This is a genomic window from Flavobacterium sp. LB2P53, assembly GCF_003970305.1.
GTDB lineage: Bacteria > Bacteroidota > Bacteroidia > Flavobacteriales > Flavobacteriaceae > Flavobacterium.
In genome coordinates this window covers 230,687-346,029 of record NZ_RYDG01000001.1, presented here as the reverse complement: position 1 = coordinate 346,029, position 115,343 = coordinate 230,687, and the positions used below count along the sequence as shown (strand labels likewise).

Sequence of the window (115,343 nt, the reverse complement as noted above, 5' to 3'; positions counted from 1 at the left end):
AAATCATTAGGTGGAATTAAATTGCAAAAAGCTCAAGTGACCGATCGTGGATTGGAACACGACCGCCGTTGGTTGTTGATTGATGAAAACGGAATGTTTCTGTCGCAAAGGGAACATCCGGAATTAGCTCTTTTTCTGCCTGAAATTATAGGGGATTTCCTGAAGATTACACATCGCGTGCAATTAGAAACAATACAACTTCCGCTGCAGCAATCTTTTTCGGAAGCCGAAACTAAAATTGATGTGATGGTCTGGGAGGACTCCATTCAGGCGTATGAAGTAGATTCAGTTGTTTCAGATTGGTTTTCTCGAATATTGGGATTTTCGGCTCGTTTGGTATACATGCCTGAGGAAAGTCACCGAAAAGTAGAGGCTAAATATGCCGTTACGCAAGCTGATATTAATTCTTTTTCGGATGGCTATCCTTTTTTGTTGATTGGTCAATCGTCATTGGATGATTTGAATTCCCGTTTAAAAAAAGCACTGCCGATGAATCGGTTTCGACCTAATTTTGTTGTTACAGGAGGTGACGCTTATGAAGAGGATTCTTGGAAAGAATTCACAATAGGTGAGCTGACTTTTTTTGGAGTGAAACCTTGCGGGAGATGCGTAATGACAACTGTAGACCAAGAAAAAGGAGTGACATCAGGAAAAGATCCTTTGCGGACTTTGGCAAAATACAGGACATCGGGAAATAATGTGTTGTTTGGACAAAACTTGATCGGTTCTGGAACTGGTCTTGTTACTGTTGGTGATGCTATTACCATTTTGATTTCTATTTAAAGGGCCTTTTCTTTTCGCGAATATGAGGTAATCCGTTGACTAAGTTTCCAGATTTTTTACTCAAATTTATTGCTTACTGAAATAGTATTAATAGTCGGGAGACGCTGCAGAGCAACCCGACTTTTAATACTATTCTTGTTCATCTCTTGTGTGTTACAACGTATGTACAAGCAATCAAATCAATCTTTTTTATGTTTTTGTTCCGTGTGATTTTGGTATCCGTTAATCGTATGGTCTCCCACATTCATTCCGTTTGACCTTTCAATCATCAATGCAGTAATAATAGCATGATTTTTCTTTTAGCCAAAGAATTGGGCGTTTAGATTGCACCAAACGTGTTTTAAATACTTTGACAATCTATTTAATTTGCATTATTGATATGTTGTTGAACGTTCTCAGGTTTTATTAGGATTTTGGAGCTCGAAGACCGTTTACTTCCGGATTATTAGTACCCAATTCTTTACTGTACTCTTGAACCTCCTTTATTTGAAAAACGTAAGTCGTTTGTCTTTAACGGCATCCAAGCGAAGCATTTTATAATCCAGCACATAATTTTGGTAAATACGCCAAGGTGCTTTGTTTCCCTGACTAGGAAGCGTATTCGCTGCTCTGTTAATGTAGCCGCTATTCAGGTTGAGTAGTGGAACCGGTTTTAAATTTGTCTCGACTACTTTTGACTGCACCGCTTTATAATGGTGTTTGTCCAAATAATTTAAAACCCGAGATATATATTCGCTGGTAAGGTCACTTTTCAACGTCCACGAAGCATTGGTATAGCCAACAAAAATAAAGAAGTTGGGGAGTTCGCTTAACATGAGGCCTTTATAGACAAAAGATTTAGAAACATCAAAAGGTTGCGAATCCAGTTGAATTTTTACGCCTCCAAACGCCACTAAATCAAGTCCAGTTGCGGTAATTATAATGTCGGCGGCCAGTGTCTTCCCCGATTTTAGTAAAATCCCATTTGCTGTAAAACAATCGATATGATCCGTAACTACCGCTGCGTTCCCTTTTCTGATGGCTCTAAAAAAATCTCCGTTTGGCGCAATGCAAAAACGTTGTTCCCATGGATTGTAATTGGGTATAAAATGAGGGTCCACGGGAAAGTTACCCAAAGCCTTTTCGGCCCCTTTTATAATGAATTTTTTCATTGCCTCTGGAAAGAACTTGCACAGATTAAAAAAGACAATAGCGTAAAAAATATTTTTATAACGAATCAGTCTATAAGCTACTTTTTTTGGGAACAGGCTTTTGAGGCGAGCAGCAATTTTGTCTTTATTGGGTAAAGCAGCAATATAGGTTGGCGATCGTTGCAGCATGACAACTTGTGCACCTTCGGCGGCAAGCTCCGGAAGGATGGTCACAGCAGTGGCGCCGCTGCCAATTATAACCACTTTTTTATTGGCAACATCTAATTTTTCAGGCCATTTTTGAGGATGGACAATTTTACCTTCAAAACGGGATTGATCTTTAAATTCAGGAGTGTACCCTTTGATATAATTATAATAGCCGCTACAGCTAAAGATAAACTGGCACCTATAAACTGTTTCTTCTTCCGTGACGGTATTTACGGTAGTGACCGTCCATGATTTTTTTTCTGTATCGAAGTTATAAGAAAGAGCGCGTTGATTGTAGATGATATGCTCTCGCACTTTATATTCGTCTGCGGCTTCATTGAGGTATTTTAATATAGAAGGTCCGTCGGCGAAAGACTTTTGATCCTCCCATGTTTTGAAGGAATACCCAAAAGTATACATATCCGAATCGGAACGGATTCCAGGGTATTGAAACAAACTCCAGGTACCTCCAAGTTCCGCTCTTGCCTCTAAAATAATATAGTTTTTGTCTGGATTTTTACGTGACAAATGACACGCGGCGCCAATACCGGATAAACCCGCTCCTATTATAATAATATCGATATGATTAGTATTCATGTTTTTATTTTAGAATTAAATGCTGTTGCAAAATACAAAATTGTAGCAATAAAAAAACACCATTACTTTTTCTTAAATAACGGTGTTTGTAATTGCTATGAAAACCTTTTGAAGTGAAAAAGAAGGTTTTTTTATTAGGATTAAACGACAGATTTATTTTTCAATAAACACGATGTAGCGTTGAGGTCATTCTTTTGTCCAACTAGTAATTTGGCTTTTAAAATTTCCAGGTCTATCAGATATGTCGTCACTAAGGTTAGCGCGGTTTTGTAAACCGTGGTCACCGGCGCATGCAGATAAAACAAGTCAGAAAAGCTATATCCTTAAAACGGCATAGCTTTTACATTTTAATGTCAGTTTTTTTATGGTTTTGTTAGCTTTATTTCTTCGGCTACCTACCGACTAAGTGTTATAATTACCAATTGGAATGGGCACGGTTTGCAAAACCGCGCTATTTGTTAAAGAGAAAACTGAGTGTATTTCCGAGCCATCTGGTGCTGGTATAAAATCTTAACTTAATGACATTGCGCTTGCGCTAGCGGGGATTTTTATTTTTAATCAGTACATAAAATGGCATATCCATAATTATCAGACCAACCTGATTTTAGAGGTAACAATTTTCTTGTATGCGCTTCCCTTGACATTCCAACTTTTTCTAAAACACTTATTGAGCCAATATTTCCGATCGCGCAACCTGCCTCAATTCTGTGAAGTTTTAATGTTTCAAAACCAAAAGCTATTATTTTTTTTAAACTTTCTGTAGCATAACCTTTATTCCAATAATTGGAATCAAATTTAAACCAAACTTCAGCATTTCTATACTTTTCTTTTCCTAAATTTATTCCAATTAATCCGATAAATTCTTTTTCTCCATTTAATTCGACCGCAAAAGAGAAATGCTTGTTATTCTCCAAATTATTGTTAAAAATCCAATTTTCGACAATAATTTTGGTTTCGTTAATATTATTTGGAATTCCTAATGTATTAAATTCATCAGTTTCAGCCAAACTATGTAATTTGTGAATGTTATCAATGTCACTTTCTGCGATTGTTCGCAAATTCAATCTTTCCGTATTAAAATTTAAGTTATTCATTTCAGGTTTTTATTCTAATTTTAAAATTTTGGGTGAAATCTTCAGTTTTTCTTAACTCCTCTGTTATATTATATTTCCTTGATAGCTTCATTTTCAGCTTTTTTTTGTTTTAAGAGTTTTTGTTGTTCGTCGTTTTTGTCATTATCCAACTTTCTTTTATGTTTGTATTCCGTTGAAATATACCTTATGTAGATAATGTTCTCAGTGTTTCTTATTACTTTCCTAAATCTAGAATTTGTGTTAATAAAACTTGATTGTTTTGTAGCAAATAAACCACCTAGCATCTTATCACCCTCATCACTTTTTCTATATTTAGCCATTTCAGGACTCTTATCTAAAGAATACTCTATACTTGGTTTGTGTATTTGACTTTGTTCAAGATGTTGTGAAATTATTATGTCGGCGGTAGAGGTTTTAACTGAAATTGAATCCTGCTGTAGAACGTACATTTCACTACTAATACCTTTATTTTCTTCGTCCTTTAAACCTGCTAGATTAGAACTATCTATAAAAGCATTTGGTAATCGTATTAACTTGTTATTTTCATCAAGATATGACATTGCGGGACTATATTTAGGATTGTCCTCCCAAACAGATTTTTCTTGGTAAGTTATTTTCTTTAGAGCAGGTAATTTGTATTTTTCTTGGAATAATTTGTATAGACATTCTGATGCCGATAATGTGATTTCGTATAATCTCCCGTCCGCAAAATAAGGATAGAACTCTGTTCCGCAATTTTCCACCTGATAATAGTACTTGTCTTGTTCGTTGATATGTGACAACTTCCCTTCAGACACCAAAAATTTATTTACTTCACGAAATTCACTAGTAGTCATTCCTCCCCAATATTGAAGGAAAAATTTTTTCTTCTGAGCAATGATTTCACGAAGTTTTAAACTATCTTGATTTACTTGTTTTACCTCTGTATGAACTTTTTTGTTATTCTGGCAGGATAAAATAAAGACTGCTAAAAATAGTAGTAACAGTGTATTAGTTGTTTTATTCATAGAATATTTTTCAAAGTTTTTCTCGCTTCTACTATAGCTTCTCTTTTAGGAGATTAAGCTATCATATAAAGTTCCGCCGCTTCTCGTCAGTTGCGAAGTTCGGAACTTTATATTTTCCATTAAAGATAAAATTTCTTGCGAAACGTATAAGTGAATTTACCACAAAATTCGCAATCTTGCCAAATGGCTGTTGTGCGATCGTGCTTATTCTAGGTCCATGATAATCGCAATATTTTCTTTTATTTTTTCAATTAAATCGGTTGGCAATTTTCCAACTTTTTTAAATAATCTTTTGTTGTCGATTGCTCGAATTTGATCAATCATTATGTCGCAATCTTCATGTAAATTTGCCATTCCCTTTTTAATATGAACTCTTAAAATATCAGAATCATCTTCAACGTTTGTAGTTATTGGACAAACGATTGTTGAGGGATGCGATACTTTATTCAGCAAATTTGTTTGAACAATTAGAACAGGCCTAGATTTACCTGCCTCAGTTCCTATTTGTGGATTCAAGTCAGCAATCCAAATTTCGTATTGATTAATCTGCATAGTCAATTTTTTCAAATTCTTTTAAAATGTTCATTGAATCTTTTTTGACTAATTCGGATTCGGCTTTAAGTCTTTTTTCTAAAATTTGTCTTTTCTGTACTTTATTATAATATTCAATTGCTTCGTTGATATATCTATTTCTAGGAATACTGATTCTTGAAAGAATTTTTTCGGTTTCTCCGAAAATTGAATCATCTATTTTAAGTGATACTGTTTTCATATGTTTTAATTTGATATCACAAAGGTATATCTTTTTTAGACATGAAGTTGTTTAGTACGATTTTTTTTTTCGCATGTCGCACAACGTCAGTTCGTCTAAAACCCTCTAAACGAACTGTATTTGGTTAAACAGTGAGTAAATATATGTTATTTAAACTACAATTAAAACTCGTTCTGGCAAAACTCGCTTTATGATTATTAAAATAAAACAGTCCGTAAAAAGGGTTAAATATTGCTCTTAGTATCCCAAAATATAAATCCATTTGCACAGAATACGAACAAATCCGGAAAGAATTGTGGCGCAAGCCTTGGGTTGTATTTGCTAAGAAGCCTTTTGGAAGTCCAAAGTCTGTGGTGGAATATTTGGGCAGATACACCCATAAAATTGCCATTAGCAACCATCGAATCAAGAACATTGACAATGAAAACGTGACTTTTACTTATAAGGATTACCGAGTAGCGGGTGTGAAAAAACAAATGACACTCACGCATCATGAATTTATCAGGCGTTTTGCGTTGCATATTTTGCCCAAACGTTTTACTTCGTCAGTTCGCCCTTTGGGCTCGGGTGTTAAGATCCGACATTAGGGTTTTTTGAGCAGCACTTGGAAGCGACAAAAGCTCAAGCTTTTACAAGAAAAGCTCAAAGTGAAAGTCTTGGAAAAAGTAGAAAAGAAGCCCTTTATGCCTAAATGTCCGTGTTGTAAAACAGGAAATTTACACCGAATAGCAGTCTTTGACCAGCGTGGTCCACCTGCTTGGTATCTTGGCGGTAGCCAAAACACCATTCCTTGTAAAAGCTAAATTATGGGTAAGGGAACTTGTGTTCAAAAGTGAAGGAAAACACGAAAAAAACCAAACTAAAACCACGCTACAAAAAAAGAGGCTCGCTTGCCTCTTGTAATTCTCTCTAAAAACTTTACGACAACTCCATAGTATTAACGGACGTACAATCGGTTCCGTTCAACCCGGGTTTCATTGTTCGTGCTGCGCACGCAACGAATCCCTAGCTGTTATGCGTTCGGCAGTATATTTATTCCAATTGTTCATTTAAGTTTTCGATTTATTTTTATCTCAAACGAATATTCTATGTTCGATTTCGAAATAGATTTTGCAAGTATTTTTCATTTAAGAAAATAATCTAATAACTCCCATTATGATTAAAATCCAACTTAATAATCCAAGTATAAGTCTTGTCATCGGGTTTATCATAAACCTAGATGCGTTTTCAAAATAGTCATCAGAATCAGGACTAGATTTTGCTAAAGCCATTTGTATAATTATTCCAATTATTATTAAAATTAATCCCATAGTTGTTTTTTTAGTTATTTATTTTTTTCTGATTAAACCTCCTACAACAAAACCAATAGCACCAAAAATAATCCAACCATTTGATGCGCCACCACTTCCTGCTAGTCCTATGCTTGAACCAACTATAACTCCTATTATTCCCCCAATTAGAGCACCAATATTAAATCCAATTTTCATCGAATACCAAATTAATCCTCCAATAACTATGATAATTAAAAACGTCATATTTTTCTTGTTTTAAATAAGTTTCCTTTTTCTGTGCGTTCCAACCTGCTGACGCATAACTAGTATATACCCGCTACAAACTAGCGCTTATACACCCAAATATGGGTAGATTGGCGAAGGTTTGTTTCGTTTTACCTGTTTTCAAATATATAAATAAATTATTATAAATTATCAAAGTAACTTATATTGTTGAAGACCACGACCCGACCTATCAGATATAGTGTCACTAAGGATAGCGCGGTTTTGCAAACCGTGCCCGCCAACGAATGCAGATAAAACAAGTCAGAAAAGCTATATCCTTAAAGCGGGATAGCTTTTTTACGTTTTAATGTCAGTTTTTTTTATGGTTTTGTTAGCTTTATTTCTTCGGCTACCTACCGACTAAGTGTTATAATTACCAATTGGAATGGGCACGGTTTGCAAAACCACGCTATCTGTTAAGGGGAAAACTGAGTTTATTTCCGAGCCATCTGGTTTTATCTGATGGAACACGTATAATTTTGAACGCTTACAGTTTAATTCTCGTCTTAGAATTACGTTCGAGAATTGATAATAATCTGCTGAATTTGATTGAGAATCTAAAGCACCATCATTTACCATCATTTACCATCAGACCAAAAGCCAGAAAAAGGAAAATAAGATATTTTAAATTCTTTGTCAATCTATTTAATTTTAATTATTGGTAAGTTGTACAACTGGTTTTGTTAGGATTTTATGGCTTGTACGACAAATTTATTGTTTTAATGAATGCTTTGCCGAGCTTTGCCTGCTGTTAACGGTAATTTATTCTTTTACACTTTTTAATCGCTGATCAAACATCATTTTTGAAGTGCTAACGACCTTAATTTTTGATGAATCTGGATGAACAGGGTTTATTAAATAATTAAATTCTTTTGGTACAATACTACTAGGGACTTTTAAAATGGCAGCTTCATTGTAATTTACGAAATCATCACCGATGGTTTGGGTTGTTAAAGATGGTGGTTTTGAATTCCAATCATTTGGTAAATCTTCCAGCTTTACTTCCTGTATAGTAATTCCATCAGGTACTTCAATTTCGACATAAAAACGATCATCGGGTAAATCCTCGCTTAAATCTAAATGAACAGAAACTTCCAATGTTGCTAAAGCTCTAGTTTCAGCAGTATAAACGATTCTAGTATTCAGACTATTCCAGCGATAACCCTCAGAAATCGACGCGCCTATTCCATTTAACGTAGTACTCAAATATTTTTCACGTTCAATTCTAAATACTATCATTACGCTAAATTTCCGAATTCTAAGCGATTCAAACTAAACTTAACCTCGTTAATGCCTGTTATTGTGTCAAGCATATTTTCAGGTGAACTTCCCCCAATAGACAAGTTAGGTTTTTTTAACCAGCGTTGAAATTTTTCTTCCTCGTTATTGAAAACTTCCAAGCCATAGTCAATTAACTCGTTAATTAGAATCACTAATTCACTATTTCTACTGTCCAAAAGTAAATGTTCGCTTTTTTTCTTATTATATGTAGTCTGTGGAATCCCAACTATTGCCAGAACTGACTTAATGGGATTATTAAGTCTTTTGCTAATTAATTCAATTGAATCATATGGAATGCCAGCTCTGATGACATTAACACGCTCAAGCTTATTGCTCCATTTATATTCCTTGCCATCAGAACTCAATAAAGATTTTCTAATATTTACAGCATTACCAGATGCTTTTAGGACACTTCTTTTAGTGTCGAAAGGCTTTGTTTTACGTGTGGCTTTCCCCATGGCGCAACTAATTTACTGTAAACATACAATATTTTTGTTGTTAAAACGAAAAAATTCCAACATAATTATCACTAATTCGTCAAAATTTCTAAGCAATTTTATATGTCGCATACCACGATCCGCGTGAAGGATGGCAGTGGAGCTCTTTTATGGGCTGCCTTTTTTTGGCAGGCGATAAAAAGCGGGAACGAACAGCCTGACCCAAAGTTGCGAGGAGGAACGAGGAAGCAATCTGCAGGGACACGCCCAAATTAGTTTCCTTTTCCAACCTGTGATTTTGTCAAATAACTGCCTAAAATTCAAAATGGTAAAATATTTGTTTGGGTTGCAAAAATTTTATAATTTTGCAGTCCAATTTTATTATGTAAATTAAAGAAGAAGATGGATATCAAAAGAGTAGCAATAGACGCTGTGACGGAAACAATTGTAATGACTGTTGTTCACATGGATTACAAAGGACAAGTTGCAAAAAGAATAAACGAAAAAATGCCTTTGGCAACGGTTAAAGGATTTAGAAAAGGAGCTGTGCCTAAAGATCTTGTTGAAAAACAATACGGTAAAGCAATCAAACAGGAAGAGGTTCAGAAAGTGGTAGATTTAGCTTTGGAGCGTTTCGTACAATCAGAAAGATTAAACCTTCTTGGAACGCCACTTGCTAAAGTAAACGAAGACTTTGACTGGAGTGCTGAAGAATTGGTTTTTGAATATGAAATAGGATTGGTTCCTAATTTCGAATTGGATCTTGAAGCTAAAAATGACATCGTTAAATATGTGGTTTCAGCGGATGATAAAATGATCGAAGGCCAGTTGGAAAGAATCCAAAAACAATTTGGAACTGCAATTCCCCAAGAAGTTGTTGCTGCAGATTCAGATGTAACGGGAACTTTTACAAACGAAGAAAAAGGAATTAATAACGCAACCACTATTGCTGCTGATCTTTTTAAAGACAAAGCGACTTTTGATTTATTCATCGGTAAAAAAGCAGGAGATGTTGTGACTGTAAATACTAAAGGTTTATTTGAAGACGACCACCAATTGATGGACGTGATGAAAGTAAGTCATGATGACGTTCACGGATTAGAGGTTGAAGTGAACTTCACAATCGAAGCGATCAACACGGCTGAATTAGCAGAATTGAACCAAGAATTGTTCGACAAATTGTTTGGTGCTGGAACTGTTTCTTCACTTGAAGAATTGAAAGCGAAAATCAAAGAAGATGCCGAAACTCAATTTGCACAACAAGCGGATCAAAAATTATTAGGGGATGTTACGGAGTTTTTAATCGAAAGCACCAAATTTGATTTACCTTCTGAATTCCTTAAAAAATGGTTGCAAACTGTAGGGGAGAAAAAATTATCTCCTGAGGAAGCTGAAGTTGAATATGCACGTTCTGAAAAAGGATTGCGTTTTCAATTGATCGAAGGTAGAGCTATGGCTCAATCTGACATCAAAATCACTTTTGAAGACTTGAAAACATTCACTACAAAAAACATCCGTCAGCAAATGGCACAATTCGGACAAACAAATCCTACTGACGAAGAAGTTCAAGGAATTGTAGCAAGAGTTTTGTCAAACCAAGACGAAGTGAAAAGACTTTCGGACCAAGTTGTTGCTGATAAATTATTGGAATTATTCAAAGAAAAAGCAAATCCTACCACTAAAGAAGTAACGTATGACGAATTTATTGCAGCGTCTTACGGAGAATAAATTTTAGTCGTAAAGTCAAATGTCATAAAGTCAAAAGTTGAAAAGACGGAAACAATTTCGTTAGTTGTTTCAAATTTTAAGATTCTATTACAAATGCAAAACAATAAAAAATAAGTATATTTGAGCGTCAGAAAAAAATATTTTTTGACGCTCTTTTGTTTCAATTAGTTGCGGGAGCCAATCCAGCTGTACGTTACAAGTTTTTTCTTCCGTTTTAGTTTTTTAAATTCCTGCAAGAGCTTCTTTCAGTCGCTTTGCAAGAATAAAAAAACTTAAAAACGGAATTCAAAAAGCTTTTTACTCCCATCTGGGCTACAAATAAGACATATTGACATCATTTGTAAATAGGTATGACCTTTGCATTAAAAGAAATAGACAAGATATAACGTAAAACTTAGAACAAAAAAATATGAACTACGGTAAAGAATTTAAAAAATTTGCTACAAAGGACCACGGCGTAAACTCTATGTATTACGATAAAATTGTAGGCGCAATGACTCCTAAAAACATGACTCCCTATATCATTGAAGAACGTCAGTTGAATATTTCACAATTAGACGTTTTCTCCAGATTGATGATGGACAGAATTATATTCCTTGGAACAGGAATAGACGACCAAATTGCAAACATCGTTCAAGCACAATTGTTATTCCTTGAAAGTGCCGATGCTTCTAAAGATATTCAAATTTATTTGAACTCTCCAGGAGGAAGCGTTTACGCAGGATTAGGAATTTATGACACGATGCAATACATTAAACCAGATGTAGCAACCATATGTACCGGAATGGCAGCTTCCATGGGAGCAGTGCTTTTATGCGCCGGTGCAGCAGGAAAACGTTCGGCATTGCCACATTCAAGAGTAATGATTCACCAACCATCAGGTGGAGCGCAAGGAGTAGCAACGGATATGGAAATCAACTTACGTGAAATGTTGAAACTTAAAGATGAGTTGTATAAAATTATCTCTCACCACTCCGGACAAACTTTCGATAAGGTTCATACGGATAGCGAACGTGATTATTGGATGATCGCCGAAGAAGCAAAAGCATACGGAATGATTGATGAAGTTTTAGTAAGAGGATAAATTATTAGTCGAAAGTCAAAAGTTGGAAAGTCAAAAGCATTGCTCAGACTTTACGACTTTTGACTTTATGACATTAGACTATAAAAATGGCAAAAGTAGTATTAGAGTGTTCGTTTTGTGGAAGAAAGAAGCCAGAAACCCAATTATTGATTGCTGGGATCAATGCACATATCTGTGATAAATGTATTGAACAAGCGCACGGGATTGTTCTTGAAGAAATAAAATCTAGTGGAAGTTCAAAGCTGGTTGGAGATTTGATTTTAAAGAAACCAAAAGAAATCAGAGCGTTTTTGGATCAATATGTGATTGGACAAGATCAAACTAAAAAGGTGATGTCGGTTGCGGTTTACAATCACTACAAACGTTTGATGCAACAGCAACTGGACGATGAGGTTGAGATTGAAAAAAGTAACATCATCATGGTGGGACAAACTGGAACAGGAAAAACATTGGTGGCTAAAACCATTGCAAAAATGTTGGATGTGCCTTTAGCGATTGTTGATGCGACAGTTCTTACTGAAGCAGGTTATGTTGGGGAAGATGTCGAAAGTATCTTGACACGTCTTTTGCAAGCTGCTGATTATGATGTTGCCAAAGCAGAACGCGGCATTGTATTCATTGACGAAATAGATAAAATTGCACGTAAAAGTGACAATCCTTCTATTACGCGTGACGTTTCCGGTGAAGGGGTGCAACAAGCATTATTGAAATTATTGGAAGGAACGGTTGTAAATGTACCACCAAAAGGAGGACGTAAGCACCCGGACCAAAAATTTGTGGAGGTAAATACACAAAACATTTTGTTTATTGCCGGTGGTGCTTTTGATGGAATCGAAAGAATAATTTCGAAACGATTGAACCGTCAAGCGGTGGGTTATTCTACTTCAAAAAATGTGGACAATATTGACAAAGACAATTTGTTGCAATACATTATTCCAAAGGATATCAAAGATTTTGGTTTGATTCCAGAGATTATTGGTCGTTTGCCAGTTTTGACACACATGGATCCTTTAGATAGAGAAACCTTGCGTGCAATTTTGACACAACCTAAAAATGCGTTAATCAAACAATACGAGAAGTTGTTTTTGATGGATGATGTTGAATTCACGATTACCAATGAAGCACTGGATTTTATTGTTGATAAAGCATTAGAATATAAATTAGGCGCTCGTGGATTGCGTTCGTTATGTGAAGCTATCTTGACCGATGCGATGTATGAATTGCCTAGTTCTGATGATAAAGTATTAGAAATTGACGTAACTTATGCTAAAGAAACGTTGAATAAAAATTTATTGAAGCGTTTGGAGATTGCATCGTAAAAAATGCATTTTTCTTAAAAATATAAACCTGTTCATTCATTTGAACAGGTTTTTTTATGGGGAAATTACACTATTTGTTATTGTTCAAAAAAAGGAACATTATTATTTTTTATCAACGTCAGATTGTCGATTTTTGTACATTCTAAATCAATTATATATAAGATGCAAAAAGACGAGATAGAGGTAATTTTATTAAAAGTTTCTGGACAAGATAAACCGGGAGTCACTGCTGGTTTAACATCCATCTTGGCTACTTATGATGCTATTATTTTAGATATTGGACAAGCGGATATTCATGATACGCTTTCTTTAGGTATTTTATTTGAAATAAAAGCGGGTTCTTCGTCTGGTCCAGTTTTAAAAGACTTGTTATTTAAAGCATACGAATTGGGTGTCAAAGTCAAGTTTATTCCTATATCTATTGCAGATTACGAAATTTGGGTCAAAGCGCAGCGCAAACAACGCTACACCATCAATGTTTTAGGAGAAACCTTAACGGCTGTACAATTGGCGGCAGTAACCAAAATACTATCCAACCAAAATTTGAATATTGATGCAATTAAAAGATTAACCGGCAGGGTATCTATTATTGATAAAGAAGAATTCCCTCGTTCGTGCATACAATTGTCGGTTACAGGAACGATTGTCGACAAAACGTTTATGACCGCCAGTTTTATGGAAATTTCCAGAACGTTAGATGTGGATATTTCTTTTCAAGAAGATAATATGTACCGAAGAAACCGCCGTTTGGTGTGTTTTGATATGGATTCGACGCTGATTCAAACCGAAGTAATTGATGAACTGGCAGAGTTAGCGGGTGTGGGAGAGCAAGTTAGAGCAATCACAGAAGCAGCCATGAATGGTGAAATCGATTTTAGCGAAAGCTTCAAGCAACGCATGGCCTTGCTTGAAGGCTTGAGTGAAGAGGTACTGCAAACAGTTGCTGAGAATCTGCCTATTACTAAAGGAGCACATCGCTTGATGAAGGCCTTGAAATATTACGGTTATAAAACCGCTATATTGTCCGGAGGTTTTACGTTTTTTGGGAAGTACCTGCAAAAAGAATTAGGGATTGATTATGTTCATGCGAATGAATTGGAAATTAAAGACGGAAAATTGACAGGTAACTATTTAGGTGAAATTGTGGATGGTAAAAAGAAAGCGGAATACCTTCAGGCGATTGCTGATAAGGAAGGCATTCATATCAACCAAACTATTGCAGTTGGTGATGGTGCCAATGACTTGCCGATGTTGAATTTGGCAGGTTTAGGAATTGCTTTTCATGCCAAACCAACGGTAAAAGAAAAAGCAGAAAGTTCTATTTCCAGCTTAGGACTCGACGGTGTTTTATACCTATTAGGTTACCACGACAGACATATTGATATGATGGATTAGGAGTAAAATACTTTAATAATTATAAAAATAGGCTGTCCAAAAAATGATTTTTGGATAGCTTTTTTTATACTTTAATGCTAAATATTTTTTCAGGTTTTTCCAGTGTTTGTTTTTCGGAAGATTTACAAATTCCTCTGGCGCCACAACGCATTCTATGTGGTCCGCAGGAACTCAAGAAAATTCCTGTCAACAGGATATAAAGAATTTTTTTCATCTCATCATTTTTATACGCTTTGAAACTGCATACTTTTCAACTGCTCTAAATAATCCCTTTGGTTTGATAATCTCGGAATTTTATGTTGCCCGCCTAGTTTGTCACGATCTTTTAGCCAGTCGTAAAACAAATTTTTTCGCGCTACATTGATTACTAACGGATTTAATGTCATGTTGTTGTAACGCTTCGCTTCATAATCGGAGTTTAAAGATTGTATGGATTCGTCTAATGCTTTCTGGAATTGTGATACATCAGCTGGAGGGTTTTTAAATTCAATCATCCATTCGTGAGCACCTTTTTCTTTGCCTTCCATAAATATAGGCGCAACGGTGTAATCAACCACTTCCGTTTGGGTTAGTTTGCACGCTTTGGCAATAGCCTGATCGGTATTTTCAACCATCAATTCTTCACCAAAAACATTAATGTGATGCTTGGTTCTTCCCGTTACCCGAATTCGGTATGGATTCAATGAGGTGAAACGAACAGTATCACCAATCAAATAGCGCCACAAACCAGAATTGGTGGTAATGACCAAAGCATAATTTTTGAACAATTCCACATCTGCCAATCGAATCGTTTTTTGATCCGGAGTCCCAAAAGTATCCATTGGGATGAATTCATAGAAAATTCCGTAATCCAACATCAATAATAAATCACTGGAATTATTTAAATCCTGAATGGCAAAAAAACCTTCGGAAGCATTGTATATTTCGTAATATTTAAACTCTTTTTTTGGGAATATTTTTTGGTACTGTTCCCGGTATGGTTCAAAATTTACACCACCGTGAAAGTAAACTTCCAAATTTGGCCAAATTTCAAATAGATTTCCCTTTCCGGTTTCTTCGAGCATTTTATTCATTAAAACCAGCATCCAGGAAGGAACTCCGGCAAAACTGGTTACATTTTCGTTTTTTGTTTCGTTTATAATCGCAGCAATTTTGGTTTCCCATTCGCTCATCAAGGAAATTTTGTTGCTCGGGGTACTGCTATATTCAGCCCAAATAGGCATGTTTTCGATTAATATCGCAGATAAATCTCCAAAGAACGTATTGTTGTCTTCATAGATTTGAGAGCTTCCGCCAAGACGCAGGCTTTTTCCAAGAAACAGTTCTGAATCTTCATTATTATTCAAATACAAGCACAACAAATCCTTAGTGCCTTTATAATGACATCCTTCCAGGGCTTCGTTGCTTACGGGTATGAATTTGCTTTTGGCATTTGTGGTTCCACTGGATTTGGCAAACCATTTTATCGGTGTTTCCCAAAAAACATTCTGCTCACATTTACGGGTTCTTTCAATCAATGGTTGTAATTCTTCGTAAGTAGAGATCGGAATTCTATCGGCAAAAGTGGCATAGGAATGAATCGAAGCATAATCATATTGTTTGCCTAAAACAGTATTTTTAGATGACTGAATTAAATTCATGAGCAATTCTTCCTGAACCTCGTTTGGATATTTCAAGAAAAGTTCGATCTGATGGATTCTTTGTTTGAGAACCCAAGAGGCAAACGAATTGATTATGGTTAGTGGCATTTTTAAATTATGAATTATGAATTATGAGTTATAACTTTACCAAAAATAACAAAATTTGTTTAACTAGATGTGTTAAACGGGAAACTTTAATCACAATGACATACGAAGGTGTACTTACAAAAATGCAAACTGAATTTGGAAATCCAATTCAATATTACTTGGTTTTTGAGAATAGTTTTTTAAACGTGAATCAGTTGTTGAATAAAGAACTGGAAATCAATTTTGTGGGATATCAATGTTTGAATTGTGGCAAGAAGAAAAAAATATTCCGTCAGGGATTTTGTTATGATTGTTTCTATTCCAGTGCAGCTGTTGGCGATTGGATTATGAAACCGGAGTTGAGCACCGCCCATCTTGGAATTCAGGATCGGGATTTAGCGTATGAAGAAAAAGTACAATTGCAACCGCATATTGTGTATCTGGCTTTGTCCAGCGAAGTCAAAGTAGGTGTTACCCGCAAGTCGCAAGTGCCAACCCGATGGATTGATCAGGGCGCAACCCAAGCCATTTCTATTGTAGAAGTCCCTAATAGATACTTAGCAGGAATTACCGAGGTAGCATTGAAAAATTATTATGCCGATAAAACCAATTGGAGAAAAATGCTGACTAACAATGTGGAGCAAATTGACTTAATCGCAGAACGATTGAAGGTTGAGAATCTTATTCCAACCGAAGTTCAGGAATATTTTTATTCGCAAAAAAACGATTTGTATGAGATGCACTTCCCCGTTTTGCAGTATCCAAATAAGGTAAACAGTTTGAGCTTAGATAAAACACCACAGTTTCAGGGGAAGCTTACCGGAATAAAAGGGCAATATTTACTTTTTGAAGACGGAACCGTTTTTAATGTCCGTGGTTCCGAAGGGTATATGGTTACAATTGCGGTTTAAGTAATATAATTTTGGGCGTATCCTTTTTTAAAATAAAAATTTTAAAAAAAGGTCAGGCTGTCCGCTGTATCTTTTACTCCGCTGCGCTTCATAAAAGGATGCCGCTACCATCCTTTACGCACGTACAGCTACACGAAAACACCATGCAGACAAATCACAAACCCAATATTGCTAGCCAAGAAAAAAGGAATTTCATCACCTAAAATCCTCTTTATTATATTTTGTAAAGTTACTTTAGTTTACTTTTGTCGTATCTACTGCTTTACTTTTCTTATTAAAAAATCCGTTTAATAATGCTGCAGCCTTAGATTTTACTTCTTCCTTAGTTACCGGAATTTTAGGAGTGGCCGTTTTTGTCGTGTCTCCTGGCTTTTTGTTTTTATTGATGTAATCCGTCAAAGCGGACGTTCCTTGTTTTACCAGTCTGTCTTTTTGTTGGTTTATGAGTTGAGTGGTCAATTTAGCTACCGCACTGTTGATGTCCGTTGTGATTTTTGGATTTGTAAAATTACCCGCCAAAACAGCATTTATCGGAAAGCTTTCTAATTTTGCCGCATCTGCAGCAGATAATTTTGCTATTAAAGCATTGGCCTCTGAACCTAAATATTTAGCGGGAACATCAAATTTTAAATTATAATTCATGCTTTGGTCAAAACCGTGCGTTCCTCCAATGGTTGCCTTGATGTCTTTGTACTTGATATCAAAAGGTTTTACATTTACTTTTCCATCTTTGAACGTAACTGCCGCTTTCAAATCATTTAAATTGATTTTACTGACGTCAATGAATTTCAAGTTAGCACCTAAAGCGGTCAGCAAAGTCGAATTAGTTGAGTTTACAGTCGTGGAAAGCAGTTGTCCTAGTAAATCTCCAGTAAGGGTTTTCAAGTCAGGAGTCAGTGCTGTTGCATCAAGATTCCCGTTCAATTTGATGCTTGAATTTAATTTCCCGTTGATGATTCCGGAAATTGGAGCAATTTTTTTCAACAGATCCAGTTGGTTGAAGGATTGCGCAATATCGACTTGATTTAATTTTAAATCCATATTAAAAACCGGTGTTTTTCCTTTTGTGGAAACAGCTCCATTCACCGCAATAGTTCCCCCAAAAATAGATGTTTTTATATTTTCTAAAGTCACTTTTTCATCTTTCACAATCAGTTTTCCCGAAACATCTTTCAGAGTCAGATTATCATATAGCACCGTAGTCGCTTTTGCGGTAAGCGTACAATTTAAGAAAGCAGGAATCTTCATGGCATCTGCTTTTTTAGTTGCCGTTTTAGTCGTTTCACCAGTTGTCATAAAATCGTCAATGGCCAATTGTTTAGAATTCATATAAAAGTTTCCTTTCAATTCTTGATTTCTAAATATAAATCCGTAAAAATTTTCTAATACCCCCGTTACACTAATGTCGCTTTTTCCGGTAGTCGCATTCAGTTCTTTCAAATTGACTTGACTAGGATTAAATTGGATCAAGGCATTGCTGATGTTCATGGTTTTGCCGTTTTCATCCGCATAATTAAAACCCGATACACTCATGGTTCCCGCATTTTTAATGTTTTCATATTGACTTTTCTCTACTGATTGCATATCAAATTTTGTAGTCACATCAGCCTTTAAAATCCCGGATAATGGCTTATCGAGTTTTATAGGATACGCTTTAGAAAGATTGGACAAATTGATAGTTCCTTTTAACATGGCATCAACTAGTGCGTTTTGAGTAATGTTTTTGATGTTGGCTTTGGCATTAAAAACATCTTGATCTATCTTGAAAGAAAGTTGGTCAATATTGACATACGTGTCATTTAAAATTCCGGTTTCATTGGTGATTTTTGTGTCAATAATGATGTTTTGAACCGTTTTTGGTAAGTCAGGGTATTTAAAGGAAGCATTATGGGAAGCGATTTCTATATTAAATTTTGGCACTGTTGTGTCAGAATACAAACCTTTTGCAAAACCTGCCACCGTAAAATCACCGGTTGTTTTTACGTTGTCTAAGCGTGAGGCATAGGCTGCAGGAATTATTCCCAAGAAATTTTTGAAGGAGGAAGTAGGCGTTTTAAATTTCAAATCATACTGTTGACCGGTTTCCACCATTTGAATAAATCCATCAAATTCCAGCGGCAATTGGTTGATTAACGCTTTATTTTCTTTGAAGGTGTATTTACTTTTTTCTAAATCGATTCCCAAAACGGCGTCCAGAGTCAAGGCAACATTTTTCATGTAATTGACTTTGTCCATATCCAGCGATATTTTTGCAGTAGATTTGGTTACCAAATCTAATTTTTGGGCTGCAAAATCTCCAGTTCCTTCGTGGTTCAAACTGTCGACAACCATTTTTATTTTTGAACTTTCGTCAAAATAACGAAACTTGAAATTTTCGATTTTATACTCTTGGATTTTTAAGGATAACGGACTGCTTGTTCCATCGGCTGCCGTTTTTTTCTCTTTCAATGCAATGTCATAATTCCCAAGTCCGTCTTTATTGAAAATGATATTTATTAACCCGTTTTTCGAAGTGATTCCGTCAATAACTATCGCTTCATTTTTGCCTTTAAAAAGTTCCTTAATAGACATTTTTAAATTCAATTCGCCCAGTGATAGCAATGTGTCGCCTTCAAAAGGAGCTTTGTTTATGATGACTAGTTTTTCCAGTGTTACATTTGCATTAGGAAAATTTTTGAATAAGCTTAAGTCCGCTTCCGCAAATGTGACTTTGGCATCTACTTTTTCATTGATGACTTGAGAAATTTTGGCTTTTATTTGGTCTTTAAACAGAAAAGGAGCTGCAAATAAAGTCAAGACGAGCAGGATAACGAGTATTCCGATGATTTTTAAAACTTTCTTTAGCATGATTTGAATGTCTTTAGATTTATATCTTTGGCAAAAATGGTGCCTTGTATTCCTTTACAAAAATAGTATTTTTAGGACAGTGTAACTTTTATGGTGTTTTTATAAACAATACTTTAACTATATTGTATGAAAAAATCCGTTTAAGCAAATGCAAAAACGGATTTAATAGCAGCTTTATCTTTTTCTTTAATGCATGTTAATTTCAAACGGCATTAAGGCTTGAACGCCTTTTTGCATTTGTATTTTTTTAATTTCCTGCATAATACGATAATTTTCTTCCCCTATTTCTTCTTTTATAAAATCTGCTTTCGATTTTGCAAAAGGAAGATTTGCTAAAAGATCATCAAAGTTTTTCTCGTATTCTGGATAATTTTGAGTGCTGTAATTTTTTGTTTTCCCCAAGGAAGCCGCTTTCGCAATAGCATCGTCTAATCCTCCAATTTTATCTACGAGTCCAATTTTCAAGGCTTCTGAACCTGTCCAAACTCTACCTTGCGCAATAGCATCTACTTGTGCAAATGTCATCTTGCGTCCTTCAGCCACATGGGTTACAAAAGTTTTGTAAATGTGTTCCACACCTTCCAGCGTAACTGCTTTGAAGTTTTCATCAATGGGAACAAAAGGACTGTAATTGGCGGAATTTTCATGTGTTTTAACCTGTTCCGTATATATTCCTATTTTAGTGGCTAATGGCGTAAAGTTTGGCAATATTCCAAAAACACCAATGGAACCAGTGATTGTGTTTGCTTCAGCAAATATAGTGTTGGCATTACACGCAATATAATACCCGCCTGAAGCCGCATAATTACCCATAGAAACGACTACGGGTTTTACTTTTTTAGTCAGTTCAATCTCTCTCCAGATCAAATCTGAGGTCAAAGCACTTCCGCCCGGACTGTCAATGCGAAGTACAATTGCCTTTACATTTTTGTTTTTTCGAGCTTCTTGTAACGAGCGACGCATTGAACCTTCACCAATCACATTGACATCTCCTTCTCCGCCCATAATTTCTCCTTGGGCATAAATAATGGCAATTTCATCCGTGCTGTCAGAACTTTGGGAAGTGGTAGCGATTTTCTGTGCATAATCAATTACAGATACTTTGTTGTATTCCTTATCTGTAGTTACATTAAGCACTTTTCGTATGGCATTATGGTACACATCTTCATAAGCAATGATATCTACTAATTTTTGGTTTTTTGCCATTTCCGGAGTTCTTGCAAGAAGTCCGTTGGCAATTTCATTTAATTTAGCCACAGAGATGTTTCTGCTTTTAGCAATGTCAGTGGTGATGGAGTTCCAAACAGAATTCAGTAAAGCTGTCGTTTGTTCTCTATTGGCATCACTCATTTTATTTTCTAAAAACGGCTCCACAGCACTTTTGTATTTTCCATGGCGGATTACTTCCATTTTTAGACCTGATTTTTCCTGAAAGTCTTTAAAAAACATAAGTTCAGCAGAAAGTCCTTTGAAATCCAGATCTCCCACAGGATTTATATAAATGGGACTGGCCACAGAATTTAAGTAATATTCTTTTTGCGAATAGGAGTTGGCGTAAGCCATGACGAATTTTCCTGATTTTTTAAAGTGTTCCAAAGCATCTCTCAAGGCCTTACTCTGAGCCATTCCTAGCGATGAAACATTGTTCAATATAGAAATTCCTTTGATATCATCATCCGTTTCAGCTGCTTCAACGGCATTGATAATATCAGATAAACCTACTTTTTTGTTTTCTGAAAAAATAGTCATCCACGGATCTTTGTATTTTCCGGCATAATCATTCTGTATGTCTTCTAAATTCAGTTCAATAACAGTATTATCTTTTATCGTAACGCCTTCAGATTCACCGCCAAAAATGGCTCCAACAAGGATTATTCCAAAAAAGAATAACATGAAGAAAACAAAAATACCTATAATAGTCGCTAATACATTTCCTAAAAATTTCATAATTATATTTTTTTTATAAGTCGTACAAAACATTGAAATGTTACAAGCCGTGGGGGAAAATCCCAAGTTTGATTAGCAACACCGCATACAAATATATTGCTAATTCTAAAATTCTTTAGTTAATTTGCATCTAATTATGAAATCACAGCATCAGGTCATTTTATCGATAGGAAGTAATCAGGGGAATCGATTGGAAAATATCGAACATTGTTTACAAGTAATACATCAGGAAATAGGGACGGTAATCAAAGTTTCTAAATTATATGAAACTCCTGCTTGGGGTTTTGAAAGTGATGCTTTTTATAATTGTGCATTGGTTTTGCATACTTTTAATTCGGCTCATAAAGTGCTAACACAGATTTTAAAAGTGGAAAAACGATTGGGACGTTTGCGAACAAAGTCGCAGGGGTATCAATCACGAACAATTGATGTAGATATGATTGCTTTCGACTCGGAAGTTATTACTACTGAAAAACTCCAAATTCCACATCCCTTAATGCAGAACAGGAATTTTGTTTTGTTACCCGTGCAGGACTTAAATTTAGATTGGAAGCATCCCATTCTTCAAAAAAATATTTCGGAATTATTGGCTTTGTCTCCAGATGAAAGTGTTTGTACAGTCGTTCAGAATTTAGTGAATCCTTTGCAGAATGTTCCGTTGGAGCAATTTAATTATGTTGCTTTTGAAGGGAATATCGGAGCAGGAAAAACAACTTTGGCTACTAAAATTTCTGAGGATTTTAATGCAAAAACAGTATTGGAACGTTTTGCAGATAATCCTTTCTTACCTAAATTTTACAAAGATCAAAACCGGTATGCGTTTCCACTTGAAATGTCATTTCTTGCAGATAGATACCAGCAATTATCAGATGATTTAGCACAATTTGATTTGTTTAAAGACTTTCTGGTTGCCGATTATCATATCTTTAAATCGTTGATTTTTGCCAAAATAACATTGGCCGAGGACGAATACCGCCTGTATCGCAATCTTTTTGATATCATTTACAGAGAAATGCCAAAACCGGACTTGTATATTTATTTGTATCAAAATTCAGAAAGGCTTTTGCAAAATATAAAAAAGCGTGGCAGAAGCTATGAACAAAAAATTCCAGCTGAATATTTGGATAAAATCAATAGCGGTTATCTGGATTATATTAAATCTCAAACTGATTTGAATGTGTTGATCATAGATGTTTCGGACCGGGATTTTGTAAAAAATCAAGCAGATTATTTGTATATTTTAGAAGAAATCCAAAAGAAAATTAAAGTTTAAAATTTGAAAATTATCTTTTTAGCGAAAAGTGACCTTTTTTTTCTCTGCCATCTTCCAGTTTTAAGGTGAACCAATAATCATCTGCAGGTAAAGGGATTCCGTTAAAGGTGCCATCCCAACCCAGATTTACTGAAGGAATCCATTGTTTTATAAGTTTTCCGTATCTGTCATAAATGTAGATAATGGATTTTGAATTAAAAGTTTCATTCACTCCTTTTATATTCCAATAATCATTATAGCTATCACCGTTTGGTGTAAAAAAATTCGGCACACCTACAATTACAATTTCTTGAAAAACAGGACCGCATCCATTCTTGTCATTAATATAAACAATATGAACTCCAGCTGGAACATTGGTAAAGAAGTTGGAGTCTTGCCAAAATCCATTGGGTTCATCAATGCTGTATTCATAACTTCCTTTGCCTGTTACTTCTATGGTTACTGTATTTATATCGGTTAAATCTACAATATCAATACTTTTGATATGTGCCAAATCAGAAGCGGTAACTTTTATGGCTCGAATTCTACTGCAACCTGAACTATTTGTTACTTGGACAGCATAATTTCCTTCGGCGTTTACTGAAAGAATTGGGGCTATTTCACCAATCAAGATAGTTTCGTCTTTTGACCAAATGTAGGTGTAATTGCTTGTGGGAGACCCATCCTGAATCCCAGCATCCAGAGTTACAAAAAAACTGGGAAGATTAGAACAAACCAATTCATTTTCACTACCATTGGCATTCAAGTTAATTTTCGGTATTGGATTAACAACAAATTTTAATATCGTCGATGCAGTGCAAGTTGTATTTAATGGATTTTCAACAATTGTAGTAATATTTTGAGTAGCGGTTATAAAAGGATTAGGCAATGGACTTGGTAAAAGGACATTATTTTGGTCATAATATTTGATAATCATTCCTGTTTGTCCGCCTAAAATGGTGGATTCGAATGTTGAGGAGTCAAAGGCAAACTTCCCATCTTGATTTATTGGGTTCGCTTCGTCATCGCAAGCTGTTATCAAAGATGGAGAAATAGAAAATGCTTTTGGAGAAACATCTACGACAAAATTTATTATAGTTTTCTCAAAACATTGTTGCGGCGTGTTATTAGTTATCACAGCTTTAATGGATTGCGAAGTGGAAAGAAAATTTACCGGAAATGGACTCATGATCAAATCACCGTTGGCATCTTTCAAAGGATTATTGGTTTGATCGAAATAAGTAACCGTTACGTTGTTTTGGCCTTTTAATAAATCAGATTCAAGTGAGGAAGTGTTGAATAAAAATATTCCATCGTTGTTATCATCACATTGTCTTGGAATTGCAACAGAATTAGCAATAGGTAAAGCCTCGACTTTTAGAGTAATATAAGGCCCTAAACCAACGCAAGCGTTATCTAGACTACTTTCAACCCGGACCCAAATATCTTGAGAATCGCGATAACCAATATTTCTGTAATTTGAAATATCCGCAATCACATTGAGTTCGGCTAAGGCATCAGCTTGGTTTCTAAAATAGTTTATAGTGTAAACTTGATTTATGGGGAGTTGAGTTTGTATAGTGGCTTTTGTCCAAGAGAAATCAAAAGTTGCAATTCCGTCTCTATTATTGTTAATAACGTCTAAAAAATCATCACAAACAGGAGGAACTGTGATTTTATAGGAAGAAAGAAGATTGGTAGCTGGGACTTTTAATGTTAATTTGGCAACTCTATAACAACCGCTAATTTTATTGGCAACTCTCGCCCAAACATTCATTGTCGATGCTGTTGTGTTTTCGAAAGCCAAATCATTTGAAATTAAATCGGTTGAAAAACCACTACTAGCTCCTGATTGTGAAGTATAATAAGTGAAAAGTTCATTGGTATAATTTGCGGAAATTAGTTTGTTATTTACTGTCAAATTAAAAAGAGTCTTTCCGTCAGAAATCAAGTCAGTATCGCATTGAATAATTGTAACATCGTTGACAATTGGCAAAGGATTAACAACAAAATTCAAAGTTGTAGTTGCGGTGCAGTTTGTGTTTGCTGTATTTGTTACTGTTACTAAAATATTTTGAGTTGCAGTTACAAATGGATTTGGGAGTGGACTTGATAATGGATATCCATTTTTATCAAAATAGTTAACCATCATTCCGGTTTGTCCTTTTAGAATGAAAGCTTCAAATGTAGCAGTGTCAAAAGCAAATTTACCATCTTGATTTAATGGATTTGGTTCGTCATCACAAGTTGTGGTTAAGGATGCAGGAACGGCAAAAGCTTCGGGTAAATCGTCTGCGATAAATTTAATAGTTGTTTCGTTAGAACAGTGTAAAGAATAATTGTTTGTCAAAACAGCTTTTATGGTTTGTGATGTTGTTGTGAAACTAGCAGGAAAGGGACTAGTTACCAAATTTCCGTTTGAATCTTTTAGCGGATTATTATTTTGGTCAAAATAAGTGACGGTTATGTTTGTTTGATTTCCTAATAAAGTTGTCTCAAGAACAGCAGTATTAAAAGTGATTATTCCATCTTGATTGTCATCACATTGTCTAGGAATTATTACCGGATTTGCAATCGGCAATGGATTTACAGTTACTATAATTGGAGTTCTCGGAGTACAGCCGTTATCAATATAATAGGTTGTGGTGGTATAAAGTGGAGGAGTTGTAAAACTATTACCAGTCTCAAGAGAATCTCCATTTGTTGCAGCATCATACCAGTTTATTGTTCCAGTTGTAGAACTTGCTTGAAGTGTACATGTCGCTGAAGCACAAATAGGGCTTGGTGTTGTCGTTGTAATTTTTGCGATTGTAATTGTAGTACTTGTTGAGATATGAAGTACAGGATCTTCGGGCATACCGCCGTATTCAACTATGTAACCATTAGGGTAGTAGTTCCCTGGTGGATCTCCTTGTTCCGGAAGATCGTTCCAAGTCCCTGGGTTTCCTACTGCCGAAGAAGTTATGTGAGCGTAATCTTCATTATTTCTGGAGTCATTTGGTTCGTTAGGTGAGTTCCAATTGGCATAATAAAAAGGAGCTGTTGTTGTTCCGTTATTTTTTCCCATCCAGAAAGTAGTTCCTGCTTCTGGTCCAGTAACCCATTTCCATGTTCCTTCAGTTTCGGCATCACTTCCGCCAATCCATCCTGTTCCTGGTGCTTGAGCTCCGGCTAATTGTGCTTCATCAGCGACTGTTAAAGTGGCTAAATAACCTTGTAGGCCATAATATCTTTTGACTGCGGCTTCATTTCGGGCTCTTGTCCAATTAATGCCAGAAGAAGCAACATATTCATAATAATGACCATTGCTGGGCAAGTAACTAAGTTGTCCTGTTCCTAAGCTGATTGAAAAAGTCCTATTTCCTGATGGAGAAGTATTGTTATTGTAGAATTTAATATCTTTGATTGCAGCTTCAAAATCAGCATAAGGAATTTTGCCTCCAGTTGTGCTTGACAATTTCAGCATTCCTTCTGATACAATCCAATTGTATGAAACAGATGGGTGAGAACCTGTTAGCGTTAATAAATCTCCAGCAGTATACCCAGAAGAAATTTGAATTGTAACAGCATCAGTAGTTGGTTCATCGGGGTCAAAACTAATATTTATTGTTTTTACAATATTTAATGAGGTTCCTGGACAATAAATTTGATTTCCTGTTGCTTTAATTACAGGGGGATCAATTGCATAAGCTGTCTTTGTTATGAAAAGTGAAAGTGCTAGAATTATTTTAAAAAAAACAGTTGTTTTCATTCTATAAAAGTACTAATTTTCTATTTTGGCCAATTCATTTTTTGAAATAAATCCCAAACCACAATGCCGGCACTTACGGAAATATTCAAAGAATGTTTGGTGCCTAGTTGTGGGATTTCGATGGAGCCATCGCATAATGCAACCGCTTCCTGTGAAACTCCGTAGACTTCGTTCCCAAAAACCAAAGCATATTTCACTCCTTTTTTAACTTTAAAATTTTGAAGAAAAACGGCACTTTGTACTTGTTCTATAGCTAGCGTGATAACGCCTTCTGTTTTTAATTTTTCGATAACTTCAAGAACATTATCCTGATGTTGCCAAGTTACTGTTTCAGTAGCACCAAGGGCTGTTTTATGGATTTCCTTGTGTGGCGGTGTGGCGGTGATGCCACATAAAAATATTTTCTCGACTAAAAAGGCATCGGCAGTTCTAAAAACAGAGCCAATATTATGCAGGCTTCGAATGTCATCTAATACCAAAATAAGGGGTGTTTTTTCAGATTGTTTAAAACCCTCAACGGATTTTCGATCCAGTTCACTATTTTCGAGTTTTCTCATGTGTGTAAAGTATTCAAAAAAAAAGCTTCCGAAATGAATGGAAGCTTTTTTATGTATTCGTTAAAATTTTAGCTTTTTGCAGGTTGTGCTGCTAAAACGTTTCCTTTTATCGTCAATGTTTTATTAGGAACAGTAGCATTTGTTGTCAACGTAACGGTTTTTGTAAATGCCTGACCTGCTCTTGAAGTATCATATTTTACTCCAATAACTCCTTTTGCACCCGGGGCGATTGGCTCTTTTGGATACGTTGGCACGGTGCAACCACAAGAACCTTGAGCATTAGTTATGATTAAGGGTTTGTTACCGTTGTTAGTGAATACAAATTCACGGCGGCCCTCAGCGTTGTGTGCTATAGTACCATAATCAATGGTTTCAGTTACAAAAACCATTCCTGCTCCATTTACTTTGGCAAGTGTGGCGCTAGTCGCTTTTATCTTTTTTGATGTTTCTTGTGCATTAGAAGTCGTTACTCCTAAAACCACTAGTAAAGCGAAGGTAATTATTTTTTTCATGTGTGTTTCAATTTAATAGAGTCACAAATCTAAAAAAAATAAATAAATTAGGCCTTAAATATTTCTTAAAAAAAAGGTTAATTTTTTAAGGAGGTTATTTATTTGCTTTAAAATCTATAAATTCGCTGATATTTTTTCATTTTTAAACACAAATACAATTGGCATCTAAAGATAAAGAAGTTAAAGAAACTCCGTTAATGAAACAGTACAACGAGATCAAAAGGAAGTATCCGGATGCGTGCTTGTTGTTTCGTGTTGGGGATTTTTATGAGACATTTGGGGAGGATGCTGTTCGTGCCTCTAAAATATTAGGAATTGTATTGACCAAGCGTGGAGCGGGCTCTGAAACCGAGACGGCTCTTGCCGGTTTTCCGCACCATTCCTTGAATACCTATTTGCCAAAATTAGTAAAAGCAGGACTTCGTGTAGCAATTTGTGATCAGCTCGAAGATCCAAAACTGACTAAAACCATCGTGAAACGCGGCGTGACTGAACTTGTAACTCCCGGTGTTTCCATGAATGATGAGGTTTTACAGTCTAAAACGAATAATTTTTTAGCAGCTGTTTTTTTTGCCAATAAATCCATAGGGATTTCATTTCTGGATGTGTCTACCGGTGAATTTTTGACGGCACAAGGCAATGCGGAATATATTGACAAACTCTTACAGAATTTTAATCCCAGTGAGGTTCTGATTCCAAAAAATAATAAAAATGATTTTCGGGAGATTTTCGGAGACGACTATCATAGTTTTTATCTGGAGGATTGGATTTACAAAGAAGACTATGCATTCGAGACCTTAACCAAGCATTTTCAAACGGTTTCTTTGAAGGGATTTGGAATCGAAGACCTGAAAGAAGGAATTATTGCTTCAGGAGCGATTTTATATTATTTATCCGAGACGCAGCACAATCGGGTGCAGCATATCACCTCGATTCAACGCATTGCCGAAGATGCTTATGTCTGGATGGATCGTTTTACGATTCGCAATCTGGAATTATACCATAGTTATAACCCAAACGCTGTGACGCTTCTCGATGTTATTGATAAAACGCTTTCACCAATGGGGGGACGTTTGTTGAAACGTTGGTTGGCATTGCCACTGAAAGACAGTGCTAAAATAAAAAGCAGGCATGAAGTAGTTTCGTATTTAAAAGACAATCAGGACGTCCTGAAAAACATCCAAAATCAAATCAAGCAAATTTCTGATTTGGAACGTTTGATTTCGAAAATTGCCGCCGGAAAAGTCTCGCCTCGCGAGGTTGTGTATCTAAAAGAATCATTAGATGCGATTATTCCAATAAAAACCTTGGCGCTGGAAAGCCCGCAGGAAGCTGTAAAAGTAATTGGTGATAGTTTGCACAACTGTGAATTGTTGCGTGAAAAGATAAAAACGATTCTCAATCAAGATGCTCCTGTGGCTATTGCCAAAGGGAATGCGATTGCCAAAGGGGTCAATGCAGAGTTGGATGAGTTGCGTGCAATATCAACTTCCGGAAAGGAATTTTTGGACGGAATTGAAAAACGCGAATCACAGTTGACAGGAATTTCCTCGTTGAAAATATCTTTTAACAACGTTTTTGGTTATTATATTGAAGTACGAAACCTGCATAAGGATAAAGTTCCTGCGGAATGGATTAGAAAACAGACCTTAGTTAATGCGGAACGCTACATTACCGAGGAATTAAAAGAATACGAAACTAAAATACTCGGCGCCGAAGAGAAAATCCATAAGATAGAAGTAGAATTATTTGAACAATTGGTGAGTTGGATTGCCACGTATATAAAACCCGTTCAAATGAATGCTAATTTAGTAGCGCAACTGGATTGTTTATGTTCTTTTACGCAATTGGCTATCGAAAATAAATATGTTTGTCCGGAACTGGACGAAACATTCGAACTGGAAATCAAAAACGGAAGGCATCCTGTTATCGAAAAACAATTACCACTTGGCATGCCTTATATTGCTAATGATGTTTTCTTGGATAGAGAAACGCAGCAACTGATTATGATTACGGGTCCAAATATGTCTGGAAAGTCAGCCATTTTACGTCAAACCGCTTTGGTTGTACTCTTATGTCAAATGGGGAGTTTTGTCCCTGCAGACAGCGTGAGAATGGGAATTGTCGATAAGATATTCACTAGAGTAGGAGCAAGTGATAATATTTCGATGGGAGAATCTACTTTTATGGTCGAAATGAATGAAACAGCTTCCATTTTGAATAACATTTCGGATAGGAGTTTAGTCCTTTTGGACGAAATTGGGAGAGGAACGAGTACGTATGACGGTATTTCAATCGCATGGGCAATTGCGGAGTTCTTACACGAACATCCTTCAAAACCCAAAACATTATTTGCAACGCATTATCACGAGTTGAATGAAATGAGTGAATCACTGCCAAGAATTCAGAATTATAATGTTGCTGTCAAAGAATTGAAAGATACCGTGCTTTTTATTCGAAAATTGGTAAAAGGAGGAAGTGCCCATAGTTTTGGAATACATGTGGCAAAAATGGCCGGAATGCCTCAAATCGTTATTTTGAAAGCACAGAAGCTTTTAAAAAAATTAGAAAAGAATCATTCCAGCGATGCACTGAACGGAATTAAAGCTGCAAAAGATGGCTCGAGCCTGAAAGGCGAACAGGCGGAGCAAATGCAAATGAGTTTCTTTAATCTGGATGATCCTTTATTGGAAGAAATTAAAGAAGAGATCCTAAATCTCGATATCAATACCATTACGCCTATGGAAGCGCTGATGAAACTCAATGAAATTAAAAGAATGCTGACTAGAAAATGATTTTATTTGTTTTAAAGTTTAGGTTATCAGAACGTTAACTTTAATCTGTGAATTTTTCATAAAAAAGGCTTGTGTAATTCAATAAATGTCTTAAATTTGCATCCGCAATACAGAACAAGTATCGCGGTTCTTTCTAAGAATTGAAAATGCGAAAATAGCTCAGTTGGTAGAGCGCGACCTTGCCAAGGTCGAGGTCGCGGGTTCGAGCCCCGTTTTTCGCTCGACACCACATAATGCTCGGATGGTGAAATTGGTAGACACGCTGGACTTAAAATCCAGTGAACAGCAATGTTCGTGCGGGTTCAAGTCCCGCTCTGAGTACTAAACCGCTTCAACTGAAGCGGTTTTTTTTTGTTTTATGGTTTTTAATAAAACTAAATCTGTTGGAGCCAATATCAACTCCTTGCTTTTTCGTGATTCATAATTTGAATTTTTGTTATTTTAATAAACTATGGGGGCTTTCGTAATAAGTAAACGATATAATGACGAATATAAATTTGTTTTTACTTCCAGAAAGGGGAAAATAGTTTTTACAAGTTTGAGTTATGAACTGAAATTTGAGTGTGAAGAAGATATTGAAAAATTTAAAGCAGCAATTGAAACTGCTGACTTTTTAAAATTTAAGTCTTCCGGTGGGAAGTTTTACTTTAAATTGATAGTAAGTGGTAATCATTTTGCCACGAGCAGAAAATATACCACTTCGCTGCGTTTGCAAAAAGGGATTGACGAAATTGTACGCTATGGATCACTATCCGAAACATTAGACTTTTCAGCAAATGATTTTGTTTTTATCGATTGAATCTTTAAATAAAGACATAAAAAAAGAGAATCTCGGCTAGTTGCTGAGACTCTCTTTTTTGCTTTTGAAAATCTGTTTCTCGAAAGAGGAGGTTTTGCAAATTAAAAAAGCCATCTCGCATAGCGGATGGCTTTAAAATTTTTAGAATTTGAGTTCTAATTATTTTTTTGCAGCTTCAGTAGCAGCAGCTTCAGTAGCAGTTGCAGCAGAATCAACAACAACAGCAGCAGAGTCAACAACAACAGCAGCAGAATCAACTACCATAGCAGCAGAATCAACAACAGCAGCAGCGTCTTCAGCAGGAGCGTCAGCTTTTTTACATGATACAACAGTCAAAACAGCAACAGCAGCTAAACTTAAAAATACTTTTTTCATCTTAATTTAATATAAAAGGTTAATTATTAATTCGTGGCAAAGATATAAATTTTTTAATATGTAAAATATTTTTTTATTTTTTTTTTAAAAAATATTATTTTTTATGCACGCTAGGATAAAAAGCAAATAGTGTGCCAGTCAAAGTAAATATTTAAGAAACGTTTAATATTGGTGCTATACTCTCGTTTTTTTTGCTGTTTTTATTTTAAGTTTTTCTTTTTCAAGGAGTTGGTTTTCTTGGGGTGAACTAATTTTAATTCGGTGATTAAATTTTTTGCACCTGCGTATTTATCGATAATGAACAAAACATAGCGGATGTCCACCATGATATTTCTGCAGATACTGGGGTCGTAATAGAGGTCGCTCATTGTTCCTTCCCAGACCCGGTCAAAATTAAGTCCTACTAAGTTTCCGGAAGCATCAATCGCAGGGCTTCCTGAATTGCCCCCGGTAGTATGATTGGTGCCAATAAAGCAAACTGGCATTTTACCATTTTCGCTGTACGGGCCATAATCTTTTGTGTTGTAGAGGTTCACTAGTTTTTCAGGAACATCAAATTCATAATCTCCCGGGATGTATTTTTCCATAACACCATCTAAATAGGTTATTGGAGTGTATACAGTAGCATCTTTAGGCTCATATCCTTTTACTTTTCCATAGGTTATTCTCAAAGTACTGTTGGCATCTGGAAAAATCCTGCTATCCGTGTTTAATTCTAACAGCGCTTTCATGTAAGTACGTTGCAGTGCTGTAATCTTCACGTTGATTTCGTCATATTTTGGAGCTACTTCTTTAGCGTATTTATCGGCTATTTCTTTAACTAACAGGAATCCGGGGTCGTTATTTAAATTTGTTAAAACAGTTCCGGCGTCACCTGACAGCAATTCTATTAGGCCGGCATAATTTTGAAGTTTGGATTTAGTATATATTTCCGAGGCCAAATTCCCTGCATTAACGTTGACCAAACTTTGCGGTAAAAATTGTTTTGGAGATTTTGTCGCATACAATTCGATCAATTGTTCAAAAACTTTTTGATCTACAGTTGAATTGAAGTTTTTATAAAAATTAGCCAATCCGGGTATTAAATTATTTTTTCGGTCTGTAAAAGATTGTTCTCCTTTGGCTTTATACACTTGTTCTAATAGGTATAACTTGTATCCAGTACTGAGCAATTCCGTATTGCGCAGAACTACTTCCGTAAAATAGTCTCTTGCTAGCGCATAAGGAGCTATTTCTGTGTAGTTTTTGTCAAAATCAGCCAATACTGTTCCATATTCTTTTTCTTTGCCTGCTTTTGTTATTTTTTGTTGAAACGTTTTCTCAGATTCTCTTTTTACAGTAACTGCATTTGATTTTTTTAATCCTTGTGTCTCGCCAATCCATTTTTTCCAATAATTAGCAGTACTTGCATATTTTGAGGCGTACTGAATTTTGATGGCGTTGTCTTTTCGCATAAAACTATCAGCTATTTTCAGGGCTTTGTCTCTGACTTCGATTTTTGCAGGATTCAGTTCGGTTATAATTTGCTCAATTGCAACAGCGGGTAAATATTCGTTTGTTTTGCCCGGGTATCCAAAAACCAATGTAAAATCATCCTCAGCTACGCCATCCAGTGAAATAGGCAAGAAGTGTTTGGGGGTGTAAGGCACGTTGTCTTTTGAATATGCAGCCGGACGATTGTTTTTATCGGCATAAATTCTAAACAAAGAAAAATCACCAGTGTGACGTGGCCAAACCCAGTTGTCAGTATCAGAACCAAATTTTCCGATGGCAGTAGGTGGAGCGCCAACCAAGCGCACATCCGTAAAGGTTTCCGTGACAAAAAGCATGTATTGATTGCCTTCGTAAAACGTACGAATTTTATTTTCCTGCCAATTTTCCTTTGGCAACAAATTAGACAATGCCGTAATGTTCTCTTGAATTTTCTTTTGTTTTTCGGCTTCACTACTAAGGGAAGCAGTACCTTCCAGAATCGATGTGGTTACATCCTCAATTTTTACCATAAAAGTAACTGTCAAACCTTCATTTGGTAATTCATCTTCCATTTTGTATGCCCAAAAACCATCTGTCAGATAATCATGGTCAACGGTAGAATGCGATTGAATTTGAGAAAATCCACAATGATGATTGGTCAGGATTAGTCCTTTTGGAGAAATAACTTCAGCGGTACAGCCACCGTTAAAATGAGGTACAGCATCCTTGATGCTGGATTGATTCACATCATAAATGTCTTTGACGGACATTTTCATGCCAAGATTTTTCATTTCAGTTTCATTCATTCCTTTTAGCAACGAAGGAATCCACATGCCGCCTTGCTGGGCTTGCATCTGAATGACAAATAGGACTAAGAATAATTTTAAAAATTTCATAGTATTAAATTTAGAGTGTAATTTTATATGATTTTGTACTTCATTAATTGTCTGTTGTGCGATTCAAAACCGCTGGCGAGATACATTTTTTGTGCTTTTTCATTGTGCGGTTCCACTTCCAGATAAAGCAACTGTAACGATAGTTTACGACTTTCAGTTGTAATAAATGCAATGGCTTCGTTACCAATCCCTTTTCCACGTGCTTTTTCGGTGACATACAATTCGTCTAAAAAAGCAATTCTTCCTTGGTGTTCAAAACTAAAAACAAAGGTTAGAATAAGATAGCCCACAATTTCGTTGACGGATATAATGAGCCATGCTTTTCCTAAATTTTCATTGGAAATAAATTCTTGAAATAAAGTTTTGGACACATCAACAGAAATGGGATAATTATCTATGGCATAAAATTCCTGCATCAGCGAGACAATGGTTTCAATATCAGTAGCAACCAGAGGTTTAAATTCAATCATTCAAAATATGGTTTAAAATAATGGTGGTGGCGCCTTTATTCATTTGTACAAAAGTGCTGGATATATGACCTTTCTCCTGTCGGATATCATCATTATGAATCAGGTTTTCAAGGGCTTCGTCCAATTCTTTTTGGTTGTTGACGGCAACACAGGCTTCCATATTGACCAAAGCAATTGCTTCTGCAAAATGCGAATAGTTGGGGCCAATAAGGATTGGAACACCAAAAGTTGCCGGTTCTAAGACATTATGAACGCCGGGATTCCCAAAACCGCCACCCACATAGGCAATATCCGCATAACTGTATATTTTTGTCAAAAGACCAATGGTGTCAATGATAAAAACATCGAAATCCTGTAGGGACAAGTCGCGACTTGTCCCTACAGTCTCCATTTCAGAGAATAAAACAGTTTTTTTGGTAATGCTGTTTTTTAAATTCTGAATTTGTTCCTCCTTTATATTATGTGGCGCAATAATAAATTTGACATTGAAAGTATTCGAATTTATAAAATTCACTATTAAATCTTCATCTTTTGGCCACGAACTTCCCACGACAATAGTGAGTGTGTTGTTTTTAAAATCAGAGATAAAATCCAACGAATTGTCTTTTTCTAAAATTGTAGCCACTCGATCAAATCGGGTGTCGCCAGAAACAGCAACGTCTGTTTTGCCTAACTGCTGCAGTAATTTTTTGGAAGTTTCATTTTGAACAAAAAAGTAGGTAAAGGCATCCAGCGCTTCTCTGTAAAAGCCTCCGTACCACTTGAAAAACAGTTGATTTTTTCTAAGAATTCCAGAAATCAGGTAGGTTTTAGTATTTGATTTTTTGAGTTCAAATAAATAATTGGGCCAATATTCGTATTTGATGAAAAACACTAAATCCGGATGAACGAGATTCAAAAATTGTTGTGCATTTTTCTTGGTATCCAAAGGCAAATAAACTGTAACATCAGCAACTGTATTGTTTTTACGGACTTCATAACCCGAAGGAGAGAAAAAAGTAAGCACGATTTTGTGCGAAGGAAACTGCTTTTTTATCTTTTCGAGCACGGGTAAACCTTGCTCGTATTCACCCAAAGAAGCGGCATGAAACCAAATTGTTTTGTCAGTAGGTTTTATTTTTTGTTCCAAAATAGGGAAAACTACTTTCCTGCCATCCATAAAAAGTTTCATTTTTGGACTGAAAAGTGCTGTGATTTTTAATAAAAAACCAGCAAATTGAACCACTAAAGTATAGAGAAAAAGCATGATTAAAATTTTGGGGCTAAAATACGGTTTCTTTATTTTAATTTCTTCCACAGCAATATTTAAATTTTGGTTGTTAGGAATGTCATTTTTAGTTCATTTGAATAATATCTTTTTTTAATGTAGGTTGTATTGGTTTCAACTCATAAATAGCTATTTTTGTTCTTCGTTTTAAGAAAGTATTTACTGTATTAAGAAATGGTATTCTTTCGAACATTAAACAAAAATTGTAATGAAAAAAATCCAAATGGTTGACTTAAAAAGTCAATATGAAAAAATAAAAGATACCGTTAACATTTCTATTCAGGAAGTTTTAGATACTAATACTTATATTAATGGACCTCAAGTTCATCAATTTCAAAAATCATTAGAAGAATATCTGGATGTAAAACACGTAATTCCGTGTGCAAATGGAACTGATGCGTTGCAAATTGCCATGATGGGACTGGATTTAAAACCAGGCGATGAGGTAATCACTGCCGATTTTACCTTTGCAGCCACAGTGGAAGTAATTGCTTTGTTGCAATTGATACCGGTTTTAGTCGATGTGGATCTATATAATATGAATATTTCTATCGAAGGAATCAAAAAAGCGATTACGCCAAAAACAAAAGCGATTGTACCGGTACATTTGTTTGGTCGTGCCGCCAATATGGAAGCGATTATGGCGATTGCAAAAGAATATAACTTATACGTTATCGAAGATAATGCGCAAGCGATTGGTGCCAATTGTAAATTTTCGGATGGCACTAAAAAGAAAGCGGGAACGATTGGACACGTAGGAGCAACTTCGTTTTTTCCTTCAAAAAATCTTGGGTGTTACGGAGACGGCGGAGCTGTTTTTACCAATGATGATGCTTTGGCGCACAAACTTCGCGGAATTGTAAATCACGGAATGTATGAGCGATACCACCATGATGTAGTAGGCGTAAATTCTCGATTAGACAGTATTCAGGCGGCCGTTTTGAACGCAAAGTTGCCTTTGTTAGATGAGTATGGAAGAGCCAGACAAGATGCAGCCAGGAAATATTCTGCGGCTTTTGAAGGGCATAAAAATATCGTTGCACCAACTATTTGTTCAATTTGTGACTGTCACGTTTTTCATCAGTACACGTTACGAATCATTGATGCTGACAGAAATGGCTTGATGCAGCATTTATTGGAAAAAGGAATTCCTTGTGCTATTTATTACCCAATTCCGTTGCATTTACAAAAAGCCTACGCTGATTCCCGTTACAATGAAGAAGATTTTCCGGTAACCAATCAGCTAGTCAGGGAAGTGCTTTCGTTGCCAATGCATACCGAATTAGATGACGAGCAAATTAAATTCATCACGGATTCGGTTTTACAATATTTAAAATAATATTGTTGTAGAGACGCGATTCATCGCGTCTTTTTTATAAACGATTAGATGCAGTTTATTGCGTCTGTACAAAATTAGAAATCATGAAAATAGTAGTCACAGGTGGGTTAGGGTTCATAGGATCTCATACTGTAGTAGAATTGCAAAACGAAGGATATGAAGTTGTCGTTGTTGATAATTTATCGAATACTTCCTTGAGTGTTTTGGACGGAATTCAGAATATTACGGGGAAAGTTCCGGCTTTTGAAAAATTAGATTTGCGCGAAAAAGAAAAAGTGCAGAATTTTTTCAAAAGGCATCCTGATATTTCAGGGGTCATTCATTTTGCAGCTTCAAAAGCAGTGGGCGAAAGTGTTGAGAATCCGTTGTTGTATTATGAAAATAACATCAATACACTGGTATATGTTTTGCAGGAATTACAGCTAAAACCGGAAGCAAATTTCATTTTTAGTTCTTCTTGTACGGTTTATGGTCAGGCCGAAACCATGCCAATTACGGAAAATGCATCTATTCAAACCGCCATGTCTCCTTATGGGAACACGAAACAAATAGGAGAAGAAATCATTACTGATACTGCCAAAGTTACTAATATCAATGCTATATTATTACGCTATTTTAATCCAATTGGGGCGCATCCTTCTACTGAAATTGGAGAATTGCCTATTGGAGTTCCTCAGAATTTAGTGCCGTTTATTACGCAAACCGGTTTTGGATTGCGAAAAGAACTTTCGGTTTATGGTGATGATTACCCTACTCCAGATGGAACGGCAGTACGCGATTACATTCACGTAGTTGATTTGGCGAAAGCCCACGTAATTGCTCTACAGCGCTTATTGAACAAAAAAAATACGGCTAAAGTAGAAACCTTTAATCTGGGAACCGGAACCGGCAGCTCAGTATTAGAGGTTATTCATACTTTTGAAAAAGTAAGTGGTAAAAAATTGCCTTATAAAATTGTAGGTCGCAGAGAAGGAGACATTACCTCAGCTTACGCCAATACAGATAAAGCCAATACTATTTTGGGATGGAAAGCACAATCCACGCTGGAACAAGCTATGGCAAGTGCCTGGAAATGGGAACAGAAGATTAGGAGGTGAAAAAATCACACCCGCTTCATGCCAAAAATCAAAAACCTTCAAAATCATTTGATCTTGAAGGTTTTGATTTTTGGGGTTCCTGCAGATTTGTTTGTGAATCATTTCAGGTAGGATTTGAATAAAATGACTCAGAGAAATCCTTTTTGGTTTAATTTGGAAAAAGTACTTTTGTATTGCTATCTTTTTGTATTAAAGTTGCAAAACTACCACAAGCGGTAAGAACTAAAAATATAAATTTCTCATGTTAAATTATATGAAAGTCAGGATCTAGACTGTATTTAAAAGCCCAGCAGCAATAGTATTAGCTTCGTGTTCGTGTAGCGAAGAGTCAACATCAAGTGAAATAAAAAAGAAGTGAAAAAAGAGGAAGGTGAAGTAGCATGCTGGGCTATTTGTCCGGAATGTCAGGGACGTGGCAAAAAAAGTCGTGGGATCAGCAAGAAAGCGCGACTCCGCTATCAACTAGCATTTGATCTATTTGAAAAAACAAAAGGCGAAGGAGCGGCTCCAGTGTATCCCAAGGGTCACTTATACTCCTGTTTGAACTGTTACGGATCCGGTTTGGTTCATTCGGATAGTCACCCGGTTGCGGATAAAAAAAACTTCCCACACGTTGCTATTATCGGTGGTGGTATAGGAGGAGTAGCTCTAGCGGTGGCTTGTTTGCACCGCGGGATTCCTTTTACGCTATTTGAACGCGACAGCAACTTCGATGCTCGCTCTCAGGGCTACGGACTTACTTTGCAACAAGGGAGTAAAGCGATCGAGGGATTAGGTATTTTTTCTTTAAAAGAAGGAGTGATTTCAACAAGACATCTGGTTCATACTGCAGAAGGAAAAGTGATTGGGGAATGGGGAGTCAGAAAATGGATACAGTCAGATACGAAAACATCTCCCAAGCGTTCCAATGTACATATTGCACGACAATCGATGCGTTTAGCCTTACTAGAGCAACTCGGCGGACAGGATGCAGTACAATGGGGGCATCAGTTGGTAGCGTTTGTAGCATGTAAGGATGGTGTTGATTTAAGCTTTCAAATAGACGGGAAAATAAAGAACTACAAAGCAGATCTTGTGGTTGGAGCCGATGGCATTCGTAGTTCGGTACGGACGCTACTGATTGGGGAGGATATTACTCCATTACGTTATCTGGATTGCATTGTTATTTTGGGAATTTGTCCTTTAAGTGCTCTCGAAGATCGTACAAGCCATTTACTAGACTCTGCAACTGTATTTCAAACCGCCAATGGCAATGAGCGGATCTACATCATGCCTTATACGTCAGACTCAGTGATGTGGCAACTTAGCTTCCCAATGCCAGAACAAGAGGCTAAGACATTAAGCGCTCAAGGACCTCAAGCACTCAAGGAAGAAGCGTGTCGTAGAACGCAGTGGCACGATCCCATTCCTCAGATTTTAGCGGCGACCCTGGATGCACAGATTTCTGGCTATCCTGTGTATGACCGCGAATTACTCCAGTCAGAAATGATGGAGAAATGGGGGGCAGTGACTTTGATTGGTGATGCGGCTCACCCGATGAGTCCCTTCAAAGGACAGGGGGCAAATCAAGCCTTGCTAGATGCACTTTCGCTGGCTCGCGGAATCTCAAAGGGATGTGGTCCTTTATCTCAATGGAGAAAAGTTGGAATAAGGGAAAGTGTGTTAACGAAGTTTGAAGCGGAAATGTTAGAACGCAGTGGGATCAAAGTGCACGATTCAGCTACAGCTGCAGAGTTCTTACATTCTGATATCGTGCTTCAAGAGGGTAATGCGCCCAGAGGACGGAGTCTAAAGAAAGAAGATATTTGATCCGCAACAATTTTAATATTGATCATAAACGAAGTGTTCCGTTAAGTATTAAACATAAAAAAACTCCATTAGAAATAATGGAGTTTTTGTGGGCGATGAGGGGTTCGAACCCCCGACCCCCTCGGTGTAAACGAGGTGCTCTGAACCAGCTGAGCTAATCGCCCTAAACAATTTGGTTACTTTCGTTTCCGTTATTGCGTGTGCAAATATACGCCACTTTTCTAGATTTGCAAGTAAAAACCAAAAAAATTATAAAATTTCTGCTACTACAAAGGTGCTTCCACCAATGTATATAAAATCAGTTGCTCCGGAATTTTTCAGTGCGGCATGATAAGCTTCTGAAACAGAATTGTATATTTCCCCTTTTAGGTCAAAGCTAGCCGATTTTTGTTTTAGAATTAGAACATCCAGCCCACGAGGAATATTGGGTTTGCAGAAATAATAAATTGCTTTTTTAGGAAATAAAGGCAGGATTTCGTTCAAATCTTTGTCATTTACAACTCCCAAAACAATATGTAATGCTTCAAAAGTTTGTTTTTGGATTTGATTCAACACAATTTCCAGTCCATTTTTGTTATGTGCAGTATCGCAAATAACTTTGGGGAATTCTCTTAATTGTTGCCATCTTCCCTGCAGTCCGGTATTTTTCACCACATTCAATAAGCCGGATTTTACATTTTCAGAAGTGATTTTAAATTCGTTCTGATTGTTTAAAACGGTGATGGTTTCTAATACTGTTTTTTTATTGTGCCTTTGATAATCGCCAATTAAATCAGAGGGATAGGTTTCTGAAATTAAATCAGCAACAAAATAGATTTCCGAATTGCATTCTTTGGCTTTAGCCAAAAAAACAGATCGGGTTTCAGGAGTGTATTCTCCTATTATCACGGGAAGGTTGGGTTTGATAATTCCCGCTTTTTCAAATGCAATAGCTCCAAGTGTGTTGCCCAAAAATTGCGTGTGGTCCAATCCTATATTGGTAATCACCGAAACTAATGGAGTGATAATATTGGTAGCGTCTAATCGTCCGCCCATTCCCACTTCTATAACAGCGATGTCTACTTTTTCTTTGGCAAAATAATCGAAGGCTAAACCAACGGTCATTTCAAAAAAACTCATGTCATTGGATTCAAAAAAATGTTTGTGTTCATGGATGAAATTAGTAACAAATTCCTCGGAAATATCCTTTCCACTAATTTTTATACGTTCCCTAAAATCCTTTAAATGTGGGGAAGTGTACAAGCCAACTTTATACCCAGCTTCTTGAAGTATGGATGCCAACATGTGCGAAGTAGAGCCTTTTCCATTAGTTCCCGCAACATGAATGCATTTTATTTTTTCTTGAGGATTGTCAAGATGTGCTGTGAGTAAATGCGCATTGGTTAAATCTTTCTTGTACGCCGAAGCGCCCTGAAGTTGGTACATCGGGAGCTGGTTAAACATCCAATTGGTGGTTTCCTGGTAGTTCATTTTTGTAATAAAATAGTAATTGTTTGAAATATTTTTCGTTTTTTTTAGTTTAATAGTACATCGAAAAGTATCTTTAGTGCAAAATTGAAATAATTTTTAGAATTAATGATTAAAATACAATAATATTATATGTTTAGTTTTATACAATTACAGGCCGACACGATTACCAACGCTGCTTCAAACGTAGTTATCGAAAAAATTGCTCCAAATGCCGAAATATCCACTTTAGGATTCCTTTTAAAAGGGGGCGTGTGGCTTATCCCAATCGGGATTCTATTATTTTACACTTTTTATCTTATTATAGAACGCTATTTGTATATCAATAAAGCATCAAAAATTGATACTCTTTTGATGCGCGATGTACGTGATAATCTTAATTCAGGGAATCTTGATTTAGCTCGATCTATTGCAGAACGAAATAATTCGGCTTCAGGAAATATCATAAAAGAAGGAATTCTGGTTATTGGGCGACCAATTATTGAAATTGAATCTAATATGGATCGTGCTGCAGATATCGAAATAGGAGAAATGGAAAAGCAGTTAGGTCACTTAGGCCTTATAGCCGGAATCGCACCTACGTTAGGGTTTGTTGGAACTATTTCTGGAGTAATTAAAATATTTTATAGTATTTCAGTTACTGAAAATATTAGTATCGGTAATATTTCCGGGGGATTGTATGAAAAAATGATCAGTAGTGGTGCGGGCTTAATCGTTGGTATCATTGCCTACAGCGGATATCATATATTAAACGGCAAGATTGATAATTTTGCTTTAAAAATTCAAAAACAAATCCTGGAGTTTGTAAATATTATTCAAAGATCGTAACATGTCTATAAAACGAAAAAGAAGATTTCATGCTGAGGTAGCCACATCGTCATTAAGTGATATTATGTTTTTCCTGTTGTTGTTTTTCTTGATTATATCAACCTTGGCAAATCCTAATGTGATCAAGATGACCTTGCCAAAAGCTCAGGCGAACGAGAAAACAAATAAGCAATACATTAGTTTATCTGTCACTGAGGATAAAAAATTCTACATAGACAAGCAAGCGGTTTCCTTTGAAGAACTCGAAACAACCTTGATGTCTAAGATGAATTTAGAGAAGGATCAAACGGTTATTGTTCGTATTCCATTCAATTTGCAAGTGCAAGACTTAGTTGATGTACTGCAAATAGGAGTCAAAAACAATTTGAAGTTTGTGATTGCTACCAGTCCAAAGTAATACTGTCATTTTATTTACAGGATTATTTGGGCGTGACCGTAATAGAAAAAGGGGCTAATCAGCATAGTGTTGATTAGCCCCTTTTTCTATTGCGGTCGGGCTATCCGCAGTACTTCGGTACTTGCTACTATCCCTTACGCAAAGTTGTATCTGATGTTAAGCAGTTGTCATTACTTTATTCCTCGCAATGATAAAAAGATACGCTTCCTAATTGCTCTAATTCAAATTGAAATTGTAAACAATTTTACCGACTTGTTTTTCCGGGGCATCGCTGCTGGCATCCCATCTCGTGCTCATTGCTGCAATTCGTGCTTGGTCTAATAAACATTTTGCGGTATTCGTGGTTCCTCTAACACCAGCAACGGCATTTACTGTCCGTCCGGATCTGTCTACAGATACTTCAACTACAACTTTGCCTTGTTCATTACACGTGTATTTTGGTGCGGGTTTAGAAACAGCTTTTCTGTTTCCTAACGAATATCCCACTCCGCCGCCAGAGCCACTTCCGGTTCCACCCCCGCTTCCGGAACCATAGCCACTGCCAGTTCCTATTCCGCTTCCAGTACCGTTTCCGCCGCCTGTTCCTCCTCCAGAACCACCCGTTCCATAATAACCGTTTGAACTCAGGCTTCCGTTTGCTTTTCCTTTGTTTCCGGCTACTTTGTCATCGCCATCTCCGCCTTTATTGGAGCCTTTCATGAAACTGGATAAAGCATTATTGGTATTGTTAGAAACTTTAGGTTTTACAACTACTGGTTTTGCTGCTTCTTTTATAACTACTGTTGGTTTTTTAGTTTTTTCTTTTGTCGGAATCACAACACTTTCTTCAGTGCTGTTTTCCTGAGATAAAATAGCTTCCTCTGGAGTTGATTTAGCAGGCGTTTGTCTGGTTTGGTTTTTTACCTCCAAAACTTCGCTTTTATAATTCGCACCCGAACCTAAATCGCTGTCGCCAAAATTTACTGTAACGCCACCGCCACCACCGCCACCAGCAAGTTCATCCATGTTTGCAGGAGGCCAGAAACGGATAAAAAATAAAATTAACAACATTGTCGCATACAAAAGAATGGATAGTGCTAACGATTTCTTTTGATCTGATAAAATGGTGAAACTCATTTGTGTTTTAAATTTAAAAAAGTGTATTACTAAAAAACGTTGAAAAGTACTAAAAATTGTTAAGAGTAAAAAGCTACTGCCGGAATATAAATTAGGATTGCTTCGCTTAAAACTAAAAATAAGAAAAGGGATTAAATATATTATAAAATCTTCTTAATATCAGTTCCGAGATTAAAGAATAATGAGTTGGGTAATATTAATAAAAATTCAAATTAATTTTAAAAAAATCGAACCACATAGAAACATAGAAAAAAAGAGTCATATAGCCCAATTCTTGAGTTCACCTAGCCATGGTTTTTACTAAAAAGTGAAACGCCTTCCATAAAGTAAAAATCTATGTTTCTATGTGGTTAAAAAATTAAACAAATTGAATTACACCCAACGGGTTAAAGAATACGATTGTATTTTAAGTAAGCTGCTTCAATGCTATTTCAAAAGCAGTGGCGCTAATATTTGTTCTACTTGGATTCAAATTATGCGCTTTTTCAATCGCTTTTTTAATAATTTCTGAAGTGTCTTGAAAAATAGCTTCATCCGTCATTTGTACTTTCTTTTCCATGAAATAAGCAAAAACACGAGCCATACCACAATTAGAAATAAAATCAGGAATCAAACTCACTTTATGATCTACATCTTCCATAATTGGACCGAAAAATATTGCTGTGTCAGCAAAGGGAACATTTGCACCACATGAAATTACTTCAAGCCCATTTGCAATTAAGCTGTCAATTTGAGATTGAGTGACTAATCGCGAGGCGGCACATGGAGTGAATATTTCAGCACCGATTGTCCATATTTTTTGATTGATTTCTTCAAAAGGAATCATGTTTTCGGCCACCAGTTTGTTTCCGTCTTTGGCCAAAAATAAAGCTCTAATTTCTTCAAAAGTGAATCCTTCTTCCTTTATTAATCCACCATCTCTGTCGATAATACCAATTACTTTAGCACCCATTTCGGCTAAGTAAAATGCGGCAGCTGAACCGACATTTCCAAAACCTTGTACGATAGCTTTCTTTCCTTTTACATCGCCACCATAAATCGTGTAATAATTACGAACGGCTTCGGCAACGCCATAACCTGTAATCATATCAGCAATAGTATATTTTCTGGAAACATCTGGTGAGAATTTTGGATTTTCAATCACTTTCACCACACCCTGACGCAATTGTCCAATTCTGTTGATTTTATCTGCTTCTGTCGGTTTGAAGTGACCGTTGAAAACGCCTTCTTGAGGATGCCAAACGCCACATTCTTCCGTCATGGGAATTACTTCATGAATTTCATCCACATTCAAATCGCCACCGGTTCCGTAATAGCTTTTCAATAATGGAGAAACGGCTTTATACCAGCGTTGTAAAACGCCTTTTTTTCTTGGATCATTCGGGTCAAAATTAATTCCAGATTTAGCGCCGCCAATAGCTGGCCCGGAAACCGAAAATTTCACTTCCATGGTTTTTGCCAGAGACAACACTTCATTCATATCTAACCCTTTTCTCATACGAGTACCGCCACCGGCAGCGCCACCACGTAGCGAATTGATGACTGTCCATCCTTCAGCTTCAGTTTCAGCATCTTTCCAATGGAAAACTATTTCAGGTTCTTTATTTTCGAATTTCTTTAATAAATCTTTCATTTGTTGCGATATATTTAATTTTGGCAAATATAAAAAATAGAATAATGTGAAATCTGTATTTTTAGTTTTATTTTGGAGAATAAATAATTCCCGAACTGTGATCTGATTTTGCACCTGTAACGCTGCTCAATACATTTATTTCGCCTCGTAATTTTAAAACGCCGAGTAATGCAAAAATCAACGCTTCTTTAAATTCCAGAATTTTAGTTGATGGAATAATAATTTTCATTTCCGGTAAATGACATTGAATGCGTTCCATCAGAAAATCATTGTAAGCGCCACCGCCAGTTATGAAAAGGCTTCCTTTTTTATTGGGTAAAGCCACCGCAATTTGCAGCGCCACGTGTTCCGTGAACGTGTGTAATTTGTCTTTTATGGGAATGGAATAGCTTTCTATAATAGGTAAAACGGTTTCTTTTACAAATTCAAAACCCAACGATTTAGGATGTTTCTTTTGGTAAAAATCCAACGCATTTAATTCCTGTACTAAATCTTTGTTGCAAATTCCTGTTTTCGAAATACTGCCTTTGTCATCATAATCTAATCCCAGTTGATTGGCATAAAAATTCAAAACAGTGTTTACCGGTGAAATATCAAAGGCAATTCTTTTGTTGTTTTGTTCAAACGACACATTCGAAAAACCGCCTAAATTCATGCAATACTCGTATTCAGAAAATAAAATGCGGTCGCCAATAGGAACCAAAGGGGCACCTTGACCTCCCAATTGCACATCCTGAATTCTGAAATCACAAACAACCGTTTGGCTAATTAAAGGGGCAATTTCCGGCAAATTTCCAATTTGAAGTGTGAATCCGTTTTGGGGTTGGTGCAAAATAGTATGGCCGTGGGAACAAACGGCATCGAGATTTTTTATTTCATGTTTTTCGATGAAATCAGAAATGATAGCAGCCAGAAGTTGCGTGTAATCTTGGTTTAATTTTTCGAGAGCAGTTTCAGAAAAACCGACAGCTATTTTCAATTTGTTTAACCAATCAATGCTATACGGAACCGTCTCGGATTCCAGGATTTGAAAGTCCCATTCATTATTTTTGACAGTAAAGACAATATATGCCAAATCTACACCATCCAGTGAAGTTCCGGACATGACTCCTATAATTGTATACTTTTCTTTAAACATTGGCTAAATTTACGAAATCGTTTGAAATCTAATATTTAATAATTACTTTTGACGACAAATTTAAGAACATTTAATTTACAATAAAAATATGGATTTTAATCTAACCGAAGAGCATTTAATGATTCAGCAAGCGGCACGCGATTTTGCAAATGCAGAACTGTTAGCCGGAGTTATAGAAAGAGACGAACATTCAAAGTTTCCTACTGAACAGGTGAAAATGATGGCTGATTTGGGTTTCATGGGAATGATGGTGGATCCTAAATATGGTGGATCCGGTTTAGATAGTATTTCGTATGTTTTGGCTATGACCGAAATTTCAAAAGTTGACGCTTCTGCGGCAGTAATTATGTCTGTGAATAATTCATTAGTTTGTGCTGGTCTTGAAAAATATTGCAATGAAGAACAAAAAATGAAATATTTGGTTCCGCTTGCAAAAGGGGAAGTAATTGGAGCATTTTGTTTGTCAGAACCAGAAGCGGGTTCAGATGCCACATCTCAAAAAACAACAGCTCTTGATAAAGGGGATCATTATTTGTTGAATGGGACTAAAAACTGGATAACCAATGGTTCTTCAGCGTCAACCTATATTGTAATTGCTCAAACAGATATTGAAAAAGGACATAAAGGAATCAATGCTTTTATCGTAGAGAAAGGTTGGGCGGGTTTTGATATTGGACCTAAAGAAAAGAAAATGGGAATTCGTGGTTCAGATACGCATTCTTTGATGTTCTCTGATGTGAAAGTTCCGAAAGAAAACCGAATTGGAGAAGATGGTTTTGGGTTTAATTTTGCTATGGCAGTTTTAAACGGAGGACGAATAGGGATTGCTTCCCAAGCATTAGGGATTGCAACCGGAGCGTACGAATTAGCATTGAAATATTCTCAAGTGAGAAAATCTTTTGGAAAGGAAATTTTCAAACATCAAGCGATCGCTTTCAAATTAGCGGATATGGCTACTCAAATTATGGCGGCAAAAATGCTAGTTCTAAAAGCAGCTTCTGAAAAAGACGAAGGGAAAGATATTACGCAATCGGGTGCTATGGCTAAGTTATTTGCTTCTCAAACGGCAATGGATACTACAATTGAAGCTATTCAAATTCACGGCGGAAATGGATATGTAGCTGAATATCATGTGGAGCGAATGATGCGGGATGCTAAAATTACTCAAATTTACGAAGGAACTTCTGAAATACAACGAATTGTAATTTCAAGAACATTAGTTTCATAATTATATTGCATACTATTTTACAAACCCTTTCAAGTTATGATTTGAAAGGGTTTTATTTTTCAAATCATTTTTTCAATACATTTACGGAAATTTTTTTTTATGTACGAAGATTTAAAATATTGGTATTTGCGCGATCATAAATTATTCCGGACGTTGAGTTTTGGACAAATCAGGGAATTGTGTATCATCACCGGTTTTAAAAAAGCACAGAAAGGCGAAATTATTTATTTTTCTTCTTCGGATTTGCCAAGAATTTTTCTGCTAAAAAAAGGGAATATAAAAATTGTGGCAGTTGATGAAGACGGCAATGAAACAATTAAGGATATTATTCAAAAAGGAGATTTATTTGGAGAACTGGCTTTGGAAGCCGACAGCCACTCTAATGAATATGCAAAAGTACTTTCGGATGATGTGGCTATCTGTAGTTTTCTAATGTCGGATTTTGAAAATTTATTATTGCAAAATCCAAGTCTGGCGTTGTCTTACACCAAGTTTGTAGGATTAAAGATGAAACGCATTAAGAACAGTTATTCTAATTTGATTTCTAAAGACGCCAGAACCAGATTGTTTCAGTTCCTGAAAGATTGGGCAGAGAAAGAAGGAAAAAAAATAGGTGATAAAGTAGTTATTGAAAATTACCTGACCCAAAATGATATTGCCCAAATTATATGCACTTCGAGGCAAACAACTACACAATTACTGAATGAAATGGAAACGAATGGTACTATTGTTTACAGCAGGAGAGAAATTATTATAACGGACATCAGTGCGTTATAATTAATTTAGTGGAACTGTAACATAGCCGACAAATCAGTTCGAAATAGTACAGTAGTTTTACAACTTAAAAATGTAACACTATGAAAAAAATAATTTGTCTGGCCTTATTTGCAATTGGATTATCCGCTTACGCTCAAAATAATTTACCAAAATTAGCCACAGAAATCGCTCCATTGCTTATTGGAGAAAAAATTCCTACTTTTACTTTGAAATCTGTAGAAAATAAGGATGTTAATGTAACGGAATTAATCAGTAAGAAAAGAACGGTTTTAGTTTTTTACCGTGGTGGTTGGTGCCCGTATTGTAATGCTCATTTAGCCGCTTTGGCCGAAGCCGAAAAAGAATTGTTGGATTTAGGATATCAAATTATCGCAATAAGTCCCGATGCTCCAAAAAGCTTGAAAGGTACAGATGATAAAGAAAAGTTAAATTATTTGTTATTGTCAGACAGTGCAGGTGAATTGTCGAAGGCGGTTGGGATTGCTTTTCAAGCACCAGAAAATTATAAAGCCATTCTCAATAAAGATTCTGAAGGAGTAAATAGCTCTTTTTTGCCTGTTCCGGCGGTGTTTATTTTAAATGTAAATGCGGAAATTGAATTTGAGTACATCACTCCAAATTTCAAAAACAGAATTTCAAATGATTTGTTGATAGCCGTTGCAAAATCGTTAAGTAAATAATCATGAAAAAGGTACTGTTTGTTCTAACCGTTTTGTTTGCTTTTTCTGGCTTTGCACAAAACGACAGCAAACGAATGGATCATTTTAATCTTGAAAAAAATGTGGCTATTCAAGGATATGATCCTGTGGCTTATTTCAAACAAGGAAAAGCAGTGAAAGGCAAAAAAAAAATAACAGCATTGCATGAAGGCGTGGTTTATTATTTTTCGATGCCAGTAAATAAAGACTATTTCTTAAAGAATTCTTCAAAATTTGAACCGCAGTACGGAGGTTGGTGTGCTTTTGCGATGGGAGATTCTAATGAAAAAGTGTCTATAAATCCGGAGACTTTCAAAATAAAGAATGGGAAGTTGTATTTGTTTTACAATGCTTTTTTTAATAATACATTGAAAAGCTGGAACAAGAATGAATCTGGATTGATGATGAAGGCCGATGTAAATTGGAATAAAATAGTGAATTAAAAAAATAGAAATCATGAAACTAAGTAAGTCGAAAGTTTAAAAGTCGTAAAGTCAAAAGAATTAACTTTAAGTAAAACAACTTTAAATCAGATTGTTACATAATTTTATCCTGATTTTAAAATACGACATTATACCATGGTTATTACTTATCTCTGTTTTTCTGATTGCTGAGATTTACGACAGCAGTAATTTTAGTCCAAACGCTGTACTTCAAATTTACGGGGAGTGAAGAATCGGTTTCTGTTTTTTCTACTATGGGGTAGAACCTTATGGACGAATTGGCACTGGAATTGCCGAGTTGATTGTGGTAATTTTGATCTTAATACCAAGAACTTTCTTGTTTGACGCTGTATTGGGTTGCGGAATTATGGTTGGTGCGGTTTTTGCCCATCTGTTTGTGCTTAGGCTTGAAGTTAAAAATGATGGTGGGACACTTTTTATTTTGGCTCTAATTGCCTTTCTTTGTTGCGCTACTTTAATTATTAATGACAGAACTAAAGTGATGAATTTGTTGAATTAAAACGTAAATATGCTACTACCTTCTATTAATAATAGTTTAAACGAGCTGATTGATTTGCTGAATCAATTGTCGCAAAAAGAATATTCAAATTCTTGTGCGGAATTAAGTAATGCAACTATTGGGGAGCATACCAGACATATTCTTGAAATGTTTCAGTGCTTAGAAAATCAATATGATTCAGGCATTGTGAATTATGACAAAAGAGAACGAAATTCCCGTATTCAAACGGATACGACTTTTGCTATTGAAAACATCGTCTTGATTCAACAAAATTTAAACAAGAAAAACAAAAATATCGAGTTGTTGCAAGTTATTGATGGAGAGGAAATCCGAATTGAGAGTAATTATTTCAGAGAATTACTGTATAATCTAGAACATTGCATTCACCATCAGGCACTTATAAAAGTAGCTATTTTACAATGTGAAACAGTAATCATTGACCCTAATTTTGGAGTTGCCCGATCTACCATCGAATATAGAAATCAATGTGCACAGTAAGTTTTGTAGCAACGAATGATACAATTATCATTACCTCCAATCGGGATGAAAAAACAGTAAGACCCAGTGCAATACCTCCAAAAAGTTATACCGTAAACGGGAAAAATATTATTTTCCCAAAGGATCCAAAAGCAGGAGGAACGTGGTTTGTGGCTAATGCTGACGGAGTAATTTTGGTACTTTTAAACGGTGCGGATGAAAAGCATGAAGTACAGCTCCCATATCGAAAAAGCCGTGGCTTGATTGTTTTAGAGATGATCAGTAGCTTATCGCCAAAGGATTTCTGGAGCGAAATTGATTTGGAAAACATTGAACCTTTTACATTAGTTTTATTTCAAAACAACGCTCTTTTTCAATTGCGCTGGAACGGAAAAAAGAAAGAAACAATATCTTTAGACATACGTAAAAATCATATTTGGTCTTCATCAACGTTATATTCATTAGCCATGCGTGAACAGCGTTTGCAGTGGTTTTACACTTTTATGAAGGAGAATCCTGAAATTTCCGAATCAAAAATGCACGATTTTCATCGCTACACCGAAGAAGGAAATGATGAAAATGGTTTGGTTATCAATAGAAATGACGAAATGAAAACGTTGAGCATTACACAAGCAGTTATTGAAAAAAATAAAGTTGCTATATTGCATTACGATTTGATTGCGCAACAGGATTTTTCGACCTCATTTATCACCGTTTAATACGTACACATTGACCCGAGTTATGACGAACAGGCGAATCAAACTATTTTTTTATAAAGTTACGCATTGGGAATACTGGCCTTTCCAGATTGTGTATATTCCAATTTATTTTCTTTGGTCCTATTATTCCATCAAGGCAAAATCTATTTTTTTCTTTAATGCGTCTAATCCAACCATAAAAAATGGCGGTTTTATGATGGAGTCCAAAAAACAAATCTACAATTTGATTCCACAACACTATTACCCAAAAACGGAATTAATAAAAGAAGGAACTACTCTTGAAGAAATTTTAAAGACGATTCAAGTATCAAAAATAAAATATCCTTTGATTGCAAAACCAGATATTGGACTGCGAGGCTCCGGAGTCAAAAAAATTAACAATGTTCAAGATTTAAAAGAATATGCTGAAAAAGCAAATTTTGATTATGTAGTGCAGGATTTAATTCCGTTTGACAATGAAGTCGGGATTTTTTATGTGCGTTATCCTCATGAAAAAACCGGTAGAATTACTGGAATTGTTTCTAAAGAATTTCTGATTATTACCGGAACCGGATTCTCTACCGTAGAAGAATTAATCAAAGAAAATCCGCGATACGAACTGCAATTAAAGGTTTTGAAACAAGAATACGGAAAAAAACTACTCGAGATTCTTCCAAAAGGAGAAAAATTGAATCTGGTGCCGTATGGGAATCATGCACGAGGCGCAAAATTCATTGATGGAAGCCATTGGGTCACACCAAAATTGACACAGACTATTAACGAAATGTGTTTGCAAATTCCTGGTTTCTACTTTGGGAGAATGGATGTGATGTACAATACTATTGAAGAATTAGAACAAGGATTGAACTTTTCAGTTGTGGAGCTGAATGGAGCTGCAAGTGAGCCCACCCACATTTATGATCCAAAAAATTCTTTGTTTTTTGCCTGGAAAGAACTTGCGCGTCACATTACCTACATGTACGAAATAAGTGTGGCAAACCATAAAAATGGCACTCCATATTTAGGGCATAAAGAGGGGATGAAAGAATACAGAATGCATCTGAAACAAAGCTATAAAATTGTAAATTTCTAAAATAATGAAGGCATTAAAGAACATTTTTGTTGGTTTTTTAGTGAGTTTTATCGGCTCGATACCCTTGGGTTATTTGAATGTTATTGGTTTCGAAATCTATTCAAAGCTAGGAATGAATAGCTTGGTTTTCTTTTTATTAGGAGTGATTTTCGTAGAGATGGTTGTAATTTATCTCACTTTAATTTTCGCAAAGCAATTAGTAAACAATAAAAAATTAATGAAAATTATTGATTTTTTTGCCGTTCTCTTTCTGTTGATTTTAGGGTATTCTTTTTATGCTAATTCCAGTCAAATAATGGAAGAACAAGGGATTTTAGAGAGTTATGCTATGTGTTCTCCTTTCCTTATTGGTGTATTGTTGAATTGTATCAATTTTCTTCAAGTGCCGTTTTGGACCGGCTGGAATCTCTATTTGATAAATGGGGATTATATTTCCATTGTAAATAAGCTCAAACTGTATTATATTGCAGGAACTTTGGTAGGCACATTTTTTGGGATGTTAAGTTTAGTTTTGATATTAAATACCTTATCTAAAAACACAACCAGTTTTTATCAATATGTAATGCCAGTAGTAATTCCGTCATTTTTTGTGGTTTTGGCTCTTGTTCAAATGGGTAAAGTCTACAAGAAATATTATCTAAATAAAACCCTTTTATAAAATAGAAATCTCAATATCATGAAAAAAGCATTCCTATCTCTTTTTTTAATTTTCTTAGGTTGTCTGTCAACTCAAGTTATTATTGCCCAAACAGCTAGTAAGACGCAAAAAAAACCAGTTGATATTGACTATAAAATATCAGAAAATGACGTTGCTAAAACATTAAAATATTTAGCTTCGGATGAACTGGAAGGAAGGGAAACCGGAAAAGAAGGAATGGTAAAAGCGGCGGATTATTTAGAGCAGTTTTTTAAAGACAACAATGTAAAACCTTATTTCAAATCGTATCGCGATACATTATCCACTTTTAAGGGAACCGCTTTTAATATCGTCGGTTTTGTTGAAGGGAACGATCCGGTTCTTAAAAATGAATTTATAATGCTAAGCGCACATTACGATCATATTGGCTTGGATAAAAAAGGAGTGAAGGGAGATTTTATAAACAATGGTGCCAATGATGACGCTTCAGGAACAACTGCAGTTGCTGAAATGGCAAAATATTTTAGCATAACCAAAAACAATAAGCGAAGTATTCTTTTTGTATTTTTTGCAGGAGAAGAAAAAGGGTTATTAGGTTCTAAGCATTTAGCCAAAAAACTGAAAGCGCAAGATTTTAAATTGTATTCTCAATTCAATATTGAAATGATTGGTGTGCCAATGAAAAGAGCGTATCTAGCTTATATTACTGGTTTTGATAAATCCAATATGGCAGGAAAAATCAATGAATATACTGGAAAAAATACGATAGGTTTTCTTCCAAAAGAAGCCGAATATAAATTATTTTACAGATCCGATAACTTCTCTTTTTATGATGTTTTTAAGGTGCCTTGCCAATCAGTGAGTACATTCGATTTTGAAAATTTTGACTTTTATCATCATGTTTCGGATGATTTCAAAGCGATGGATATTCCTCACATGACTTCTTTTATTCAAGAATTATTACCCGCTGTAACGCAAATGGCAAATACGCCAACACAAGAAATCGTATTGCTTAAATAGTTTTAGAAACCGGCTGATTCATATTATACGCTAATATAGAATAGTCATTATTATTGAACTGAAAATCCCCAATAATGGTCCATTTCAGTTTTTCGGTATGCGCTTTCATAGACGGGATATTTATTTTATTGATAAATGTCAAACCCAACGCATATTTTTGTGCCATGTGTATTCTCATGAATTCAAACAATGGTTTGATCAATCCCCTGCCACGGTATTCCTTGTGAATGCAAATGGGTCCGTATTGAAAACTATTTGTTGTGGTGATTTTAAAATCTAAAAAGTGTAATTCAGGAAACAAGGAGCTCATGTAATTGAAAATGGGCCATTGTTGGAAAAACTCCCAACTTCCTGCAAAAATGTAAGCAATGATTTTGTTGTTTTTCTTGGCAATAAATAATTCTGATTTTTGAATAACTTCGGTTAGTTGTAGTATTGAAAATGGCGTAGTAACAAATCCAGAAATTTTTTCTTCTTCGGATAAATTTACTACAAGATACAATTCTTGTAATACCAATACTCCATCAATGTCACTCATTTTTGCAGTTTCGAATTGTATGCTTTCGGTCATTTTTCTTGAAATCTGATGTTAATTTGGTTTGTCAAAAATAAGTAAAATTCCTGAAATTTTTAATTTTTATTGTAACAACAATCCTTTGCCTAAAGCCTTACTTTTTTGTCGTTTTTGTTTATTTTTGCTACATGAAAAATATTATCATCACAGGAACGAGTAGAGGAATAGGATTTGAATTGGCATTGCAATTTGCCAATGCGGGACACCAAGTACTAGCCATATCCAGAAAGATTCCTCAAGCTTTATTGGGCAACGAGAATATTATCTGTCTTTCAGTTGATTTGTCCAATGAATCTGAATTAGTGAAAGTAAGTGATTTCCTTTCTAAGTCTTGGAAACAAATAGATGCAGTCATTCATAACGCCGGAAGTTTATTGTTGAAACCTTTCTCAGAAACGACTCAGGAAGATTTCGAAAACATCTATAAGGTCAATGTTTTTGGAGTGGCTAATTTGACTCGAATTTGCCTGCCTTATCTGCAAAAAGGAAGCCATGTAGTAACCATAAGTTCTATGGGTGGGATTCAGGGAAGTTTAAAGTTTGCTGGATTAGCAGCGTATAGTTCAAGTAAAGGAGCCGTGATTACGTTATCAGAGTTATTAGCTGAAGAATATAAAGAACGCGGGATTTCTTTCAATGTTTTGGCTTTGGGTTCCGTGCAAACAGAAATGTTGGCAGAAGCTTTTCCGGGATATCAAGCGCCAATATCAGCGGGTGAAATGGCTAATTATATTTATGATTTTACTTTAACTGGAAATAAATATTTCAATGGTAAAGTGTTGCAAGTTTCTTCTACGAATCCTTAATTTATAACTCACGTCTATTTTGAGCGAAACCTTAGCCAGATTTATTCCAGAGCATGCGGTAAAACCCGTTTTTGAACTTATTGTTGCTAATCAAGTGCATCTTAAGATTGTCAACGAGCGTCAGACACGTCATGGTGATTATCGAAAAGGCTTAAACGGGAAGCATGAAATCACGGTAAATTCAAATCTCAATAAATACAATTTTTTGATTACGTTGATTCATGAAATATCGCATTTGGTTGCGTTTGAAAAGTTCGGCAGAAATATTAAGCCGCATGGGGACGAATGGAAATATTCTTTTCAACGGTTGATGATTCCTTATATTCGACCAGAAATTTTTCCGAATCATTTGTTGCCTTTGTTAGCTCGACATTTCAAAAATCCTACAGCCAGCAGCGATACTGATGCTACTTTGGCATTAGCCCTGAAACAATTTGACCAGCAAAATGACAAAAACTATGTATTCGAAATCCCATACGGTAGTGTTTTTCGAATCCAAAACGGAAAGATATTCAAGAAAATTGCCGTAAGAACTAAGCGCTTTGAGTGTCTGGAAATGAGTTCTGGAAAAACCTATTTATTCAATCCTAATGCTGAGGTGGAGTTGTTGAGGTCAAGCTAGCTTTTTACGCTTTCAAATACGCTTCACGTACTTTTTTGAATAAATTTGAAGAATAAACAAAGGCGACAACAGCCTCATTATCGGTTCTGAAAATTTCTTCTTTGTTTCCTTCCCAGGCTTTTAAACCATCTTTCAGGAATAGAATTTTCTCCCCAATTTCCATTACGGAGTTCATATCATGTGTATTGATAACCGTTGTCATGTTGTATTCTTCAGTGATTTCTTTGATAAGATTATCAATCAAAATAGCTGTATTTGGGTCTAAACCAGAGTTAGGTTCATCACAAAATAAGTATTTGGGGTTGTTTACAATGGCGCGGGCAATAGCAACGCGTTTTTGCATTCCTCCTGAAATTTGCGAAGGGAGTTTTTTATGGGCGTCAGTAAGATCGACTCTTTTTAATACAAAATCTACGCGCTGCTGAATTTTTGCTTTATTGTCTCTAGTGAACATTTTTAATGGGAAGCCAACATTTTCAGCTACAGTCATGGAATCAAATAAAGCACTTCCTTGAAAAACCATTCCAATTTCAGTGCGAAGTTCTCGTTTTTCGTCAGACGTTAATTCCGAGTAAATTCGACCATCAAATGAAATTGTTCCAGATTCTGGAGTATGAATGCCTAAAAGACTTTTGAGCAAAACTGTTTTTCCGGATCCACTTTGTCCAATAATTAAATTGGTTTTTCCGGTTTCAAAAACCGTAGAAATACCTTTAAGAATTTTATTTCCACCAAATGATTTTTCTATGTTTTGTACTTCTATCATGATCCTAGTAACAACTGTGTTAGTATATAATTGAATAGTATTATGGAAACTGATGTCCAAACAAAAGAAACGGTACTGGCTTTACCTACTTCAAGCGCACCGCCCTTCATATAATAGCCATGAAAAGAGGGGATTGTGGCCAGTAACATGGCAAATATCAGTGTCTTTATGAATGCATAAACAATGTGGTACGGGATGAAATCCATCTGTGTGCCATTTATAAACTCAGTACTAGAGATAAAACCACCATAAACGCCTGCCATCCAGCCTCCCAAAACTCCCAGAAACATAGCAATTCCTATTAAGAATGGGTATAATAATAAGGCGATTATTTTAGGAAAAACCAAGTAATTTAAGGAGTTTACACCCATCACCTCTAAGGCATCAATTTGTTCGGTAACCCTCATGGTTCCTATACTGGAGGTAATAAACGAACCCATTTTTCCGGCCATAATCACGGAGATAAAAGTGGGTGCGAATTCTAATATTACGGATTGTCGTGTCGCAAAACCGATAAGATATTTTGGAATTAATGGGTTAGTTAGATTTAAAGCAGTTTGTATAGCAACTACACCTCCAACAAAAAAAGAGATAAAGGCAACAATACCAAGAGAGTCAATGATTAGATCATCAATTTCCTTGAAAATTAAATTTCTCATCACAGACCATTTGGTCTGTTTATTAAAAATTTCTCTCAGCATTAGGAAGTATCTTCCTATCTGTGTTATATATCGAATGAGCATCATAAGTTTTGCGAATATGGGCTAAATTACAAAAATTGTAAGGAGTTATATCTTTCAATTTAGCAGTTTTTGATTTTGGAAGCTAAAAAAGCTTTTCCTTCATTTTTTTTAAACGATATTTTCTAATGAATTTTGCTTGTTCTTCTGTAACTAATAATGGAGTTTTAGCTGCTTTAGCTTTCCAATAACCGCTGATGTAATCTACAAATAGTAGCGGTTTTTTCTTCATTATTGCCAGCTTTGCCGAAGCGATGGAAGTGATTAAAAAGCCGTAGCCTAAAGTATAAAATGCTTCGCCTTGTTTGTAACGTGCAGTTTTATTGTAATTAGCGCCAGTTGGTTTTAGGTGTTTTACCAGTAATGAAGTGTCCGTAATGACTTTCCATCCGTAAAATTTACATAGTAATTCATCTACGGTGTCCCAACCCATTGCCGGTTTTAAATTACCTATTTGCTCGAAGCATGCTTTTCTATAGGCTTTGAATGCGCCACGAATATGGTCTTTGTCAGTAAGATTTTCCAGAATCCATGTGCCATTTTTTTCGATATAAGCAAATCCGCCTGCCATTCCTATTGTTGTATCTTTTTCGAAAATGTTTAAAATAGTTTCAAAATAGTTGTTGGGCAGAATTAAATCGGCATCCAGTTTCACGATTACGTCATAATTTTCATCTAATGTTTCATAACCTTTGTGAAAGGCCTGAATAACTTTACTTCCCGGCAAATGAATTGCTTGGGAGGTTTTAGTGACCAATGTGATAAACGGATTTTCTTTGGCGAAAGCCATAACTATTTCGGCCGTTTTATCAGTAGAATTGTCATTGACTACGACTACTTTTTTGGGCAAAATGGTTTGCGAAATCAAAGAATTTAGCGTTAAAGCAATAAATGCTTCCTCGTTATGGGCCGGAATAACAATGTAATAATTCATTTAAAAATTTTTAGATTTTAGATTTTAAATTTCAGATTAACGATTTGTTGCAAGTCGTTAATCAGAAATCAGAAATCAGAAATCGTTAATCTATTTGATTTTTTCAGCGTAAACAATATAATATCGGTTGGTAAACTTTCTTAATAAGGGACGAATTCCAAATTTTTTAACGGGATTGGTCCATTTTTGCCGGTCTATTATTTTCCAGCCTGTTTTTTCTAATAGCCAATCGAGTTGCCAGTCTTCAAATTCATGGTAATGCCTATCCCAGGGGTCTGTTTTACTGCGGTAAGCTGGAGAAAACCACAGTCGCAATGGTATAGAAATAAAAAGTTTATCCGATTTTATTTCGTTTAAAATAGTGAAAGGATTTAGTAAATGTTCAAAAATTTCGAAAGCGGTTACAACCTCTTTTTGTTCTCTTAAAAATACGGATTGGTCCTTGTCTAAGTCTTCTCCGGTTGTGTTTGTAATTGTAAATCCTTCGGATTTCATGATTTTAGAGAAAGGGTTTTCAACGCCTAAGTCTAAGATGGTCTCTGAGGAGGAGACATGTTTTTTTAGAAATTCTAAAGTATGTTTGAATCTTTTATTGGGAAACGTTTTTTCGTACATGTTTTTTTGATTTGTCCGCTGGGGAACGAAGGCACAAATATAGTAATAAATGTGTTTTTGAAGATTGTTTTTTAGCCCGGATGGCAATGAAAATCCCGGAGCTTCAAAATGTAGTTTTTCAAGGTGCAAAAAGCGACTAAAAGAAGCTTTATTGCACCTTAGAAAAACAAGTTTTGTAGTGAGGAATTGTAATGGACAGCCGGATTAGCTCCTGATTACAATTTCCTAAAAAGAATTAATATCGGTAAATAAAGGCGTTGATGTTCATTCCTGCTCCAACCGAGGCAAAAATCATAACATCTCCTTTGTGTATTTCCTGATTTTCTATTTTGCCTCGGATGAGCAGGTCAAAAAGAGTTGGAACGGTAGCAACACTGCTGTTTCCCAGTTCATGGATACTCATGGGCATGATGTCTTTAGGAACTGTTCTGTCGTATAATTTGTAAAAACGCTGTATGATTGCTTCGTCCATTTTTTCGTTAGCCTGATGGATAAGAATTTTTTTGACATCATCAATACCTAGTCCGCTTTTGTCTAAACAACTTTTCATGGCTGCAGGGACATGATTTAATGCAAATTCATAGATTTTACGTCCGTACATTTTTATGTAGCGAATGTCCGGATCTAAATCAGGATTGTAGGATTTTCCAAAGAATAAATAGTTGGCTTCATCATTTGCATAGGTGGCACTTTCATACGCTAACAAACCGGTGTCATCATCTGAAGCTTCAATGATAGAAGCGCCAGCACCATCTGAGTAGATCATGGAATCCCTGTCATGCGCATCGACTACTCTGGAAAGCGTTTCTGAACCTATAACCAAGCAACGTTTTGCCATGCCGGATTTGATGTAAGCATTGGCTTGAAGTACGCCTTCGATCCATCCGGGACAGCCAAAAAGGATGTCGTATGCAACACATTTTGGGTTTTTTATTTGTAGCTTGTGTTTGACACGTGTGGCTAAACTTGGAAGCATATCGGACTGGCTTGTGCCGTATTTTACATCGCCAAAGTTATGAGCAAAGATGATGTAATCTATTGTTTCAGGATCAATTCCAGCATTTTTTATTGCTTTTTGAGCGGCAAAAAAAGCGAGATCGGAGGAGTTTAAATGATCCTCTGCATAGCGCCGGTGTTCAATTCCGGTAATGCCCTTAAATTTATTAATGACTACTTCGTTTGGATAACCAAAAGCAGTTCCATCCTCGTTTAAAAAAACATGTTCGCCAAAATCTGTATTGCTTATTTTTTTCTCAGGAATATAACTTCCTATTCCAGCTATTTTTATTTTCATTGCGTTAATTTTCCAAAATTTATGCTAAATTAATCATTAAAAAATTAGTACAGTCACAATATTTACTATGCATGCATATAATTGTGAAATAATAATTTATTGGCTAAAATATTGAATTTTTTATTGTAAAAGGAATGTTTTGATGCGATTTTTATTTCTTACTTCTTTTAAGTTAAAAAAACTCTTTTTCATTTTTTTTGATCAAGGGGCTTCTCTGGTCAGGTAATTTTATTGCGCAAAAAAAATGTCTCGATTTCTCGAGACATTTTGTGGTGGTTTAACTTTCCATATAGGCTTCAATTGGTGCGCAGGAACAAACTAAGTTTCGGTCTCCATAGGCATCATCTGCTCTTCGTACGGTTGGCCAGAATTTATTCTCGGCAATATAATCTAATGGGAAAGCGGCTTGTTCCCGAGTGTAAGGAAAATTCCAGATATCAGTAGTTAGCATGGCTAATGTGTGGGGCGAATTTTTCAAAACATTGTTTTTGTCTTCTAATGTTGCGTTTTCAATTTCTTTACGGATTGCAATCATGGCATCACAAAAACGATCTAACTCTTCCAGGTTTTCACTTTCTGTAGGTTCAATCATTAATGTTCCTGCCACTGGGAAAGAAACCGTAGGTGCATGGAAACCGTAATCCATCAAGCGTTTTGCAATATCAGTAACTTCAATTCCTTTTTGTTTGAAAGGACGGCATTCTAAAATCATCTCGTGTGCGGCACGACCCATTTCTCCAGAATACAACGTATCATAATGACCGTTTAGTTTCTCTTTAATATAGTTGGCGTTTAAAATGGCATATTGAGTAGATTGTTTCAACCCTTCGGCTCCTAGCATACAGATATAGCCGTAAGAGATCAAGCACACTAATGCGGAACCCCAAGGTGCGGCAGAAATTGCTGTTATCGCGTTTTCTCCACCAGTTGGAATTACAGGATTAGTAGGTAAAAACGGCACTAATTGTGGTGCAACGCATATAGGTCCTACTCCTGGTCCGCCGCCGCCGTGAGGAATCGCGAATGTTTTATGTAGGTTCAAGTGACATACATCAGCGCCAATAGTTGCAGGATTTGTCAATCCAACTTGCGCATTCATATTCGCACCATCCATGTATACTTGGCCTCCGTTATTGTGTATTAACTGTGTGATTTCTCTAATGGCACTTTCAAAAACTCCATGAGTCGATGGATAGGTTACCATCAGACAGGCAAGATTGTCTTTGTGTAAAACTGCCTTTTCGCGTAAATCTTCTACGTCAATATTTCCGTTTTCCAATGTTTTAGTTACCACTACTTTCATTCCTGCCATCGCTGCTGATGCAGGATTTGTTCCGTGCGCGGATGATGGAATTAAAGCAATGTTTCTGTGGTGATCTCCTCTTGACTGGTGGTACGCACGAATCACCATTAATCCGGCATATTCGCCTTGAGCACCTGAATTAGGTTGTAATGTTGTTCCTGCAAAACCAGTAATGACGTTTAATTGGTTTTCTAATTTAGCCAACATCTCCTGATATCCTTGCGCTTGATCAAGTGGTGCAAACGGGTGAATATTGTTCCATTGTGGCATGCTTAACGGCAACATCTCTGAAGCGGCATTCAGTTTCATGGTACAAGACCCTAATGAAATCATCGAGTGATTCAACGCTAAATCTTTTCGTTCTAACATTTTGATGTAACGCATCAAAGCTGTTTCTGAGTGATGTTTATTGAAAACATCGTGTTGTAAAAACGTTGATGTTCTGTTTACGTTTTCAGGAAAATGATTGGTTTTTGATAACGTTTCAATCAGTGTAAGCGGAGTCCCATTTGCAGAAGCGAAAACAGCAATAATTTTATTCAAATCAGCAATGCTTGTCGTCTCGTTTAAGGAAATTGAAATCGTATTATCATCAATGTAATAGAAATTAATTTCGTTTTCTTCTGCAATTGTTTTTACTTTTTTAGCGTCAGCCTTGATGACAATGGTGTCAAAGAAAGCAGTGTTCATTTGCTGGAAACCAGATTTTTCTAATGCATTAGCCAATGTCGCTGCTGAAGCATGTACTTTATTTGCAATATATTGCAATCCTTTTGGTCCGTGATACACGGTATACATTCCGGCCATAACGGATAATAATACTTGAGCGGTACAAATGTTAGAAGTCGCTTTATCCCGTTTGATGTGTTGCTCACGGGTTTGCAACGCCATACGCAAGGCGCGGTTTCCATCCGTATCAACTGTCACGCCGATGATTCTTCCTGGCATACTTCTTTTATATTCGTCTTTTGTTGCAAAATAAGCTGCGTGCGGACCACCGTATCCTAGCGGGATTCCAAAACGTTGTGTTGTTCCAAGAACAACAGCAGCGCCTATTTCTCCGGGAGGTGTCAGTTTAGCCAAACTCAAAATATCAGCGGCAACAGCTACTTTTATTTCGTTTGCAGCTGCTTTAGCGATAAAGGCAGTATAATCATGTACTTGCCCAAATTTTCCCGGATATTGAAGGATTGCTCCAAAATAGTCCGATGAAAAATCGAATGTTTCATGGTTTCCTAGTACTAATTCGACACCAATTGGCGTGGAACGTGTTTGTAAAACGGATAAAGTTTGGGGTAATATTTCTTCAGAAACGAAGAATTTATTGGTGTTGTTTTTCTTTTGATCCCGAGAGCGAACGTCAAAAAGCAGTGCCATTGCTTCTGCGGCTGCAGTTCCTTCATCTAATAAAGAGGCATTCGCAATTTCCATTCCGGTTAATTCGATAACCATCGTTTGGAAATTCAAAATGGCTTCTAAACGGCCTTGCGCAATTTCGGCTTGATACGGCGTATAGGCAGTATACCATCCTGGATTTTCAAATACATTTCTTTGTATCACTGCAGGAATAATTGCGGCATTGTATCCTAAACCAATGTAGGATTGAAAAACTTTATTTTTATTCCCTAATTTCTGAATGTGATTTGCAAACTCATATTCGGTCATTGCAGGTTCTAAATCTAAATCAGATTTTAAACGAATGTCACTTGGAATCGTTTCCTGAATCAATTGTTCCAGCGTTGCTGCCCCAATTGTCTTTAACATGTGTTCTAAATCATTTTCTCTAGGGCCAATGTGTCTTAATGCAAAAGCGTCTGTTTTCATTGTATATAAAATAGGTTGTGTGTTTCTTGTTTTAAAAGGCTGTAAAATTAAATATTAATATGCTATTAATTGCCTTTTTTAATCGGATTTTCTGTGAATTTTTCAACTAAAAGCCGTTCTTATTAACACTTTGATTAATTTTGTCTAATGAGGTTTTTTAAACAAATATTCGATTTTTATATTAATAGTAGTATTCACGTGGGTTTATCGTGTTATGCTTTGGTCCGAATGACGCACTATATGTTCCACATTCCAGTAGGTGAACCAGTTGCTAATTTTGTTTTTTTTGGAACTATTGTGGGGTATAATTTTGTGAAATACGATGCTTTGGCTCGATCCAAAAAGATAAAAATGCGCAAGGAACTAAAAGGGATTGCTTTGTTTAGTTTTTGCTCCCTTCTATTTGTAGGCTATTATTTCTTTATGCTGGAACGAGTGACGCAAATTACCGCTATTGTTTTTTTGAGTATTACCTTGTTGTATACGCTTCCTTTTTTTCCAAATAAAAAAAACGCAAGAAATTGGGCTGGTGTCAAAATTTATATCGTAGCATTGTGCTGGGTGGGTGTCACGCTAGGACTCCCAATTTTAGATGCGGGCATCCCAATAACCATAGATTTCTATCTAAAATGCATGCAACGCTTTATCTTGATTTTTGTATTGGTGCTTGTTTTTGAAATCATTGATATGGCACATGACGATCCGCATCTTAAAACCGTACCCCAACAAATAGGAGCAAACCGTACCAAAATATTGGGACTGTTACTTTTGATTCCATTTTATTTATTGGAGTTTTTTAAAAGTAATTTAGATAAAGATCAATTGATTGTAAACTTCATTTTAGTACTGATGATTTCATTATTTTTGATTTTTGCCAATGAAAAACGATCAAAATATTATACTTCTTTTTGTGTTGAAAGCATTCCGATAGTTTGGTGGTTGTTACTTTTATTATTTTAAAAAGCACTTAATTGGTGAGTACGTTCACTAATAATAGTATTAATTTGGTGAATAGGATATTTTTCTAGTGTTGATTAAAGATAATTTTCGAGAATTTTTGAAGTAGTTTGGTCTTTGTGTACGTAGTGTGTTGGTTTTTACTGTTTATTTTCAGACAAAGCTTTTAATACTTTGTTTCTTTCGAGGATAAAAGGAATAAGGGGTTTTTAGAAACCAAAATATTTACCGCGCCAGGTAACCGTTTCGTTGTAGTTAATTAATCCGTAAGTAATTCTTTTTCGTAAACGCCTTCGAAATCAATTACTGACTCGTTTTTCGTTACTTCAAATTGTTGCCATCGGGGATGCGTGACTTCGTATTCAAAAGTTGCATTTTCGTTGATTTTGGTATACCCAAAATAATGCTCCGTAATGAACTCAGCTTCGGAATCCGGTGCAATTGCAATGGGTTTTTTTTGGGTTGTTACCTGAATCGTATTCCATTTGTTTTTTACTTTCCATTGGTATATAAATTCTCGGGAGTTTCCATTGACTTTCAAAACGTGTTTCATCGGTAGCGTTCTATAATGCTCATTGTAAAACGTATTTGCAACAAGTGTAATAGTATGTTTTGGGACAATTTTGCTGATAAAAACGGCACCTCTTTTCCATACACCATTTTCAAAACGCTTAACGTAAAAACGAAGATTGACCTCTTCAAAATCAGAAAGAAACGGGATCTTCATTCCTAAAACGCGCACGTTTTCGAACAAGAAACCAATAAAACTAACATAACATTTGCCGTTCCATCAATCGATTTCTGTTCCTTTTGGGACATATTTCTCTAGAATTTCCGGATTGACCATATAATTAATTCAGGGCTAAATTATTCCACTCGGCTTATAAGAAACTCATTTTTTTGTTGGTTTTAATTTTTTGTAGGTATGTGAAATACTATTGAAAAAACCCGAAGCCTGTTACTTCGGATTTCCAATAAGTTTGTTTCTAAACCAATCCTGCTCTTCGTAACAAAGCTTCCGGTTTTGGTTCCTGTCCTCTGAAGCGTTTATACAAAATCATAGGGTGTTCTGTTCCGCCTTTTGAAAGTATGTTTTCTTTGAAATTGGTGGCCACTTCTTTATTAAAAATACCTTTTTCTTGGAAATATTCAAAAGCATCAGCATCCAGCACTTCGGCCCATTTATAACTGTAATAACCCGAGGAATACCCGCCTTGAAATATGTGTGAAAAAGAAGTGCTCATCGCATTTTCTTTTACTTCAGGATACAATTGTGTGGCTGCAAATTGTTCGGTTTCAAAAGATTTGATGTCTTTGATGTTAGATGGATCTTGTGCATGCCAGCCCATATCTAATAACCCAAAACTCAATTGACGCATCGTTGCCATTCCTTCCTGGAAACTGGCACTTTCCTTAATTTTATGGACTAATTCCATCGGAATCATTTCGCCGGTTTCATAATGATAGGCAAACAACGCCAAGGCCTCCGGTTCGTAACACCAGTTTTCCAGAATCTGACTTGGTAATTCCACAAAATCCCAATATACTGAAGTACCGGACAAACTTGGATATGTCGTGTTGGCTAACATTCCGTGCAACGCGTGACCAAATTCATGAAATAAAGTTGTTACCTCGTTAAAAGTTAATAAGGATGGTTTTGTTTCGGTAGGTTTCGTGAAATTACAAACAATAGAAATATGAGGTCTTTCGTTAATTTCTTTTTTAACATATTGCGATTTAAAAGAAGTCATCCAAGCTCCGTTTCGTTTGCCTTTTCTTGGAAAGAAATCAGCATAAAACACCGCAACTAATTGATCGTCTTCATCTTTTACTGCGTATGTTGTTACTTCTTCATGGTATTTATCTACTTCGTAAACTTCTTCAAAAGTAATTCCGTATAATTTTTGCGCTACTGCAAAAGCACCGTTCAAAACTTTTTCTAATTGAAAATACGGTTTTAAAATTTCATCATCCAAATTGAATAATTGCTGCTTCAATTTCTCCGAATAATACGCACCATCCCATTTTTGAAGTTGCTCGATTCCGTGAAGCTCTTTTGCAAAAGCGGTCAATTGTGCAAATTCTTTCAAAGCTGCCGGTTTGGCTTTTTCTAATAAATCATTCGAGAAGGTTTTTACTTTCTCCGGACTTTCGGCCATTCTTTCTTCAAGTACAAAATGAGCGTGCGTAGCATAACCTAAAACTTGCGCTCTGTCAAAACGCAATTTGGCAATTTTTAGTACAATTTCCTGATTGTCAAATTCGTTATTTTGAAAACCTTTGGCACCAAAAGCGATTGCCATTTCCATGCGTAATTCCCGATTGTCAGCATAGGTCACAAACGGAACATAACTAGGATAGTCCAATGTGAAAATCCATCCTTCTTTTTCTTGGCTTTTAGCCAATGAACGAGCGGCTTCGATAGTTCCCTCTGGCAAACCGGCTAAATCTGTTTTGTTAGTAATATGCAGTTGATAGGCCTGTGTTTCGGTCAAAACATTTTCGCCAAACTGCAAGCTCAATTTTGATAATTCTTTATCAATTTCTCGCAATTGATTCTTTTTATCTTCCGGTAAATTCGCTCCATTTCTGGAAAAGCTTTTGTATTTTTTGTCTAAAAGCGTGGTTTGCTCCGGATTGAGATTCAGTTTTTCTCGTTGCTCATACACTGTTTTTACTCGTGCGAATAAATCCGGATTAAGACGCACATCGTTGCCAAACTCAGAGAGCAGAGGCGAAACTTCCTGAGCGATTTTTTGAATTTCGTCATTGGTTTCGGCTGAATTCAAGTTGAAAAAGATGCTTGAGATTCGGTCCAAAACATCGCCGCTGAACGCTAATGCTTCAATCGTGTTTTCGAAAGTGGGTTTTATCGGATTTTGTACAATCGCATCGATTTCGGCTTTTGCCAATTCGATTCCTTTTTGAAAAGCAGGAAGGAAATCTTCATTTTTAATTTTCGAAAAAGGTGCAGTATTGTACTTTGTATTGAAAGGGTGTGTTAGGATGCTCATTTGTATTTTGTAATAAAAATAATTTGATGTTTAAAGAAATCAAAGGTACGGATTTAATAAAAAAAATGTGTTTGTCCAAGGAATTGATTTGGGCCAAAATAGCGGATTCAAAAGTGTTATTTAAATGTTATTTATTTCATTTGGCAGTAATAAAGCCTTAAATTGTAAAAAATGATTGGTTTTGTAAAAAATGAACCGAAAAAAATATAATAAACTAAAAGAAAAGATGAATTATCAAATTACAATAAATAGAGCGAATACTGTTGATGAGGTTGAAGAATATTGGACAAATGAGGATTATATAAAACTCTTGGGAAAGTTTGATTATCCGGATGCTGCTGATGGGGATGCTGCCAGTTTAAGGGAATTATTGTTTATGGCAATAAGTGATTTCGAACCAAAAGATGCCGCTGCAATACTATTGGAATACAAATTATCAGAAGATTTGAATGAAGGTCAAATTCAGCAAATTTCAAACGATATGCTTTTAGATAAAGTATGTGAAGAATATCCCGAAATTGGATTGCATTCAACATTGTTTCATATCAATCAATTGCTTTTCAAAGCTTACAACGGTACTTTTCCTAATGCAAAAGCGACGATTGTTGAATGCAGTTTGGTCCCGGTCGAAGGTGAAAATGAAAGCGAATTGACTAAAGAAAATATTCTGAAATTATTAAACAACGGTTTATCGGGCAGTAATTTGATCAAAAGATTGTTCGATCTGCCAATGACTGAAAACGTCCCTTTTTCGGAAGCGGAAGATATTTTATGGGATGTTAAGACCACGGATAATGTGAATTATACGATTACAACTTCTGAATACTGGTTAAGCAGAGAGGACATTATTGCATCAGAATTTGAAGGAGTTCTTGAAATTGTTGTTGATGCAGAATAAATTATTTCACTATTTGAATTCATAAAAAAAGCTCCGTAATGGAGCTTTTTTTATTTTTGGAGGCTTTGGGAAGCGATATTGACGGCTTCTTTCAATCCGGTTTTGTACTTAATTACTTTCTCTAGGACACTTTTGTTGTGACTTCCTATGATTTGAGCGGCAAGAATACCTGCGTTCTTGGCGCCATTTAAGGCTACGGTTGCTACGGGAACGCCACCTGGCATTTGCAGAATGGATAAAACGCTGTCCCAGCCATCGATTGAATTACTGGATTTTATAGGAACGCCAATTACGGGAAGTGGCGACATTGAAGCGACCATTCCGGGTAAATGTGCCGCGCCACCAGCACCGGCAATAACCACAGAAATACCGCGAGTATGTGCGTTCATGCTAAAATCAAATAATTTTTCAGGCGTTCGGTGTGCCGAAACGATATCGACTTCAATTTCGATTTCAAATGCTTTTAGGATATCTATGGCTTCTTGCATGATCGGCATATCTGAGATGCTTCCCATTATTACGGCTACTTTCATTGTTTCTTATTTAAAGATTTAAAGATTTAAGCATTTAAAGATTTTTGAGAAATTCAATTTAATTAATTTTTTGAATTTTTCAATCTTTAATTTTTTCAATCTTTTAATTAACTTATCACTCTAATCGTATTCTTTACATCCTCAGCAATTCTTCGGGCTTCGTTGATGTCTTCATTTACGATGGTTACGTGTCCCATTTTTCTAAAGGGACGCGTTTGTTTTTTTCCGTAAATATGTGGCGTAACACCATTCCATCCCAGTATTTTTTCGATGTTTTCGTAGACTACATCTCCTGAAAAACCTTCTTCGCCCACTAGATTTACCATGATCCCGGCTACTTTACTGTCTGTATTCCCTAAAGGCAAATCTAGAATGGCACGCAAATGATTTTCAAATTGCGAGGTATAACTGGCTTCAATCGAGTAATGACCTGAATTGTGCGGGCGTGGAGCCACTTCGTTCACAAGGATTTCATCGTCTTCGGTTTGAAACATTTCTACGGCTAATAATCCCACATGATTGAATTTTTTAGAAACATTCAATGCGATAGCTCTTGCTTTTTCGGCTACTGTATCATCAATTCGAGCTGGGCAAATCACATATTCTACTTGGTTGGCTTGGGGATGAAATTCCATTTCTACCACAGGATACGTTTTTATTTCACCGGAAGGATTGCGACAAACGATGACAGCTAATTCTTTTTTGAACGGAATCATTTCTTCGGCAATGCATTCTACATTGGCTAAATTATCCAAATCCGAAATGTGTCGAATCACTTTTACGCCATTTCCATCATAACCAAATTCCGTACATTTCCATACAAACGGTAGTTTTGTTTTCGAATCCAGAATATCAACAACGAGACTTTTTAAATTGTGAAATCGTTTGTAATTTGCGGTTGGGATGGCATGTTGAATGTAAAAATCTTTCTGAATTCCTTTGTTTTGAATGAGTTTCAACGTTTTTGGCGAAGGAAATACCTTTAACCCTTCTTCTTCTAGTTTTACCAAAGCTTCCAGATTGACTAATTCGATTTCAAAAGTCAAAACACTTACTTTTTTACCAAAGTTATATACGGTTTCAAAATCCATTAAATCCCCTTTGAAGAATTGGTCACAAGCTATTTTGCAAGGTGCTTCATCACTTGGATCCAAAACATAGGTTTGTATGTCGAACTTTCGGGTGTCAAACAATAGCATTTTGCCCAGTTGTCCGCCACCGAGAATTCCTAATTTGAAATCAGAAGAAAAATAATTCATGGTGTAATTGTATGTTTGAGCAAAGATACTTTATAATGATGGAATCCGAAAACACAATTTTATTTTCTTCGGAATTTTTATTATAACTTTTGTTGCTTTCAATACATTTTGAGGTCCTTTTATGTGAAATTTACTTAAAATTACAAATTAATTCTCATTTATCAATTCACAAATCCGAATTCTGTATCTTTGCACATTATTTTAAAAACGAAAATAATGATACAACTTCACGACAAACAATTTGTTCCGTTTATTTCTGCTAAAGAAATTGATTTTGCCATTGCTAAAATGGTGGCGCAAATAGAAGATGATTTCGCTGATGAAATACCAGTTTTTGTAGGTGTATTAAACGGAGCTTTTATGGTCGTTTCTGATTTTATGAAACAGTATAAAAAACCATGTGAAGTATCTTTTATAAAAATGGCTTCTTATGAAGGAACTTCTACCACAAATGAGGTAAAACAATTAATCGGATTAAATCAGGATTTGACTGGACGTAGCGTTATCATACTAGAGGATATTGTAGATACCGGAAATACTTTAGTGGAACTCAAAGAATTATTCAAAAAACAAAATGTAAAGCATTTCAAAATAGCGACACTTTTCTTCAAACCAGAGGCATACACAAAAGATATCAAAATAGATTATATTGGGATTCGAATCCCAAATAAATTTATTGTAGGTTTTGGTTTGGATTATGATGGTTTAGGAAGAAATTTATCCGAAGTATATAAACTAAAAGAATAATTACCAACACATTATGACTAACATTGTTTTATTTGGAAAACCAGGAGCAGGAAAAGGAACTCAAGCAGAATTTTTGAAAGACAAGTACAAATTAACGCATATTTCCACGGGCGACGTATTTCGTTTTAATTTAAAAAACGACACAGAATTAGGCAAACAAGCAAGAGTTTATATGGATGCAGGGGATTTAGTACCGGATGAATTGACGACAAAAATGTTGATTGATGAGGTAAATAAACATCCAGACACAAACGGAATTTTATTTGACGGATATCCAAGAACACTATCACAAGCCAAAGATTTAGATGCATTTCTTGTTTCAATTAGTTCGACTGTTGCCGCAACAATTGCACTCGAAGCTGATGACGAAATCCTGGTACAACGATTGTTAGAAAGAGGAAAAACAAGTGGCAGAATTGACGATCAAGACGAAGAAAAGATCAGAAATCGCTACCAGGAATACAACGAAAAAACAGTGCCATTAATGGATTATTATCAGGGACAAGGGAAATTTCACGCAGTAAACGGAATTGGTACCATTGCAGAAATTACCCAAAGAGTAAGTAACGTTATTGATCATTTATAGGAGCAGTTCCAGTGGTACGTTGTAAGTCCTCGAAATTTTTTTTTCTAAGTCCTAAAAAGGAGCTTCCTTAGGTCGCTCTTTTTTGACAAGAAAAAGGTTTTTTTTGCGGGATTTTCACTGTTATCTGGGCCATAAAATTGAGGTTACAAACAACCGATTTCAAAACAAAAAATGGAGGAATCACATTTTAATACACAAACGAATCAACTAAGAAATTGGAAATACTAATAATATTTTTTCTAATACTGCTTAATGGAATTTTTTCCATGTCAGAAATCGCATTGATTTCGGCACGTAAAAATAGATTAGAAACTTCTGCAAAAAAAGGGAATAAAAATGCTCAAATTGCATTGGAATTAGCAAATTCTCCAAACAAATTTTTATCAACCGTACAAATAGGAATTACCTTGATAGGGATTCTAACCGGTATTTATAGTGGGGATAAAATCACATTTGACGTCGAAACTTACATCAATAATTTTGAGATACTCAAACCGTATGCCCATTCTGTTTCTGTTGGGATTGTTGTAGTGGTTTTAACTTTTTTTTCTATGGTTTTAGGGGAATTACTGCCAAAAAGAATTGGTTTAAATCATCCGGAAAGCATTGCAAAAACAGTGGCATTACCCATGAAAATTATTTCGGTAATTATGGCTCCATTCATTTGGATGTTGACGCATTCAACGGAATTTTTGTTGAGTATTTTACAAATAAAACCAACAGCTGACGGCAAAGTTACAGAAGAAGAAATTAGAGCGATTATCAAAGAAGGAACTGAAGGAGGCGAAGTTCAGGAAATAGAGCAAGATATTGTGGAACGCGTTTTTCATATTGGTGATCGGAAAATAAATTCTTTGATGACACATAGAAAATCAGTAGTTTTTCTACCTTTTCATGCAGATAAAGAACAGGTTAGAGAGTTTATGCTTAAAGAGTTGCATTCTATTTATCCTGTTTACGGTGAGAATTATGATGATATTGTAGGGGTTGTTAACCTAAAAAATATTTTTGCCCATTTTGAGAACCAAAATTTCAATTTGGCTGATATTATGACCGAAGCTCCCTTTATGATGGAGCAAACCACGGCGTATGTAGCGTTAGAGAATTTTAAAAAAACCGGAATACATTACGCATTTGTATCTGATGAATATGGTGTTTTTCAGGGTGTTATTACACTGAATGATATTCTGGAAGCGCTGGTTGGTGATGCTTCGGATTTTTATAAAGATGATTTTCAGTTAATTGAAAGAGAAGATGGAACATGGCTGGTTGACGGACATTATTCGTTGCACGATTTCTTGACGTACTTTGAGTTAGATGAACTAATCAATGATTATGAAGTTACTACGGTGAGTGGATTAATAATGACGGAACTATCTCATATACCCAAACAAGGAGAGAAATTAATCTGGCAAAAATTTGAGTTAGAAGTTATCGATATGGATGGCGTCAAGATTGATAAAGTGATGGTGAAAGCCTTAAAGGGTTAAAATTTGGTTTAAAGTTTAATGTGTAAAGTTAGTGTGCCGCTAATCTTTAATCTTTAAACTATAAACTTTTAAACAAAAAAAAATGACTGAAGGGAATTTTGTAGATTATGTTAAAATATATGTTTCATCCGGAAAAGGAGGAAAAGGATCTACGCACTTGCACAGAGAAAAATTTATTGAAAAAGGAGGCCCTGACGGTGGTGATGGTGGTCGTGGTGGCCATGTATATTTGGTAGGAAATAAAGCACTTTGGACATTGTTTCACCTAAAGTTTGCCAGACATATCAAAGCCGGTAATGGTGGAGATGGAAGTGGAGACAGGAGTACCGGTGCAGATGGTGACGATAAATTTATCGAAGTGCCGCTGGGTACTGTTGTAAAGGATAAAGAAACGGGAGAAATATTATTTGAAATTACTGATGAGGGTGAAAAACAAATTCTTTCTCGCGGTGGGAAAGGTGGTTTAGGTAACTGGCATTTTAGAAGCTCGACAAATCAAACCCCCAGATATTCTCAACCGGGATTGCCTGGAGCAGAGATGGATGTTATTTTAGAATTAAAAGTGCTGGCTGATGTAGGTTTGGTAGGTTTTCCTAATGCAGGAAAATCAACATTATTGTCAGTTTTGACTTCTGCAAAACCAAAAATTGCCGATTATCCGTTTACTACCTTGAAACCAAATCTTGGTATTGTAGCCTACAGAGATTTTCAATCTTTTGTAATTGCAGATATTCCCGGAATTATTGAAGGAGCAGCCGAAGGAAAAGGTCTTGGACATTATTTCTTGCGCCATATTGAACGGAATTCAACTTTATTGTTCTTAGTTCCAGTGGATACTCCGGATATCAAAGCGGAATATGATATTTTGGTAAATGAATTGACAAAATACAATCCCGAAATGCTTGACAAAGAGCGTTTGCTGGTGATTTCTAAATGCGATATGCTTGATGATGAGTTAAAGGCAGAGCTAAAAGTAGAGTTAGACGTTGCTTTCAAAGATGTTCCTTATATGTTTATTTCTTCTGTGGCTCAACAAGGTTTGACAGAATTAAAAGACAAGTTGTGGAAAATGTTGAACGACTAATTTTCATAAATTTCACAAAAAAGGTGTTCTTTTAGAACACCTTTTTTGTTGCCGTAATTTAAGAATTAGTTACTGTTGTAGGTGTCAAATAAGAACTGTAATGTGTCAGGGACTGTATTAGCTAGTATATTAGGTATAGGAGTATCCTTATTAAGCCAGTTTTCTATGATTAAATCAAAATTATCACCTGCTTCATAAACTACTGGAACCCCCATTTTTTTTAGTGCTGCAGCATTACACTCCTGCTCATAATGATTTCGTATAGGAATGCTGAGTATTTTTTTTCTAAGATACAATGCTTCTGCGGGTGTTTCAAATCCACCACCGGTTATGATACCATGACAGTTGATTAAGCTTTGATTGAACTGTTTTTGATTTACAGGATAATACGTGATGTTGCCAATGGTATGTTTGAGTTTTACATCATTCAAAAACCAGTGAAAATTAATTTCGGAGCGTTTATTAAACGCTTTTTCTAAACAATCTTTTTGGAAAGACGGTAAATAAACCGTTATGTGTTTTAAGTCTTTTGGTTCGGCATGTATGATTTCATCTTTAATAATTGGAGGGAGAATGAAAGAATCGTATTTCTCAAAATGCAATCCAATATACTGCGGAGAAGGAGCATAATGTTTTAGAATTATTTCTCCCATAAGGCTTTTTTTTTCTGGTCTTGGTGTCAATTTTGACGCAAAACTAGCTTGATGTCCAAATTGTACCGAATGTACTTTCTGTAATTTACAAGCAAGAGAAGTAATTGAATCAAAATCATTTATTACAACATCATAATTTTTTAAAGGTAGAGAGCTTGCATCTTTGAACATCTGTATTGGCCTAATGTTTTTTGCAATATTCCAGTAGTTCAAGCCACCACATTTACTGTAGTGCAAGCTGCAACCGTCGCTTTTGTATTTTACCGGTAAATCAATTTTTAGGCTAGCATTATTTCCACTCATGAAGAAGTCTACAGTGCCAAATTTTTGTAAATAAGGATAAAGTTGCATGGCTCTACTGATATGACCGTTGCCAGTGGCTTGAATAGCATAAAATATTTTCATGTTTGTTATTTAGATTGGATTATAACTGATTTCTTTTAAATATGGATTTATTAGGATAAGATGATTTTTCCTCAGGGTTATTAAGATAAAATTTTGGTTACAATGTCATTTATAATTGCATCTTCTTTGTTCTCATGGTCTATATAGTCCGTTTTTTTATACTGGTAAATACTCCATTTTTCTTTTTTGTATTCCAATGCGGTAAGGTTTTCGACCCAATCACCGCTGTTTAAATACATAACCTTTCCATGTTCATTTTGTACTTCCCTCATTTGGGGTTTGTGAATGTGTCCGCAAACTACATAACTGTATTTTTTTTGAATAGCAATTTCGGCGGCTGTAGTTTCAAAATTTGAAACAAAAGAGACGGCTTTTTTTACACTGTCCTTAATCATTTTAGAATAGCTTCTTTTTTCTTTTCCCAAAAGCACTAAAACCCAATTGATAAAACTATTTATCAAAATCAATAAATCATAGCCTTTTCCGCCAAGTTTAGCTAAAATTTTAGCATAGCCTTTCGTAGAAGAATCGAAAACATCCCCGTGAAAAATCCAGGTTTTTTTTCCGTCTAAGTCCAGAATTAATTTATCTGCCAATTCAAAATTCCCTAAAATAAAATCGGAATATTTTCGTAAAGCTTCATCATGATTACCAGTAATATAAATAACTCGAGTTCCCTGATTCGACATTTTTATGATTTGTCGCAATACATTCATGTGTGAGGCAGGAAAATATCTTTTGCTAAAACTCCACATATCAATGATGTCTCCATTTAAAACCAGCATTTTTGGCTGAATCGATTTCAAGTATTGTAGTAATTCGGTGGACTGACAACCATAAGTTCCTAAGTGTACATCGCTTAATACCACTAAACGAATTTTTCTCTTTCTTTTCATAATTTGTTTTGACGAAATTAATTACTCTGTGTTATGGTAATGTTTCGTATGTATTATTATTACACGCTACACATATTGATTTGTTAACTTTTTTTAAGATTAAAAAAGCTCTTTATTACTTTAAATTTTCCTTATTTTTGAAGAATGAAACATTTTATATTAGTTTTTTTATTATTTCCTATTATGATTTGGTCACAATCCAATTTTGAAAAAGCGCAAAAACTCTTCAAAGAGGAAAAGTATGCGCAGGCACAAACAATATTCGAATCAATACTAAAAACGAATCCTTCAGATTTGAAGACGATAGAGTATTTAGGCGATATTGCCGGTTATTATAATTCATGGGAAAAAGCAATTACCTATTATAAAAAGCTAAAAATAGTAAAACCATCGGAAGCCAATTATTATTATAAATATGGTGGTGCGATGGGAATGAGAGCTAAAGAGAGCAGTAAATTTAAGGCGCTTGGGATGATTGCTGAAGTCAAAGCATCTTTTGAAAAGGCCATCAATCTGAATCCAAAACATATAGAGGCGCGTTGGGCTTTAATAGAATTGTATATTCAATTGCCAGGTATTATTGGTGGGAGTGAAACTAAGGCAGTAAAATATTCTAATGAATTATTGCGATTATCTCCTGTTGATGGTTATTTGTCCAGAGGACATATTGAGGAATATTTCGAACGATATAAAGGTGCGGAACAGCAGTATAAAAAAGCAATTCTGGCTGGTGGTTCAAAAATAAGTTACCAAAAGCTGGTTAGCTTATATAATGATAAAATGAATGAAACTGAAAAGGCAAAATCTCTTTTAGAATCCTATAATAACAAAAAGGTTCAAAGTAGTTTTTAATTCACTTGAACTGTAAAACTCTAAATTAAAACAATTAATGCGTACACATTTTATAGCTGTCGGAGGTAGCGCCATGCACAATCTGGCTTTAGCATTACACAACAAAGGATATCAAGTTACGGGAAGTGACGACGCCATTTTTGAACCGTCAAAATCTAGATTAGACAAAAAAGGGATTTTACCGCCAGCATTAGGCTGGTTTCCTGAAAAAATAACATCAGCTATTGAAGCTGTAATTCTTGGTATGCATGCCAAAGCAGATAATCCTGAATTATTGAAAGCCCAGGAATTAGGACTCAAAATATATTCGTATCCGGAGTTTTTATACGAACAATCTAAAAATAAAACACGTGTGGTTATTGGTGGTTCTCATGGAAAAACAACTATAACTTCGATGATTTTGCATGTAATGCACTACCATGACATTGCTGTAGATTACATGGTTGGCGCTCAACTGGAAGGATTTGATACAATGGTGCATCTTACGGAAGAGAATGACTTTATCGTTTTAGAAGGAGATGAATATTTGTCCTCGCCGATAGACAGAAGACCAAAGTTCCATTTATACCAACCGAATATTGCTCTAATTTCAGGGATTGCTTGGGACCATATCAATGTTTTTCCCACGTATGAAAATTACGTGGAGCAGTTCGAAATTTTTATTGGCAAAATTACCAATGGCGGGATTCTCGTGTATAATGAAGATGATACTGAAGTAAAACGTGTTGCAGAAGCGGCTACAAATCCAATCCGAAAATTAGCCTATCATACCCCAAAATATACTGTTAATGAGGGTGTGACACTGCTGGAAACTCCGGAAGGCGACATGCCAATTGAAGTTTTTGGAGCACATAATCTTAATAATTTGGCTGGTGCCAAATGGATTTGCCAGAATATGGGTGTTGATGAAGCTGATTTTTATGAAGCCATTGCCAGTTTCAAAGGTGCATCAAAACGATTAGAAAAAATTGCGGAGAGTAAAACAAAAGTGGCCTATAAAGATTTTGCACATTCCCCAAGTAAAGTGGCGGCAACTACCAAAGCGGTAAAAGAACAATATCCAAATCGTACTTTAGTGGCCTGTTTAGAACTTCACACTTATAGTAGCTTGAATGCAGAATTCTTGAAAGAATACGAAGGCGCACTTGAATATGCTGATACAGCAGTAGTTTTCTATTCGCCCGATGCCGTAAAAATCAAACAATTGGAGGAAGTAACACACGAGCAAATTGCTACTGCTTTTAACAGAAAAGATTTAATTATTTATACCAATCCAAAAGATTTCGCGGATTATTTGTTTAATTTAAACCTTGAAAATTCGGCTTTGTTGTTGATGAGTTCCGGTAATTACGGCGGATTGAATTTTGATGAAGTAAAGGAATTGGTAAAGTAAATAATGCTATGAAAGATTCTATAAGAATTGCTAAGACTACAAGCGAAAATCCTGATTTTATGGCTCTTATTAGCGCTTTAGATAAAAGTTTATGGGAGCGTTATCCCGAATTAAAAACCGACTATTGGGGTAATAATATTTTGGAATTAAACCCAAATGTTATTGTTGTATATCTAAAAAACGAAGCTGTTGCTTGCGGTTGTTTTAAAAAATATGATAAAAATACAATTGAAATAAAACGTATGTTTGTTTCTCCTGAGGTGCGAGGAATGGGATTGGCTCAAACTATTTTACGAGAATTGGAACTTTGGGCGCAGGATTCTGGATCATCATTTTCTGTTTTGGAAACATTATACAAGCAAAAGGAAGCTATTGCTTTGTATCAAAAAGCGGGATATGTTATTGTTGATAATTATGAGCCTTATGTGGGTTTAGAAAATAGTATTTGCATGCGCAAACAAATTTAAACAACAAGCGAATGGCTGAAAATTCCTTTTTTCCTATTACCAATTGGTCCGAAGACGATAAACCACGTGAAAAACTAATGCTGAAAGGTAAAAGTGTTTTGAGTGATGCGGAACTGATAGCTATTTTGATAGGTTCCGGCAGCAGGAATGAGTCAGCGGTGGATTTGAGTAAACGGATTTTGGCAAGCGTAGATACTAATTTGAATGCCTTAGGAAAATTATCACTGTCTCAGCTCATGCAATTTAAAGGAATAGGAGAGGCAAAGGCCATTTCTATTATTGCTGCTTTAGAATTAGGAAGACGCAGAAGAGGCGAAGAGGTTGTGGAATTGACAAAAATTACTTCCAGCAAAATCATTTTCGAAATCATGCAGCCTATTATTGGGGAATTACCACACGAAGAATTTTGGATTATTTATATGAATAACTCCAATAAGGTACTGTCGAAATCCCAATTGAGTAAAGGCGGAATCACCGGAACATTGGTCGATGTGCGAATCGTTTTCAAAACGGCACTCGAAATCGGAGCTACAGCATTGATCTTGTGTCACAATCATCCTTCCGGAACCTTGATTCCTAGTGATGCCGACAAACAAATTACAAGAAAATTGAAATTGGCAGGTGATAGTTTAGAAATAAAAGTATTAGATCATCTTATTATAACTGAAACCAGTTATTTCAGCTTTGCAGATGAAGGGATATTTTAAAATTACAAAATGAAACAAACACATATAAAGGACGTTTTTTTTGATTTAGATCATACCCTTTGGGATTTTGATAAAAATTCAGAGCTCACTTTTGAGACTATTTTTAACAGAAATCATCCAACGATAGCAACCAAGGAGTTTATTGAAAAATATGTTCCAATTAACCAAGCGTGTTGGGCACTTTATCAATACGATAAGATTACCCATCAGGAATTGCGGTACAATCGATTGAAACACTCGTTTGATGCGTTGAGTTATACTATTTCAGATGAAGAAATAGAGACTATAGCGGAGGATTATATTCGGTTTTTGCCGGATAACAATCATCTTTTTGATGGGACAGTGGAACTTTTGGAGTATTTAAAACCTAAATACAATTTGCATATTATAACCAATGGTTTTGCGGAAGTGCAATTTAAAAAATTGAACAATTCAAAAATTGGAAGCTATTTTCAGACCATAACTAATTCAGAAATGGCTGGGGTAAAAAAACCAAATCCCATTATCTTTGATTACGCTTTAGATTTGGCCAAAGCCAAAAAAGAAAAAAGTATCATGATTGGTGATAGTTTAGAAGCGGATGTTCAAGGAGCACTGGATGCGGGACTGCAAGCTATTTTTTTTAATGAAAGTAAAGTTCAGGTAGAACAGCACATCATACAAATTAACCATTTATTAGAACTTAAAAAATATTTATAAAGATGAAAAAATCATTAGTATTCCTGCTGATATTAGTTGTTAGTTATTCCTATTCTCAATCGGTAAACGATTATAAAGCTGTGATTATTCCCGTTAAGTACGATTTCCTCAAAACAGAGAATCAGTATCGACTGACAACAATGTCTAAATTCAATCTAAACAAAGCCGGTTTTGAAGCTTTTTACAGCAAAGAAGCCATTCCAAGTGACTACAGTGACCGTTGCAGTTTGTTGTATATGGATGTTGTTAAAGAAAATGCTTTTTTGATGACTAAGTTATTTGTGACACTTAAGGATTGTTACGGGAAAATAATTTTCCAATCTGCAGTGGGGAAAAGCAAGGAGAAACAATATGAAACTGCGTATGGCGAAGCGCTTAACAAAGCTTTTGAATCCGTTAATGAGTTGCAATATAAATATAACGGTACTATAAATACAACTATGGAGCCAGAAGTTACCAAGCCCTTGGCCGCTCCGGTGGTGTTGGCTCAAAAAGTAGTCAGCGACTCAGTATCTGATGAAAAAGAAATGGATTTGCTTTATGCTCAGCCTACGGCAACCGGTTTCCAGTTGATTGATAGTTCTCCAAAAGTTGTTATGAAAGTTTTTAAAACCTCTAGTGCCGAATCTTTTATCGCTTTCAAAGGAGATATTAAAGGTGTTTTAATTGCTAAGAACAACCAATGGTTTTTTGAGTATTATGAAAACGACAAATTATATTCTGAAAAAATAGCGGTAAAGTTTTAGTGCAATTATAAATTAATTATTTTTCTAAAAGGGATGTACTGCGGTGTATCCCTTTTTGTGTTTTAATAGCCATATTTATTTTTCCAGCGGTTTTTTAAGAATTCTCTTGTGATGTTTTCTCGGGAGTTATTTCCGGGAATATAAATGGGATTGTTGGACAGTTCATTAGGAAGGAATTCTTGTTCTGCAAAATTATTTGTGTAATCGTGTGCATATTTATATTCTTCGCCATACCCTAATTCTTTCATTAATTTAGTGGGCGCGTTGCGCAAGTGAATTGGTACCGGTAAATCGCCAGTTTGTTTTACAAGTTGTTGCGCAGTTCCAATGGCCAGATACGAAGCGTTACTTTTAGGGGAAGTGGCTAAATAAACGGCACATTGGCTTAATATAATCCTGCTTTCCGGATATCCAATTGTGGCAACCGCCTGAAAGGTATTATTGGCCATAATAAAAGCAGTTGGATTGGCATTTCCTATATCTTCACTACTCAGGATAAGCATTCGACGAGCAATAAATTTAACATCTTCACCGCCTTCAATCATGCGGGCAAGCCAATACACAGCACCATTTGGATCACTTCCCCGAATGGATTTTATAAAAGCTGAAACAATGTCATAATGTTGTTCGCCAGTTTTGTCATACAAAACGGTATTTTGTTGTACTAAAGCAAAAACACGTTCGTTAGTGATTATAACATCGTCTTCTTCGGATGCATGTACAACAAGTTCAAAAATATTCAACAGCTTACGTCCATCGCCACCGGAAAGGCGCAATAAGGCTTCTGTTTCTCTTAGTTTAATGTTTTTGGTCTGCAAATAAGCGTCTGTTTTTATGGCGCGTTCCAGAAGTGTTTCTAAGTCTTTTTTGCTAAAAGCGTTCAAAACATACACCTGACATCGGGACAATAGTGCTGGAATAACTTCAAAACTAGGGTTTTCTGTTGTGGCACCAATTAGGGTGATCCACCCTTTTTCTACCGCAGCCAATAACGAATCTTGTTGGGATTTGCTAAAACGATGAATCTCATCAATGAATAATATAGGGTTTTTAGCCGTAAACAAACCCCCACTTTGCTTTGCTTTTTCAATCACCTCGCGAATGTCTTTCACACCGGAATTGATGGCACTCAAAATATAAAAGGGTCGTTTTGATTCCTGTGCAATAATTTGCGCTAAAGTAGTTTTACCAGTGCCCGGTGGTCCCCAAAAAATTAAGGAAGGGATAATTCCTTTTGTAATTTGTTGTGTCAAGGAACCATTTGGTCCAACCAAATGGGATTGACTGATGTAGTCCTCTAATTTTTGTGGTCGTATGCGTTCTGCAAGTGGTGCTTCCATAGTGTAAAATTAATATTTTTTTTAATCTAAGCCCATTTATGATTGTCAAATTTATTTTTCGGAGCTATTTCCAGCTGTACACTATATCCACGCAAAAAAGCGTGGGATGCCGTTTCCATCTGGGCTAGGAATTCTTGTGTTTAATTTTACTCTTGGGTTGTACTATGACAAAATTGCATTAAATTGCTTTTGGAGAAGTTTTTGAATTAAGATGATAGTATAAACAAGTAGGATTCATGGACAAACATTTTAAATTCACGAATTTAGTTATTGGACTGCCTCTTTTTTTTGTGGTAGTATTGTGGTTTGTCTTTTGGCTCGAAATTCGATTTGATTTTGACTTTGTCCAAAACGGTATTTACCCTCGAACATTTTCAGGTCTGCAAGGAATCTTGTTCAGTCCTTTTATTCATAGTGATATAGAGCATTTGTACAACAACTCGATACCTGTATTGGTATTATTGGTCGCTTTACAATTTTTCTATGCGAAACAATCGTTGGCGGTTGTTGGGTATGGAATTCTATTGTCTGGATTTATCACGTGGATTATTGGTCGGGAGAATTACCATATTGGAGCCAGTGGTTTGATTTATGTGTTGTTTAGTTTTATTTTTTTTAAGGGAATTCAAACAAAGTACAATCGATTAATAGCCTTGTCTCTTGCCGTGATTGTTGTTTATGGAGGTTTAGTTTGGTATGTTTTTCCAAGTCCTGAGATTCCAGGTAATAAGTCTATTTCTTGGGAAGGTCACCTGGGAGGGTTGCTCTCCGGATTCCTTCTTACGTTAGTATATAAAACTCCAGAATATAAAAAAGTCCATAAGTATGATTGGGAACATCCGGATTATGATCCCTTGGCGGATAAATTCATGCAGCGTTTTGATGCCAACGGTAATTTTGTAAATCTTCCGAGAGACGAGCCTGAGGAATTTGCTTCTTTTTATTGGTGTAGTCTCCCGATTTGTTACACTGTTGTAGCGCATAAAAAAAATGAATCAAAACGGGAGTCTTGATTCATTTTTAGTGAATTTGTTTTGGTTCCCTATTCTTTGGGAAGGGTTTGGAAATTAACTTCTCTGTCTTACCGCTTCGTATAAAAAAGCACCACAAGCTACGGATACATTTAAAGAACCAATAGTTCCAAACATGGGAAGTTTAGCTTTTTCGTCAACAATCTTCAATACAGATGGGTTTACACCACGATCCTCAGATCCCATAATTATGGCAACAGGCTCGTTCAAAGAGATATCATAGATGTTTTGATCTGTTTTTTCAGTTGCAGCAACTGTTTTGATACCGCTTGCTTGCAATAAGAAAATAGCATCTTTGATGTGTTCTACTTTGCAAATTGGAATATTGAATACAGCTCCTGCAGAGGTTTTTACCGTATCACCATTCACAGGAGCTGAGCCTGCTTTTTGGACAATAATACCGTTTACGCCGGTGCATTCAGCAGTTCTGATGATAGCGCCAAAATTACGCGCATCAGAGATTTGATCTAATATTAAGAACAATGGTTTTTTCCCGTTTTCAATTACAGATTCAATCAACGTTTCTAAATCAAAAAAGGAGATAGGGGATATGGTTGCCACTGCACCTTGATGGTTATTAGGCGTTAATCTATTTAGTTTTTCAACCGGAACATAAGAAAAGTTAATATTACCGCGCTTCATCACTTTCATTAAGTCTTTCATCAGTTCGCTGCTCGCTTCCTTCTGAATGTAGACTTTGTCTACTGTTGCGCCTGCTTGTATGGCTTCGATTATAGCTCTAATCCCAAATATTTGATGTTCTTTTTCCATGGTGCAAATATATAAAAAAAAACCACCCCAAGAATGGGATGGTTTTAATATAAACTAATTTTAAGTGTTATCTGGCAAAAATTGTAGGCCAGTTAGCTCCACCCTGACGGGTGATAACTGTAGTTCCTGCATCACCGTATGTATTTCTCCATTCGATAGTTATCTTGTTTCCTGATGCAGCTGTTATTTTATAGGTATAACTATCACCATATTGGTCAGTTCCACTAGCAACAAGGTTGCTACAAAACCAAGTTACCCTGGCTCCTGAAGAGGTAGCGGGGTTGTCTCCCCAGCAGGAAGAACCAAACTGACCAAATCCTAGATCCGTTGTAGAGAAAACTCCTGCTGTTGCAGTTGCTGTCCATGTAACTGTTCCGGTAACTGTTCCGCCACAGGAGGCTCCTGAAACACCTGCACCTGCACCTGCTTTCATATTAGTGGTAACAAAGGTGTGGCTGCCAGCTAGAGTTTCCGTGATAGGGCAAACGACATTTGCATTGTATCTAAACGGGGATCTAAAGTAGGCACCTCCAAGAACATTGGCATTTGCATTCGTGTTTGTGAATACTCTACCATCTTTCATTACTTGAGATAACCGAATAATAAATTGATCACCACCGGTAAACTGTGCATCTGTTAGTGCTAACTTAGATTTTAATTCAGCTGCAGTAACTATTACTTTAGCAAAAGGTAATTCTCTAGTGCCAGCAGTAAATTCAGAAGCTGCTATCGTTTTTATTAGTATTTCTGCCTTGGTGTTGTTACCATCTGCTACAAAATTATCTTTGAACGATGCATAGATATCAATTTTTTCAGTGTCAGCTCCGTTTTTAGCGTCTTGGACTTCAACGGTGACTTCAAATTTAGCATCTGGATTTCCAAGTGCTATGGTAGGACTTGTTATTGGTATTATAGTCCGTAAGGTGCCACCACCTATAACTGTATTTTCTAACACAGAGTCAATTGTATTGTCTCCTTCGCTACATGAAAATAACGCTAGAGCAATCATGAGTAGACTTGCTGAATTTATTAATTTTTTCATAATTTTTAGATTTAATTACCAGTTGGAAAACCTGTTTCTGGGTTGTTATCCCAAAATACGCGTTGAGTTACCTTTGCTTTTTGTTGCACATTTGGATTAGCCCCCGTTTCTGAAGCAGGATACAAGAAAGATCTAATAAATCCACCTGGATTTGGGTCAATGTTAGGTTGCATGTTTTTTGGAAGTCCGGTTCTTCTGTAGGCATTGTAAGAGTCAATACCGTTTCCGTATAAAGTGACGAAAAATTCTTTTATTACCACATCTAATTTTGCATTTGCTGCAGCATTATCATACTGTGTACTTACAATATTTTTGTAGTCAGTGTCAACCGTAGTAGAAGGGACAAATGAGGTAATTGCCGTTTTGTCTCTAGAGATAAAGGCTCTTACTTTATTAAAAGATTTCTGAATTCCTGCTAATGTTAGTGCTTTGGCGTCACCTGTTCCGCCCGAAGACAACGCAGCTTCCGCTCTCCAGAAATCCACCGTTGAAGCTAAAACGATCGGCGTAATTCCTTGTCCTGCAGCACCAAATGTTAATCCGTTAATTGCTTTAAAAGTGTTGTCATCAAATTTACCACCAGCTGGATACAATCCTGAGGCAGTTCTCTTTTGACGGTCATTTGGAATTCCTTCGTTGTTTCCGTGATCTCTTCCCCAATATCCTTGATCTGAATCGATTCTGCAATACACATAACCACCATTGGCATAGTGATTCGGTATCGGTTCAACAGTGCATCGTAAATCTTGCTCACTTACAGGTACCGAACTTACTTGCCTGTAAAAGTAGAAACGCAATCTAGGGTCTTGTACAGATTTACCGTTTTTCATTTCGTTCATCAGCCAATTGGATTGATATCCTGCTTCAATTCCTGAAGGGGTATAATTATTTACGTATTCCGGATGTCTTGAATCTGGATTTGCGCTACTGACCCCCCAGTTAAATTCAAAATCTTCTCCAGCTCCTATGTAGGAACCAGAACTAATGATCGTGTTGAATTTACTGATAGCAGTTGCGTCTACTAACCTGGTTTGAATATAGATTTTAAGCTTTAGTGTATTAGCTAATTTGATCCATTTACTCCAGTTTTTTCCATAATAAAAATCATTTGCAGGTACTGCGGTGGCAGTGGCATTGAAATTAACAATGGCTTTGTCTAATAAGTCTAACGCCTGTTTGTATACTTCTGATCCGGAATCTAATTTAGGAGTTAGATTATTAGGGTCTAGAGCTTCTGAATAAGGAATGTCTCCAAAAAAATCGACCAAAGTAATGATGGTGTAAGCCTCCATAACTTGACCCATTGCAATGTGTTTGCTAAAACCTTTTTCGGTTGCAATTGGATTCATTACCCGAATGTTTTTAAGAATAGAGCGATATGATATTTGCCACTCAGTGTTAAAAAATGAAGCGCCATATGCATTTTGGTAATCCCTACCAGACATATATTTCAATCGGCTAACTTCAGATCCGCTAGTGCCCAGTAATTGTACTGCTTGGGCAAATTCTACTTGAACACCATTTAGCAGTAAATCCGGACTGGCCGCTGTTAATGGAAGTGCATTAGGATCTTCGGTTAAATCTAGGTTCGTAGTCTCGCAGGAATAAAACGTGACTAAACTTATCAATGTGATAAGAAAACCTGCTGTTTTAAATATTTTTTTCATAATTTTTTTTTAAATGTTTTAGAATGAAGCTTTTAAGCTAAAACCATATCTTTTTCCACTAGGACCATTTAAGAAGTCAAAGCCTCTTCCGTTACCAACTCCTGTTCCCACTACGTTAGGATCAAAGTTTATTCCTTTTGGCGTGTTGAAAGCATTATAATACAAATTATACCCGGCAACACTAAACGTTAAACTGCCAAAAGGGGATTTATTTAGGTATTTTGCTGGGAAACTGTATCCTAATGATATTTCGTTCAATCGGATTACCGAACCGTCGTATACACTTAATTCATCTGGACCAAAACCAATATTATCAAAATAATAAGAGGAATTATTAAGCTGGATATCATTTGGACTTCCGTCTGCTTTTACACCCGGTAAAATAAATGTTTGCAATCTGTTTTCCGTATCTGTAGTAAGTCCTCTGGCTAATAAAGAAGACGTAGTTCCGGAATAAATATCGCCTCCACTAACATAACTGATCAAAAAGGAAAGATTAATGTTTTTATAGGAGAAATTATTTGAAGTATTTAAAGTGAAATCAGGATTTGGATTTCCAATAATGAATGGACCTGCTTCAATTTGATATGCTCCGATGCTATTTACTACGAAATTATTATTTGCATCTCTTTTAATTCGACTTCCTACCATTACACCTATTTGTTCTCCTTCTATAGCTTGGTTTCCAAGATTTGTAAAACCGGCTACCGTCACCCTTTCAAGATCACCTAAATCGGTTACTATCATTTCGCCCTTGAAAAAGTTTGTACCAATCTCCCAGTTAAATCCATTAGCGTTGTTTTTGATTACATGTACATCTAAATCAACTTCTATACCGTGTCCTTTTAACTCACCGATATTAGTAAAAGTTGTCAAAAATCCAGTACTATTTGCAATTGGTGTTTCTGTAATTAAATCAGTTGTTGTTCTTTTAAAATAGGAGGCGTTCAAAGAGACTCTGTTGTTAAAAAATTTAGAGTCAAAACCAAATTCAAGTTCTGTAAGTAGCTCTGGTTTTAACTTTGCATTCCCTAATCTGGAGCTAACCAGTTGAGCAGGATTTACTACTCCATTTAAATCAGAAAAATCACGTGCGTTACTACCCAAAGTATTCGCTACAGGATAAGAAGGGGCAAACCCTGCTGAAGTACCATAACCGGCTCTCAGTTTTAAATAATTAAGCCCTTTTTCGCTAGTGATTCCCTCTAAAGCATCCGAAGCTATAAAAGCTAAGCTAGCTGCAGGGTAGGTTATTGTATTTTCAAAAGTATTAGAAATCCAATCCTTTCTTGCGGATAAAGTTAAATATAAATATTTATTATAATCAAATTCAGCTAATCCATAAACACCTACAACATTTCTTAATTCAGAATACTGTATTGGTGATTGTGTGCCAAAATTATAATGTCTTAAGATCCCGTATACTTGCTGCCCTACACTTCTAACACCTTGTCTATCGAAGTTTTCTTGTCTTGATGTCGCTCCTGCGGTGAAATTAAACCCAATTTTATCAGTCAAATTATACGTACCATTCATCATTATATTGTGGTCCCATATCATATTATTGTTGTCATAGGTTGAGTATTCACCTTGCACTGGACCTCTTGGCGCTCCAATATTTGTTCCAATAACATTTCGTTCGTTATAAAAATCATAACCAACTCTATAATTTAATTTTAAATTGTCATCGATATCATAGCTTAATGCAGCGTTTCCAAATGTTCGGTTGGTAAGTTGACGTACCGATGAATTGTTTAAAGTCCAATATGGATTCAAAATATCATTTCCGGAACGGTAACTTAAGTTAGAACCCGTAACTGGGTTTTGGAAAGGATAGTTTTGTATATCAACATTTCGTGGCGTGTAAAACACATCCGCAAAAATAGATAAACCAGTTCCTTGAACACCAGATCCATTACTACGCGCAACAGGAGGAGTAAGAAAATCAGTTCTTGCAAAGTTCATTGTCCCACTTATCGTGAATTTGTTGCTTAATTTTGATCGGCCCCCGACACTAAAAGAGGTTCTTTTTAATACGTTTCCAGGTGTAAATCCTTCATCATTTAAATTACCGAAATTAAAATTATATGTAGTATTCCCATCATCTGAACCTCCAGCAATATTTATACTGGTATTGGTTACGGCACCAACTCTGAAAAAATCTTTAACGTTATCAGGTTTAGCGGTGTATGGCACTGTTGTTCCTTGTAATTCTGGAAACACAGTTGCTAATGAAGCTCGGGAGTATGGGTGAGGTACCGTTCCATTGCTATTAATTCCGGATCCTGCTGCTGCATATCCGCCTAGTCCCTTTTCGTAAAATCCTGGACCCCAGTTTGAAAAGAAATTTCCGTAAGCTTGATCAAATCCATTTCCAAATTTGTTTTGGTAATCTGGTAATGAAGCAATTTGATTGAAAAATAACGATTGGTTCACTGTTATCTCAGTTTTCTTCGATCCTTTTTTGGCAGCACCTCCTTTTGTGGTGATTAAGATAACACCATTTCTTCCTGCTGTTCCATAAAGTGTTGTCGCTGCGTATCCTTTAAGGATATTAACATTGGCAATGTTATTAGGGTCTAAATCTAAAAAACGACTGGATCCTGAATTTCCGTTTGCGAAATTTCCAGATGCATTAGTGTCCCCTGAAAATGGGACGCCATCTACGATAAATAGGGGTTGAGTATTGCCTGAAATAGAGTTTAATCCACGAATGTTTATACTTGTTCCAGAACCTGAGATCCCACTCGTCTGATTGATGGTCACACCGGATGCTTTACCAGATAATACTCTGGCTACGTCACCTTCCGCTCTCTGTTCAATGTCAGCTGATTTAATTTCACTTACAGCGTAGCCAAGAGATTTTTTTTCTCTTTTGATACCTTGAGCAGTGACAATCACGCCTTCTAATTCTACTGACTCATCGGCCATTTTTACTTTCAATGTAATAGAACTGGCTGAAATTTCCTGAGTTTTCATTCCAATAAAGCTAAAAATCAAGATTTGGCTTGATGTAGCTTTAATTGAAAATTTCCCGTCAAAATCTGTTTGTATTCCTGATTTAGTCCCTTTTACTAATACACTGACTCCCGGTATAGGAATCCCTGCATTATCAGAAACAATCCCCGAAACAGATCGTTCTTGCGCAAAAGTCAATTGCGTCACAAGTACTAGTAGTAGTACTAAGAATCCATTAAACTTTAGTTTCATAGTTATGATTTTTGGTTATATTCTTCAAAAATCTAAATTTTAAGTTAAAAATCCTAATCTTATCTTAATTTTTTATTTTATATAATAGTAATTAACCTTAAAAAATGTTTTTTGTTTCTTTTTTAAGCCAAAAAATTGAACTAATTATAATTTTAGTATTGTTTTTTAATTTATTGGGCTAATTAATTCTTTCCAAAGACGAATCAATTAATTGAAATTATTTTCGATAAAGGCCAGTCTGTTTTCTTGAAAAGATAGAATTCGATTTGTCTGAAAAATAAAAGGGAAGTCAAAAATCGCTAAAGTTTCATTGCGCTTTTTTAATAAAGTAACAAAAACAATCCAAAGGATGTAATTGGGGTGGTTTATAAATAGTTTTCAAAGGGGGCAATCAGTTTGGAAAAGTATTTATTGGATAACAGCATTTTTTTGGTGTTAACGTTTAGTCCTAAAAAAAATCCCAAGATTCAATTGTTTTGAATCTTGGGATTTTTTATGAAATACATTGTTTGGTGAGGTGAATTCCTCATTATAGCTATTCTCCTAAGAAAGGGTATCTGTAATCTACCGGAGTAACGAAAGTTTCTTTGATTGTTCTTGGAGAAGCCCAGCGCAATAAGTTCAATGGAGAACCTGCTTTGTCATTGGTTCCTGAAGCTCTTGCTCCGCCAAAAGGTTGTTGCCCTACAACGGCACCCGTTGGTTTGTCATTAATATAGAAGTTACCGGCAGCATTTTGTAATTTCACTGTCGCCACTTCAATGGCGTAACGGTCCTGACTGAAAACGGCTCCTGTTAATGCGTATTCAGACGTTGTATCTACCAATTCTAGTGTTTCTTCCCATTTTGCATCTTCATACACAAAAATAGTCATAACTGGTCCAAATAATTCAGTTGCCATGGTGGTATAATGAGGATTAGTCGTTACAATTACCGTTGGCTCAATAAAGTATCCAACTGATTTGTCATAGTTCCCACCAACGATAATCTCCGCATCAGTATCTTTTTTGGCTTGGTCTATAAAACTGACCAATTTATCAAAGGAGCCTTCATGAATAACGGCAGTAATAAAATTACTAAAATCTTCTGGAGATCCCATTTTCATTGATTTTACATCCGCAATAATTTGCTCTTTTACAGCAGGCCATAAGCTTTGTGGGACATAAGATCTAGAGGCTGCAGAGCATTTTTGCCCTTGGAATTCAAATGCGCCTCGAACAATTCCCGTAGAAACTTGTTTAGGGTTAGCGCTTGAATGCGCTATGATGAAATCTTTTCCGCCTGTTTCCCCCACGATTCTTGGGTACGTTTTGTAATGGTGAATGTTTGTTCCAATTTTTGCCCAGATATCTTTGAATACGTGAGTGGAACCTGTAAAGTGAATTCCAGCAAAATCCCGACTTGCCAGAATGGTATCGGTAATCATTAAAGGGTCTCCAAAAACTACATTGATAACTCCATCAGGAACACCAGCTTCTTTGAACACTTCGATTATAATTTGCGCAGAAAAAACTTGACTATCACTTGGTTTCCAGATTACAACGTTCCCCATCATTGCGGCGCTTGCTGGAAGATTTGCGGCAATTGCAGTAAAGTTAAAAGGCGTGATCGCATATACAAATCCTTCAAGAGGTCTGTACTCTAGACGGTTCCACATATCTGAGGTGGATGCCGGCTGGTCTCCATATATTTGAGTCATGAATTCTACGTTGAAACGCAAAAAGTCAATTAGCTCACATGACGCATCAATTTCGGCCTGATGAACATTTTTAGACTGAGCAATCATGGTTGCGGCATTAATTCTGGCTCTGTAAGGGCCAGCAATTAATTCAGCGGCTTTAAGGAAAATGGCTGCGCGCTGTTCCCAAGCCATGTTAGCCCAAGCTGTTCTTGACTCTAATGCATTTGCAATAGCTTTCTCGATATGTGATTTTTCGGCAAGATGATACGTTCCTACACTATGTTTGTGGTCATGAGGCGCTGACATTGTTTTGGTATTCCCTGTTCTAATTTCTTCGCTTCCTATATATAATGGTACGTCAATTTTAGAATTCCACATTTTAGTATAAGCGGCTTGTACGGCGGCTTTTTCAGGTGAATTTGGCGCATACCCTTTTACTGGTTCGTTTACTGCTTTTGGCGCATGAAAAAATCCTTTTAGCATGATATTGTAATTTGATAATCTGTTTGAAGAGATTAAGATTAGAAAATTAAAAAATAAATTACTCGATATTTTATCAAAAAATTACTGTACTGCAAAAGTACAAAGGATAATTTTAAAATTGATAAAATAGGAATAAGAAAAAGGAATATTTTAAGCGAAAAAAATTAATTTAAAGCAAAGGGAGCACACAATCGGAAGGTAGGTACAATGACTTTGAAGTTTTTTGTTGAGGTAAAATTAATCATGTTAAAATACCCTTTCATCGCACCATAAGGGGATGATAATAGACAACCGGAACTATAGGTGTGAAATTCGCCAGGTTTTAAAACAGGCTTTTTCCCAATTACCCCTTCGCCATCAACAATTTCGATATCATTTAAGGAATCATAAATTTCCCAATGACGCGAGATCAATTGAACGGAATCTTTACTGTGGTTTTCAATAGTAATTTCATAACTAAATGCAAAATGAAGCTTGTAGTTCTTAACGTACGTACCTTCAAAACTAGTCAATACTGAAATTTTTATACCTCTTGTTATTTGAGAAACCATATTAAATGGGTGTGTAGGAGTTTAGTACTAACAAATTTACAAAAAAAGGGTATCGTTTTGTTGAATTTTATGAAAGTTTTTTTAATTGATGGTGTTTATTGAATTTGCCATTCCTTTGCCCACAGCCCTGTCATAACGACCTATGTTTTCTCTGTAATAGACTACTATGGTATATTCATTTTCTGTTTGATAAAAATTGCCATCTATCGCATTTTCCGGATCAAGAACTCCTTTGTCATCCGCAACAAGGTATTGAAAGTTTGTGAACCCTTGTTTTATTAAAATAGCCTTTTCATAAAGCCCTTTTTTAGGATTATAGTCCATCTTATATTCAGGGATTAATGCGTAGTTATTGAACATACCGGCAACATAAATATTTTTATTCATTCTGAAAGTGGGGGCCGAAAGACTGAAATAGACCCAGGCATAATCCGCTTCGAATTCGCTGTCAGCAGCGCTTATATTCTTGACTACAAAAGCCCCATTAACATCTTGGGTAAAAGAATACGGAAAATTGGCTCTAGCAGCATTAGTGTATAAAAAAGAACCATAAATAGGGGTGTCAAAGTCTACCCGACCAATGTTGTTGTTTGCGGCTCTGATGTCTTTATTTTCGAAAAACAAAAACTCATTTCCCGCCCAAAACTGCGTTTCAGTATCGTATTTGTAGATCAAATCATTTCCTATCGTATACTGCGGAATTATATTTTTTATACCGCTATTTAGTTGTCCGTTTTGAAGTAATAACAGTTTGACATTCCGCAACGGAGTTTGGAAAACAATGGAATTGGATTTAATCGCAAAATCTAAATTGTGTTTCAATTCGATAGTGCTGATTGTTCGTGCTCGTTTGACTTGAATGGGAACCGTGACCAGATCTTCGTATAAAATAAATTTTCTCGAAAACAGGATGTCTTTATTTTCATCTAAAACCTTTATCATGTAATTTCCGCTGATTTTTAATTGGAGCGTAAATTGATTTGGAATGGCTAATTTGTAATGCGAATAGATTTGTAAAGTATTAAAAGAGTTGGTGTACTCCTGAATTCTTTGGTTGTCAAAACCCTCTAAATATTCGTTTTTAGGTATTGCCGTTGGATTCCAGCTGTAATCGCAATGAATTATTTCGTAATAATAATTGGCTTCATTGCCAAAAAGATCATCAAATTGCAATTGAAATCCTTCGCCTAGTTTTAAAATTGGAATTATAGTTTGGTCATTTTGAACAAATGAAATGGTTTTAATGTGGTATGGCGGAGCAACTTCTTTTTCTATTTGTGCCAAAGAAACGCAGGAATAAAATGCAGTAAGCATAAAAGCGGCTATTTTGAGCAAAGGGTTTTCCATTTTATAAAACGTAAGATTGTGTAAATATAGCAATTACCTTTTGTCTTTGCTTCATCTAGTTTTTACATTAATTATTTCGAAAGTAATAGCTGTCAAAATCGTTTTAATTCGTTCCGGTCTTAAAGACTAACTGATTATTTTTATTACAAATAAACGGCTTATGAAAAAAATAAACTGACGCACTAATAAACTAAAAACCTGCTAAAAAGTAACTTTAGCAGGTTTTTTTATGGTGTAAATTTATACTTTGAATTATTTGAAACAAACCGGGATAATTTCCCCTTTGGCCAAACAATATTTTTCTACTAATTCAGGTGCAATTTTATTAGTATACTCTTCTTCGATTACTTTGAAGCCGATACTTCGTAATTTATCAAAATAATCACGGCCATAAATACGGACATGATCGTATTGACCAAATATTTTAGCACGTTCTTTTTGATCCGTAATAGAATCATCTGCAAAAGTGGTGGCTCTGGATAAATCCTGTGGAATTTGTAAAATTGCCATTCCGCCCGGTTTCAAAACCCGATACAGTTCCTGCATTGCTTTGGTATCATCCGGAATGTGTTCTAAAACATGATTGCACAGAATAACATCGTATTGATTGTCCTCAAAAGGTAAATTACAAATATCTGCTTTCACATCTGCTAACGGTGAAAACAAATCGGTTGTCGTGTAATCTAGATTTTTCTGGTTTCGAAACAGTTTATAAAAAGCTTGTTCCGGTGCAAAATGTAAAACTTTTTTTGGAGACGTAAAAAAATCAGTTTTTTCATTTAAGTACAACCATAATAAACGGTGTCTCTCTAATGAAAGGGTACTTGGTGAAAGCACATTGTTTCTTTGTGTTCCGTAACCGTAAGGTAAAAAAGTTTTAAAGCTTCTTCCGTCAATTGGATCTGTAAAGGAATTCCCTTTCAAAGCCAATGCCAAAACTGGCCTAGCAACATAGCTTAAACGAATAAGTAATGGACGGGGAATGGTATTGAGTATAAGTTTAAAGAGTTTTTTCATTGTTGTTTCACAAAGATTCGCAAAGTAAACTCAAAGATTCACTAAGTTTTTTTTAAGAATCTGAAGTTGTATTTATAAATCGTTTTATATTGTTTTTTAAAATTTTACTATTGTAATTTATTAGTAATCCCAACGGATAATTTCCAAGCTTTAAATAGGTAAGTATTTGTGCAAAATGTACGGAAGTATAATTTTCAACTGTTTTCAATTCAATAACTAACTTGTTCTCTACTAGTAGGTCAATTCTATATCCTTGATTAAGTTTTATTTCCTTGTATATTATAGGAAGCGTTATCTCCTTTTCTACCTGCAAACCTGCTTTTTTGATTTCATAAAAAAGACATTCTTGATAGGTTGATTCCAAAAGTCCCGGACCAAGCTGACGATGAACTTCAATAGCTAGACCAATTACTTTATAAGAAATTGCTTGTAAATCTTCAGAGATCTCTATAAATTCTTCGTTTGTCATTTATAAATAATTTAGGACTTAAATTTTTGTGAATCTTTGAGTTTACTTTGTGAATCTTTGTGAAATGCTTTACAATACTAAAGGCTCTCGTCTAAACTCATTTTCTTCTGTACTTACAATTCCTAACGATTTATAAACATAAGCAAAAGTGGATAAAATTTCTGGTTTCCCATCGATAATGGCTACGTCGTGTTCAAAATGGGCACTTGGTTTTCCGTCAGCTGTCGTGATTGTCCAGCCGTCTTTGTGTTGCTTGATGTTTCTAGTACCCATGTTAATCATCGGCTCAATGGCAACAACCATCCCTTCTACAAAAAGTTTGCCTCTTCCTTTTTTGCCATAATTAGGCATCTCAGGATCTTCATGCATTTTTTGTCCTACGCCATGACCCACTAATTCCCGTACGACACCGTATCCATATGATTCGGTATATTTTTGAATGGCATTGCCCACATCTTCCACGCGGTTTCCTATTTTAAATTCTCGGATTCCTACATATAAAGATTCTTTGGTTATCTGTAATAGTTTTTTAGTTTCCGGAGCCACTTCGCCAATTTCAAAAGAGTACGCATGATCGCCATGGTATCCATTTTTGTAAGCTCCACAATCTACCGAGATTACATCCCCGCTTTCTAATGGTTTGTTATTTGGAATTCCATGGACTACTTGTGCGTTTGGACTCATGCAAAGGGAGTTTGGAAAACCATATAAGCCAAGAAAACTTGGTTCAGCTCCATGGTCGCGAATGAAGGTTTCGGCTAATTTATCCAGGTATAATGTGGTCACTCCTTCTTTGATTTCAGAAGCAATCATTCCTAATGTTTTTGATACGATCAGCGCACTTTCGCGCATTAATTCTATTTCTTCACGGGATTTTATAATAATCATAATTTCATTTTTTCAAGTTGCAAAAATACAATTTTATAAGTATTTAATCCGGATTGGCCATGATTTTAAAAAGGTCCGAATTAGAGATGTAAAAACGGTTTTCTAATGCTATTTTCGAAAGTTGTGCCGTAACTAAATTATTTTCCCGGATATTGATTAAAAACAACGAGCTTTCACCAAAAGAGAACAAACGTTCCTCTGAATTTAGCATGATGAGATTGTCTTGCACTAAATCTTTGATTAACTCCTGTTGTTTTAAGAGTGATTTGATTTCTAGTTTTTGGGCATTGATTTTATTAGTCAACTGCACTTTTTCCAAATCCAATACAAATTCAGATTCCTGTACTTTGTATTTTGCCAGTTTCAAACTACCGCGTTCTTTTCTAAGAAATAAAGGAAAATAGAAATCCAATCCAATTTTATAATCCTCAAATTGATAGTTGTCAATATAACTGGGTTCTGAAATATAAGAGTACCCCACATCAATTTTAGGCAAAAGCATGTTGGCTTTTAGTTTTCGTTCCACATTCAGCATATCAATTTTGCTTTGCAATGCATTTATTTTGGGGTGATTGGTGATGGAGAAATCTGAATTCAATAAGGCATTGGTTTTTAAACTTTCCTGAATGGTAAATTCTAATTGTATTTCAGGAATTAAGGCATCGGATAATTCCAGCGGAATGTTGTTTTCTAGCCAAAGAAAAGTTGCCAGTTCTAACTTGGCTTTAGCCAATTTTAGGTTCGAATCTTCCAGGCTCAGCTTTCTGTTTTTTACAATAATTCCTGCTTCAACACTATCAATGGAGGGTTTGTCCCCTTGAATGATTAACGATTGAATTCCTTTGAAACGAATTTGTGCATTCTGGTTGTATTCCTGGTACAAGGCAACTTCGTTGAAGTTTTTTTTCCAATTGAAATACGCCAGTGAAGCATCATATAAAACCACAATGGCCTGCAGTTTTCGTTCTGCCAGACTCAGTTGCATTTGCATTTTGGCTTTTCGAACATCAGCCATCCTTTGATTTATAAACAAACCTTGCCCAAGCGGAATGGTCACTCCTAGCGAAGTTAATCCTTGATTGGGAAGCGTGTTTTGGGGATTCAAGTACACACCTTCACTATTATCGAAGCCCGCTTTAATCTCGATGCCATACCATGTGGGTATTTTGAAACTGCTGTTTAAAATGGAATAATATTCGCTGCCTTTGAATTGTTTTTCACTGAAATCAACTTCAATTTTTGGGTCAAAACCACCACGGGCCATCATCAAATTAGCTTGGGATTTACTGATTTCTAAATTGGCATTTTTCACTAAGGGATGGTACTTTTTTACATACCCCAGAAATTCAGTAAAGGTCAGTTCGTTGGATATTTTTTCTTGAGCACCCGCAGAAAGCCCGAAGAATAAAAATGCTAAAAATATCTGTTTCATTATTTTTTTTCTGTTGTTATTGTAGGCGAAGGTTTGTAATAATTAGGCGGAAATCCGTTTAAGGTTCTCCACAGCTCGAACCATACAGGAACATTGTCCAATAAAGCGATTGTTTGCGCACCAGCACCAATACTTAATTGAACAGGCCATTTATCTTCGTTTTTATCTGGAGCAATCAAAACTCGGTATTTTCCATTGACGCTAATGAAATTTTCAATAGCTACAATTTCACCTCCAAAAGTTCCGTAAGACATATTAGGCCATCCTGAAAAAACAATAGTAGGCCATCCATCAAACCAAACGCGTACTTTTTCACCTTTCGCTAATAATGGCAAATCGATTGGATTTACAAATGTTTCCACAGCGATATCATAATCTGAGGGCATGATAGTGGCTATTGGAGTGCCTTCTTTCACTGTTTCCCCAAGTCCGGATTGCAAGGCCCTGTTGATATAGCCGTTTTGGGATGCTTTGATGTAATACATTCCATTACGGATGCTGTAGTTTGCGTATAGATTCTCCAGTTTAGAGACTTGAACATCTGTTTCAAACTGGCTGCTGAGCGCTGTGAATTTCTCACTATTTGCTTTAGAAACTTTTTCGGTATATTCCGCACTTATTCGGTTTATTTCTACTTTTGCATTGATCAACTCGTTTTTACTGATTAAGTACTTGTTTTCTTGAGTGATGATTTTAGCTTCAACTTCCTGCAGTTTTAATCTTTTTTCTTCAATATCAGTTAGCGGTTTCAAGCCTTCTTTGTTCAATTGTACGGATCGATTGTATTGTGTAGTTGCAATTTTTAGTTGGGTTTTTACCGCCACAAGATCCATACTGTCACTTTCTATTTTTAAAACCGATTGTTTTATTTTGTTTTGTGCTTGTTCTAGTTTTAAGACTTTCTCCCTTTCAATGGCTTGAATTTGTTCTAAAAGCGTGCTTACTTTAGACCCATAAGATTGCAAAGATTGTTTTTTGGCATCGATCTGACTTTTGGTATTTTGCACTAAATTCGGATCCATATAATCTTCTTTGATCTCTGAGATAAAGAGTATGGTGTCGCCTTTCTTGACAAAATCGCCTTCCTGAACGTACCATTTTTCAATTCGACCGGAGATTATACTTTGGATAGATTGTGGTCTTTGACTTGGTTTTAAGGTGGTAACAGCTCCAGTACCAGAAATATTTTGAGTCCATGGCAAGAAAAGTGCAATTATACCAATTATGGAAACACCCGCTATAATTTTATTTAAAATTTTATAATGCGGCCTGTTTGTTAGATTTTTGACCGCTTCGTATTGGTCTAGCTGTTGCAGTTTTATTTTGTTGTCTGAAATGTTTAGCATGACTAATTATTTTTTTAAATCAAGTTGAATATGCCCATTTTTCATCGTGATTTTTCGATTGCATTTGGTTTCCCAATACGGGTTTTTTGAGGATACGATAATCGTCCATTTATTTTTATCGGATGTAATAAAATCTATAATTTCATTAGCTACTTTTTCATCCATGGTGTCAGTTGGGTCTTCGTAAAAAAGTATTTTGGGTTTGTGAATGATGCTTCTGGCTAATAGTACTTTTTGCGCGTTAGACGAGGATAATTGTCGTCCTTCTGGGTAAATTCGGGTGTCTAATCCTTTAGGGAACAATTTGATAAAAGAGGTGAGTTGTACTCCGTCTACCGCCCATTTTATATCTTCGGAACTGACGGAAGGATCGTTAAAAGTAATATTTTCTTGCAAGGTTCCCTCAAAAGGTTTCTCTCCATAAATGACACTTCCTATTTGCGAGAGGTATTGTTTTATGTTTATTTTACGAAAAGTATCGTCATTTACATAAAAGGAACCGCTGGTAGGCTGCAATAAGCCGGATAATATCCTAATTAAAGTTGTTTTTCCAGAGCCATTTTCTCCATTTATTACAATTCGGTCTCCTTGTTCTATTTTTAATGAAATAGAGTTTAAAATTTCTTTTTCTGAATCTGGAAATTTGAATGTAAGGTTTTCTATTTCCATTGAGATTTTATTGTAACAGATGTCACTGTTAACAATGGAAGAATTTTCTAATTCTAAGTCCGTTACCTCTCCAATTTTTTCAATAGATGTGAGTACGTCATAAAAAGTTTCCAATCCAATAATTATTTTTTCGACGGAATTGATAACTAATAAAATAATAATTTCAGCAGCTACAAATTGGCCAATATTCATTTGTTGAGATAAAACTAAGAATCCACCGATGGATAGTAAACTTCCGGTAATGATGACTTTGAAAATAATCAAATGCGTAAATTGTTTTTTGATCACATTAAAATGTTTATCTCGATACACCAGGTAATCGGTTACAATCATGTTGGTTTTTTTTAAAGCAAAATCATAATTTAGCTCGTTTCTAAAACTAAAATTATTGCGAGCTATTTCTTGTAGCCAACTCGCTACCTTGTATTTGAATTTAGATTCTTTTAAGCTCGTTTCCAGTCCGGATTTAAAAGAAAATTTAAAAATAAAATACAGCAATGCAAGCAGTAAAACACCAAATATGATAAAGTAAGGATGGTATAAGGACAATAATATTATCCCGAAAACAATTTGTAACAATGCTGCAGAGAAATCAGTTAGTAACTTTGAAGTCCCTTTTTGAATTATCATTGTGTCAAAGAAACGATTGGCTAGCTCCGGCGGATAGCTGTAGTATAATTCTTTTGATTTTATTTTAGGCAGTCGTGCAGCAAACTCAAAAGAGGAACGTACAAATATTTTTTGTTGTAAGTTTTCCGTAATCCGCAATTGCATGATGGATAAAATACCCACTAATGCCACACCAAAAATGACTAAAATGATTAGCACAATCCATGATGCGCTAACTCTTCCGGATTGGATAAAATTTGTAATTGCCTGTATTCCCAGTGGAAGGGACAAACTGAGTAGTCCGGCAAAAATGGCGTAAAAAAATATTTGATAGACGTCTTTTTTATCTAATTCAAGTAGATTGTAAAATCGTTTTAAGGGAGTCATAATGGGAGTGTTTTTTTTTTTTTTTTTTAACTTAAAACTTTTTCTGCAAGATTTTGATAAAAATCAGTGGTGCTCTCAGAATCAGTACAATCTGTGATGGTTTTTAAATGATCCATTAAAAAATGTTGGTGCAAACTTCCTTCAACAATTGTTGAAATTAGGGATTTTGAAAAGGGGTATTCCGGATTTACTTCTTTTACAATAGCCACAATTCTATTGATTACTCTTTTGTAAATCAAGAAAAAACCTTCCTTGTTTTCCTGATCGATTTCTTTGGTATGTAACGTTTTAGTAAATTCTGAAATGATAATTTTATTTAGAACGGCCTCGTTAATGTATAAGGCACTATTGTCATTCGTTATTTTTTCAGTAACAATTGTAATGGCTTTTCTGAGTTTTTCTTTGGGATCCAAAACATTTGTGGTTGCAAAAACTAGCTTGTATTCCATCCAACTCCAATGCCAGGACGATAAATAAACCAGTAATTTATGTTTGTTCTCAAAATACCGATAGATGGAACTTTCATTAGATTTGATTTTCTCTCCTAATTTCTTGAAAGTAAAATTATCAAAGCCAATCTCATGGATTAAAAGGATACTTTGCTCTATGATTTTTTTTCCTAAAGCTGATGTCTCAGGATCCTTTACATAGATTTTTTCGTTGATTTGTATTTTTAAATTGGAGAGAACCGTATTCATTTTATTGAAATTTTATATAAATATAGTAGCATTACCAGCTATAAAAAAGTGTTTTACTAAATATATTGTAAGCATTGAATTTAGATACATTTATTCTCTAATTTCTAGGGATAATTTCTTTAATTTCAGATCCTATATTTGGTTAAAGCGGATGCTTAGCGCACCATAATTAGCAGGATCATTCAGACGAACTGAATAAATTGCAATAGATCTAGTCGTTTTTTGTACTGCCCAAGTTCTTTACTTTTGTTAAAAACAAATAAAAATGTAGCAACTACTCGTTTTAATACGGCCACCATGCTAAAACGTCCAGTCAGTGAATGGTTGCTACTCTATCTTTTTGTGCCTGTCTTATAGATTTACTCTAAAACCAAAATTTAAATTTTCTGTAGACCGCTCTGGAACCATGATTTTATTATCTTTTATTTCTAGCAATTGTAAGTGTTTTAATTGTTTGATTTCTTTTGGAATTTCTTTAAATTGATTGTTGTTCAAATATAAAAATTCTAAATTTTTTAAACTACTGATGGATGATGGCATATTGTTTAAATTGTCATTTTCTAAATGTAATATTCGTAAAGATTTCATTTTGCTCATTATTTCTATATTCGCCTCTAAATTTAAATTTGTTTCATCGTTTAAAAAAAGTTCTTCTAAGCTTTTTAACTTCCAAAAATCTTCTGGCAATACTGAAAAATCATTTCCGCTTAATTCTAGTACTTTAAGTTTTTTTAGTAGTGTTATTTCTTTTGGAATTACCGTTAAATGATCATTTTTCAAACTTAAGTACTCAAGATTTATGAATTTTGACCAGTTAAGGCTGTCCAATTTTAAGGTTTGATTACTCAAATTTAGGCGGAACACTTTCTCGGGCTCCTTTAAAGCCTGTTCTATATTAGTGAACTCTTTTTTGATTTGAATCGAATCAACGATTTGCCCAATACTTATTTGGGTCATTAAAAAAAGGGTGATTGTGTAAAATATTTTCATTGTGTTTGAATTTAGTTTGATTCGTAGGGTTATTACCCGTCTTTTATTTGCTATTGAACACAAGTACAGTAGAATTCATGCTTTCTTGTTAGTGATTGTTTCTTGTTTGCAAATATAATAGTAACGCTATCAAACATAAAAGTATTTAACTTTTTTTTGTAAAAAAAAACTACTTGAATCAAGTAGTTTTTTATTGGGACATTTTTATGTAAGTAATAACCATGGTATAATGGCGTATTTTAAAATCAGGATAAAATTATGTAACAATCTGATTTAAAGCTGTTTTGCTTAAAGTTAATTCTTTTGACTTTACGACTTTTAAACTTTCGACTTACTTAGTATCCTTAAAGTAAGGAATGACAGGTCATAACAGCAGGTTTTTCCACACCCATTAATTCCAAGATTGTTGGAGCAATGTCGCCAAGAACTCCATCATGAATGGTTTTCAAGTCGTTGTCTACTAAAATAATGGGAACGGGATTAGTTGTATGTGCGGTGTTTGGACTTCCATCAGGATTGATCATCGTTTCACAGTTCCCGTGATCTGCAATGACAATGGTAGTGTAATTATGCGCTAATGCAGTTGTGATTACTTTTGCTACGCATTTATCAACGGCTTCACAGGCTTGTATGGCAGCACTCATAATTCCGGTGTGTCCTACCATATCCCCATTGGCAAAATTTAGGCAAACAAAATCTACCTCTTCTTTCTCTAGTTCACAAACTAAAGATTCTGTTAATTCAAAGGCACTCATTTCCGGTTGTAAATCATACGTGGCTACCTTTGGAGAGTTTTTCAGGATGCGGCTTTCGCCAAGAAAAGGCTGTTCTCTCCCGCCAGAAAAGAAGAAAGTCACGTGTGGATATTTCTCCGTTTCGGCAATACGAATTTGCTTTTTATGGGCTTTTTCTAAAACTTCCCCAAGGGTTTCCGTGATATTATCTTTGTTATATACGACTTTTATGTTTTTGTAAGTTTCATCATAATTGGTTAGCGTCACATAATACAAATTGAGTTTGTGCATGTTTTGCTCATGACAATCTATTTGTGTCAATATTTCGGTTAGTTCTCTTCCTCTATCCGTTCTGAAATTAAAGAAAATAACCACATCATCATCTTCTATGGTTGCTACAGGTTTGCCTAGTTCATCCACCATAACTGTTGGGTGAATAAATTCATCCGTTACATTGACTTCATAGCTTTCTTGGATAGAAGCTACTGCATTTGTAGTAGATGTTCCAATTCCGTTTACCAATAAATCGTAAGCTAGTTTTACTCTTTCCCAGCGTTTGTCCCGATCCATTGCATAATAGCGTCCCACAACCGAAGCCAGTTTTACAGTAGTATTCGCCATATAATTCTGTAAATCCTGAATGTAATGTGTACCGGATTTTGGATCCACATCGCGACCGTCCGTAAAGGCATGAACGAAAACTTTTTGTAATCCGTGTTGTTGTGTAGCATCAATCAAACCGCGCAAATGAGAGGTGTGAGAGTGTACACCACCATCAGAAACCAGGCCTAAAAAATGTACTTTTCTATTGTGTGTTCTGGCATACGTAAAAGCATCAACTAAAACGGGCTCCTTTGCTAAAGTTTCATTTGCAACAGCAAGGTTAATCTTAGCTAAATCCTGATATATAATTCTACCTGCTCCAAGATTCATGTGTCCTACTTCACTGTTTCCCATTTGGCCTTCAGGAAGTCCAACATTTAAACCGTCAGTTCGTAGTTGAGCACTGGGGTAATTTTTATATAGGCTATTAATAAAAGGGATATTGGCATTGTCGATTGCAGAAACTTTTGGGTCAGGAGATTTTCCCCAACCATCCAGAATCATAAGAATTACTTTTTTGTTCATGGAAATTTATTTTAAACAAAGATAAAACATTTCTAAAAAGGTTCGAATGAATCAAAAACACTATTATTCATTCTAAGGGGATCACCTGCAAATAATGATTATTTTGCTATAGAAAAGGGACTTTTTTGAAATAAACGTATTTTAGAATTTGTTCTTAACCTCATTGTAATCTATAAAATAGCGAATGCTTATCGAAAAAACATGACTTAGTGCTTCGTTGTTCAATAAATTAGTCACATTCTCACCAAATTCTTTATTAATATTTCTTTCAAATGCAGCTGCATTATTTCGATAGAGAACGGACACTTGGCTACCGGGGGCAAACCACCAGGAATAGGATAAATCCGTATTCCAGGAGTAAAAACTGGAATTTTTATTGCTAGTGTAGGCCATGAAATTAGCCAATCTGCCGTTTTGTTGCAATGACAATGCGTTTTTGTTTTCAGCATACGACCAGTATTGACGTATTGAGAGATTAAAAGTCATCTGACTGTTTAATGAATATTTCCCTGAAAGAGTATTAGAATACGTAATTACATTTCTATTGGCAAAAACAATTGTGTTTGGTGTGGTTGCATTCATGTCGTCATTCACACTGTCTACATATCCTTTGTTATTGTTTTGTCTCAAAAAGTTGAAATTGTAATTCAAAGATATTTTATCGCTAAATCGGTATCTCGGACCTAAAGAAAACCCATAAGAGTTTCTTCCGGTTTCATCAAAAATTGCAAATGAAGGGTTAAAATTAATTGCAAATGGATTATTATAATTTGAAGAAAGATAAATAAAGCCACCAATTTTGGTTGGTTTTATTACAAATCGATCTGCCGATCTGGGTTCATAATAATCAAATGTTTCTAATGGATTGGCATCAATTCCCATTCCAAAATAATGATTTTTTTTGTTATTTGAGTTAATCTGAAAGCTGATGTTGCTGGACTGCACTTTGCCAGTTTCTTTTTGAAATTGGGAATACATATTTATTCGAGCATTAAAAGTGTTGAAATACTTCGTTGGATTCAATATTCGATAACTGGAATTGCCATAAATGCTATAATAATTAGTCTCGAAATTGATTCCTAAATCATTGTTGTCGAAATTTTTAGTTGTGATATCAGCGCCCAGCCCGTAACGAAATTTTCCGCTGGTTTCAGAGAAATTCAATTGGGAGTTAATCCCTGTTTTCTCTTCGGTATCATTTATGTAACTGTACTTAAAATCTCCCGAAATGTTGTAGGTGTTCTTTTTTGTATTCAAATCCCAAACTAATGCCGTAACATTCCCATCACGAAAATGTCCGTTCCGAGTTACATTGGTGTTTACAAATGCAACTGAGGAGTTTTTGCGAAAGCGCTGGTCTAAAACCAATACACTATAGTTAGCCAGAGGTTCAAGTTCAGTTCTTAATGCCCTGCTTTCATTGTTGAAAATAGTCGTTGGGGTATTTTTAGTAACAGCGTTCAAAATTCCTATTCCTAATCCGTCTTTAGTTCGTCCCGAAATTTTAAAGGCATTAATAAGACTAATATTTGGGGCTTCCGCAAACGATTCATTTTTATTTAGTTTGTAGGAGGGCGTTCCCCCAATCCGTCTGGAATATAGTAGATTGCCTTTGCTGAACAAATCCGTTCCCTCTGTAAAAAAAGGTCTGTTTTCGTTGAATTGCTGTTCAAAAGGACCGAGATTTAGAATTTTATCATCAAATTTTGTTTGTCCAAAATCAGGCACAAGGATCATGTCCAGAGTAAAAGCATCATTTATTCCGTACTTCAAATCCAATCCGCCTTTGAGTGTCCCGATAGTTTTTTCTTGGCTGTTTGCATTTACATAAAAGGAAGAATACGGCAAAAGAAAGAGTCGGGTAGGTGGTTTTATATTTTCAATTCCTTCCAGAATTCCGGTTTGCTGGGTAAAGGTGCCTAATTTAGAATCGATGAAATTCCAAGTGTATTTATGACGGTCTCGTCGTATTTCCCTAAAGAAATTAAGTCCCCAAGTTTGTTTCTTTTCTCCCGAAAAACGCAAGGCTGCATAGGGAATTCGCATTTCTACAATCCAGCCTTTTTTCGTAATTACTGCTTTGCTATTCCATACGGCATCCCAGGAATAATCTTCGCCATTGGTATCTGTAGTGATGCAATCAGCCTGACCGTCTGCTGCATTGACAAAAAATTGAAAATCTTGTTGCCCATCATTAAAACCATTTATAAAAACGCCAAAAAGATCAGTAGTGCCAAAATTATCTCTTTGGGTAATTTCTCTCAGGATTTTATCAGGATTTTCATCATACATAGTTGCGCCAATATACAGGGCATCATTATCGTACACTATGCGAACCTCTGTCCTTTTATTGTCAGGAATTTTTTTGCCGTTATCAGGTTCAAACATGATAAAATCAGTAGCTATTGCTGCGGATTGCCATGTCGCTTCATTTAGGTTTCCATCGATAGTAATTTTATCCGAAATAAATTTAGTGTGTAATACTTTTTTTTGGCTGTAGCCAATAAAAGAGAGTGCTAAAAAACAAAATAAGAAAGAATTCTTCATGAAATAGTTCAATGGTTGCAACAAAATTAGAAAAACTAAAATAGTTTCAAAGTGAAAATGCACCAATTCACACAATAGTTTATTCTACTAGACTTTCTTTTCAGTGGAATGTTACAGTTTGATTCAAAAAAATTAAAATTTATTTTTGATCACATTGTAGTCTATGAAATAGCGGATGCTAATAGAAAGCACATTGGTCAGGTCACTGTTGAATATATTTTTAAGATTTGCAGACAAATCTTTTTCCACCATATCTGTTCTTTCTATACCAAAATTCCGGTACAAAACAGAGATTTCACTTCCTGGAGCAAACCACCAGGAATAGGATAAATCGAAGTTCCAAGAATTAAAATTCCTGTCTTTATTTTGTGCGTAGGTATTGTTTGGAGTCAAATAACCGGAGTTTTGTAAGGTAAGGAATTTATGATTTTTTGAATAGGACCAATAATAGCGTGCGGTTAGGTTTACAGTCATTCTATTGTTGATCGCATATTTTCCGGTAAAATCATTTTGGGCAGTTTCTCTGCTGCGTTCTGCAAAAATTATCCCCGTAGGGCCTGAGTCTACCCAGCCACGATCATTGGTTTTATTAAAATAATCCAATATGTAGGTAATGGAAAGCCTGTCGTTAAATCGGTATTTTGGACTTATATACAACCCATAAACGTTTCGGTTCTTTTCATTGTATTTTGTGAAGGAAGGCTGGAGTACTAATGTAAAAGGATTGTTGTCGTTAGACGTGAAATTTACTGCTGCAAAAACTTTTTCCGGGAGAAATACATATTTGCCATATTCTCGTGGTTCATAAAAATCATAGGTTTTCAATGGAGAAAACTCTACTACAAATTCTAAAGCGTCGTTATTTAATGTTGTGGCCTTAGTTTCTGTTCCAAAAGCACCAGTCTGTAACTTACCGGAGGTGTTGTCTATTTCAAAATTGACATATTGATTGATTCTGAAGGTATTAAATAGTTTTGTCGGATTTACAATTCTGTAGCTTCCATTTGCATAGGCATTGTGGTAATTAGAATAAAAATTGATTCCTAAATCATTGATGTCATAGTTTTCGGAGACGTATTTTCCAGAAAATCCATACCGATATTTCCCACTCGTTTTGGCAAAACCTATTTCTGTTTTAAATCCGTCGTAATCTTCAGTCGTTTTGATGGAACTGTATTTGAAATCGCCATACAAACTATAGGTATTGGCTTTTGTATTCAAATCAAATAACAATGCAGAGGTATTTGCATCTCTGAAATCGCCATTTCTGGTGGTGTTTGCATTTATAAAAGAAACAGATGAGTTTTGGTTAAAACGTTGATCCACTACAAACAGATTATAATTAGTCAAAGGTTCAATTACTTCTTTTCTAATTTGGCCGGTGTCGTTGTTTAAAATAGTAGCTTTAGTCTTTTCCGTAACGGCATTCAGGAATCCAATTCCCAATCCTTTCTCGGTTCGGCCGGATATTTTTACGGCATTCAGTAAGTTTACGGTGCTGGGATAATTTGTTATTTCTTCTTGATTATCAAGGAGTAATTCTGTAGTGGATCCTCCGCCAATTCGTCTGGAATAAAACAAACCACCTTTGTTAAAAAGATCGGTTCCCTCTGTAAAAAAAGGCCGGTTTTCTTCTAATTGTTGCTCAAATGGTTCTAGATATAATATAGCATTATCAAATTTTGTCTGACCAAAGTCAGGTACCAAAATAGCATCTAATGTAAAGGAATCATTGATGCCGTATTTGATATCCAAGCCCGCTTTTAAAGTAATGCCGGAGCCTATCGCACTTTGTTGGTAATACGCCGATGAATACGGAATCAAAAAAAGTCGTGTCGGTGTCTTTATATTTTCAATTCCCTGCAGGATTCCCGCTTGCGGAATTACGGCTCCAATTTTAGTATCAATCCTATTCCAGGTATATTTTTGTACGTCGCGCTTGATTTCCCGCATAAAGTTTAACCCCCAGATTTGTTTGTCCGCTTTGGAAAATCGTAAAGCGGCGTAGGGAATCTTCATTTCTACAGTCCAGCCAAATTCAGTGAGCGTTACTTGGCTGTCCCAAATGGCATCCCAACTAAAATCTTCAAAATCTTCCGTTGCTATACAGTCCATTTGTACGCCTGCCGCACTTACAAAAAAACGAAAATCTTGCTGGCCATCATTGAATCCGTTGATATAGACGGAAAAATGATCGGAAACGCCAAAAATATCTCTATTCGTAATTTCTTTCTGAATTTTATCAGGTTCGTCATCATATAGCAGTGCTGAGATGTAAATGGCATTATTGTCATACAATATTTTCACCTCTGTTTTTTTATCCGCACTGATTGGTTTGCCATTATCAGGCTCAAACATGATAAAATCCGAAGCTACTGCGGCGGTTTTCCATATTTCCTCATTAAATCTTCCGTCAATTATAATGTTTTCTGTGGTGGGTTTTGCCTGAAGCGTTTTTTTTTGACTTTGTGCATTCAAACTAGAGAATATGAAATATAATAAAGTGATAGGTAGTAATTTGAACATAAATCTGAAGGATAATTGAACAAAAATAGTAAAATTAACATATAAACGGTATTTTTTTTAAGTTTATTACTCAATATTTTGTCACTTTTTTCGTTAGAGTTAGAATAAACTTTGTTAAAAAGTGGTTTCTGGCTTGATTTTTAACGTACGTTTGCAATCCTCAATTAGTCCATAACTTAAAGACAATCAATGATTTATAACATATTTCTTACTATTTTTTTGCTGCTAGTTTCGTTTGTGCCAATCAAAAACAACTTTCCTGAACCAAAGACACACACGCCAGTGATTTACGCTGAAGCTGTGAAACCGAGTTTAGACGATAATATTACAGTGGCATATAATAATTTGCATTCCAATAAATTTGCACTGCCTAAATTAGAAAGTTTCTCCGAAGCGCTAAAAGGATACTATTTGTTGAAAGAAAAAGGATTAGTCAAGAAGGAAATTTTGACCTTAATTGATTTTAGTTTGTCTTCTAATATTAAAAGACTCTGGGTGATCAATCTGGGTACCGGTGAGGTCTTATTTAATTCTTTGGTTGCACATGGTAGAAATACGGGCGATGAATTTGCTTCTAATTTTTCAAATACTGCGGAATCCTTTAAGAGTAGTTTAGGCTTTTATTCGACAGGCGAAATTTACGCTGGTAAACATGGGATGTCACTTCGATTAGATGGTCTGGAAAAAGGAGTAAATGATAATGCCAGAGCAAGAGGCGTGGTGATGCATGCAGCAGAGTATGTTTCTAATTCATTTATAAAAAATAATCAAAGATTAGGAAGAAGTTTGGGTTGTCCTGCTGTTCCTGTAACCTTGTCTAAAGCAATTATCAGTGTTATCAAAGATAAATCCTGTTTCTTTATTTATCATCCTTCAAGAGTGTCAAAATTTGGATCCAAATCAGTTTTGTAATTTGCCGTATAAAGCAGCATCAAAAGTATCGCTATCATCTTTAAAAACCAATTTGTTGTTCTCGCTCCAAGCAGTCCAATATAAGAGATGAAAGGCGACTTTTTTTTTGATTTTGACAAATTTTGTTCTTTTGTTCTGTAACGTTTCTTTGATTTATTCCAGATTCCAATTGACTCCGTCGTTCAGTAAATATTCCGTTACTATTAACTCCTTTATAAAATACTCTGTTTTTTTGTAAAAGCCAAGGGCTTCTTTTGGGGAGTTGAACTAAATTACATTTGGTTTCTGTTTGAGATGCCGTTTTTCTCCGGTAACAATTCGTTTTTTGCCTAAACCAGTTTATTTGATACTGTTTTAGAATGGTCATTACCCATATTTGAAATTGCTTTTATTGGTAAATAAATCATTTTTAGCCTTGAATACGAGGGCTGTTTTTAAGAGATTATAGCAGCATACTATTCAAAACGGCAAGTTGTTGCTCAAGTATCTCCGTCAAAACGACAGTTTTCTAGCGAGTTCTCCTCCCTAAATTTAGGATATTGTACTGAAAAAGTCTTTAAACAGCCCTTTTTTTGATATTTTGCTTTATTTTTTTTAAGTATTTTTTGAGTGCTATAAGGATATAATATTTTCATATTAAATTCTTTATGATTTGAATCCTCTTTTAAAAAAAGACTGTCGGAGTAAGTTTGAGACTTTTTAAGAAAAAAACTTGCATTGAAGCAAACTTATTAATTATATTTGCACCGTTGTTAATGCGAAAGTAGCTCAGTTGGTAGAGCTCCAGCCTTCCAAGCTGGTTGTCGCGAGTTCGAGCCTCGTCTTTCGCTCTGAATTTCAAATTTTAGTTTGAAATTTTATTTTACTGTTGTCATGCGAAAGTAGCTCAGTTGGTAGAGCTCCAGCCTTCCAAGCTGGTTGTCGCGAGTTCGAGCCTCGTCTTTCGCTCTTTCAAGCCAAAACATAATTGTTTTGGCTTTTTTTTGTGTCATTTATTTTAGGATTACTTTACAAAACTCAAATCAGTTCCGCTTTCTAGTTCTTCAGGACTTTGATTTTGTCGAAACAATCGTGCGGTCAGATTGCCTTTCAGGGTGATTGAATCTCCTTTTATATCCAGCCAGCTTCCTTCTCTCAATCCTAAAACCGGAACAGTATTAAATGCATGGTATTCTTTAATTCGGGTTTCGCGAGTTTCGCCCATGTGTGTTGAAGTAGTATCCGGATCTAAATAATGCGGATTCAAATTGAAAGGAACCAATCCCAGCGTTTGAAAACTTGGGGGATAAACTATTGGCATGTCATTTGTTGTTTGCATCGTTAATCCGCAAATGTTACTTCCTGCGCTTGTTCCAAAATACGGAGTTCCGTTTTTTACCACATCAGTGAGGGTTTCCATAAGGTTGTTTTTGTATAATTGTGATACTAAAACAAATGTATTTCCACCTCCTGTGAAAATTCCTTCTGCTTTTTTTACAGCTAATGTGGTGTTTTCAAACTCATGAATTCCAATTATTTCTTTATTTATTTTGGCGAAAGCCAAGCGTACCATTGCAGTATACTCTTTATGAGAGATCCCACCAGGTCTGGCGTAAGGAATAAAGAGAATTGTATTACAGTTTTGAAAATGCACTTGTAATTCCGGTAATAAATAGTCCAGATAGTTCTCGTTTGCAAGAGTAGATGTGCTTGCAATTAGGATGTTTTTCATTTTTTTGATACATAATTTGCGCTAAAGGTATTAAATCAGGCTTTTTTATTTCAAATTTTTAATTAACATTTTTTTACCAAGGCATTAGTAATTAATTTGGAGTGCATTAAGATACTTTTACGATAAGTCAATAAGGACTTCAAGAACGATGATTAGAATTATGTATTTGTTTTTGGCTTTTGCAACAACAGCGGCGATGTCACAAGAAGGAAGCCGAATACAACTGAACGGAAAAGTGACAGCTGATGTTTCTGTTCCGGAAGGGGTTTATGTCATAAATAAAAAAACAGAGAAGACTTCTATTACGGGTCAGGATGGTAACTTTTCTATTATGGCTGCCGTTGGTGATACGTTGTTATTTTCAGCAGTGCAGTTCAAAGATACCAAAATACTTTTGACCCAAGTCCATTTTGATCAAGGGATTCTTTTTGAAAAAATGACACCTATTGCGAATCAATTGCGGGAAGTTATTGTTCGAAATGGGATCAATGCAGTATCAATGGGAATAATTCCTACAGAGCAAAAAATTTACACCCCTGCAGAACGCAAATTATATACTGCCAGCAATCTTAATGCCAGTGCTAATGTGGGTAGCATGATGGGAGGGTCCGTGTCAGCAGATCCGTTATTGAACTGGATTTCAGGAAGAACAAAAATGCTAAAAAAAGAACTTGAAGTGGAGCAGAAAGAATCCTATTTGAGGCAATTAGAGAACCTGTTTGCCGTTGACTATTTTGTGAGTAAGTTAAAAATACCGGTTGAGTATGTCAAAGGATTTGAATATTACAGCCTTGAAAACGAACGATTTGTGGCTGTTTTGAAATCTAAAAATGTGACGATGACCACTTTTTTGATGGGGGAATTAGCAATAAAATATAAAGAAATAATTGCCAGTGAAAATTAAAAATACCTTACAGTTGTTATTCTTTCTCGTAGTTCAAGCCACTTTTGGACAGGTAGAAATGGTAAAGGAAATTCGAGGAAAAATCACTTCGGATTCTGTTGCTGTTGACCGCATTAATATTGTAAATATATCAACAGGAAAAGCAACCGTGTCACAGGGTAATGGCTTTTTTGTTATACCTGCAAAAGAAGGCGACGTTTTAGTCTTTACTGCCGTTAATCTGGAAACATTACGCCGAAAAATTAATAAACAAGATGTATTAGAAACGGTTTTTTCAGTGATAATGATCCCAAAAAGCATTGTTCTGAATGAGGTTGTAGTCGGTGAATCTTCTATTTCAGCAGAGAGTTTAGGGATTATTCCCTACGGTCAAAAAAAATATACGCCTGCTGAGAGGAAATTATACACCGCAACTTCCGGTGGAGGAATTGATGGATTGCTCAATACTATTTCTGGACGAAAAGCCATGTTGAAAAAAGAAATTATAATTGAGAAGAAAGAACAGTTGTTAGCGAGAATTGATGGGCTTTTTGAGGATAAGTACTATACGCAAACATTAAAAATACCCTCGGATTATATCAAAGGATTTCAATATTATTGTGTGGATAATATAGCTTTTGCAAATGCGTTGCGTGCTAAAAATAAAACATTGGTTATGTATTTAATTGTAAGCCTTGCTGCAAATTATAATCAAATTATAATCGATGAAAATCAATAGCATTTTATGGGTAGTTTTCTTTTTGGGCAGTCAGCTTGCTTTTGGACAGACGAGCGATGAAAGAGTGCTTCATGGGAAAACAAGAGTAGATTCGGTTTTAGTAAGTGGGATAAATATCTTAAATTTATCAGGGGGAATAACAACGCAAACAAATAGTTCCGGAGCATTTTTTATTGTGGCAAAAACCAATGATGTATTGGTCTTCACTGCGGTAAATCTTAAAACGTATAGGAAAACAATTAGTTTTAATGATTTTGAACTTGGAATGCTGTCAATCGAGATGCAGCCTACAACTACAGAACTGAAAGAGGTAATTGTCAATAAAAATCAATTTAATGCGCTGTCATTGGGTATTGTAACTAAAGATCCGATGAGATATAGTCCGGCAGCACGAAGGTTAAGAACCGCAGGTGATTTCAAACCGATACAATTATTGAATCTTTTAGGTGGGTCGATGCCACTGGATCCGCTGCTAAACAAGATCAATGGGAGAACGAAACGGCTTAAGAAATTAGTTGTTTTGGAGAAAAAAGAAAACGATATCAAATTAATTTCTGAATTGTACAATCCAGAATATTTTACGGTTCAATTGGGGATTACAAGTGATTACGTTACTGGTTTTAAATATTTTATAGTAGAAAATGAAATTTTTTTGGAAGTTTTAGCCTCCAAAAACAAACAAAAGACTATTTTTTTTATGGTAGCTTTGGCCGAAGAATATAAAGCTATACTTGCCAAAGAAAATAGACAACAGTCTTTAAAAAAATAATACTAAAAAAAATTACAATGAAAACAAGAATAAAAATCATTTGTTTAATTTTCTTTTGCCAATTTTCTTTTGGTCAAAATGAAAGCAGGAAGTCTTTACATGGTCAGTTTATTAACGAATCTGCTTTAGTGGATCACGGGTATGTTTTTAATTTAAATTCAAAAACCAGAACTTTTATAAGTAATCAGGGCTTTTTTGATGTTTTGGCGAAAGCGAAAGATACGTTGCTTGTTTCAAGTAGTTTATTCAAGTCTAAAAAGATAGTTGTTGCGGAAAAAGATTTTGAAAAATCATTGTTTGTAATTAATTTAGAGACGCAAACTACGCTGCTCAATGAAGTTATTGTGAAACGAAAAGCCGAAATTAAACCCATAGTAGGAGGTTCGCAGCGCATTGTAGATATGCAATTTGTAGATGACGAAAAATCATCTCCTATTAATAGAACGATGCCGTCAGACGGGACTATAGAAAACGGAATGGATTTTGTCAGAGTGTTCAAAATGGTTTCGAAATTATTT

Annotated in this window: 101 protein-coding genes, 5 tRNA genes and 1 pseudogene (2 of these 107 running past the window's edge); 50 read left to right on the top strand and 57 right to left on the bottom strand. The window is 35.7% G+C overall.

Going from position 1 to position 115,343, the window contains the following annotated elements:
- Positions 1-783: the 3' portion of an MOSC domain-containing protein gene (locus EKL95_RS01600; protein ID WP_126563388.1), read on the top strand. It extends 36 nt beyond the left edge of the window; 783 of the gene's 819 nt are visible here — the last part of the coding sequence; its start codon lies beyond the left edge, outside the window; its stop codon occupies positions 781-783.
- 482 nt (positions 784-1,265) lie between these two features.
- On the opposite strand, the gene EKL95_RS01595 is transcribed toward EKL95_RS01600, so the two are convergent.
- From EKL95_RS01595 to EKL95_RS01575, 5 genes are all read right to left on the bottom strand, one after another.
- The gene (locus EKL95_RS01595) at positions 1,266-2,717 is read right to left on the bottom strand and encodes a flavin-containing monooxygenase (RefSeq protein WP_126563387.1); all 1,452 of its coding nucleotides are present in this window, start codon (positions 2,715-2,717) and stop codon (positions 1,266-1,268) included.
- A gap of 554 nt (positions 2,718-3,271) precedes the next feature.
- Positions 3,272-3,811, bottom strand: coding sequence for a GNAT family N-acetyltransferase (locus EKL95_RS01590; RefSeq protein WP_126458604.1), 540 nt, complete (start codon positions 3,809-3,811; stop codon positions 3,272-3,274).
- A gap of 68 nt (positions 3,812-3,879) precedes the next feature.
- Positions 3,880-4,818 (bottom strand): hypothetical protein, encoded by a 939-nt coding sequence (locus EKL95_RS01585; RefSeq protein ID WP_126455665.1) that lies wholly within the window; start codon positions 4,816-4,818, stop codon positions 3,880-3,882.
- Positions 4,819-5,022: 204 nt separating this feature from the next.
- The gene (locus tag EKL95_RS01580; protein WP_126455663.1) at positions 5,023-5,370 is read right to left on the bottom strand and encodes a type II toxin-antitoxin system PemK/MazF family toxin; all 348 of its coding nucleotides are present in this window, start codon (positions 5,368-5,370) and stop codon (positions 5,023-5,025) included.
- Positions 5,360-5,590: a hypothetical protein gene (locus EKL95_RS01575; RefSeq protein WP_066082045.1), complete on the bottom strand. Its 231-nt coding sequence runs from the start codon at positions 5,588-5,590 to the stop codon at positions 5,360-5,362. The genes EKL95_RS01580 and EKL95_RS01575 overlap by 11 nt, the downstream gene beginning before the upstream one ends.
- Before the next feature lie 269 nt (positions 5,591-5,859).
- Between EKL95_RS01575 and EKL95_RS01570 the strand changes: the two are divergent.
- Positions 5,860-6,393, top strand: a pseudogene (locus EKL95_RS01570) (transposase); the annotation flags it as partial.
- 525 nt (positions 6,394-6,918) lie between these two features.
- Here EKL95_RS01570 and EKL95_RS01565 read toward each other — a convergent pair.
- The 3 genes from EKL95_RS01565 to EKL95_RS01555 form a co-directional block, all read right to left on the bottom strand.
- Entirely contained in the window at positions 6,919-7,125 is a 207-nt protein-coding gene (locus tag EKL95_RS01565; RefSeq protein WP_126563386.1) for a hypothetical protein, read from the bottom strand.
- A 783-nt stretch (positions 7,126-7,908) separates the two neighbouring features.
- On the bottom strand, positions 7,909-8,385 hold the full coding sequence (locus EKL95_RS01560) for an RES family NAD+ phosphorylase (RefSeq protein WP_126451733.1): 477 nt from the start codon (positions 8,383-8,385) through the stop codon (positions 7,909-7,911).
- Positions 8,385-8,885, bottom strand: coding sequence for an antitoxin Xre/MbcA/ParS toxin-binding domain-containing protein (locus tag EKL95_RS01555; RefSeq protein WP_126563385.1), 501 nt, complete (start codon positions 8,883-8,885; stop codon positions 8,385-8,387). Before EKL95_RS01555 ends, EKL95_RS01560 begins: the two co-directional genes overlap by 1 nt.
- Positions 8,886-9,266: 381 nt before the next feature.
- On the opposite strand from EKL95_RS01555, the gene EKL95_RS01550 reads away from it, so the two are divergent.
- From EKL95_RS01550 to serB, 4 genes are all read left to right on the top strand, one after another.
- Entirely contained in the window at positions 9,267-10,592 is a 1,326-nt protein-coding gene (locus EKL95_RS01550) for a trigger factor (protein WP_126562747.1), read from the top strand.
- 409 nt (positions 10,593-11,001) lie between these two features.
- Positions 11,002-11,676, top strand: a complete 675-nt coding sequence (gene clpP / locus EKL95_RS01545) for an ATP-dependent Clp endopeptidase proteolytic subunit ClpP (protein WP_126458632.1) — start codon at positions 11,002-11,004, stop codon at positions 11,674-11,676.
- Positions 11,677-11,762: 86 nt separating this feature from the next.
- On the top strand, positions 11,763-12,995 hold the full coding sequence (gene clpX, locus EKL95_RS01540; RefSeq protein ID WP_126515929.1) for an ATP-dependent Clp protease ATP-binding subunit ClpX: 1,233 nt from the start codon (positions 11,763-11,765) through the stop codon (positions 12,993-12,995).
- A 162-nt stretch (positions 12,996-13,157) separates the two neighbouring features.
- Positions 13,158-14,390, top strand: a complete 1,233-nt coding sequence (serB, locus tag EKL95_RS01535; protein ID WP_126563384.1) for a phosphoserine phosphatase SerB — start codon at positions 13,158-13,160, stop codon at positions 14,388-14,390.
- A gap of 64 nt (positions 14,391-14,454) precedes the next feature.
- Here the strand turns inward: serB and EKL95_RS14860 are convergent, their stop codons facing one another.
- Both EKL95_RS14860 and EKL95_RS01530 read right to left on the bottom strand, forming a co-directional pair.
- On the bottom strand, positions 14,455-14,604 hold the full coding sequence (locus tag EKL95_RS14860) for a hypothetical protein (protein ID WP_158614834.1): 150 nt from the start codon (positions 14,602-14,604) through the stop codon (positions 14,455-14,457).
- Between the two features lie 10 nt (positions 14,605-14,614).
- On the bottom strand, positions 14,615-16,138 hold the full coding sequence (locus tag EKL95_RS01530) for a GH3 auxin-responsive promoter family protein (RefSeq protein ID WP_126563383.1): 1,524 nt from the start codon (positions 16,136-16,138) through the stop codon (positions 14,615-14,617).
- A gap of 95 nt (positions 16,139-16,233) precedes the next feature.
- Here EKL95_RS01530 and EKL95_RS01525 point away from each other — a divergent pair, with 95 nt between their 5' ends.
- A complete protein-coding gene (locus tag EKL95_RS01525; RefSeq protein WP_126451741.1) occupies positions 16,234-17,028 on the top strand; it encodes a DUF2797 domain-containing protein in 795 nt (264 codons plus the stop codon).
- A 234-nt stretch (positions 17,029-17,262) separates the two neighbouring features.
- On the opposite strand, the gene EKL95_RS01520 is transcribed toward EKL95_RS01525, so the two are convergent.
- Together EKL95_RS01520 and sppA are read right to left on the bottom strand one after the other, a co-directional pair.
- Complete coding sequence (locus EKL95_RS01520) at positions 17,263-19,875, bottom strand: AsmA-like C-terminal region-containing protein (protein WP_126563382.1); 2,613 nt, start codon at positions 19,873-19,875, stop codon at positions 17,263-17,265.
- 186 nt (positions 19,876-20,061) lie between these two features.
- Positions 20,062-21,822, bottom strand: coding sequence for a signal peptide peptidase SppA (sppA, locus tag EKL95_RS01515; RefSeq protein ID WP_126563381.1), 1,761 nt, complete (start codon positions 21,820-21,822; stop codon positions 20,062-20,064).
- 136 nt (positions 21,823-21,958) lie between these two features.
- Here sppA and folK point away from each other — a divergent pair, with 136 nt between their 5' ends.
- On the top strand, positions 21,959-23,095 hold the full coding sequence (folK, locus tag EKL95_RS01510) for a 2-amino-4-hydroxy-6-hydroxymethyldihydropteridine diphosphokinase (protein ID WP_126563380.1): 1,137 nt from the start codon (positions 21,959-21,961) through the stop codon (positions 23,093-23,095).
- Between the two features lie 10 nt (positions 23,096-23,105).
- On the opposite strand, the gene EKL95_RS01505 is transcribed toward folK, so the two are convergent.
- The 3 genes from EKL95_RS01505 to EKL95_RS01495 form a co-directional block, all read right to left on the bottom strand.
- Positions 23,106-26,825 (bottom strand): T9SS type B sorting domain-containing protein, encoded by a 3,720-nt coding sequence (locus EKL95_RS01505; RefSeq protein ID WP_126563379.1) that lies wholly within the window; start codon positions 26,823-26,825, stop codon positions 23,106-23,108.
- Between the two features lie 20 nt (positions 26,826-26,845).
- On the bottom strand, positions 26,846-27,382 hold the full coding sequence (locus tag EKL95_RS01500) for an RNA methyltransferase (protein ID WP_126451746.1): 537 nt from the start codon (positions 27,380-27,382) through the stop codon (positions 26,846-26,848).
- Positions 27,383-27,450: 68 nt separating this feature from the next.
- The gene (locus EKL95_RS01495; protein ID WP_126554861.1) at positions 27,451-27,894 is read right to left on the bottom strand and encodes a DUF1573 domain-containing protein; all 444 of its coding nucleotides are present in this window, start codon (positions 27,892-27,894) and stop codon (positions 27,451-27,453) included.
- A gap of 158 nt (positions 27,895-28,052) precedes the next feature.
- On the opposite strand from EKL95_RS01495, the gene mutS reads away from it, so the two are divergent.
- The 4 genes from mutS to EKL95_RS01475 all read left to right on the top strand — a co-directional run bounded on the left by mutS (position 28,053) and on the right by EKL95_RS01475 (position 31,488).
- Positions 28,053-30,689, top strand: coding sequence for a DNA mismatch repair protein MutS (mutS, locus tag EKL95_RS01490; protein WP_199736760.1), 2,637 nt, complete (start codon positions 28,053-28,055; stop codon positions 30,687-30,689).
- Positions 30,690-30,837: 148 nt separating this feature from the next.
- Positions 30,838-30,910, top strand: a tRNA-Gly gene (locus EKL95_RS01485).
- Between the two features lie 14 nt (positions 30,911-30,924).
- Positions 30,925-31,010, top strand: a tRNA-Leu gene (locus EKL95_RS01480).
- 130 nt (positions 31,011-31,140) lie between these two features.
- Positions 31,141-31,488, top strand: a complete 348-nt coding sequence (locus tag EKL95_RS01475) for a DUF1508 domain-containing protein (protein ID WP_126563378.1) — start codon at positions 31,141-31,143, stop codon at positions 31,486-31,488.
- Positions 31,489-31,647: 159 nt separating this feature from the next.
- Here the strand turns inward: EKL95_RS01475 and EKL95_RS01470 are convergent, their stop codons facing one another.
- The 4 genes from EKL95_RS01470 to EKL95_RS01455 all read right to left on the bottom strand — a co-directional run bounded on the left by EKL95_RS01470 (position 31,648) and on the right by EKL95_RS01455 (position 35,948).
- Positions 31,648-31,863 carry a hypothetical protein gene (locus EKL95_RS01470; protein WP_126458662.1) on the bottom strand — a complete coding sequence of 72 codons (216 nt, stop codon included), beginning with the start codon at positions 31,861-31,863 and terminating at the stop codon, positions 31,648-31,650.
- Between the two features lie 200 nt (positions 31,864-32,063).
- Complete coding sequence (locus tag EKL95_RS01465; protein ID WP_126563377.1) at positions 32,064-34,232, bottom strand: S46 family peptidase; 2,169 nt, start codon at positions 34,230-34,232, stop codon at positions 32,064-32,066.
- A gap of 23 nt (positions 34,233-34,255) precedes the next feature.
- Complete coding sequence (locus tag EKL95_RS01460) at positions 34,256-34,702, bottom strand: GNAT family N-acetyltransferase (RefSeq protein ID WP_126458669.1); 447 nt, start codon at positions 34,700-34,702, stop codon at positions 34,256-34,258.
- Positions 34,695-35,948, bottom strand: coding sequence for a 3-deoxy-D-manno-octulosonic acid transferase (locus EKL95_RS01455; protein WP_126563376.1), 1,254 nt, complete (start codon positions 35,946-35,948; stop codon positions 34,695-34,697). Before EKL95_RS01455 ends, EKL95_RS01460 begins: the two co-directional genes overlap by 8 nt.
- A gap of 229 nt (positions 35,949-36,177) precedes the next feature.
- Between EKL95_RS01455 and EKL95_RS01450 the strand changes: the two genes are divergently transcribed.
- The 4 genes from EKL95_RS01450 (at position 36,178) to EKL95_RS01440 (ending at position 40,214) form a co-directional block, all read left to right on the top strand.
- Positions 36,178-37,308, top strand: a complete 1,131-nt coding sequence (locus tag EKL95_RS01450) for a DegT/DnrJ/EryC1/StrS family aminotransferase (RefSeq protein ID WP_126451752.1) — start codon at positions 36,178-36,180, stop codon at positions 37,306-37,308.
- A gap of 83 nt (positions 37,309-37,391) precedes the next feature.
- Positions 37,392-38,405 carry a UDP-glucose 4-epimerase GalE gene (gene galE, locus EKL95_RS01445; RefSeq protein ID WP_126563375.1) on the top strand — a complete coding sequence of 338 codons (1,014 nt, stop codon included), beginning with the start codon at positions 37,392-37,394 and terminating at the stop codon, positions 38,403-38,405.
- Entirely contained in the window at positions 38,402-38,527 is a 126-nt protein-coding gene (locus EKL95_RS15275; RefSeq protein WP_255416217.1) for a hypothetical protein, read from the top strand. The genes galE and EKL95_RS15275 overlap by 4 nt, the downstream gene beginning before the upstream one ends.
- A gap of 232 nt (positions 38,528-38,759) precedes the next feature.
- Positions 38,760-40,214 carry an FAD-dependent oxidoreductase gene (locus EKL95_RS01440; protein WP_126563374.1) on the top strand — a complete coding sequence of 485 codons (1,455 nt, stop codon included), beginning with the start codon at positions 38,760-38,762 and terminating at the stop codon, positions 40,212-40,214.
- Between the two features lie 89 nt (positions 40,215-40,303).
- On the opposite strand, the gene EKL95_RS01435 is transcribed toward EKL95_RS01440, so the two are convergent.
- Together EKL95_RS01435 and EKL95_RS01430 are read right to left on the bottom strand one after the other, a co-directional pair.
- Positions 40,304-40,378 (bottom strand) — tRNA-Val (locus tag EKL95_RS01435).
- Between the two features lie 85 nt (positions 40,379-40,463).
- On the bottom strand, positions 40,464-41,684 hold the full coding sequence (locus EKL95_RS01430; RefSeq protein WP_126563373.1) for a bifunctional folylpolyglutamate synthase/dihydrofolate synthase: 1,221 nt from the start codon (positions 41,682-41,684) through the stop codon (positions 40,464-40,466).
- Between the two features lie 129 nt (positions 41,685-41,813).
- On the opposite strand from EKL95_RS01430, the gene EKL95_RS01425 reads away from it, so the two are divergent.
- Positions 41,814-42,509 carry a MotA/TolQ/ExbB proton channel family protein gene (locus EKL95_RS01425; RefSeq protein WP_126563372.1) on the top strand — a complete coding sequence of 232 codons (696 nt, stop codon included), beginning with the start codon at positions 41,814-41,816 and terminating at the stop codon, positions 42,507-42,509.
- A 1-nt stretch (position 42,510) separates the two neighbouring features.
- On the top strand, positions 42,511-42,906 hold the full coding sequence (locus EKL95_RS01420) for an ExbD/TolR family protein (protein WP_126458690.1): 396 nt from the start codon (positions 42,511-42,513) through the stop codon (positions 42,904-42,906).
- 216 nt (positions 42,907-43,122) lie between these two features.
- Here the strand turns inward: EKL95_RS01420 and EKL95_RS01415 are convergent, their stop codons facing one another.
- The 3 genes from EKL95_RS01415 to EKL95_RS01405 form a co-directional block, all read right to left on the bottom strand.
- Positions 43,123-44,022, bottom strand: coding sequence for an energy transducer TonB (locus EKL95_RS01415; RefSeq protein WP_126458693.1), 900 nt, complete (start codon positions 44,020-44,022; stop codon positions 43,123-43,125).
- 406 nt (positions 44,023-44,428) lie between these two features.
- Entirely contained in the window at positions 44,429-45,655 is a 1,227-nt protein-coding gene (locus EKL95_RS01410) for a Glu/Leu/Phe/Val dehydrogenase dimerization domain-containing protein (protein WP_126451759.1), read from the bottom strand.
- 67 nt (positions 45,656-45,722) lie between these two features.
- A complete protein-coding gene (locus tag EKL95_RS01405) occupies positions 45,723-46,793 on the bottom strand; it encodes an anhydro-N-acetylmuramic acid kinase (protein WP_126458699.1) in 1,071 nt (356 codons plus the stop codon).
- Positions 46,794-46,881: 88 nt separating this feature from the next.
- Between EKL95_RS01405 and EKL95_RS01400 the strand changes: the two genes are divergently transcribed.
- The 10 genes from EKL95_RS01400 to EKL95_RS01355 all read left to right on the top strand — a co-directional run bounded on the left by EKL95_RS01400 (position 46,882) and on the right by EKL95_RS01355 (position 54,384).
- Complete coding sequence (locus tag EKL95_RS01400; protein WP_126458702.1) at positions 46,882-48,021, top strand: acyl-CoA dehydrogenase family protein; 1,140 nt, start codon at positions 46,882-46,884, stop codon at positions 48,019-48,021.
- 99 nt (positions 48,022-48,120) lie between these two features.
- On the top strand, positions 48,121-48,798 hold the full coding sequence (locus tag EKL95_RS01395) for a Crp/Fnr family transcriptional regulator (RefSeq protein ID WP_126458705.1): 678 nt from the start codon (positions 48,121-48,123) through the stop codon (positions 48,796-48,798).
- Between the two features lie 80 nt (positions 48,799-48,878).
- Positions 48,879-49,478 carry a peroxiredoxin-like family protein gene (locus tag EKL95_RS01390; RefSeq protein ID WP_126563371.1) on the top strand — a complete coding sequence of 200 codons (600 nt, stop codon included), beginning with the start codon at positions 48,879-48,881 and terminating at the stop codon, positions 49,476-49,478.
- A gap of 2 nt (positions 49,479-49,480) precedes the next feature.
- Positions 49,481-49,939: a YHS domain-containing (seleno)protein gene (locus tag EKL95_RS01385; RefSeq protein WP_126563370.1), complete on the top strand. Its 459-nt coding sequence runs from the start codon at positions 49,481-49,483 to the stop codon at positions 49,937-49,939.
- Positions 49,940-50,252: 313 nt separating this feature from the next.
- Positions 50,253-50,459, top strand: coding sequence for a hypothetical protein (locus tag EKL95_RS15105; RefSeq protein WP_231507385.1), 207 nt, complete (start codon positions 50,253-50,255; stop codon positions 50,457-50,459).
- A gap of 9 nt (positions 50,460-50,468) precedes the next feature.
- Complete coding sequence (locus EKL95_RS01375; RefSeq protein ID WP_126458714.1) at positions 50,469-50,957, top strand: DinB family protein; 489 nt, start codon at positions 50,469-50,471, stop codon at positions 50,955-50,957.
- Complete coding sequence (locus tag EKL95_RS01370) at positions 50,945-51,655, top strand: NRDE family protein (RefSeq protein WP_126563369.1); 711 nt, start codon at positions 50,945-50,947, stop codon at positions 51,653-51,655. The genes EKL95_RS01375 and EKL95_RS01370 overlap by 13 nt, the downstream gene beginning before the upstream one ends.
- Before the next feature lie 22 nt (positions 51,656-51,677).
- A complete protein-coding gene (locus EKL95_RS01365; protein ID WP_126458720.1) occupies positions 51,678-52,727 on the top strand; it encodes an ATP-grasp domain-containing protein in 1,050 nt (349 codons plus the stop codon).
- A 4-nt stretch (positions 52,728-52,731) separates the two neighbouring features.
- The gene (locus tag EKL95_RS01360; RefSeq protein ID WP_126563368.1) at positions 52,732-53,385 is read left to right on the top strand and encodes a hypothetical protein; all 654 of its coding nucleotides are present in this window, start codon (positions 52,732-52,734) and stop codon (positions 53,383-53,385) included.
- Between the two features lie 18 nt (positions 53,386-53,403).
- On the top strand, positions 53,404-54,384 hold the full coding sequence (locus EKL95_RS01355) for a M28 family peptidase (protein WP_126563367.1): 981 nt from the start codon (positions 53,404-53,406) through the stop codon (positions 54,382-54,384).
- Here EKL95_RS01355 and EKL95_RS01350 read toward each other — a convergent pair.
- On the bottom strand, positions 54,377-54,955 hold the full coding sequence (locus EKL95_RS01350) for a GNAT family acetyltransferase (RefSeq protein ID WP_126563366.1): 579 nt from the start codon (positions 54,953-54,955) through the stop codon (positions 54,377-54,379). The genes EKL95_RS01355 and EKL95_RS01350 overlap by 8 nt on opposite strands.
- Before the next feature lie 131 nt (positions 54,956-55,086).
- Between EKL95_RS01350 and EKL95_RS01345 the strand changes: the two genes are divergently transcribed.
- Positions 55,087-55,764 (top strand): SDR family NAD(P)-dependent oxidoreductase, encoded by a 678-nt coding sequence (locus tag EKL95_RS01345; RefSeq protein WP_126451771.1) that lies wholly within the window; start codon positions 55,087-55,089, stop codon positions 55,762-55,764.
- Positions 55,765-55,783: 19 nt separating this feature from the next.
- The gene (locus tag EKL95_RS01340) at positions 55,784-56,386 is read left to right on the top strand and encodes a SprT-like domain-containing protein (protein WP_126563365.1); all 603 of its coding nucleotides are present in this window, start codon (positions 55,784-55,786) and stop codon (positions 56,384-56,386) included.
- A gap of 4 nt (positions 56,387-56,390) precedes the next feature.
- On the opposite strand, the gene EKL95_RS01335 is transcribed toward EKL95_RS01340, so the two are convergent.
- The 6 genes from EKL95_RS01335 to gcvP form a co-directional block, all read right to left on the bottom strand.
- On the bottom strand, positions 56,391-57,152 hold the full coding sequence (locus EKL95_RS01335; RefSeq protein WP_126458733.1) for an ABC transporter ATP-binding protein: 762 nt from the start codon (positions 57,150-57,152) through the stop codon (positions 56,391-56,393).
- Positions 57,149-57,898 (bottom strand): MlaE family ABC transporter permease, encoded by a 750-nt coding sequence (locus EKL95_RS01330; RefSeq protein WP_126451774.1) that lies wholly within the window; start codon positions 57,896-57,898, stop codon positions 57,149-57,151. Before EKL95_RS01330 ends, EKL95_RS01335 begins: the two co-directional genes overlap by 4 nt.
- A 79-nt stretch (positions 57,899-57,977) precedes the next feature.
- Entirely contained in the window at positions 57,978-58,826 is an 849-nt protein-coding gene (locus EKL95_RS01325) for a glycosyltransferase (protein ID WP_126563364.1), read from the bottom strand.
- A gap of 90 nt (positions 58,827-58,916) precedes the next feature.
- A complete protein-coding gene (locus EKL95_RS01320; RefSeq protein ID WP_126451776.1) occupies positions 58,917-59,441 on the bottom strand; it encodes a methyltransferase in 525 nt (174 codons plus the stop codon).
- Positions 59,442-59,676: 235 nt separating this feature from the next.
- A complete protein-coding gene (locus EKL95_RS01315; RefSeq protein WP_126451777.1) occupies positions 59,677-60,735 on the bottom strand; it encodes a 3-oxoacyl-ACP synthase III family protein in 1,059 nt (352 codons plus the stop codon).
- Positions 60,736-61,012: 277 nt separating this feature from the next.
- A complete protein-coding gene (gene gcvP / locus EKL95_RS01310) occupies positions 61,013-63,862 on the bottom strand; it encodes an aminomethyl-transferring glycine dehydrogenase (RefSeq protein WP_126451778.1) in 2,850 nt (949 codons plus the stop codon).
- A 147-nt stretch (positions 63,863-64,009) separates the two neighbouring features.
- Here gcvP and EKL95_RS01305 point away from each other — a divergent pair, with 147 nt between their 5' ends.
- Positions 64,010-64,822 carry a hypothetical protein gene (locus EKL95_RS01305; RefSeq protein ID WP_126563363.1) on the top strand — a complete coding sequence of 271 codons (813 nt, stop codon included), beginning with the start codon at positions 64,010-64,012 and terminating at the stop codon, positions 64,820-64,822.
- A 256-nt stretch (positions 64,823-65,078) separates the two neighbouring features.
- Here EKL95_RS01305 and EKL95_RS01300 read toward each other — a convergent pair whose 3' ends face one another.
- Both EKL95_RS01300 and EKL95_RS01295 read right to left on the bottom strand, forming a co-directional pair.
- Positions 65,079-65,561, bottom strand: a complete 483-nt coding sequence (locus tag EKL95_RS01300; protein ID WP_304984559.1) for a DUF2071 domain-containing protein — start codon at positions 65,559-65,561, stop codon at positions 65,079-65,081.
- A 244-nt stretch (positions 65,562-65,805) separates the two neighbouring features.
- Complete coding sequence (locus tag EKL95_RS01295; RefSeq protein ID WP_126563362.1) at positions 65,806-67,833, bottom strand: M3 family metallopeptidase; 2,028 nt, start codon at positions 67,831-67,833, stop codon at positions 65,806-65,808.
- A gap of 190 nt (positions 67,834-68,023) precedes the next feature.
- Here EKL95_RS01295 and EKL95_RS01290 point away from each other — a divergent pair, with 190 nt between their 5' ends.
- Positions 68,024-68,731 (top strand): hypothetical protein, encoded by a 708-nt coding sequence (locus EKL95_RS01290; protein WP_231507387.1) that lies wholly within the window; start codon positions 68,024-68,026, stop codon positions 68,729-68,731.
- Positions 68,732-68,781: 50 nt separating this feature from the next.
- Here EKL95_RS01290 and purE read toward each other — a convergent pair whose 3' ends face one another.
- A complete protein-coding gene (gene purE / locus EKL95_RS01285; RefSeq protein ID WP_126458759.1) occupies positions 68,782-69,264 on the bottom strand; it encodes a 5-(carboxyamino)imidazole ribonucleotide mutase in 483 nt (160 codons plus the stop codon).
- A 107-nt stretch (positions 69,265-69,371) separates the two neighbouring features.
- Complete coding sequence (locus EKL95_RS01280; protein WP_126458763.1) at positions 69,372-70,523, bottom strand: 5-(carboxyamino)imidazole ribonucleotide synthase; 1,152 nt, start codon at positions 70,521-70,523, stop codon at positions 69,372-69,374.
- A 216-nt stretch (positions 70,524-70,739) separates the two neighbouring features.
- Between EKL95_RS01280 and hpt the strand changes: the two genes are divergently transcribed.
- The 4 genes from hpt to obgE all read left to right on the top strand — a co-directional run bounded on the left by hpt (position 70,740) and on the right by obgE (position 74,430).
- Complete coding sequence (gene hpt, locus EKL95_RS01275; RefSeq protein WP_126458767.1) at positions 70,740-71,270, top strand: hypoxanthine phosphoribosyltransferase; 531 nt, start codon at positions 70,740-70,742, stop codon at positions 71,268-71,270.
- Between the two features lie 13 nt (positions 71,271-71,283).
- The gene (locus EKL95_RS01270) at positions 71,284-71,856 is read left to right on the top strand and encodes an adenylate kinase (RefSeq protein WP_126458770.1); all 573 of its coding nucleotides are present in this window, start codon (positions 71,284-71,286) and stop codon (positions 71,854-71,856) included.
- 215 nt (positions 71,857-72,071) lie between these two features.
- Positions 72,072-73,346 (top strand): hemolysin family protein, encoded by a 1,275-nt coding sequence (locus EKL95_RS01265; RefSeq protein ID WP_126554578.1) that lies wholly within the window; start codon positions 72,072-72,074, stop codon positions 73,344-73,346.
- Between the two features lie 82 nt (positions 73,347-73,428).
- The gene (obgE, locus tag EKL95_RS01260) at positions 73,429-74,430 is read left to right on the top strand and encodes a GTPase ObgE (RefSeq protein WP_126451789.1); all 1,002 of its coding nucleotides are present in this window, start codon (positions 73,429-73,431) and stop codon (positions 74,428-74,430) included.
- A gap of 65 nt (positions 74,431-74,495) precedes the next feature.
- Here the strand turns inward: obgE and EKL95_RS01255 are convergent, their stop codons facing one another.
- Together EKL95_RS01255 and EKL95_RS01250 are read right to left on the bottom strand one after the other, a co-directional pair.
- A complete protein-coding gene (locus tag EKL95_RS01255; RefSeq protein WP_126563361.1) occupies positions 74,496-75,488 on the bottom strand; it encodes a glycosyltransferase family protein in 993 nt (330 codons plus the stop codon).
- 80 nt (positions 75,489-75,568) lie between these two features.
- Positions 75,569-76,384 carry a UDP-2,3-diacylglucosamine diphosphatase gene (locus EKL95_RS01250; protein ID WP_126563360.1) on the bottom strand — a complete coding sequence of 272 codons (816 nt, stop codon included), beginning with the start codon at positions 76,382-76,384 and terminating at the stop codon, positions 75,569-75,571.
- Between the two features lie 144 nt (positions 76,385-76,528).
- Here EKL95_RS01250 and EKL95_RS01245 point away from each other — a divergent pair, with 144 nt between their 5' ends.
- Genes EKL95_RS01245 through EKL95_RS01220 form a run of 6 tightly spaced genes read left to right on the top strand, consistent with a single transcriptional unit; the run spans position 76,529 to position 81,248 of the window.
- Positions 76,529-77,236, top strand: a complete 708-nt coding sequence (locus EKL95_RS01245; RefSeq protein WP_126563359.1) for a tetratricopeptide repeat protein — start codon at positions 76,529-76,531, stop codon at positions 77,234-77,236.
- A gap of 37 nt (positions 77,237-77,273) precedes the next feature.
- A complete protein-coding gene (locus EKL95_RS01240; RefSeq protein WP_126563358.1) occupies positions 77,274-78,629 on the top strand; it encodes a UDP-N-acetylmuramate--L-alanine ligase in 1,356 nt (451 codons plus the stop codon).
- A gap of 8 nt (positions 78,630-78,637) precedes the next feature.
- Entirely contained in the window at positions 78,638-79,096 is a 459-nt protein-coding gene (locus EKL95_RS01235) for a GNAT family N-acetyltransferase (protein ID WP_126458793.1), read from the top strand.
- 11 nt (positions 79,097-79,107) lie between these two features.
- On the top strand, positions 79,108-79,803 hold the full coding sequence (gene radC, locus EKL95_RS01230; RefSeq protein WP_126451795.1) for a RadC family protein: 696 nt from the start codon (positions 79,108-79,110) through the stop codon (positions 79,801-79,803).
- Positions 79,804-79,812: 9 nt separating this feature from the next.
- Positions 79,813-80,502 carry a YjjG family noncanonical pyrimidine nucleotidase gene (locus EKL95_RS01225; RefSeq protein ID WP_126451796.1) on the top strand — a complete coding sequence of 230 codons (690 nt, stop codon included), beginning with the start codon at positions 79,813-79,815 and terminating at the stop codon, positions 80,500-80,502.
- Between the two features lie 2 nt (positions 80,503-80,504).
- The gene (locus EKL95_RS01220) at positions 80,505-81,248 is read left to right on the top strand and encodes a hypothetical protein (protein ID WP_126458800.1); all 744 of its coding nucleotides are present in this window, start codon (positions 80,505-80,507) and stop codon (positions 81,246-81,248) included.
- A gap of 62 nt (positions 81,249-81,310) precedes the next feature.
- Here EKL95_RS01220 and EKL95_RS01215 read toward each other — a convergent pair whose 3' ends face one another.
- Positions 81,311-82,588 carry a replication-associated recombination protein A gene (locus tag EKL95_RS01215; protein ID WP_126458803.1) on the bottom strand — a complete coding sequence of 426 codons (1,278 nt, stop codon included), beginning with the start codon at positions 82,586-82,588 and terminating at the stop codon, positions 81,311-81,313.
- Between the two features lie 236 nt (positions 82,589-82,824).
- Here EKL95_RS01215 and EKL95_RS01210 point away from each other — a divergent pair, with 236 nt between their 5' ends.
- Positions 82,825-83,601: a rhomboid family intramembrane serine protease gene (locus tag EKL95_RS01210; protein ID WP_126563357.1), complete on the top strand. Its 777-nt coding sequence runs from the start codon at positions 82,825-82,827 to the stop codon at positions 83,599-83,601.
- A gap of 54 nt (positions 83,602-83,655) precedes the next feature.
- Here EKL95_RS01210 and rlmB read toward each other — a convergent pair whose 3' ends face one another.
- From rlmB to EKL95_RS01120, 18 genes are all read right to left on the bottom strand, one after another.
- On the bottom strand, positions 83,656-84,390 hold the full coding sequence (gene rlmB, locus EKL95_RS01205) for a 23S rRNA (guanosine(2251)-2'-O)-methyltransferase RlmB (protein ID WP_126458809.1): 735 nt from the start codon (positions 84,388-84,390) through the stop codon (positions 83,656-83,658).
- Between the two features lie 67 nt (positions 84,391-84,457).
- Positions 84,458-85,432, bottom strand: coding sequence for a hypothetical protein (locus EKL95_RS01200; RefSeq protein ID WP_126563356.1), 975 nt, complete (start codon positions 85,430-85,432; stop codon positions 84,458-84,460).
- 11 nt (positions 85,433-85,443) lie between these two features.
- Positions 85,444-87,099 carry a SusD/RagB family nutrient-binding outer membrane lipoprotein gene (locus tag EKL95_RS01195; protein ID WP_126563355.1) on the bottom strand — a complete coding sequence of 552 codons (1,656 nt, stop codon included), beginning with the start codon at positions 87,097-87,099 and terminating at the stop codon, positions 85,444-85,446.
- An 18-nt stretch (positions 87,100-87,117) separates the two neighbouring features.
- Positions 87,118-90,309, bottom strand: coding sequence for a SusC/RagA family TonB-linked outer membrane protein (locus tag EKL95_RS01190; RefSeq protein WP_126563354.1), 3,192 nt, complete (start codon positions 90,307-90,309; stop codon positions 87,118-87,120).
- A 535-nt stretch (positions 90,310-90,844) separates the two neighbouring features.
- Entirely contained in the window at positions 90,845-92,473 is a 1,629-nt protein-coding gene (gene pruA, locus EKL95_RS01185; RefSeq protein ID WP_126458822.1) for an L-glutamate gamma-semialdehyde dehydrogenase, read from the bottom strand.
- Positions 92,474-92,637: 164 nt separating this feature from the next.
- Complete coding sequence (gene apaG, locus EKL95_RS01180) at positions 92,638-93,024, bottom strand: Co2+/Mg2+ efflux protein ApaG (RefSeq protein ID WP_126451805.1); 387 nt, start codon at positions 93,022-93,024, stop codon at positions 92,638-92,640.
- A gap of 81 nt (positions 93,025-93,105) precedes the next feature.
- Positions 93,106-94,371 (bottom strand): DUF5103 domain-containing protein, encoded by a 1,266-nt coding sequence (locus EKL95_RS01175; RefSeq protein WP_370274147.1) that lies wholly within the window; start codon positions 94,369-94,371, stop codon positions 93,106-93,108.
- Between the two features lie 252 nt (positions 94,372-94,623).
- Positions 94,624-95,388, bottom strand: coding sequence for a class I SAM-dependent methyltransferase (locus EKL95_RS01170; RefSeq protein ID WP_126563353.1), 765 nt, complete (start codon positions 95,386-95,388; stop codon positions 94,624-94,626).
- Between the two features lie 52 nt (positions 95,389-95,440).
- Positions 95,441-95,857, bottom strand: a complete 417-nt coding sequence (locus EKL95_RS01165; protein WP_126554561.1) for a GxxExxY protein — start codon at positions 95,855-95,857, stop codon at positions 95,441-95,443.
- Positions 95,858-95,926: 69 nt separating this feature from the next.
- Complete coding sequence (map, locus tag EKL95_RS01160; protein ID WP_126563352.1) at positions 95,927-96,745, bottom strand: type I methionyl aminopeptidase; 819 nt, start codon at positions 96,743-96,745, stop codon at positions 95,927-95,929.
- A gap of 43 nt (positions 96,746-96,788) precedes the next feature.
- Entirely contained in the window at positions 96,789-98,177 is a 1,389-nt protein-coding gene (locus EKL95_RS01155) for a TolC family protein (protein WP_126458827.1), read from the bottom strand.
- On the bottom strand, positions 98,177-99,523 hold the full coding sequence (locus EKL95_RS01150) for an HlyD family secretion protein (RefSeq protein WP_126458830.1): 1,347 nt from the start codon (positions 99,521-99,523) through the stop codon (positions 98,177-98,179). The genes EKL95_RS01155 and EKL95_RS01150 overlap by 1 nt, the downstream gene beginning before the upstream one ends.
- A gap of 6 nt (positions 99,524-99,529) precedes the next feature.
- Complete coding sequence (locus EKL95_RS01145) at positions 99,530-101,188, bottom strand: peptidase domain-containing ABC transporter (RefSeq protein WP_126458833.1); 1,659 nt, start codon at positions 101,186-101,188, stop codon at positions 99,530-99,532.
- Positions 101,189-101,214: 26 nt separating this feature from the next.
- Entirely contained in the window at positions 101,215-101,886 is a 672-nt protein-coding gene (locus EKL95_RS01140; RefSeq protein ID WP_126458836.1) for a TetR/AcrR family transcriptional regulator, read from the bottom strand.
- 351 nt (positions 101,887-102,237) lie between these two features.
- A complete protein-coding gene (locus tag EKL95_RS01135; protein ID WP_126458839.1) occupies positions 102,238-102,876 on the bottom strand; it encodes a leucine-rich repeat domain-containing protein in 639 nt (212 codons plus the stop codon).
- 344 nt (positions 102,877-103,220) lie between these two features.
- The gene (gene gpmI, locus EKL95_RS01130; RefSeq protein ID WP_126563351.1) at positions 103,221-104,738 is read right to left on the bottom strand and encodes a 2,3-bisphosphoglycerate-independent phosphoglycerate mutase; all 1,518 of its coding nucleotides are present in this window, start codon (positions 104,736-104,738) and stop codon (positions 103,221-103,223) included.
- Positions 104,739-104,879: 141 nt separating this feature from the next.
- Positions 104,880-107,285 (bottom strand): DUF5916 domain-containing protein, encoded by a 2,406-nt coding sequence (locus EKL95_RS01125; RefSeq protein ID WP_126563350.1) that lies wholly within the window; start codon positions 107,283-107,285, stop codon positions 104,880-104,882.
- Positions 107,286-107,417: 132 nt separating this feature from the next.
- Positions 107,418-109,811: a DUF5916 domain-containing protein gene (locus EKL95_RS01120; protein WP_126563349.1), complete on the bottom strand. Its 2,394-nt coding sequence runs from the start codon at positions 109,809-109,811 to the stop codon at positions 107,418-107,420.
- A gap of 189 nt (positions 109,812-110,000) precedes the next feature.
- Between EKL95_RS01120 and EKL95_RS01115 the strand changes: the two genes are divergently transcribed.
- From EKL95_RS01115 to EKL95_RS01105, 3 genes are all read left to right on the top strand, one after another.
- The gene (locus EKL95_RS01115) at positions 110,001-110,723 is read left to right on the top strand and encodes a murein L,D-transpeptidase catalytic domain family protein (RefSeq protein WP_126563348.1); all 723 of its coding nucleotides are present in this window, start codon (positions 110,001-110,003) and stop codon (positions 110,721-110,723) included.
- Between the two features lie 757 nt (positions 110,724-111,480).
- Positions 111,481-111,553 (top strand) — tRNA-Gly (locus tag EKL95_RS01110).
- Positions 111,554-111,598: 45 nt separating this feature from the next.
- A tRNA-Gly gene (locus tag EKL95_RS01105) sits at positions 111,599-111,671 on the top strand.
- 55 nt (positions 111,672-111,726) lie between these two features.
- Here EKL95_RS01105 and pepE read toward each other — a convergent pair.
- Entirely contained in the window at positions 111,727-112,434 is a 708-nt protein-coding gene (pepE, locus tag EKL95_RS01100) for a dipeptidase PepE (RefSeq protein WP_126563347.1), read from the bottom strand.
- Positions 112,435-112,582: 148 nt separating this feature from the next.
- Between pepE and EKL95_RS01095 the strand changes: the two genes are divergently transcribed.
- The 4 genes in view from EKL95_RS01095 to EKL95_RS01080 are tightly spaced (at most 17 nt apart) and all read left to right on the top strand, a layout consistent with a single transcriptional unit that may run on beyond the window.
- Positions 112,583-113,338 (top strand): hypothetical protein, encoded by a 756-nt coding sequence (locus EKL95_RS01095; RefSeq protein ID WP_126563346.1) that lies wholly within the window; start codon positions 112,583-112,585, stop codon positions 113,336-113,338.
- A gap of 13 nt (positions 113,339-113,351) precedes the next feature.
- Positions 113,352-114,056 carry a carboxypeptidase-like regulatory domain-containing protein gene (locus EKL95_RS01090; RefSeq protein WP_233589360.1) on the top strand — a complete coding sequence of 235 codons (705 nt, stop codon included), beginning with the start codon at positions 113,352-113,354 and terminating at the stop codon, positions 114,054-114,056.
- Positions 114,043-114,825: a hypothetical protein gene (locus EKL95_RS01085; protein WP_126563344.1), complete on the top strand. Its 783-nt coding sequence runs from the start codon at positions 114,043-114,045 to the stop codon at positions 114,823-114,825. The genes EKL95_RS01090 and EKL95_RS01085 overlap by 14 nt, the downstream gene beginning before the upstream one ends.
- Before the next feature lie 17 nt (positions 114,826-114,842).
- Positions 114,843-115,343 carry the 5' portion of a hypothetical protein gene (locus EKL95_RS01080; protein WP_233589358.1) on the top strand. 255 nt of this gene lie beyond the right edge of the window, so the window shows 501 of its 756 coding nt (coding positions 1-501); its start codon is at positions 114,843-114,845; the stop codon falls past the right edge of the window.

What these genes read in the sequence shown, in the direction of transcription:
- EKL95_RS01595 (WP_126563387.1), bottom strand. Translation starts at nt 2,717, where the DNA reads ATGAATACTAATCATATCGATATTATTATAATAGGAGCGGGTTTATCC.
- EKL95_RS01590 (WP_126458604.1), bottom strand. Translation starts at nt 3,811, where the DNA reads ATGAATAACTTAAATTTTAATACGGAAAGATTGAATTTGCGAACAATC.
- EKL95_RS01585 (WP_126455665.1), bottom strand. Translation starts at nt 4,818, where the DNA reads ATGAATAAAACAACTAATACACTGTTACTACTATTTTTAGCAGTCTTT.
- EKL95_RS01580 (WP_126455663.1), bottom strand. Translation starts at nt 5,370, where the DNA reads ATGCAGATTAATCAATACGAAATTTGGATTGCTGACTTGAATCCACAA.
- EKL95_RS01575 (WP_066082045.1), bottom strand. Translation starts at nt 5,590, where the DNA reads ATGAAAACAGTATCACTTAAAATAGATGATTCAATTTTCGGAGAAACC.
- EKL95_RS01565 (WP_126563386.1), bottom strand. Translation starts at nt 7,125, where the DNA reads ATGACGTTTTTAATTATCATAGTTATTGGAGGATTAATTTGGTATTCG.
- EKL95_RS01560 (WP_126451733.1), bottom strand. Translation starts at nt 8,385, where the DNA reads ATGATAGTATTTAGAATTGAACGTGAAAAATATTTGAGTACTACGTTA.
- EKL95_RS01555 (WP_126563385.1), bottom strand. Translation starts at nt 8,885, where the DNA reads ATGGGGAAAGCCACACGTAAAACAAAGCCTTTCGACACTAAAAGAAGT.
- EKL95_RS01550 (WP_126562747.1), top strand. Translation starts at nt 9,267, where the DNA reads ATGGATATCAAAAGAGTAGCAATAGACGCTGTGACGGAAACAATTGTA.
- clpP (WP_126458632.1), top strand. Translation starts at nt 11,002, where the DNA reads ATGAACTACGGTAAAGAATTTAAAAAATTTGCTACAAAGGACCACGGC.
- clpX (WP_126515929.1), top strand. Translation starts at nt 11,763, where the DNA reads ATGGCAAAAGTAGTATTAGAGTGTTCGTTTTGTGGAAGAAAGAAGCCA.
- serB (WP_126563384.1), top strand. Translation starts at nt 13,158, where the DNA reads ATGCAAAAAGACGAGATAGAGGTAATTTTATTAAAAGTTTCTGGACAA.
- EKL95_RS14860 (WP_158614834.1), bottom strand. Translation starts at nt 14,604, where the DNA reads ATGAAAAAAATTCTTTATATCCTGTTGACAGGAATTTTCTTGAGTTCC.
- EKL95_RS01530 (WP_126563383.1), bottom strand. Translation starts at nt 16,138, where the DNA reads ATGCCACTAACCATAATCAATTCGTTTGCCTCTTGGGTTCTCAAACAA.
- EKL95_RS01525 (WP_126451741.1), top strand. Translation starts at nt 16,234, where the DNA reads ATGACATACGAAGGTGTACTTACAAAAATGCAAACTGAATTTGGAAAT.
- EKL95_RS01520 (WP_126563382.1), bottom strand. Translation starts at nt 19,875, where the DNA reads ATGCTAAAGAAAGTTTTAAAAATCATCGGAATACTCGTTATCCTGCTC.
- sppA (WP_126563381.1), bottom strand. Translation starts at nt 21,822, where the DNA reads ATGAAATTTTTAGGAAATGTATTAGCGACTATTATAGGTATTTTTGTT.
- folK (WP_126563380.1), top strand. Translation starts at nt 21,959, where the DNA reads ATGAAATCACAGCATCAGGTCATTTTATCGATAGGAAGTAATCAGGGG.
- EKL95_RS01505 (WP_126563379.1), bottom strand. Translation starts at nt 26,825, where the DNA reads ATGAAAACAACTGTTTTTTTTAAAATAATTCTAGCACTTTCACTTTTC.
- EKL95_RS01500 (WP_126451746.1), bottom strand. Translation starts at nt 27,382, where the DNA reads ATGAGAAAACTCGAAAATAGTGAACTGGATCGAAAATCCGTTGAGGGT.
- EKL95_RS01495 (WP_126554861.1), bottom strand. Translation starts at nt 27,894, where the DNA reads ATGAAAAAAATAATTACCTTCGCTTTACTAGTGGTTTTAGGAGTAACG.
- EKL95_RS01475 (WP_126563378.1), top strand. Translation starts at nt 31,141, where the DNA reads ATGGGGGCTTTCGTAATAAGTAAACGATATAATGACGAATATAAATTT.
- EKL95_RS01470 (WP_126458662.1), bottom strand. Translation starts at nt 31,863, where the DNA reads ATGAAAAAAGTATTTTTAAGTTTAGCTGCTGTTGCTGTTTTGACTGTT.
- EKL95_RS01465 (WP_126563377.1), bottom strand. Translation starts at nt 34,232, where the DNA reads ATGAAATTTTTAAAATTATTCTTAGTCCTATTTGTCATTCAGATGCAA.
- EKL95_RS01460 (WP_126458669.1), bottom strand. Translation starts at nt 34,702, where the DNA reads ATGATTGAATTTAAACCTCTGGTTGCTACTGATATTGAAACCATTGTC.
- EKL95_RS01455 (WP_126563376.1), bottom strand. Translation starts at nt 35,948, where the DNA reads ATGCTTTTTCTCTATACTTTAGTGGTTCAATTTGCTGGTTTTTTATTA.
- EKL95_RS01450 (WP_126451752.1), top strand. Translation starts at nt 36,178, where the DNA reads ATGAAAAAAATCCAAATGGTTGACTTAAAAAGTCAATATGAAAAAATA.
- galE (WP_126563375.1), top strand. Translation starts at nt 37,392, where the DNA reads ATGAAAATAGTAGTCACAGGTGGGTTAGGGTTCATAGGATCTCATACT.
- EKL95_RS01430 (WP_126563373.1), bottom strand. Translation starts at nt 41,684, where the DNA reads ATGAACTACCAGGAAACCACCAATTGGATGTTTAACCAGCTCCCGATG.
- EKL95_RS01425 (WP_126563372.1), top strand. Translation starts at nt 41,814, where the DNA reads ATGTTTAGTTTTATACAATTACAGGCCGACACGATTACCAACGCTGCT.
- EKL95_RS01420 (WP_126458690.1), top strand. Translation starts at nt 42,511, where the DNA reads ATGTCTATAAAACGAAAAAGAAGATTTCATGCTGAGGTAGCCACATCG.
- EKL95_RS01415 (WP_126458693.1), bottom strand. Translation starts at nt 44,022, where the DNA reads ATGAGTTTCACCATTTTATCAGATCAAAAGAAATCGTTAGCACTATCC.
- EKL95_RS01410 (WP_126451759.1), bottom strand. Translation starts at nt 45,655, where the DNA reads ATGAAAGATTTATTAAAGAAATTCGAAAATAAAGAACCTGAAATAGTT.
- EKL95_RS01405 (WP_126458699.1), bottom strand. Translation starts at nt 46,793, where the DNA reads ATGTTTAAAGAAAAGTATACAATTATAGGAGTCATGTCCGGAACTTCA.
- EKL95_RS01400 (WP_126458702.1), top strand. Translation starts at nt 46,882, where the DNA reads ATGGATTTTAATCTAACCGAAGAGCATTTAATGATTCAGCAAGCGGCA.
- EKL95_RS01395 (WP_126458705.1), top strand. Translation starts at nt 48,121, where the DNA reads ATGTACGAAGATTTAAAATATTGGTATTTGCGCGATCATAAATTATTC.
- EKL95_RS01390 (WP_126563371.1), top strand. Translation starts at nt 48,879, where the DNA reads ATGAAAAAAATAATTTGTCTGGCCTTATTTGCAATTGGATTATCCGCT.
- EKL95_RS01385 (WP_126563370.1), top strand. Translation starts at nt 49,481, where the DNA reads ATGAAAAAGGTACTGTTTGTTCTAACCGTTTTGTTTGCTTTTTCTGGC.
- EKL95_RS01375 (WP_126458714.1), top strand. Translation starts at nt 50,469, where the DNA reads ATGCTACTACCTTCTATTAATAATAGTTTAAACGAGCTGATTGATTTG.
- EKL95_RS01370 (WP_126563369.1), top strand. Translation starts at nt 50,945, where the DNA reads ATGTGCACAGTAAGTTTTGTAGCAACGAATGATACAATTATCATTACC.
- EKL95_RS01365 (WP_126458720.1), top strand. Translation starts at nt 51,678, where the DNA reads ATGACGAACAGGCGAATCAAACTATTTTTTTATAAAGTTACGCATTGG.
- EKL95_RS01360 (WP_126563368.1), top strand. Translation starts at nt 52,732, where the DNA reads ATGAAGGCATTAAAGAACATTTTTGTTGGTTTTTTAGTGAGTTTTATC.
- EKL95_RS01355 (WP_126563367.1), top strand. Translation starts at nt 53,404, where the DNA reads ATGAAAAAAGCATTCCTATCTCTTTTTTTAATTTTCTTAGGTTGTCTG.
- EKL95_RS01350 (WP_126563366.1), bottom strand. Translation starts at nt 54,955, where the DNA reads ATGACCGAAAGCATACAATTCGAAACTGCAAAAATGAGTGACATTGAT.
- EKL95_RS01345 (WP_126451771.1), top strand. Translation starts at nt 55,087, where the DNA reads ATGAAAAATATTATCATCACAGGAACGAGTAGAGGAATAGGATTTGAA.
- EKL95_RS01335 (WP_126458733.1), bottom strand. Translation starts at nt 57,152, where the DNA reads ATGATAGAAGTACAAAACATAGAAAAATCATTTGGTGGAAATAAAATT.
- EKL95_RS01330 (WP_126451774.1), bottom strand. Translation starts at nt 57,898, where the DNA reads ATGATGCTCATTCGATATATAACACAGATAGGAAGATACTTCCTAATG.
- EKL95_RS01325 (WP_126563364.1), bottom strand. Translation starts at nt 58,826, where the DNA reads ATGAATTATTACATTGTTATTCCGGCCCATAACGAGGAAGCATTTATT.
- EKL95_RS01320 (WP_126451776.1), bottom strand. Translation starts at nt 59,441, where the DNA reads ATGTACGAAAAAACGTTTCCCAATAAAAGATTCAAACATACTTTAGAA.
- EKL95_RS01315 (WP_126451777.1), bottom strand. Translation starts at nt 60,735, where the DNA reads ATGAAAATAAAAATAGCTGGAATAGGAAGTTATATTCCTGAGAAAAAA.
- gcvP (WP_126451778.1), bottom strand. Translation starts at nt 63,862, where the DNA reads ATGAAAACAGACGCTTTTGCATTAAGACACATTGGCCCTAGAGAAAAT.
- EKL95_RS01305 (WP_126563363.1), top strand. Translation starts at nt 64,010, where the DNA reads ATGAGGTTTTTTAAACAAATATTCGATTTTTATATTAATAGTAGTATT.
- EKL95_RS01295 (WP_126563362.1), bottom strand. Translation starts at nt 67,833, where the DNA reads ATGAGCATCCTAACACACCCTTTCAATACAAAGTACAATACTGCACCT.
- EKL95_RS01290 (WP_231507387.1), top strand. Translation starts at nt 68,024, where the DNA reads ATGAACCGAAAAAAATATAATAAACTAAAAGAAAAGATGAATTATCAA.
- purE (WP_126458759.1), bottom strand. Translation starts at nt 69,264, where the DNA reads ATGAAAGTAGCCGTAATAATGGGAAGCATCTCAGATATGCCGATCATG.
- EKL95_RS01280 (WP_126458763.1), bottom strand. Translation starts at nt 70,523, where the DNA reads ATGAATTATTTTTCTTCTGATTTCAAATTAGGAATTCTCGGTGGCGGA.
- hpt (WP_126458767.1), top strand. Translation starts at nt 70,740, where the DNA reads ATGATACAACTTCACGACAAACAATTTGTTCCGTTTATTTCTGCTAAA.
- EKL95_RS01270 (WP_126458770.1), top strand. Translation starts at nt 71,284, where the DNA reads ATGACTAACATTGTTTTATTTGGAAAACCAGGAGCAGGAAAAGGAACT.
- obgE (WP_126451789.1), top strand. Translation starts at nt 73,429, where the DNA reads ATGACTGAAGGGAATTTTGTAGATTATGTTAAAATATATGTTTCATCC.
- EKL95_RS01255 (WP_126563361.1), bottom strand. Translation starts at nt 75,488, where the DNA reads ATGAAAATATTTTATGCTATTCAAGCCACTGGCAACGGTCATATCAGT.
- EKL95_RS01250 (WP_126563360.1), bottom strand. Translation starts at nt 76,384, where the DNA reads ATGAAAAGAAAGAGAAAAATTCGTTTAGTGGTATTAAGCGATGTACAC.
- EKL95_RS01245 (WP_126563359.1), top strand. Translation starts at nt 76,529, where the DNA reads ATGAAACATTTTATATTAGTTTTTTTATTATTTCCTATTATGATTTGG.
- EKL95_RS01240 (WP_126563358.1), top strand. Translation starts at nt 77,274, where the DNA reads ATGCGTACACATTTTATAGCTGTCGGAGGTAGCGCCATGCACAATCTG.
- EKL95_RS01235 (WP_126458793.1), top strand. Translation starts at nt 78,638, where the DNA reads ATGAAAGATTCTATAAGAATTGCTAAGACTACAAGCGAAAATCCTGAT.
- radC (WP_126451795.1), top strand. Translation starts at nt 79,108, where the DNA reads ATGGCTGAAAATTCCTTTTTTCCTATTACCAATTGGTCCGAAGACGAT.
- EKL95_RS01225 (WP_126451796.1), top strand. Translation starts at nt 79,813, where the DNA reads ATGAAACAAACACATATAAAGGACGTTTTTTTTGATTTAGATCATACC.
- EKL95_RS01220 (WP_126458800.1), top strand. Translation starts at nt 80,505, where the DNA reads ATGAAAAAATCATTAGTATTCCTGCTGATATTAGTTGTTAGTTATTCC.
- EKL95_RS01215 (WP_126458803.1), bottom strand. Translation starts at nt 82,588, where the DNA reads ATGGAAGCACCACTTGCAGAACGCATACGACCACAAAAATTAGAGGAC.
- EKL95_RS01210 (WP_126563357.1), top strand. Translation starts at nt 82,825, where the DNA reads ATGGACAAACATTTTAAATTCACGAATTTAGTTATTGGACTGCCTCTT.
- rlmB (WP_126458809.1), bottom strand. Translation starts at nt 84,390, where the DNA reads ATGGAAAAAGAACATCAAATATTTGGGATTAGAGCTATAATCGAAGCC.
- EKL95_RS01200 (WP_126563356.1), bottom strand. Translation starts at nt 85,432, where the DNA reads ATGAAAAAATTAATAAATTCAGCAAGTCTACTCATGATTGCTCTAGCG.
- EKL95_RS01195 (WP_126563355.1), bottom strand. Translation starts at nt 87,099, where the DNA reads ATGAAAAAAATATTTAAAACAGCAGGTTTTCTTATCACATTGATAAGT.
- EKL95_RS01190 (WP_126563354.1), bottom strand. Translation starts at nt 90,309, where the DNA reads ATGAAACTAAAGTTTAATGGATTCTTAGTACTACTACTAGTACTTGTG.
- pruA (WP_126458822.1), bottom strand. Translation starts at nt 92,473, where the DNA reads ATGCTAAAAGGATTTTTTCATGCGCCAAAAGCAGTAAACGAACCAGTA.
- apaG (WP_126451805.1), bottom strand. Translation starts at nt 93,024, where the DNA reads ATGGTTTCTCAAATAACAAGAGGTATAAAAATTTCAGTATTGACTAGT.
- EKL95_RS01175 (WP_370274147.1), bottom strand. Translation starts at nt 94,371, where the DNA reads ATGGAAAACCCTTTGCTCAAAATAGCCGCTTTTATGCTTACTGCATTT.
- EKL95_RS01170 (WP_126563353.1), bottom strand. Translation starts at nt 95,388, where the DNA reads ATGAAAAAACTCTTTAAACTTATACTCAATACCATTCCCCGTCCATTA.
- EKL95_RS01165 (WP_126554561.1), bottom strand. Translation starts at nt 95,857, where the DNA reads ATGACAAACGAAGAATTTATAGAGATCTCTGAAGATTTACAAGCAATT.
- map (WP_126563352.1), bottom strand. Translation starts at nt 96,745, where the DNA reads ATGATTATTATAAAATCCCGTGAAGAAATAGAATTAATGCGCGAAAGT.
- EKL95_RS01155 (WP_126458827.1), bottom strand. Translation starts at nt 98,177, where the DNA reads ATGAAACAGATATTTTTAGCATTTTTATTCTTCGGGCTTTCTGCGGGT.
- EKL95_RS01150 (WP_126458830.1), bottom strand. Translation starts at nt 99,523, where the DNA reads ATGCTAAACATTTCAGACAACAAAATAAAACTGCAACAGCTAGACCAA.
- EKL95_RS01145 (WP_126458833.1), bottom strand. Translation starts at nt 101,188, where the DNA reads ATGACTCCCTTAAAACGATTTTACAATCTACTTGAATTAGATAAAAAA.
- EKL95_RS01140 (WP_126458836.1), bottom strand. Translation starts at nt 101,886, where the DNA reads ATGAATACGGTTCTCTCCAATTTAAAAATACAAATCAACGAAAAAATC.
- EKL95_RS01135 (WP_126458839.1), bottom strand. Translation starts at nt 102,876, where the DNA reads ATGAAAATATTTTACACAATCACCCTTTTTTTAATGACCCAAATAAGT.
- gpmI (WP_126563351.1), bottom strand. Translation starts at nt 104,738, where the DNA reads ATGAACAAAAAAGTAATTCTTATGATTCTGGATGGTTGGGGAAAATCT.
- EKL95_RS01125 (WP_126563350.1), bottom strand. Translation starts at nt 107,285, where the DNA reads ATGAAGAATTCTTTCTTATTTTGTTTTTTAGCACTCTCTTTTATTGGC.
- EKL95_RS01120 (WP_126563349.1), bottom strand. Translation starts at nt 109,811, where the DNA reads ATGTTCAAATTACTACCTATCACTTTATTATATTTCATATTCTCTAGT.
- EKL95_RS01115 (WP_126563348.1), top strand. Translation starts at nt 110,001, where the DNA reads ATGATTTATAACATATTTCTTACTATTTTTTTGCTGCTAGTTTCGTTT.
- pepE (WP_126563347.1), bottom strand. Translation starts at nt 112,434, where the DNA reads ATGAAAAACATCCTAATTGCAAGCACATCTACTCTTGCAAACGAGAAC.
- EKL95_RS01095 (WP_126563346.1), top strand. Translation starts at nt 112,583, where the DNA reads ATGATTAGAATTATGTATTTGTTTTTGGCTTTTGCAACAACAGCGGCG.
- EKL95_RS01085 (WP_126563344.1), top strand. Translation starts at nt 114,043, where the DNA reads ATGAAAATCAATAGCATTTTATGGGTAGTTTTCTTTTTGGGCAGTCAG.